Origin of the sequence: Nocardioides caeni (assembly GCF_004912195.1) — a bacterium.
GTDB lineage: Bacteria > Actinomycetota > Actinomycetes > Propionibacteriales > Nocardioidaceae > Nocardioides > Nocardioides caeni.
This window is the reverse complement of sequence record NZ_STGW01000006.1, coordinates 75411-188484: the sequence shown is the minus strand read 5'-3', so window position 1 is coordinate 188484 and position 113074 is coordinate 75411. Positions and strand designations below refer to the sequence as shown.

At 71.8% G+C, this 113074-nt stretch carries 103 protein-coding genes (1 of these 103 running past the window's edge); 26 read left to right on the top strand and 77 right to left on the bottom strand.

Going from position 1 to position 113074, the window contains the following annotated elements:
• The 14 genes from E9934_RS11560 to E9934_RS11495 form a co-directional block, all read right to left on the bottom strand.
• Positions 1-254, bottom strand: partial view of an NADH-quinone oxidoreductase subunit M gene (locus E9934_RS11560; protein ID WP_136563032.1) — the 5' portion only. It extends 1297 nt beyond the left edge of the window; 254 of the gene's 1551 nt are visible here — the first part of the coding sequence; its start codon is at positions 252-254; the stop codon falls past the left edge of the window.
• Positions 254-2209: an NADH-quinone oxidoreductase subunit L gene (nuoL, locus tag E9934_RS11555; protein WP_136563031.1), complete on the bottom strand. Its 1956-nt coding sequence runs from the start codon at positions 2207-2209 to the stop codon at positions 254-256. Before nuoL ends, E9934_RS11560 begins: the two co-directional genes overlap by 1 nt.
• A 10-nt stretch (positions 2210-2219) precedes the next feature.
• Positions 2220-2513, bottom strand: a complete 294-nt coding sequence (gene nuoK, locus E9934_RS11550) for an NADH-quinone oxidoreductase subunit NuoK (protein WP_136563030.1) — start codon at positions 2511-2513, stop codon at positions 2220-2222.
• Positions 2506-3363: an NADH-quinone oxidoreductase subunit J gene (locus E9934_RS11545; RefSeq protein WP_136563029.1), complete on the bottom strand. Its 858-nt coding sequence runs from the start codon at positions 3361-3363 to the stop codon at positions 2506-2508. Before E9934_RS11545 ends, nuoK begins: the two co-directional genes overlap by 8 nt.
• Complete coding sequence (gene nuoI / locus E9934_RS11540) at positions 3360-4016, bottom strand: NADH-quinone oxidoreductase subunit NuoI (protein ID WP_136563028.1); 657 nt, start codon at positions 4014-4016, stop codon at positions 3360-3362. Before nuoI ends, E9934_RS11545 begins: the two co-directional genes overlap by 4 nt.
• The gene (nuoH, locus tag E9934_RS11535) at positions 4009-5334 is read right to left on the bottom strand and encodes an NADH-quinone oxidoreductase subunit NuoH (RefSeq protein ID WP_136563027.1); all 1326 of its coding nucleotides are present in this window, start codon (positions 5332-5334) and stop codon (positions 4009-4011) included. The genes nuoI and nuoH overlap by 8 nt, the downstream gene beginning before the upstream one ends.
• Before the next feature lie 138 nt (positions 5335-5472).
• Positions 5473-7986 (bottom strand): NADH-quinone oxidoreductase subunit G, encoded by a 2514-nt coding sequence (locus tag E9934_RS11530; RefSeq protein WP_136563026.1) that lies wholly within the window; start codon positions 7984-7986, stop codon positions 5473-5475.
• Positions 7983-9308 carry an NADH-quinone oxidoreductase subunit NuoF gene (gene nuoF / locus E9934_RS11525; RefSeq protein WP_136563025.1) on the bottom strand — a complete coding sequence of 442 codons (1326 nt, stop codon included), beginning with the start codon at positions 9306-9308 and terminating at the stop codon, positions 7983-7985. The genes E9934_RS11530 and nuoF overlap by 4 nt, the downstream gene beginning before the upstream one ends.
• Positions 9301-10071 (bottom strand): NADH-quinone oxidoreductase subunit NuoE, encoded by a 771-nt coding sequence (nuoE, locus tag E9934_RS11520; protein WP_136563024.1) that lies wholly within the window; start codon positions 10069-10071, stop codon positions 9301-9303. Before nuoE ends, nuoF begins: the two co-directional genes overlap by 8 nt.
• Positions 10068-11435, bottom strand: coding sequence for an NADH-quinone oxidoreductase subunit D (locus E9934_RS11515; RefSeq protein WP_136563023.1), 1368 nt, complete (start codon positions 11433-11435; stop codon positions 10068-10070). Before E9934_RS11515 ends, nuoE begins: the two co-directional genes overlap by 4 nt.
• On the bottom strand, positions 11435-12184 hold the full coding sequence (locus tag E9934_RS11510) for an NADH-quinone oxidoreductase subunit C (RefSeq protein ID WP_136563022.1): 750 nt from the start codon (positions 12182-12184) through the stop codon (positions 11435-11437). Before E9934_RS11510 ends, E9934_RS11515 begins: the two co-directional genes overlap by 1 nt.
• Positions 12181-12738: a NuoB/complex I 20 kDa subunit family protein gene (locus E9934_RS11505; protein ID WP_136563021.1), complete on the bottom strand. Its 558-nt coding sequence runs from the start codon at positions 12736-12738 to the stop codon at positions 12181-12183. Before E9934_RS11505 ends, E9934_RS11510 begins: the two co-directional genes overlap by 4 nt.
• A 4-nt stretch (positions 12739-12742) precedes the next feature.
• A complete protein-coding gene (locus E9934_RS11500; RefSeq protein WP_136563020.1) occupies positions 12743-13099 on the bottom strand; it encodes an NADH-quinone oxidoreductase subunit A in 357 nt (118 codons plus the stop codon).
• 227 nt (positions 13100-13326) lie between these two features.
• On the bottom strand, positions 13327-14016 hold the full coding sequence (locus E9934_RS11495; RefSeq protein ID WP_136563019.1) for a demethylmenaquinone methyltransferase: 690 nt from the start codon (positions 14014-14016) through the stop codon (positions 13327-13329).
• Between the two features lie 64 nt (positions 14017-14080).
• Between E9934_RS11495 and E9934_RS11490 the strand changes: the two genes are divergently transcribed.
• Positions 14081-15097: a L,D-transpeptidase family protein gene (locus E9934_RS11490; protein ID WP_202977269.1), complete on the top strand. Its 1017-nt coding sequence runs from the start codon at positions 14081-14083 to the stop codon at positions 15095-15097.
• Between the two features lie 27 nt (positions 15098-15124).
• On the opposite strand, the gene E9934_RS11485 is transcribed toward E9934_RS11490, so the two are convergent.
• From E9934_RS11485 to E9934_RS11460, 6 genes are all read right to left on the bottom strand, one after another.
• Entirely contained in the window at positions 15125-15805 is a 681-nt protein-coding gene (locus E9934_RS11485) for a hypothetical protein (RefSeq protein WP_136563018.1), read from the bottom strand.
• A 64-nt stretch (positions 15806-15869) separates the two neighbouring features.
• Positions 15870-16550: an MBL fold metallo-hydrolase gene (locus tag E9934_RS11480; protein WP_136563017.1), complete on the bottom strand. Its 681-nt coding sequence runs from the start codon at positions 16548-16550 to the stop codon at positions 15870-15872.
• A gap of 13 nt (positions 16551-16563) precedes the next feature.
• Positions 16564-18429: a cation:proton antiporter domain-containing protein gene (locus E9934_RS11475; protein WP_136563016.1), complete on the bottom strand. Its 1866-nt coding sequence runs from the start codon at positions 18427-18429 to the stop codon at positions 16564-16566.
• Between the two features lie 3 nt (positions 18430-18432).
• Positions 18433-20082: a 2-succinyl-5-enolpyruvyl-6-hydroxy-3-cyclohexene-1-carboxylic-acid synthase gene (gene menD / locus E9934_RS11470; protein ID WP_136563015.1), complete on the bottom strand. Its 1650-nt coding sequence runs from the start codon at positions 20080-20082 to the stop codon at positions 18433-18435.
• Positions 20079-21029, bottom strand: coding sequence for an o-succinylbenzoate synthase (locus E9934_RS11465; RefSeq protein ID WP_136563014.1), 951 nt, complete (start codon positions 21027-21029; stop codon positions 20079-20081). Before E9934_RS11465 ends, menD begins: the two co-directional genes overlap by 4 nt.
• Positions 21026-22105, bottom strand: coding sequence for an AMP-binding protein (locus E9934_RS11460; RefSeq protein ID WP_238694915.1), 1080 nt, complete (start codon positions 22103-22105; stop codon positions 21026-21028). Before E9934_RS11460 ends, E9934_RS11465 begins: the two co-directional genes overlap by 4 nt.
• A gap of 36 nt (positions 22106-22141) precedes the next feature.
• Here E9934_RS11460 and E9934_RS11455 point away from each other — a divergent pair, with 36 nt between their 5' ends.
• Positions 22142-23512, top strand: a complete 1371-nt coding sequence (locus E9934_RS11455; protein WP_136563013.1) for an MFS transporter — start codon at positions 22142-22144, stop codon at positions 23510-23512.
• Positions 23513-23522: 10 nt separating this feature from the next.
• Complete coding sequence (locus E9934_RS11450; protein ID WP_136563012.1) at positions 23523-24404, top strand: 1,4-dihydroxy-2-naphthoate polyprenyltransferase; 882 nt, start codon at positions 23523-23525, stop codon at positions 24402-24404.
• Positions 24405-24441: 37 nt separating this feature from the next.
• Here the strand turns inward: E9934_RS11450 and E9934_RS20265 are convergent, their stop codons facing one another.
• Positions 24442-24771: a DUF4229 domain-containing protein gene (locus E9934_RS20265; protein WP_238694914.1), complete on the bottom strand. Its 330-nt coding sequence runs from the start codon at positions 24769-24771 to the stop codon at positions 24442-24444.
• A gap of 27 nt (positions 24772-24798) precedes the next feature.
• Here E9934_RS20265 and E9934_RS20260 point away from each other — a divergent pair, with 27 nt between their 5' ends.
• A complete protein-coding gene (locus E9934_RS20260; protein ID WP_238694913.1) occupies positions 24799-25041 on the top strand; it encodes a hypothetical protein in 243 nt (80 codons plus the stop codon).
• Positions 25042-25210: 169 nt separating this feature from the next.
• On the opposite strand, the gene ccsB is transcribed toward E9934_RS20260, so the two are convergent.
• The 6 genes from ccsB to hemL are packed head-to-tail and all read right to left on the bottom strand — an operon-like array spanning position 25211 to position 31291.
• The gene (gene ccsB / locus E9934_RS11440) at positions 25211-26251 is read right to left on the bottom strand and encodes a c-type cytochrome biogenesis protein CcsB (RefSeq protein ID WP_238694912.1); all 1041 of its coding nucleotides are present in this window, start codon (positions 26249-26251) and stop codon (positions 25211-25213) included.
• On the bottom strand, positions 26252-27883 hold the full coding sequence (resB, locus tag E9934_RS11435) for a cytochrome c biogenesis protein ResB (protein ID WP_238694911.1): 1632 nt from the start codon (positions 27881-27883) through the stop codon (positions 26252-26254).
• Positions 27880-28644 carry a cytochrome c biogenesis CcdA family protein gene (locus E9934_RS11430; protein ID WP_136563009.1) on the bottom strand — a complete coding sequence of 255 codons (765 nt, stop codon included), beginning with the start codon at positions 28642-28644 and terminating at the stop codon, positions 27880-27882. Before E9934_RS11430 ends, resB begins: the two co-directional genes overlap by 4 nt.
• Before the next feature lie 2 nt (positions 28645-28646).
• Positions 28647-29231, bottom strand: a complete 585-nt coding sequence (locus E9934_RS11425) for a TlpA family protein disulfide reductase (RefSeq protein ID WP_136563008.1) — start codon at positions 29229-29231, stop codon at positions 28647-28649.
• Entirely contained in the window at positions 29231-29920 is a 690-nt protein-coding gene (locus E9934_RS11420; protein ID WP_136563007.1) for a histidine phosphatase family protein, read from the bottom strand. The genes E9934_RS11425 and E9934_RS11420 overlap by 1 nt, the downstream gene beginning before the upstream one ends.
• Before the next feature lie 3 nt (positions 29921-29923).
• Complete coding sequence (hemL, locus tag E9934_RS11415) at positions 29924-31291, bottom strand: glutamate-1-semialdehyde 2,1-aminomutase (protein ID WP_238694910.1); 1368 nt, start codon at positions 31289-31291, stop codon at positions 29924-29926.
• A 277-nt stretch (positions 31292-31568) separates the two neighbouring features.
• On the opposite strand from hemL, the gene E9934_RS11410 reads away from it, so the two are divergent.
• Entirely contained in the window at positions 31569-32798 is a 1230-nt protein-coding gene (locus tag E9934_RS11410) for a lytic transglycosylase domain-containing protein (protein WP_193556898.1), read from the top strand.
• A gap of 110 nt (positions 32799-32908) precedes the next feature.
• On the opposite strand, the gene hemB is transcribed toward E9934_RS11410, so the two are convergent.
• From hemB to E9934_RS11365, 9 genes are all read right to left on the bottom strand, one after another.
• Entirely contained in the window at positions 32909-33901 is a 993-nt protein-coding gene (gene hemB / locus E9934_RS11405; protein ID WP_136563005.1) for a porphobilinogen synthase, read from the bottom strand.
• 292 nt (positions 33902-34193) lie between these two features.
• Positions 34194-35870, bottom strand: coding sequence for a bifunctional uroporphyrinogen-III C-methyltransferase/uroporphyrinogen-III synthase (locus tag E9934_RS11400; protein WP_136563004.1), 1677 nt, complete (start codon positions 35868-35870; stop codon positions 34194-34196).
• Entirely contained in the window at positions 35867-36910 is a 1044-nt protein-coding gene (gene hemC / locus E9934_RS11395) for a hydroxymethylbilane synthase (protein ID WP_136563003.1), read from the bottom strand. Before hemC ends, E9934_RS11400 begins: the two co-directional genes overlap by 4 nt.
• A complete protein-coding gene (locus E9934_RS11390) occupies positions 36907-38217 on the bottom strand; it encodes a glutamyl-tRNA reductase (RefSeq protein ID WP_136563002.1) in 1311 nt (436 codons plus the stop codon). Before E9934_RS11390 ends, hemC begins: the two co-directional genes overlap by 4 nt.
• On the bottom strand, positions 38214-38903 hold the full coding sequence (locus tag E9934_RS11385) for a redox-sensing transcriptional repressor Rex (protein ID WP_136563001.1): 690 nt from the start codon (positions 38901-38903) through the stop codon (positions 38214-38216). Before E9934_RS11385 ends, E9934_RS11390 begins: the two co-directional genes overlap by 4 nt.
• 136 nt (positions 38904-39039) lie before the next feature.
• Positions 39040-39504 (bottom strand): GtrA family protein, encoded by a 465-nt coding sequence (locus tag E9934_RS19925; protein ID WP_275106630.1) that lies wholly within the window; start codon positions 39502-39504, stop codon positions 39040-39042.
• A gap of 26 nt (positions 39505-39530) precedes the next feature.
• Positions 39531-40571, bottom strand: coding sequence for a glycosyltransferase family 2 protein (locus E9934_RS11375; RefSeq protein WP_136562999.1), 1041 nt, complete (start codon positions 40569-40571; stop codon positions 39531-39533).
• Between the two features lie 36 nt (positions 40572-40607).
• Entirely contained in the window at positions 40608-42116 is a 1509-nt protein-coding gene (locus E9934_RS11370) for a hypothetical protein (RefSeq protein WP_158294985.1), read from the bottom strand.
• Positions 42113-42727 carry a hypothetical protein gene (locus tag E9934_RS11365; RefSeq protein WP_136562997.1) on the bottom strand — a complete coding sequence of 205 codons (615 nt, stop codon included), beginning with the start codon at positions 42725-42727 and terminating at the stop codon, positions 42113-42115. The genes E9934_RS11370 and E9934_RS11365 overlap by 4 nt, the downstream gene beginning before the upstream one ends.
• A 48-nt stretch (positions 42728-42775) precedes the next feature.
• Between E9934_RS11365 and E9934_RS11360 the strand changes: the two genes are divergently transcribed.
• Positions 42776-44587, top strand: coding sequence for a DUF6020 family protein (locus tag E9934_RS11360; RefSeq protein WP_136562996.1), 1812 nt, complete (start codon positions 42776-42778; stop codon positions 44585-44587).
• On the opposite strand, the gene E9934_RS11355 is transcribed toward E9934_RS11360, so the two are convergent.
• From E9934_RS11355 to E9934_RS11340, 4 genes are read right to left on the bottom strand one after another with little or no spacing between them, the layout of a single operon-like run.
• Entirely contained in the window at positions 44499-44963 is a 465-nt protein-coding gene (locus tag E9934_RS11355; protein WP_136562995.1) for a GtrA family protein, read from the bottom strand. The genes E9934_RS11360 and E9934_RS11355 overlap by 89 nt on opposite strands.
• Positions 44964-44981: 18 nt before the next feature.
• Positions 44982-45920, bottom strand: coding sequence for a glycosyltransferase (locus E9934_RS11350; RefSeq protein WP_136562994.1), 939 nt, complete (start codon positions 45918-45920; stop codon positions 44982-44984).
• Between the two features lie 54 nt (positions 45921-45974).
• A complete protein-coding gene (locus tag E9934_RS11345) occupies positions 45975-46235 on the bottom strand; it encodes a glutaredoxin family protein (RefSeq protein WP_136562993.1) in 261 nt (86 codons plus the stop codon).
• Complete coding sequence (locus tag E9934_RS11340; protein WP_136562992.1) at positions 46232-47878, bottom strand: class I adenylate-forming enzyme family protein; 1647 nt, start codon at positions 47876-47878, stop codon at positions 46232-46234. The genes E9934_RS11345 and E9934_RS11340 overlap by 4 nt, the downstream gene beginning before the upstream one ends.
• Positions 47879-47987: 109 nt before the next feature.
• Here E9934_RS11340 and E9934_RS11335 point away from each other — a divergent pair, with 109 nt between their 5' ends.
• The 3 genes from E9934_RS11335 (at position 47988) to E9934_RS11325 (ending at position 51110) form a co-directional block, all read left to right on the top strand.
• The gene (locus E9934_RS11335; RefSeq protein ID WP_136562991.1) at positions 47988-48869 is read left to right on the top strand and encodes an HAD family hydrolase; all 882 of its coding nucleotides are present in this window, start codon (positions 47988-47990) and stop codon (positions 48867-48869) included.
• A 167-nt stretch (positions 48870-49036) separates the two neighbouring features.
• On the top strand, positions 49037-49849 hold the full coding sequence (locus E9934_RS11330) for a sigma-70 family RNA polymerase sigma factor (protein ID WP_136562990.1): 813 nt from the start codon (positions 49037-49039) through the stop codon (positions 49847-49849).
• Positions 49850-49982: 133 nt separating this feature from the next.
• Complete coding sequence (locus tag E9934_RS11325) at positions 49983-51110, top strand: DUF5667 domain-containing protein (protein WP_238694922.1); 1128 nt, start codon at positions 49983-49985, stop codon at positions 51108-51110.
• A 99-nt stretch (positions 51111-51209) separates the two neighbouring features.
• On the opposite strand, the gene E9934_RS11320 is transcribed toward E9934_RS11325, so the two are convergent.
• From E9934_RS11320 to E9934_RS11305, 4 genes are all read right to left on the bottom strand, one after another.
• Positions 51210-52502, bottom strand: coding sequence for a lysophospholipid acyltransferase family protein (locus E9934_RS11320; RefSeq protein ID WP_162851547.1), 1293 nt, complete (start codon positions 52500-52502; stop codon positions 51210-51212).
• Positions 52503-52507: 5 nt separating this feature from the next.
• Positions 52508-53590: an NAD-dependent epimerase/dehydratase family protein gene (locus E9934_RS11315; protein WP_136562988.1), complete on the bottom strand. Its 1083-nt coding sequence runs from the start codon at positions 53588-53590 to the stop codon at positions 52508-52510.
• Between the two features lie 75 nt (positions 53591-53665).
• Positions 53666-53767, bottom strand: coding sequence for a 30S ribosomal protein bS22 (locus E9934_RS11310; protein WP_008356322.1), 102 nt, complete (start codon positions 53765-53767; stop codon positions 53666-53668).
• Between the two features lie 415 nt (positions 53768-54182).
• The gene (locus tag E9934_RS11305; protein ID WP_136562987.1) at positions 54183-54398 is read right to left on the bottom strand and encodes a helix-turn-helix domain-containing protein; all 216 of its coding nucleotides are present in this window, start codon (positions 54396-54398) and stop codon (positions 54183-54185) included.
• Between the two features lie 225 nt (positions 54399-54623).
• Here E9934_RS11305 and E9934_RS11300 point away from each other — a divergent pair, with 225 nt between their 5' ends.
• A complete protein-coding gene (locus tag E9934_RS11300) occupies positions 54624-55331 on the top strand; it encodes an HAD family hydrolase (RefSeq protein ID WP_202977268.1) in 708 nt (235 codons plus the stop codon).
• Between the two features lie 38 nt (positions 55332-55369).
• Here E9934_RS11300 and proC read toward each other — a convergent pair whose 3' ends face one another.
• Together proC and E9934_RS11290 are read right to left on the bottom strand one after the other, a co-directional pair.
• The gene (gene proC / locus E9934_RS11295) at positions 55370-56182 is read right to left on the bottom strand and encodes a pyrroline-5-carboxylate reductase (RefSeq protein ID WP_275106629.1); all 813 of its coding nucleotides are present in this window, start codon (positions 56180-56182) and stop codon (positions 55370-55372) included.
• A gap of 39 nt (positions 56183-56221) precedes the next feature.
• Positions 56222-57154, bottom strand: coding sequence for a proline dehydrogenase family protein (locus E9934_RS11290; RefSeq protein WP_136562986.1), 933 nt, complete (start codon positions 57152-57154; stop codon positions 56222-56224).
• Positions 57155-57408: 254 nt separating this feature from the next.
• Here E9934_RS11290 and E9934_RS11285 point away from each other — a divergent pair, with 254 nt between their 5' ends.
• Complete coding sequence (locus E9934_RS11285; RefSeq protein ID WP_238694909.1) at positions 57409-58491, top strand: TerC/Alx family metal homeostasis membrane protein; 1083 nt, start codon at positions 57409-57411, stop codon at positions 58489-58491.
• On the opposite strand, the gene E9934_RS11280 is transcribed toward E9934_RS11285, so the two are convergent.
• Positions 58450-59247 (bottom strand): sugar phosphate isomerase/epimerase family protein, encoded by a 798-nt coding sequence (locus tag E9934_RS11280; RefSeq protein ID WP_136562985.1) that lies wholly within the window; start codon positions 59245-59247, stop codon positions 58450-58452. The genes E9934_RS11285 and E9934_RS11280 overlap by 42 nt on opposite strands.
• Positions 59244-60182, bottom strand: coding sequence for a Ppx/GppA family phosphatase (locus tag E9934_RS11275; RefSeq protein WP_136562984.1), 939 nt, complete (start codon positions 60180-60182; stop codon positions 59244-59246). Before E9934_RS11275 ends, E9934_RS11280 begins: the two co-directional genes overlap by 4 nt.
• A gap of 95 nt (positions 60183-60277) precedes the next feature.
• Here E9934_RS11275 and E9934_RS11270 point away from each other — a divergent pair, with 95 nt between their 5' ends.
• The 3 genes from E9934_RS11270 (at position 60278) to E9934_RS11260 (ending at position 62636) form a co-directional block, all read left to right on the top strand.
• Complete coding sequence (locus tag E9934_RS11270) at positions 60278-61048, top strand: DUF3109 family protein (RefSeq protein ID WP_136562983.1); 771 nt, start codon at positions 60278-60280, stop codon at positions 61046-61048.
• Positions 61049-61247: 199 nt separating this feature from the next.
• On the top strand, positions 61248-61886 hold the full coding sequence (locus E9934_RS11265; RefSeq protein WP_136562982.1) for a VOC family protein: 639 nt from the start codon (positions 61248-61250) through the stop codon (positions 61884-61886).
• A gap of 45 nt (positions 61887-61931) precedes the next feature.
• Positions 61932-62636: a class I SAM-dependent methyltransferase gene (locus E9934_RS11260; protein ID WP_238694908.1), complete on the top strand. Its 705-nt coding sequence runs from the start codon at positions 61932-61934 to the stop codon at positions 62634-62636.
• On the opposite strand, the gene E9934_RS11255 is transcribed toward E9934_RS11260, so the two are convergent.
• Complete coding sequence (locus E9934_RS11255; RefSeq protein WP_136562981.1) at positions 62622-63683, bottom strand: LacI family DNA-binding transcriptional regulator; 1062 nt, start codon at positions 63681-63683, stop codon at positions 62622-62624. The two genes, E9934_RS11260 and E9934_RS11255, sit on opposite strands and share 15 nt — an antisense overlap.
• Before the next feature lie 66 nt (positions 63684-63749).
• Between E9934_RS11255 and radA the strand changes: the two genes are divergently transcribed.
• Both radA and disA read left to right on the top strand, forming a co-directional pair.
• The gene (gene radA / locus E9934_RS11250) at positions 63750-65201 is read left to right on the top strand and encodes a DNA repair protein RadA (protein ID WP_136562980.1); all 1452 of its coding nucleotides are present in this window, start codon (positions 63750-63752) and stop codon (positions 65199-65201) included.
• An 89-nt stretch (positions 65202-65290) separates the two neighbouring features.
• Complete coding sequence (gene disA / locus E9934_RS11245) at positions 65291-66364, top strand: DNA integrity scanning diadenylate cyclase DisA (protein WP_136562979.1); 1074 nt, start codon at positions 65291-65293, stop codon at positions 66362-66364.
• Between the two features lie 171 nt (positions 66365-66535).
• On the opposite strand, the gene E9934_RS11240 is transcribed toward disA, so the two are convergent.
• On the bottom strand, positions 66536-67270 hold the full coding sequence (locus E9934_RS11240) for a hypothetical protein (protein WP_136562978.1): 735 nt from the start codon (positions 67268-67270) through the stop codon (positions 66536-66538).
• A gap of 86 nt (positions 67271-67356) precedes the next feature.
• On the opposite strand from E9934_RS11240, the gene E9934_RS11235 reads away from it, so the two are divergent.
• A complete protein-coding gene (locus E9934_RS11235; RefSeq protein ID WP_136562977.1) occupies positions 67357-68235 on the top strand; it encodes an HhH-GPD family protein in 879 nt (292 codons plus the stop codon).
• An 89-nt stretch (positions 68236-68324) separates the two neighbouring features.
• Here the strand turns inward: E9934_RS11235 and E9934_RS11230 are convergent, their stop codons facing one another.
• Together E9934_RS11230 and E9934_RS11225 are read right to left on the bottom strand one after the other, a co-directional pair.
• Positions 68325-70874: an ATP-dependent Clp protease ATP-binding subunit gene (locus E9934_RS11230; RefSeq protein WP_136562976.1), complete on the bottom strand. Its 2550-nt coding sequence runs from the start codon at positions 70872-70874 to the stop codon at positions 68325-68327.
• Between the two features lie 279 nt (positions 70875-71153).
• Positions 71154-71483, bottom strand: a complete 330-nt coding sequence (locus E9934_RS11225; RefSeq protein WP_136562975.1) for a histone-like nucleoid-structuring protein Lsr2 — start codon at positions 71481-71483, stop codon at positions 71154-71156.
• A gap of 152 nt (positions 71484-71635) precedes the next feature.
• On the opposite strand from E9934_RS11225, the gene E9934_RS11220 reads away from it, so the two are divergent.
• Complete coding sequence (locus E9934_RS11220) at positions 71636-72838, top strand: hypothetical protein (protein WP_136562974.1); 1203 nt, start codon at positions 71636-71638, stop codon at positions 72836-72838.
• Entirely contained in the window at positions 72835-74118 is a 1284-nt protein-coding gene (locus E9934_RS11215; RefSeq protein WP_136562973.1) for a DUF6270 domain-containing protein, read from the top strand. The genes E9934_RS11220 and E9934_RS11215 overlap by 4 nt, the downstream gene beginning before the upstream one ends.
• Here E9934_RS11215 and E9934_RS11210 read toward each other — a convergent pair.
• On the bottom strand, positions 74102-75250 hold the full coding sequence (locus E9934_RS11210) for a glycosyltransferase family 2 protein (RefSeq protein ID WP_238694907.1): 1149 nt from the start codon (positions 75248-75250) through the stop codon (positions 74102-74104). The two genes, E9934_RS11215 and E9934_RS11210, sit on opposite strands and share 17 nt — an antisense overlap.
• Before the next feature lie 114 nt (positions 75251-75364).
• Between E9934_RS11210 and E9934_RS11205 the strand changes: the two genes are divergently transcribed.
• A complete protein-coding gene (locus E9934_RS11205; RefSeq protein ID WP_136562972.1) occupies positions 75365-77491 on the top strand; it encodes an acyltransferase family protein in 2127 nt (708 codons plus the stop codon).
• A gap of 1 nt (position 77492) precedes the next feature.
• Positions 77493-80108: a bifunctional glycosyltransferase/CDP-glycerol:glycerophosphate glycerophosphotransferase gene (locus E9934_RS11200; RefSeq protein ID WP_136562971.1), complete on the top strand. Its 2616-nt coding sequence runs from the start codon at positions 77493-77495 to the stop codon at positions 80106-80108.
• A gap of 20 nt (positions 80109-80128) precedes the next feature.
• Here E9934_RS11200 and E9934_RS11195 read toward each other — a convergent pair whose 3' ends face one another.
• The 7 genes from E9934_RS11195 to E9934_RS20250 form a co-directional block, all read right to left on the bottom strand.
• Positions 80129-81154, bottom strand: coding sequence for a sulfotransferase family 2 domain-containing protein (locus E9934_RS11195; protein ID WP_136562970.1), 1026 nt, complete (start codon positions 81152-81154; stop codon positions 80129-80131).
• Between the two features lie 30 nt (positions 81155-81184).
• Positions 81185-81964: a type III pantothenate kinase gene (locus E9934_RS11190; RefSeq protein WP_136562969.1), complete on the bottom strand. Its 780-nt coding sequence runs from the start codon at positions 81962-81964 to the stop codon at positions 81185-81187.
• Positions 81961-82941, bottom strand: a complete 981-nt coding sequence (gene nadC / locus E9934_RS11185) for a carboxylating nicotinate-nucleotide diphosphorylase (RefSeq protein WP_136562968.1) — start codon at positions 82939-82941, stop codon at positions 81961-81963. The genes E9934_RS11190 and nadC overlap by 4 nt, the downstream gene beginning before the upstream one ends.
• Positions 82938-84686, bottom strand: coding sequence for an L-aspartate oxidase (locus E9934_RS11180; protein WP_136562967.1), 1749 nt, complete (start codon positions 84684-84686; stop codon positions 82938-82940). Before E9934_RS11180 ends, nadC begins: the two co-directional genes overlap by 4 nt.
• Before the next feature lie 48 nt (positions 84687-84734).
• On the bottom strand, positions 84735-85154 hold the full coding sequence (panD, locus tag E9934_RS11175; RefSeq protein ID WP_136562966.1) for an aspartate 1-decarboxylase: 420 nt from the start codon (positions 85152-85154) through the stop codon (positions 84735-84737).
• Between the two features lie 145 nt (positions 85155-85299).
• Positions 85300-86205: a pantoate--beta-alanine ligase gene (panC, locus tag E9934_RS20255; protein ID WP_238694906.1), complete on the bottom strand. Its 906-nt coding sequence runs from the start codon at positions 86203-86205 to the stop codon at positions 85300-85302.
• A complete protein-coding gene (locus E9934_RS20250) occupies positions 86202-87155 on the bottom strand; it encodes a Rossmann-like and DUF2520 domain-containing protein (RefSeq protein WP_238694905.1) in 954 nt (317 codons plus the stop codon). Before E9934_RS20250 ends, panC begins: the two co-directional genes overlap by 4 nt.
• Before the next feature lie 204 nt (positions 87156-87359).
• On the opposite strand from E9934_RS20250, the gene E9934_RS11165 reads away from it, so the two are divergent.
• Positions 87360-89516, top strand: a complete 2157-nt coding sequence (locus tag E9934_RS11165) for an acyltransferase family protein (RefSeq protein ID WP_158294984.1) — start codon at positions 87360-87362, stop codon at positions 89514-89516.
• Positions 89517-89559: 43 nt separating this feature from the next.
• On the opposite strand, the gene E9934_RS11160 is transcribed toward E9934_RS11165, so the two are convergent.
• From E9934_RS11160 to E9934_RS11130, 7 genes are all read right to left on the bottom strand, one after another.
• Positions 89560-90198 carry a hypothetical protein gene (locus tag E9934_RS11160; protein WP_238694904.1) on the bottom strand — a complete coding sequence of 213 codons (639 nt, stop codon included), beginning with the start codon at positions 90196-90198 and terminating at the stop codon, positions 89560-89562.
• Between the two features lie 86 nt (positions 90199-90284).
• Positions 90285-90794 carry a DUF3180 domain-containing protein gene (locus tag E9934_RS11155; protein ID WP_238694903.1) on the bottom strand — a complete coding sequence of 170 codons (510 nt, stop codon included), beginning with the start codon at positions 90792-90794 and terminating at the stop codon, positions 90285-90287.
• The gene (gene folK / locus E9934_RS11150; RefSeq protein WP_136562964.1) at positions 90791-91360 is read right to left on the bottom strand and encodes a 2-amino-4-hydroxy-6-hydroxymethyldihydropteridine diphosphokinase; all 570 of its coding nucleotides are present in this window, start codon (positions 91358-91360) and stop codon (positions 90791-90793) included. The genes E9934_RS11155 and folK overlap by 4 nt, the downstream gene beginning before the upstream one ends.
• Complete coding sequence (gene folB / locus E9934_RS11145) at positions 91357-91761, bottom strand: dihydroneopterin aldolase (RefSeq protein ID WP_136562963.1); 405 nt, start codon at positions 91759-91761, stop codon at positions 91357-91359. The genes folK and folB overlap by 4 nt, the downstream gene beginning before the upstream one ends.
• Complete coding sequence (gene folP, locus E9934_RS11140; protein ID WP_238694902.1) at positions 91761-92669, bottom strand: dihydropteroate synthase; 909 nt, start codon at positions 92667-92669, stop codon at positions 91761-91763. Before folP ends, folB begins: the two co-directional genes overlap by 1 nt.
• A gap of 33 nt (positions 92670-92702) precedes the next feature.
• Positions 92703-93482 (bottom strand): DUF6270 domain-containing protein, encoded by a 780-nt coding sequence (locus E9934_RS11135; RefSeq protein WP_136562962.1) that lies wholly within the window; start codon positions 93480-93482, stop codon positions 92703-92705.
• Positions 93479-97189 carry a glycosyltransferase family protein gene (locus tag E9934_RS11130; RefSeq protein WP_136562961.1) on the bottom strand — a complete coding sequence of 1237 codons (3711 nt, stop codon included), beginning with the start codon at positions 97187-97189 and terminating at the stop codon, positions 93479-93481. The genes E9934_RS11135 and E9934_RS11130 overlap by 4 nt, the downstream gene beginning before the upstream one ends.
• A gap of 129 nt (positions 97190-97318) precedes the next feature.
• Between E9934_RS11130 and E9934_RS11125 the strand changes: the two genes are divergently transcribed.
• Entirely contained in the window at positions 97319-98278 is a 960-nt protein-coding gene (locus tag E9934_RS11125) for a class I SAM-dependent methyltransferase (RefSeq protein WP_136562960.1), read from the top strand.
• Positions 98279-98299: 21 nt separating this feature from the next.
• On the opposite strand, the gene wecB is transcribed toward E9934_RS11125, so the two are convergent.
• The gene (gene wecB / locus E9934_RS11120) at positions 98300-99448 is read right to left on the bottom strand and encodes a non-hydrolyzing UDP-N-acetylglucosamine 2-epimerase (protein WP_238694901.1); all 1149 of its coding nucleotides are present in this window, start codon (positions 99446-99448) and stop codon (positions 98300-98302) included.
• A gap of 2 nt (positions 99449-99450) precedes the next feature.
• Between wecB and E9934_RS11115 the strand changes: the two genes are divergently transcribed.
• Positions 99451-100701, top strand: a complete 1251-nt coding sequence (locus E9934_RS11115; RefSeq protein WP_136562959.1) for a nucleotide sugar dehydrogenase — start codon at positions 99451-99453, stop codon at positions 100699-100701.
• Between the two features lie 31 nt (positions 100702-100732).
• On the opposite strand, the gene folE is transcribed toward E9934_RS11115, so the two are convergent.
• The 5 genes from folE to E9934_RS11090 form a co-directional block, all read right to left on the bottom strand.
• Positions 100733-101353 carry a GTP cyclohydrolase I FolE gene (gene folE / locus E9934_RS11110; RefSeq protein ID WP_136562958.1) on the bottom strand — a complete coding sequence of 207 codons (621 nt, stop codon included), beginning with the start codon at positions 101351-101353 and terminating at the stop codon, positions 100733-100735.
• Between the two features lie 13 nt (positions 101354-101366).
• On the bottom strand, positions 101367-103439 hold the full coding sequence (gene ftsH / locus E9934_RS11105; RefSeq protein WP_136562957.1) for an ATP-dependent zinc metalloprotease FtsH: 2073 nt from the start codon (positions 103437-103439) through the stop codon (positions 101367-101369).
• Between the two features lie 174 nt (positions 103440-103613).
• Positions 103614-104165 (bottom strand): hypoxanthine phosphoribosyltransferase, encoded by a 552-nt coding sequence (gene hpt, locus E9934_RS11100; protein ID WP_136562956.1) that lies wholly within the window; start codon positions 104163-104165, stop codon positions 103614-103616.
• A 202-nt stretch (positions 104166-104367) separates the two neighbouring features.
• Positions 104368-105339 (bottom strand): tRNA lysidine(34) synthetase TilS, encoded by a 972-nt coding sequence (gene tilS, locus E9934_RS11095; RefSeq protein WP_136562955.1) that lies wholly within the window; start codon positions 105337-105339, stop codon positions 104368-104370.
• A gap of 16 nt (positions 105340-105355) precedes the next feature.
• Positions 105356-106435: a zinc-dependent metalloprotease gene (locus tag E9934_RS11090; RefSeq protein ID WP_238694900.1), complete on the bottom strand. Its 1080-nt coding sequence runs from the start codon at positions 106433-106435 to the stop codon at positions 105356-105358.
• A gap of 60 nt (positions 106436-106495) precedes the next feature.
• Here E9934_RS11090 and E9934_RS11085 point away from each other — a divergent pair, with 60 nt between their 5' ends.
• On the top strand, positions 106496-107101 hold the full coding sequence (locus E9934_RS11085; protein WP_136562954.1) for a hypothetical protein: 606 nt from the start codon (positions 106496-106498) through the stop codon (positions 107099-107101).
• Positions 107102-107212: 111 nt separating this feature from the next.
• Here the strand turns inward: E9934_RS11085 and dacB are convergent, their stop codons facing one another.
• Complete coding sequence (dacB, locus tag E9934_RS11080; RefSeq protein WP_136562953.1) at positions 107213-108655, bottom strand: D-alanyl-D-alanine carboxypeptidase/D-alanyl-D-alanine endopeptidase; 1443 nt, start codon at positions 108653-108655, stop codon at positions 107213-107215.
• Positions 108656-108925: 270 nt separating this feature from the next.
• Here dacB and E9934_RS11075 point away from each other — a divergent pair, with 270 nt between their 5' ends.
• A complete protein-coding gene (locus E9934_RS11075; protein ID WP_136563065.1) occupies positions 108926-109414 on the top strand; it encodes an inorganic diphosphatase in 489 nt (162 codons plus the stop codon).
• A 20-nt stretch (positions 109415-109434) separates the two neighbouring features.
• On the opposite strand, the gene E9934_RS11070 is transcribed toward E9934_RS11075, so the two are convergent.
• From E9934_RS11070 to E9934_RS11060, 3 genes are read right to left on the bottom strand one after another with little or no spacing between them, the layout of a single operon-like run.
• Positions 109435-110040, bottom strand: coding sequence for a TetR/AcrR family transcriptional regulator (locus E9934_RS11070; protein WP_136562952.1), 606 nt, complete (start codon positions 110038-110040; stop codon positions 109435-109437).
• Positions 110037-110720: a class I SAM-dependent methyltransferase gene (locus E9934_RS11065; RefSeq protein ID WP_136562951.1), complete on the bottom strand. Its 684-nt coding sequence runs from the start codon at positions 110718-110720 to the stop codon at positions 110037-110039. Before E9934_RS11065 ends, E9934_RS11070 begins: the two co-directional genes overlap by 4 nt.
• Positions 110717-112747, bottom strand: coding sequence for an acyl-CoA dehydrogenase family protein (locus E9934_RS11060; protein WP_136562950.1), 2031 nt, complete (start codon positions 112745-112747; stop codon positions 110717-110719). Before E9934_RS11060 ends, E9934_RS11065 begins: the two co-directional genes overlap by 4 nt.
• Between the last annotated feature and the right edge of the window lie 327 nt (positions 112748-113074).

Genomic DNA, 113074 nt, shown 5'->3' with positions numbered 1-113074 from the left:
ACGGTCAGCAGCACCATCAGCAGGCCGAGACCGTCGACACCGAGGGCGTAGTGCACGCCGAAGGCCTCGATCCAGTCGTGGACCTCCTCGAGCTGCCGGCCGCCGTCGACGTCGTAGCGGAGCGCGACGACGAGGCCGATCACGAGGGTGGCCAGCGCGACGCCGAGGCCGGTGACCTTGCTGACCGAGCGCGGCAGCAGGGCGACCGCGATCGCACCGGCGATCGGCAGCCAGACCAGGAGACTCAGGGTCATCAGTTCACCACCACGAGGATCGCGACGAGGAGCGCGGCGCCGGCGAGGACCGACAGCGCGTAGGAGCGGACGTAGCCGGTCTGCAGTCGGCGCAGTGCCTCGCCGGTGCCGGCGAAGAACCCGGCGGTGCCGCTGAGGAGCCCGTCGACGACGGTCCGGTCGACCGTGAGCAGGCCCGCCACGGTCGCCTTGCCGGGTGTGACCACGAGGGTCTCGTTGATCTGGTCGCCGTAGAGATCGGCGCGGGCGGCCTTCGTCGCGAACGAGACGTCAGCGGGCGCCTCCCGCGGGACCTCCTGCTTGCCGACGAGGAACCAGGCGGCAGCGACACCGACGGCGACGACGACCACCGTGATGAGCGTCAGCACGATGACCGGCACCGGCGGATCGTGGTGCTCGGCGTGGCCGACCACCGGGCTCAGCCAGTCGACGATCCAGTCGCCGGCGAGCATGAGTCCGCCGAGGACGGACAGTGCCGCGAGGACGATCAGCGGGATCGTCATGACCTTGGGGCTCTCGTGCGGGTGCACGTCGGCCTCCCAGCGCTTCTGGGTGAAGAAGGTCATCAGCATCATCCGCGTCATGTAGAACCCGGTGATGCCCGCGCCCAGCAGCGCGCAGATGCCGACGACCGGGTTCTCGACCAACGCGGTCTCGATGATCTTGTCCTTGGACCAGAAGCCCGCGAACGGGGGGACGCCGATGATCGCGAGGTAGCCCATCGCGAAGGTCAGGAAGGTGACGGGCAACATCTTGTTGAGCGCGCCGTAGTGACGCATGTCGACGTCGTCGTCCATCGCGTGCATCACCGATCCGGCGCCGAGGAACATGTTGGCCTTGAAGAAGCCGTGGGTCAGCAGGTGGAAGATCGCGAACGCGTAGCCCGCGACACCGAGGCCCGCGCCGAGCATCATGTAGCCGATCTGGCTCATCGTCGAGCCGGCCAGGCCCTTCTTGATGTCGTCCTTGGCGCAGCCGATGATCGCGCCCCACAGCAGGGTGACCGTGGCGACGATGACGACCGCGGTCTGCGCGGCGGGAGCCAGCTCGAAGATGAAGTTCGAGCGGGTGATCAGGTAGACGCCGGCGGTGACCATGGTGGCCGCGTGGATGAGCGCCGAGACGGGCGTGGGGCCTTCCATGGCGTCGAGCAGCCAGGCCTGCAGCGGCACCTGGGCGGACTTGCCACAGGCGCCGACCAGCAGCAGGACGCCGATCCAGTTGAGCGTCGTCTCGGTGGCGCCGGAGGACACGGCGCTGATGCCGCTGAAGCTGGTCGTCCCGAACGTCACGAACATCAGGAAGATCGCGAGGCCCAGACCCATGTCGCCGACGCGGTTGATGACGAACGCCTTCTTGGCCGCGGCGGCCGCCGACGGCTTGTGCTGCCAGAAGCCGATCAGCAGGTACGACGCCAGGCCCACGCCCTCCCAGCCGAGGAAGAGTCCGACGTAGTTCTCCGCGAGGATCAGCATGAGCATCGCGGCGACGAAGAGGTTCAGGTAGGCGAAGAACCTGCGCCGGCGCGGGTCGTGCGCCATGTAGCCGATCGAGTAGACGTGGATCAGTGACCCGACGCCGGTGATCAGCAGCAGGAAGAGCGCCGAGAGCGGGTCGTAGAGCAGGTCGAGACCGATGCCGAGGCCACCCTCGGCCGACGAGCCGCCGGTGTTGATCCAGTCCCACAGGTGCTGGGTGATCTGCCGGTCGCCCTCGTCGCGACCCATCAGACCGATGAAGAGGACGAGGCTGATGAGGAACGACCCGACCGCGGTGGCCGTGCCGAGCAGGTGACCCCACTTGTCGGTGGCGCGGCCGCCCAGCAGCAGCACCGCGGCACCCAGCAGCGGCAGACCGATGATCAGCCAGAGCAGCACGTAGGGGCCGTCGGCGTCGGTCGGGGAGACGACCGGCACGTGGACCTCGGTGGCTGCGAGGGCGATGGCGTTGAACATCCGCTGCTCCTCAGAACTTCAGCAGGCTCGCGTCGTCGACCGAGGCCGAGCGACGCGTCCGGAAGATGGTCATGATGATCGCCAGTCCGACGACGACCTCGGCGGCGGCGACGACCATGACGAAGAACGCCGCGACCTGCCCGTCGAGGTTGCCGTGCTGGTGGGCGAAGGCGACGAACGCGAGGTTGCAGGCGTTGAGCATCAGCTCGACGCACATGAACACCACGATCGCGTTGCGCCGGGTCAGGACCCCGATCGATCCGATGGAGAAGAGGATCGCGGAGAGAATGATGTACTCAGTCATCGGTCGTCTCCTTGGCGGCCGAGCCGATCGGTGCGGCGCTCTCCTCCGTGGAGCCGGTGGCCGCGTCGCGGCCGGCCGTCTCGGGAGCCGAGGCGGGATCCACGCCCAGCTGGTCCTTGATCGCCTCGATGTCGGTCAGACCGGCGGACTGCATGGTGCCGCGGGCCGCGAGGACCCGGGAGACCGACGCCGGCGAGGGGCTGCCGTCGGGCAGCAGCGCCGGGGTGTCGACGGCGTTGTGGCGGGCGTAGACGCCGGGCGCGGGAAGCGGACCGAGGTGCTCGCCGGACTCGGCGTAGGCACGGATCCGGTCGGCGGCGAGATCGGGCTGGGTACGGCGGGGGGTGAGCCGCTCGCGGTGCGCCAGCACCATCGCGCCCACGGCCGCGGTGATCAGCAGCGCGCTGGTGGCCTCGAAGATGAACACGTAGCGGGAGAAGATCAGGTTGGCGAGGGCCTGGATGTTGCCGCCCTCGTTGGCTCCCCCGTCACCGTCGAGCCCGACCGCGGCGCCGAAGGTCACCTGCAGGAGACCGACGACGACCAGCACCACGAACACCAGGCCGGTCACCCACGACAGCACCCGCTGGCCCTTGATCGTCTCGACGACCGAGTCGGAGGCGTCGACGCCGACCAGCATCAGCACGAAGAGGAACAGCATCAGGATCGCGCCGGTGTAGACGATGATCTGCACCGCGAAGAGGAACGGCGCCTCGAGCACGGCGTAGAGCACGGCGAGGCTGATCATCACGACGGCCAGCAGCAGCGCGGCGTGCACGGCCTTGCGGACGAACAGGATGCCGAGCGCCGCCACCACCATGATCGGCGCGAGCACCCAGAACGCGATCACGCGGTCACCTCCGGTGTGGCCTGCGGTCGGTTCGGCCGAGCCGGCGCGGCCGGAAGGGGCGGCACGGGGATCGGCTGCTGGAAGTTGCCGCGGTAGTAGTCGTCGTCGGTGCCGAGCAGCATCTGGTGGGGCGGCTGCTCCATGCCGGGCAGCAGCGGCGCCAGCAGGTCGGACTTCTCGTAGATGAGGCTGGCCCTGCTGTCGTCGGCCAGCTCGTACTCGTTGGTCATCGTCAATGCCCGCGTCGGGCAGGCCTCGATGCACAGGCCGCAGAGGATGCAGCGCAGGTAGTTGATCTGGTAGACGCGGCCGTAGCGCTCACCGGCCGAGAAGCGGCCGGACACCGGCTGGCCGTCCTCGCCGACCACGGCGGTGTCATCGACGTTCTCAGCGCCCTCGACATAGATCGCGTCGGCCGGGCACGCCCAGGCGCACAGCTCGCAGCCCACGCACTTCTCCAGGCCGTCGGGCCACCGGTTGAGCTGGTGACGGCCGTGGAAGCGCGGCGCCGTCGGCAGCTTCTCCTTGGGGTACTGCTCGGTGACGACCTTGCGGAACATGGTCCGGAAGGTGACGCCGAAGCCCGCGATCGGGTCCCACAGCTGCTCCTTGAGCGTGGGGCCCTTCTCCTGCCCGGTGGTTGGCTCAGCCATTGCTCGCTCCCGTGTCGGGGGTCGGGGTGGACGGCACCGTGGTCACCGTGGACGTGTCGGCCCGGAAGACCAGTGGTGCGGCCGCGCCGCGTACGGCGCCTCCGGTCGGCATCGGTGGCACGGGGTAGCCGCCCGGTCGTGGCGGTGTGATGGCGACACTGTTGTCCTTGGACTTCTCCGGGACGAGGAAGCTCGCCAGGAGAGCCACCAGGACGACGCCGATCATCACCATCCAGAACTGCGGGTTCTCGCTGAAGCCGCCGTCGAAGGCGCCCTCGTTGCGGGCCACCCGCATCGTCGCGACGGCGACGATCCAGGCCAGCGAGATCGGGATGAGGCGCTTCCAGCCGAACGCCATGAACTGGTCGTAGCGCAGCCGCGGCAGCGAGCCGCGCAGCCAGATGAACATGAAGATGAACGCCAGCACCTTGCCGAAGAACCACAGCACCGGCCAGTAGCCCTCGTTGGCGCCGGCCCAGAACTCGTCGATCCAGAACGGCGCGGCCCAGCCGCCGAGGAACAGGGTCGTGGCGAGAGCGGAGACGGTCGCCATGTTGATGTACTCGGCGAGGAAGAAGAGCGCGAACTTCAGGCTGGAGTACTCGGTGTGGAAGCCGCCGACCAGCTCGCCCTCGGCCTCGGGCAGGTCGAAGGGCGCGCGGTTGGTCTCGCCGACCATCGCGATCACGTAGATCACGAACGACGGCAGCAGGATCAGCCCGAACCACAGGTCGTCCTGCGCGGCCACGATCTCGCTCGTGGACATTGAGCCGGCGTACATGAAGACCGCGACGAGGGCCAGGCCCATGGCGACCTCGTAGGAGATCATCTGGGCGCTGGAGCGCAACCCGCCCAGCAGGGAGTACGTCGAGCCGCTCGACCAGCCGCCGAGGACGATGCCGTAGATCCCGATCGAGGCGATCGCCATGACGAACAGGACGGCCACCGGCATGTCGGTGAGCTGCAGCGGCGTGCGCTCGCCGAAGAGGGTGACCTCGGGGCCGAACGGGATCACGCTGAACGTCACGAACGCGGGCACCACCACGATGACGGGCGCGAGGATGAAGACCACCTTGTCGGCGGCCTTGGGGATCAGGTCCTCCTTGAAGGCCAGCTTCACACCGTCGGCCAGCGACTGCAGCAGGCCGAAGGGCCCGTGCACGTTGGGGCCGATCCGGTGCTGCATCCGGGCCACGACGCGGCGCTCCCACCAGATGTTGAACAGGGTGAGCAGCACCAGGATCACGAAGATGAGGACCGTCTTGACGAGGACGATCCACCAGACGTCGTTGCCGAACGCACTCAGTGTCGTATTCATCGCGGGGTCCCCGATCGATTGTTCGTGGAGGAGCGAAGCGGAGGAGCGAAGAATCGAGTGGGGTGCATCATCGCGGGGTCCCCGATCGATTGTTCGTGGAGGAGCGAAGCGGAGGAGCGAAGAATCGAGTGGGGTGCTTCATCCGTGCACCCCTTCGGCTCCACTGATGGTGACCGGACTGCCCGGCGAGGCCAGGTCGGCGAGGATGCCGCCACCGACGGAGTTGGCGGGCACCCACACGACGCCGGGGGCCAGGTCGTCGGCGATCTCGGCGGCGAGGGTGATGGACCCACGGTCGCCCGTGAGCGTGACCGTCGGCCCGAAGGCGTCGAAGTCGGCCGGGCTGACGACGGCAACGGGGATCCGGGCGGTGGCCTTGAGGTACTTGTCACCGTCCTGCATCACGCCGTTGTCGAGCAGGAGCTTCCACGAGGACAGCAGCCGGGTGTCGGTGGTTGAGGTGCGAGGAGCTCCAGCGACGAGCCTCGAAACCTCCGACTCGCCCTCGGTTTCGAGGCTCGCTGGCGCTCGCACCTCAACCAGCGGGAGGCGCTCACCGTCCCAGGGACCGAGCTGGGCCATCTCCGCGCGAGCCTCGGCGACGGTCCGGAAGCCCAGTCGGCTGCCCTGCCCCAGGGCCGCGAGCTCGTCGGCGATGCCCGACAGCGCCCGCAGCTCCGGCAGGGAGGACGGGTTGTGCAGCGCGGCCTCCCACGACCGGACCCGGCCCTCCCAGTTGACGAAGGTGCCTGCCTTGTCGCTCGTCGGCGCGACCGGGAAGACGACGTCGGCCCGGTCGGTCACCGCGGTGCGGCGCAGGTCGAAGGCGACCACGAAACCGGCGGCCTCCACCGCGGCCCGGGTGGCGGCGGGGTCGGTGGTGTCGGCGGGGTCGACACCCGCGACGACGAGACCGCCGAGCTCACCCGCGACGAGCGCGGCCACGATCGCGTCGGCGTCGCGTCCCTCGGTCTCCGGCAGATGGTCGACGCCCCAGGCGGTCGCGGTGTCGACGCGGGCACCCGGGTCGGCGACCGGCCGGCCACCGGGCAGCAGGGTGGGCAGGCAGCCCGCCTCGACCGCACCGCGGTCACCCGCACGCCGCGGCACCCAGGCCAGTCGGGCTCCGGTGGCATCGGCCAGGGATGCGGCGGCCGTCAACGCACCGGGTACGGCGGCCAGGCGCTCACCGACGAGGATGACGCTGGTCGCGTCCAGCTCGCCGGACAGCCCGGCCAGCGCGGCGGGCTCGGCGCCCGGAGCGGTCGCGACCAGGCGGGCGGACAGCTTCTCCATGCCGCGGGTGGTGAAGGGCGCGAGGGCGACGACCTCGGTGCCGCCCGCCAGGACCGACTTGCGCAATCGCAGGAAGATCGTGCCGGCCTCGTCCTCGACCTCGAGGCCCACCAGCACGACGGTGGAGGCGGTCTCGAGGTCGCCGTAGGTCACGGCACCGGAGGCGGGGCCGGTCAGCGCGACGCGACTGCCCAGGAAGGCCGTCTCCTCGGCGGAGTGCGGCCGTGCCCGGAAGTCGATGTCGTTGGTGCCGAGCGCGACGCGGGCGAACTTGGCGTAGGCGTAGGCGTCCTCGACGCTCAGCCGGCCACCGGTGAGCACGCCGACGCCGCCGGCGGCGCGGGCTGCGGCGAGGCCCCGGGCCGCGACCGCGAAGGCCTCGGGCCACGAGGCCGGGCGGAGCCGGCCGGCGGGGTCGTCCTGGTCGCGCACCTGCGGGTAGGCGAGCCGGTCGTCGCCCTGCGCGTAGGTGAACGCGAAGCGGTCCTTGTCGGTGATCCACTCCTCGTTGACCGCCGGGTCGTCGCCGGCCTGACGGCGCATGACGGCACCGCGGCGGTGGTCGACGCGGATGGCCGCGCCAGAGGCGTCGTGCTCGGTGATGCCGGGCGAGGAGACCAGGTCGAACGGCCGCGAGCGGAAGCGGTAGCGCTCGGAGGTGAGCGCGCCGACCGGGCAGATCTGGATGACGTTGCCGGAGAAGTAGGACAGGAACGGCGCGTCCTCGGCGATGCCGATCTGCTGCTGGGCTCCGCGCTCCACGAGCGCGATGAACGGGTCGCCGGCGATCTCCTCGGCGAAGCGGGTGCAGCGCTGGCACACGATGCAGCGCTCGCGGTCGAGCAGCACCGTCGGGGAGAGATTGATCGGCTTGGGGAAGGTCCGCTTCACGCCGCGGTTGCGGTCGTCGGAGAAGCGGGACTCGCCGCGCCCGTTGGACATGGCCTGGTTCTGCAGCGGACACTCACCGCCCTTGTCGCACACGGGGCAGTCGAGCGGGTGGTTGATGAGCAGCAGCTCCATCACGCCCTGCTGCGCCTTGTCGGCGACCGGGCTGGTGACCTGGGTGTTGACGACCATGCCCTCGGCGACCGGGAGGGTGCAGGAGGCCTGCGGCTTGGGGAAGCCGCGGCCGTTGCCGGCGTCGGGGACGTCGACCAGGCACTGGCGGCAGGCGCCGACGGGCGCGAGCAGCGGGTGGTCGCAGAAGCGCGGCACCTGGACGCCGACCTGCTCGGCGGCCCGGATGACGAGCGTGTCCTTGGGGACGCTGACCTGGACGCCGTCGATGGTGACGGTGACGAGATCGGTCTTCTCGACCGCTCCGGTCGCGGTCCGCTCCGGTGTCGTGGTCATGACGCCGTCACCTCCTGTCCCGCCCAGGCGGTCGATCGGGCGGGGTCGAACGGGCAGCCGCCGTGCGACAGGTGGGCGAGGTACTCGTCGCGGAAGTGCTGGATGGAGCTGGAGATCGGGCTCGTCGCACCGTCGCCCAGTGCGCAGAACGAGCGGCCGAGGATGTTGTCGCACTGGTCGAGCAGTTGGTCGAGGTCGGCCTCGCTGCCCTGGCCGTTCTCGAGCCGGGTGAGCGCCTGGACGAGCCACCACGTCCCCTCCCGGCACGGGGTGCACTTGCCGCAGGACTCGTGCTTGTAGAACTCCGTCCAGCGCAGGACGGCGCGGACCACGCAGACGGTCTCGTCGAAGATCTGCAGGGCGCGGGTGCCGAGCATCGAGCCGACACCTCCGACACCCTCGAAGTCGAGCGGCACGTCGAGGTGGTCGGCCGTCAGCAGCGGCGTGCTGGAGCCGCCGGGCGTCCAGAACTTCAGCTGGTGGCCCTGCCGGATCCCGCCGGCCAGGTCGAGGAGCTCGGCGAGCGTGATGCCGAGCGGCGCCTCGTACTGCCCCGGTCTCTCGACGTGGCCCGAGAGCGAGAAGATCCCGTGCCCCTTCGACTTCTCGGTGCCCATGGAGGCGAACCAGTCGGCGCCGTTGCGGATGATCGCGGGCACGGAGGCGATCGACTCGACGTTGTTGATCACCGTCGGGCTGGCGTAGAGGCCGGCGACGGCCGGGAACGGCGGCCGAAGCCGCGGCTGCCCACGCCGCCCCTCGAGACCCTCGAGCAGGGCGGTCTCCTCGCCGCAGATGTAGGCGCCGGCGCCGGCGTGCACGACGACGTCGAGGTCGTAGCCCGAGCCGTGGATGTCCTTGCCGAGGTGGCCGGCGGCATAGGCCTCGGCGACCGCGGCCTGCACCCGGCGGATGACGTGGACGACCTCGCCGCGGATGTAGATGAACGCCTTGTTGGCGCGGATGGCGTAGGAGCTGATGATCACGCCCTCGACGAGCACGTGCGGGTTGCCCATCATCAGCGGGATGTCCTTGCAGGTGCCCGGCTCGGACTCGTCGGCGTTGACGACGAGGTACTTGGGCTTGGGGTTGTCCTGCGGGATGAACGACCACTTCATGCCGGTCGGGAAGCCGGCGCCGCCGCGTCCGCGCAGGCCGCTGTCCTTGACGGCCGTGATCACGTCGTCGGGCCTCATCGCGAACGCCGTGTCGAGGGCGTCGTAGCCACCCTTGGCGGCGTAGGTGTCGAGCTTCCAGCCCTGCTCGGCGTCCCAGGTGTCGGTGAGGACGGGGGTGAGGGCGCCGTGGGTCGATTCAGTCATCGCTGGCCTCCTGCACGGTCTCGGACTCGGCGCGAGAGGTGTCGGCCTCCTCGACCGCCTCCTGCTTGTCGTCGGGTACGTCGGCCACGTCATCACGGGCTCCCGCGCTCGCGCCGGGCGGTGCGGTCCAGCCGCGCTCGCGGGCGATCTCCAGGCCCGCGACGCTGGCCGGTCCGGCGGTGGGGCCCTCGTCGGCGCGGCCGTCGGGGAAGCCGGCGAGGACCCGCTCGACCTCGCGCCAGCTGCAGAGCCGGGGGCCGCGGGTCGAGGACACCTCGTGGCCGGCGCGCAGCGACTCGACGAGCTGGACGGCCGAGTCGGGCGTCTGGTTGTCCATGAACTCCCAGTTGACCATCATCACCGGCGCGTAGTCGCAGGCCGCGTTGCACTCGATGTGCTCCAGGCTGACGGTCTTCGAGTCGCCCTGGCGCTGGACGGCGACCTCGTCGTTGCCGATCTCGAGGTGCTCCTTGAGCCGGCTGAAGATCTCGTCGCCGCCCATCACCGCGCAGAGGGTGTTGGTGCAGACGCCGACATGGAAGTCGCCGACGCCGTGGCGCTTGTACATCGTGTAGAAGGTCGCGACGCCGCTGACCTCGGCGGCGCTGATGTCGAGCACGGCGGCGCAGGCCTCGATGCCCTCGGGCGTGATGCGTCCCTGCACCGACTGCACGAGGTGCAGCATCGGGAGCAGCCCGGAGCGGGCCTCGGGATAGCGAGCTGCGATCTCGCGGAGCTCGTCGAGGGTCTTGTCGTCGATCATCGGTCGACCCCTCCCATCACGGGGTCGATGCTCGCGATGGCGACGATGACGTCGGCGATCTGGCCGCCCTCGCTCATCAGGCCCATCGCCTGGAGGTTGTTGAACGACGGGTCGCGGAAGTGCGCGCGGAACGGTCGGGTGCCGCCGTCGGAGACGACGTGCGCGCCGAGCTCGCCGCGGGGCGACTCGACCGGCACGTAGGCCTGGCCGGCCGGGACCCGGAAGCCCTCGGTGACCAGCTTGAAGTGGTGGATCAGCGCCTCCATCGACTCGCCCATGATGTGGCGGATGTGGTCGAGGCTGTTGCCCATGCCGTCGGCGCCGATGGACAGCTGGGCGGGCCAGGCGACCTTCTTGTCCGCGATCATCACCGGCTCGCCCTCGAGCCGGGCCAGCCGGTCGGCGGCCTGCTCGATGATCTTGAGCGACTCCCACATCTCGTTGAGGCGGACGCGGAAGCGGCCGTAGGAGTCGGCGGTGTCCCAGGTCTGGACGTCGAAGTCGTAGGTCTCGTAGCCGCAGTAGGGCTGCGCCTTGCGCAGGTCGTAGCCGTAGCCGGTGCTGCGCAGCACGGGGCCGGAGAGGCCGAGCGCCATGCAGCCCTCGAGGTCGAGGTGACCGACGTTCTCCAGGCGGGCCTTGAAGATCGGGTTGGCGTTGCAGAGGGCGGCGTACTCCGGCAGTCGCTTCTTCATCAGGTCGACGAAGCCACGGATCTCGTCGAGCGCACCGGGCGGGAGGTCCTGGGCGACGCCGCCGGGACGGATGAACGCGTGGTTCATCCGCAGCCCGGTGATGAGCTCGAAGAGATCGAGCACCAGCTCGCGCTCACGGAAGCCGATCGTCATCACGGTGAGGGCGCCGATCTCCATGCCTCCGGTGGCGATGCACACCAGGTGGGAGGAGATGCGGTTGAGCTCCATCAGCAGGACCCGCATGACCTGGGCCTTCTCCGGGATGTCGTCCTCGATGTCGAGCAGCCGCTCGACGCCCAGCACGTAGGTCATCTCGTTGAAGAACGGGGACAGGTAGTCCATCCGGGTGCAGAAGGTGACCCCCTGCGTCCAGGTGCGGAACTCCATGTTCTTCTCGATGCCGGTGTGGAGGTAGCCGATGCCGCAGCGGGCCTCGGTCACCGTCTCGCCCTCGATCTCGAGGATCAGGCGCAGCACGCCGTGGGTGGAGGGGTGCTGCGGACCCATGTTGACGACGACCCGCTCGGCCGCGTCGTTGTCGCCGAGACCGGCGGCGATGTCGCCCCAGTCCTGACCGGTGACGGTGAAGACCTTGTTGTCGCCGCCCTCAGCCGTGTCGGTGGGATCGGCGTAGAAGTCCTGATCGGTGGTTGAGCCTGTCGAAACCATCAGTTGTAGCTCCTGCGCTGGTCCGGCGGAGGAACGGTGGCGCCCTTGTATTCCACGGGGATGCCACCGAGGGGGTAGTCCTTGCGCTGCGGGTGGCCCGGCCAGTCGTCGGGCATCAGGATCCGGGACAGCGACGGGTGGCCGTCGAACTGCAGCCCGAACATGTCCCAGGTCTCCCGCTCGTGCCAGTCGGCGGCGGGATAGAGCGGCACGAGCGACGGCACGTGCGGGTCGCTGTCGGGGACGCCGACCTCGACCCGGATCCGGCGGTTCCACGTGTAGGAGCCGAAGTGATAGACGGCGTGCAGCTCGTGCCCGCTGTCACCCGGGTAGTGGACGCCGCTGACGCCGGAGAGGAACTCGAAGCGCAGCGAGGGGTCGTCGCGCAGGAGCCGGGCGACCTCGAGCAGGCGGTCGCGGTGGACGTGGAAGGTGATCTCGCCGCGGTGGATCACCACGCGCTCGATGAGGGCGTCGAGCTTGTCGGCGACGGTGTCGAACCAGCCGCCGAAGGGGCGCTGCGCCTCCCCCGGCAGTACGACGGGCGCGACCAGGCCGCCGTAGCCGCTCGTGTCGCCCGAGCCGGCGGCGCCGAACATGCCGCGGCGCTCACCCACCGCGCGGATCTCGGCGCCCGGCTCGCCGAGGGCCTCGGGGGCGTTCTCGGGCGACTGCTCGACCGCGGGCTGCTCGACGGCCTTCTCGGGCCCGGCGGGCGTCGCGTCCTTCGCCTTCTTCTCCTCGTTCATCGGAGCAGCCCTCGCTGGTCACCGGTCGGCAGCGCGACGAGCGCCTCGGCCTCGAGCTGCTGGATCTGCTCGAGTCGGTTCTTGCCGAACGGGGTGTCGTGCTGGACCTTGTCGTGCAGCTTGAGAATGGCGTCGATGAGCATCTCCGGGCGCGGCGGGCAGCCCGGGAGGTACATGTCGACGGGCACGACGTGGTCGACGCCCTGGACGATCGCGTAGTTGTTGAACATGCCGCCGCTGCTGGCACACACGCCCATGGCGAGCACCCACTTGGGCTCGGCCATCTGGTCGTAGATCTGGCGCAGGACGGGCGCCATCTTCTGGCTGACCCGGCCCGCGACGATCATCAGGTCGGCCTGGCGGGGGCTGGCTCGGAACACCTCCATGCCGAAGCGTGCGAGGTCGTACTTCGGACCACCGGAGGTCATCATCTCGATGGCACAGCACGCGAGGCCGAAGGTGGCGGGCCAGAAGCTGGCCTTGCGCATGTAGCCGGCCAGTCCCTCGACCGTGCTCAGCAGGACTCCGCTGGGGAGCTTCTCCTCGATACCCATCAGTTCAGTCCCAATCCAATCCACCCCGACGCCACACGTAGGCGTAGGCGACGAAGACAGTGGCGATGAAGAGGACCATCTCGATCAGCCCGAACCACGCCATGTTGTCCAGCTGCATGGCCCACGGGTAGAGGAAGATGATCTCGATGTCGAAGACGATGAAGAGCATCGCGGTGATGTAGTACTTCACCGGGAATCGGCCGCTCAGCGCCTGGGGCGTGGGCTCGATGCCGCACTCGTAGGAGTCGTACTTGGCGCGGTTGTAGCGCTTCGGCCCCACGAAGGCGCTCATGACGATCGATCCGACCGCGAAGAGCGCAGCCAGTGCGGCCAGCACCAGGACCGGCGTGTAGAGCTCCATCAGCCCTCCCTCTCGTGATCTTGTGAACAGAATCACTAGTGGCGTGGAACACATCTAACACCCTCCCGACGGACGGGTCTACAGGGGGGTGACACGCACCACGAAACGCGCAGGTGAAACGCGGAAAGCGGGCCTGACCTGCAGATTTAGGTCACGAGATGGTTGTCAAAATCGCCGCTCCGTGGTCGGGGAGCCCGCGAGGGACGAGCGGCCCGTCCGGGGTGCGGTCAGGCGGTGGCGCGGTGGAGGGTGACGATGCTGCCGGAGAGGTTGCGCCACTCGGGGCGGGTCCAGCCGGCTTCGGCGATCAGGTCGGCCAGGCCGGCCTGGTCGGGCCAGGCGCGGATGGACTCGGCGAGGTAGACGTAGGCGTCGGGGGCCGAGGAGACGGCGCGCGCGACGGCGGGCAGCGTCTTCATGAGGTACTCGAGATAGACCGTGCGCCACGGCGCCCAGGTCGGGTGGCTGAACTCGCACACTACCAGACGCCCGCCCGGACGGGTGACCCGGCGCATCTCGGCGAGGCCGGCGACCGGGTCGACGATGTTGCGCAGGCCGAAGGAGATGGTGACCGCGTCGAAGCTCGCGTCGCGGAAGGGCAGCTTCGTGCCGTCGCCCGCCGTGAACGGCAGGTGCGGGAACTGCTGCTTGCCGACCTGCAGCATCCCGATGGAGAAGTCGCAGGGCACGACCTGCGCGCCGGCGTCCTCGAAGGGCTGGCTCGACGTGCCGGTGCCGGCCGCGAGGTCGAGCACGCGGTCGCCGTACGACGGGTCGACCGCGGCCAGCACCTCCTTGCGCCAGCGCCGGTCCTGACCGAAGGACAGGATGTCGTTGGTCAGGTCGTAGCGCCGGGCGACGGTGTCGAACATCCGTCGCACGTCGGCGGGCTGCTTGTCGAGCTCTGCGCGGGCCACCCACGAAGACTATCGGCGCAAAATCGTTGGCAACCAACCGGCGTCCTGCGGCGTCTACCTAGGCATGAACACCACGCCACGCCTGCGGGCCCGGCTCGCTCGCCGCCTCACCCTCCTCACGGTCGTCGCCGCCGTCTGCTCCGTGCTCGCGTACGGCGCCGGATGGGCCGTCCGCGGCGACCTGATGCCGTGGGAGTCGGCCGACCACACCGCGGGCCGCTCCGCCACTGCAGACCGTCCGCAGGCCTCGGGCAGCGGCAACGGCAGGCCCGCAGGACAGGGCACCGGCGAGGGCGCGACCGACGACGCTGACGGCGGTGGCGGCGACGGCAACGGCGCAACCGACGATCCGTCGACTCCTGCCCCCGGGATCGACGACCCGAGCAAGGGGGGCTCCACCCCGGAGCCCGACCCCGGTCCCCCGCCGGCCGGCCCGGCCCTGCTGGCGCCGGGCGACAACGGCCCGCAGGTCCGCGAGGTGCAGGCGCGGCTGAAGCAGATCGACTGGTTCAGCGGAGACGTGACCGATCACTACGGCGACGCGACCGCCGAGGCGGTGCGCGGCTTCCAGGCCAAGCGCGGCTTCGAGGCGACGGGCGAGGTCGACCAACGCACGCTGGACCGGCTCGAGGAGATGACGACCGAGCCCACCTCCGCCGAGCTCACCAACACCCCGCCGGCCGGCACCGGCAGCAACACCCCCGGCCCGCTCGACCCGCGCTGCCAGACCGGGCGCGTCCTGTGCATCGACAAGACCACCCGCACCCTGCGGTGGGTGGTGGACGGCGACGTTCGCAAGACGGTCGACGTGCGCTTCGGCTCGGCCGAGCTGCCGACCCGCGAGGGCGAGTTCAGTGTCGAGCGCAAGAGCCGCGACCACGTGTCGAGCCTCTATGACACCCCGATGCCGTTCGCGATGTTCTTCTCCGGCGGTCAGGCGGTGCACTACTCACCGGACTTCGCCGCGACCGGCTACAACGGCGCCAGCCACGGTTGCGTCAACGTCCGCGACCACGACGCCGTCGCCTGGCTGTTCGACCAGGTCGCGCTCGGTGACCGGGTGATCATCTACTGGAGCTGACCACCCCGGGGGCTCAGCGGGGTCCGCTCAGCTGGTCTGCTCCATGACCAGCTCGAGGTAGGCCGCGACCTCCTCGGGCAGCATCGCCGCGGAGCTGACGACGTAGCCGAGGCCGTTGCTCTGCCCACGGCACTCGACGGAGTAGTTGATTGCGGGGATGTCGCCCTCGATCGGCTGTCCGGTCTGCTGGTCGACGTAGATCTCGCTGACCGCGCACGGGTGCCCGTCGATCTCCGTGGGCTCGTACTTCACGCCCGAGGAGTCGACCACGTAGGGACCGCGCGGCAGGGCCGCGAGACCGCCGTCGGGGATCACCGTGACCACGAGCTGACCGGTCGCGATGCTGCCGTCCTGGGTCTCCATCGTCTGGCCCAGGGCCGCGGCGTCGATGTAGGTGCGGACCGAGGCTGCACCGTAGATGTCGGCGAGGGCGGCGGTGGTCTCGTCGTCGGACTCCACCGAGTTGATCGCACCCTCGGAGATCGCCGTGACGAGCTCGGCCGTGCTCACCCCGGTGTTCTCCGGCGTCAGCGCGCTCAGCGAGATCATCCGGTCGTCCAGGCGGTCCGGCAGCGTCGGGACCTCGCCGGCAGCAACGGCGTCGGGCTCGTCGATCACCTTGGGCAGACCGATACCGAAGCCGGCCGCGCCAGCGAGGAGGACGATGCCGGTGGAGATGCCGGCCAGGGTCGAACGCGCGATGGGCATCCCGACATCATGCCGCGCGAGGCTGAGAGCTCCTCTCAGGGGTCCGGGCCGTGGACCGGCCCGGTCAGAGCTCGGAGCCGTCGGCCAACCGCACGTAGTCCTGGCCGCGGGCGCCGAGGAGGCGAGCGAACTGCTGGTCCACCACGCCGAGCCCCTCGGCGGAGTAGACCCGGTCGTGGATCGCCACGTTGCGCGCGGCGCCGACGCTGCGGGCGAACTCCACCCCCTCGCTGGACCTCATCCAGGGCGCACACACCGGTGCGAGGAGTACGTCGACCGCGACCCCCGGACCGGTCAGGGCATCGCCGGGGTGGAACACCGTCTGGCCGCCCGCACGCAGCAGGTAGCCGCTGTTGTGGAAGCGCGGGAGTTCGGGATGGATGACCGCGTGCAGCTCCCCCACGGCCGTGACCGCGATCCCGCCGACGGACCACGACTGCTCGGGCTGCACCACGACGACCCGCTCGCCCAGATCGGGGGCCTGCTCGCGGATCTGGGCGGCGACCGCCGCGAAAAAAANGGCCTGCTCGCGGATCTGGGCGGCGACCGCCGCGATGGTGTGGATCGGTGCGTCGGCGGCGCGCAGGTGGTCGACGTCGAAGTGGTCGAAGTGCTCGTGGGTGACCAGGACGGCGTCGACGCCCTCGACCGCCTCACGCTGGGACCAGATGCCGGGGTCGACGGCGAGGGACGTGCCGTCGTACTCGATCCGGACGGCCGCATGGCCGAACTTGGTCAGTCGCATCGAGCTCTCCTCGTCAACCGGTCTGGTGGTGCACGTAGCACCACCGCCACTCCTCGCCCGGCTCCGCCGAGCGCACGACGGGGTGCTGGGTCTCGCGGAAGTGCGCCGTCGCGTGCCGCGAGGGCGAGGAGTCGCAGCAACCCACCTCGCCGCAGGCCAGGCACATCCGCAGGGCCACCCAGCGGGTGCCCTCGGCGATGCAGGCCGCGCACTGCGGCTCGTCCGGTGGGTCGATCAGGGGTGCGGACGCCAGGTGCTCACAACCGTCGCGGCTCATCGTGGAGGTCGCACTCCTCAGCTCGGCTCGCTCGGACTCGGCGGCGTCGAGCATGGACTCCTCCACGTCGAGCATCGCCAGGACGTCACTCACGATGTCCGACGGGACGGTTCCTGTCGAGCGGATCTCCAGCACCCGGCGGCGCTCGGCGTCGATCATCTCGCCGCGCCAGCGGGCGTAGAGGTCGCTCGGCGACTCCTCCCCCTCGGTGGTGCCGAGCCGCTCCCAGGCGGCGAAGTTGCGCTGCTCGATGCGCTGGACGATGAGGTCGTGCACGTTGTGCGGGTCCTCGCTCTCGCCGGCCAGCTCGTCGAGGCGGTGGAAGCCGGCCTTCGCGGCCTGCTGCAGGAGCGTGGCCCGCGCGAGCGCGTCGTCGTGGGGGTCGGGTGAGGGCACCCGGAGGCGGCGGGCCAGCCACGGCAGCGTCATCCCCTGCCCGAGCAGCGTGCCGGCGACGACGGTGAACGCGACGAGCAGCAGCACCTCGCGGTGCTCGGTGTCCTCCGGCACGGTGAACGCTGCCGCGAGGGTGACCACGCCGCGCATGCCGGCCCACCCGATGAGGAACGTGTAGCGCCAGGAGGGCGTCTCGCCCGTGACCGCGTCCGGGACGCGGCGCAACAGGAGGGCCTGGGCGGCGTACACCCAGGCGAGGCGCAGCACGACGACCGCCACCAGCGTCGCCGCGCAGAGCGTCAGCAGGGTGGCGACGTCGATCGAGCTGTCGCCGACCTCGCCCAGGAGCCAGTCGGCCTGCAGCCCGATCAGCAGGAAGACCGTGTTCTCGAGGAGGTAGGCGATGGTGCGCCAGTTGGTGCGCTCAGCGATGCGCGACGGCGCGGTCTGCAGCACCGGTGCGACGTGGCCGAGCAGCAGGCCGGCGATCACGACGGCCACCACGCCGGAGGCGTGGATCTCCTCGGCGAGGACGTACGACGCGAACGGCACCACCAGTGAGATGGCGGTGTCGAGCAACGGGTCGGTCACCCGCTTGCGCACGAAGCCGACGACCAGGAACGTCAGACCGCCGACCGCGACGCCGCCGCCGGCCGCGACCAGGAAGTCGAGCCCGACCTCGGTCGCCGCCACCGTCGCACCCAGCGCGGCGATCGCCGTGCGCAGCGCCACGAGCGCGGTCGCGTCGTTGAGGAGGGACTCACCCTCGAGGATCGTGACGATCCGGCGAGGCAGCCCGATCCGCCGCCCGATGGCCGTGGCGGCGACCGCGTCCGGGGGTGCGACGACCGCGCCGATCGCGATCGCCAGCGCCCAGTGCAGCTCGGGGACGATCAGCTTGACGACCACCCCGACCCCGAGCGTGGTGAAGGCCACGAGCCCCACCGACAGCAGCAGGATCGGCTTGCGGTTGGCGTTGAAGTCGACCAACGACGTCGTGATGGCGGCCGAGTAGAGCAGCGGAGGGAGCAGCCCGAGCAGCACCACCTCGGGCTCGAGCCGCAGCTCCGGCACACCGGGGACGTACGACGCCCCGATGCCGACGACGACGAGCACCAGGGGCGCGGGGATCTCGACCCGGTCGGCGAGGGCCGTGACGGCCAGCACGACGACGGCGATGATCACCAGCAGCAGCGCGATCTCCATGTCTCACCCCACCTCGAGTCCGTCGGCTCGGTCGACGAGGGCCCGGACGGCCGCGTCGAGGTCGCGGCGCCCGGCCCGGGACACCACCGCCTCGATGACCTCGATGCCGCCGTTGGGTGAGCCCAGCGCCTGCTCGAGCTCCGGGCGTGAGGTGACCTGCAGGTGCGGGATCCGGGCGGCCGCGCAGAGGCTCGCGAGATCCATGCCGTGGGGCGTGCCGAAGAGCCGCTCGAACGACGCGGCGTGCGCGGGCGCGCCCTGCTCGAGCACGGAGAAGATCGCTCCGCCGTCGTCGTTGACGACGACCACGGTGAGGTCCGGCCGCGGCTCGTCCGGACCGATGACGAACGCGGTCTGGTCGTGGAGGAAGGTGAGGTCGCCCATCAGCGCGAGGCTGCGCGTCGACTCCCGCCCGAGTGCGGCGCCGATGGCGGTGCTGAGGGTGCCGTCGATGCCGCTGAGGCCCCGGTTGGCGATCACCCGGCGCCGACTGCCGACCGGGGTGGGGCGTGCCATCAGGTCGAGGTCGCGGATCGGGCTGGATGCGCCGACGACGAGCAGGCCGCCGGCGGGGAGGGCGGCGAAGGTCGTGGCGGCGACGTCGTACGCCGTCAGCGTGGGCTCGGCGGCGAGCAGCCGGTCGACCCGGCGGCCGAGCTCACGGTCCGCCTCACGCCACGCGCTCAGCCAGGCCGGGTCGTCGGGCTCGCCCTCCCACCACGGTTCGTCGACGTGGGTGGAGCCTGGCGGCGACGACGGCCACACACCCAGCCCGCGGACGACGAGCACCTCGACGTCGCTGCGCTCGAGGAGCCGCGTGACCGGACGGGACAGGGTCGGGTGGCCGAGGACGACCACCCGCTCGACCTGCTCGCCCAGCGCGGTCGCGAGCAGCAGGCGATAGGTCCGCAGCGCGTGGTCGCCGGTGCGCGCACCGCTCGACGGCTCGGCCAGCAGCGGCCACCCGGCCCTCTCGGCGAGCTGTCGCGCCGGCGGACCCGCGTCGTCTCCGGCCACCACCACCGTCCGCGGCCCTCGCGGCAAGGCGCTCGGCCGGGATAGTCCCTGCCCAAAAGCACCGTTTTCGGGCGATATCCGGTGCTTTTGGGCAGGGACTATCGCAGCGGGGCGGGCGGGAACGAGCGGAGCGTCGAGCTGGAGGTTGAGGTGGACGGGGGCGTCCGTGAGTGCGGCGACGGCGTCGAGGGCGGCGACGGAGTCGAGGTCGTGCGTCGCCACGAGGGCGCCGAAGATGCCGACCTGGTCGGTGGTCTGGTTGGCCCCGGTGCCGCGCAGCCGGGCCGGGCGATCAGCCGAGACCACCACGATCGGGACGCCCGCATGAGCGGCCTCGAGCACGGCGGGATGCAGGTTGGCGACGGCCGTGCCGGAGGTCGTGACGACGGCGGCCCGTGGCCCCGACGCCGACCCCTTGGTGAGCCCGAGCGCCAGGAAGCCGCCCGTGCGCTCGTCGATCCGCACGTGCAGGCGCAGGTCGCCCACCTCGGCAGCGGCCCAGATCGCCAGCGACAGCGGGGCGTTGCGCGAGCCCGGCGCCACCACCACGTCGGTCACCCCGGCCCGGAGCAGCCAGGCGACGACGCCGTCGGCCAGCGCCGCGGCGCTGTCAGGCGGCCCGGCAGAGGTGCTCATGACCGACGATCCTCCCCCACGGCCCGGACCTCGGCGAGCCGGGCCTCCCAGTGCCGGTGACGGTCCGGCGCGGCGGCGAGCTGCTCGACCGACGGTACGTCGACCGTCGGCCGCTGCACCGGCAGGCAGCCGTCGACGGGGAGCAGGGGGTGGGTCACCACGTCCGCGGTGAGCAGCTGGACGGTGGCGAGCCCGCACGCGTGCGGCAGGTCGGGCAGCGCCGCGGCGAGCGCGACCCCGGCGGCGATGCCGACCGAGGTCTCGAGCGCCGAGGACACCACGACCGGCAGCCCGATCTCCTCGGCGATCCGCAGGCAGGCACGCACGCCGCCCAGCGGCTGCACCTTGAGCACGGCGATGTCGGCGGCATCGAGGTCACGGACCCGGAAGGGGTCATCCGCCCGGCGGATCGACTCGTCGGCCGCGATCGGGACCTCCACCCGCCGCCGCACCAGCGCGAGCTCCTCGACGGAGGCGGCCGGCTGCTCGACGTACTCCAGGCCGCCGGCGGCCCGGTCCAGGGCCCGGATCGCGGTGACGGCCTCATCGACCGACCAGGCGCCGTTGGCGTCGACCCGCACGTGGCCGTCGGGCCCCAGTGCGTCACGCACGGCCTCCACCCGGGCCTCGTCGTCGGCGAGCGTCTGCCCGGGCTCGGCCACCTTCACCTTCGCGGTGCGGCAGCCACCGGCGGTGACGATCGCGTGCGCGCGCTGCGGGTCGACGGCCGGCACGGTCACGTTGACGGGCACGCGGTCACGGACCGCGGCCGGCCAGTCGCCCGTCATCGCCTCCTCGGCGCAGCGCAGCCAGGGCTCGGCGACCTCGGGCGGATACTCCAGGAACGGACTCCACTCCCCCCATCCGCCGGGCCCGCGCAGCAGCGCGACCTCGCGCACGGTGATCCCGCGGAACCGGGTGGTCAACGGGATGGCGACGACCTTCACGACGCTGCCCCCTCGTTCCCGGTCTCGTCCCGGGCGGCGAGCGCGCGCAGCGCCTGCCGGTCCGGCTTGCCGTTGGGCAGGAGCGGGATCGCGTCGAGCACGACCCACTGCCGCGGCGCCCAGGCTCGTGGGTGCGCGGCGGCGACCCAGTCCCGCAGCTCCGCGGTGGTTGAGGAGTGAGGAGCGCCAGCGACGAGCCTCGAAACCATCGCCGGGGCGGGCACCACGAAGGCCACGACCCGATTGCCCCACTCAGCGTCCGGGACACCGAGCACCTCCGCCTCCTCCACGCCCGCGTGGGCACGCAGACGCTCCGCGACCGCCGGGCCGGGCACGTTGAGCCCGCCGCTGACAATGACGTCGTCGACCCGCCCGATGACGACCAGCCGCCCGTCGTGGTCGAGCCGTCCGGCGTCGGAGGTGCGGAACCAGCCGTCGACGAGCACGTCGCGCGTCAGGTCGGGTTGGCCGTCGTACTCCGTGAAGAGGGTGGGACCCGCGATCCGGATCCGGCCGTCGACACCGATCGCCAGGGCGACGCCGTCGAGCGGCATGCCGTCATAGACGCAGCCACCCGCTGTCTCTGCCGAGCCGTAGGTCGCGACCACCGAGACCCCTGCCCCGGCGGCGCGTTCGCGCAGGGCGGCGCCGATCGGCCCACCACCCAGCAGCACCGTGTGCGCCCGCCGCAGCGCGGCGAGGTCGTCCGGGGACTCCAGCATCCGGGTGAGCTGGGTCGGCACGAGCGAGACGAACCAGCCCTCGCCGTCGGGCCAGCCGTCGCGCTCCAGCAGCGTCGGTCGGTGACCGGCGACCAGCGAGCGGGCGACGACCTGGAGGCCCGCGACGTACGTCGGCGGGAGGGCCAGCACCCACGGGCCACTCGCCCCGAGCCGGGCGGCCGAGGCACCCACCGAGGCGAGCAGCGCCGTCCGCGTGAGCCGGACCCGCTTCGGCGTACCACTGGAGCCCGACGTCTCGATCACGACGTCCGGCACCGGACCGTCGTCAGTCAGCCAGTCGCGGACACGGTCGACGACCTCGTCGAAGGACCCGCGCACCGACCAGACATCCACCTGACAGAAACTATCGGTCGAGGGGAGGACGGGACCATGCGCACACCGGGCTCGGGCACGGAGCAGGCGACCGGCCGGCTGCTGCGGCTGGCCGGGCCCACGCCGCTGGTCCGGCGGCTGTCGGTCCAGTCGGTGCTGTCCGCCTTCGGTGACGGCGTCTTCCTCACCGGCAGCGCCGTGTTCTTCACCCAGGTCGTCGGGCTGTCCGCCGCCCAGGTCGGGCTCGGGCTCAGCGTCGCAGGCGCCGTGACCTTCCTGCTCGCCGTACCGCTCGGCAAGGCCAGCGACCGCTTCGGCGCCCGTCGGGTCTGGGCGCTCACCTCGCTGCTGGAGGCGCTCCTCTATCTCGCCTGGCTGGCGGTCGGCGGCTTCGCAGGCTTCCTCGCGGTCCTCGTGGTGCTCCAGGTCGTCACGTCGAGCAGCAAGTCGGCGCGCAACGCCTACCGCTTCGACGTCTTCCCCCGTGAGGAGCGGGTCTCGTCCAACGCCTACTTCCGCGCCGCGCGCAACGTCGGCTACACGTTGGGCGCGGGGCTCGCCGGCATGGCGCTCGCCACCAACAGCGACGACGTGGTCCGGGCCGTCCCCGCCGTCACCGCCGCGCTCCTGCTGCTCAACGCGTGGTGGGTGACGCGCCTGCCGGCGCGGATCGACACCGCCGCCGGCGCCGAGGCGGCCGCAGTCGGTACGGCGCACGAGTCTCCCCTCGAGGACGTCCTCCACGATCCGGGCGACCGCCGCAGCGCCCTGCGCAACCGGGGATATGTCGCGATGTCCGTCCTCGGCGGCATCCTCGGCACGCACCAGGTCCTGCTCAACGTCGTGATCCCACTGTGGCTGGTCGAGGAGACCGACGCGCCGCGGGTCCTGCTGGCGTGGCTGTTCGGCACCAACACCGTGATGGCCGTCGCGCTGCAGGTCGCGGCGGCGCGCGGGATCACCACCGTCGCCCAGTCGTTGCGCGCCCAACGCCGGGGGGCGTACTTCTTCGTCGCCTCCTGCGGCATCGTGCTGGTCACCCACGACACCGTCGGCTGGGTCACGATCGCGCTCGTCTGGATCGGTCATGTCACCGTCACCGGCGCCGAGCTGTTCCAGTCCGCCGGCGAGTGGGGCCTCCAGGCCGAGCTGTCCGACCCGGAGCGTCGCGGCGAGTACCAGGGCGTCGCCCAGCTCGGCTACACGTTGGGCACCGTCTGGGCACCCGCGGCCTACACGTTCCTCGCGATGGAGTGGGGCGCGCAGGGCTGGCTGGTCATCGGGGCCATCGTCGTCGTCGCGGCCGTCGGGATCCATCCGGCCGCGCAGGCAGCCCAACGTCATCTCGACCGGCTCGACCACCTCGACCGGATCGACGGACGGGGCAGCACGACCCCTGCCCCCGGTGACCCGGCCGGACCTGCTTGAATCGGCGGTCATGGCCACACCCGCCCAGTGGATCGCCGGAGCCCGGCTCCGCACACTGCCCGCCGCCGTCGCCCCCGTCGCGATCGGCTCGGCCATCGCGGCGTACGCCGACGAGGCCGTCTGGTGGAAGGCGCTGCTCGCCCTCGTGGTCAGCCTGGCCCTGCAGGTCGCGGTCAACTACGCCAACGACTACTCCGACGGCATCCGCGGCACCGACGACGAGCGGGTCGGTCCGATGCGCCTGGTCGGCTCCGGCGCCGCCACCTCCGCCGCCGTCAAGCGCGCCGCGTTCCTGTCCTTCGGTGTCGCCGGCGTCGCCGGCTTGGCGCTGGCGGCGACGACGGCCTGGTGGCTGGTCGCCGTCGGGCTCGTCTGCGTCCTGGCCGCCTGGTTCTACACCGGTGGCTCCAAGCCCTACGGCTACCTCGGCCTCGGCGAGGTCATGGTCTTCGTGTTCTTCGGGCTCGTCGCCGTGGTCGGCACCACGTGGGTGCAGACCGAGGACTGGGGCGACATCGGCTGGGCATCGGTCGCCGCCGGCGCCGGCGTCGGCGCCCTCGCCTGCGCGATCCTGGTCGCCAACAACCTGCGTGACATCCCCACCGACACCGTCGCGGGCAAGATGACGCTGGCCGTCCGGCTCGGCGACCGACGTACCCGGCTCTTCTACGCCGCCCTGGTGCTGGCGTCCGCGCTCGCGGTCGTCGTGCTGGCGGCCCTCACCACGTGGTGGGCCCTGCTGGGACTGGCATTCCTCGTGCCCGCCGTCGCCGCTGCCCGCATCGTCCTGGGCGGAGCGCAGGGCCCGGCGCTGATCCCGGTGTTGCAGCAGACCGGCATCGCCGAGCTGGGCTGGGCCGTCTTCGCCGGCCTCGGCCTGCTCATCGGCTGACCCCGACGTCCCGGCTGCTTGCGACTCCGGGGAGCGGTCAGTCCCGGTCTTCCTTGGCGCGCATCTCGTCGTACTTCTCCGAGATGCGGCCGGCGCGCCGCTCGACCCGCTGCGCGAAGGCGTTGCGCTGCTGGTCGAGGAAGATCAGCGAGGCGACCCCGCTGAGCAGGAACGCGACGATCATCACGATGAACAGGTTGACCGACTCGTCGTCGATCAGGAACCAGATGCCGAAGACGATGCAGAAGGCCCCGACGAAACGGCCCAGTCGCAGCGCGGTGTAGATCCAGAACTCCTTCCCCGGACCAGCGTAAGTGGGCCGCTCGCGGCACACCGCATCGCCGATTCGCAGGATCGGCCGTGGCACCAACCAGCAGCCGCCTAGTGTGGAGGCGTGAAGCTGCTGCTGGTCGTCGTGATCTTCGCGGCCGCGACCTATCTGGCGATCCGCTGGATGCAGGACCGCGGCGACGGCGGCACGCCCGCACAACGAGGCCCGTCCCGGCCGAAGCCGCCGACCCGCCCGATCGCGCCCGACGACGACGAGACGTTCCTGCGCGACCTCGACTGGCAGCGACGCCGGCACGAGCGGAGAGAGCCGAAGGCTCCCCCGCCCGCCGACCCACCCGAGGCCTGACCCGAGCCCGCACCAAGCGGGTCGGCGCCTGCGGCGCCGGACGGGCGACCCCCGGCGGCGCATCGGGGTGCCCTCGGCTGGAAGCCAGGATCAGCCGGGCACGACGGTGGCCGAGGGCGGGGACCCCGCTCTGCGCCGCCGGGGGTCGACCCGGGAGGCGGACAGGGGGTCAGCCGGTGAGCGGCGGTGCCTCTGCGACGTCGACGACCCGCTCGACGGCGTAGGCGTGCTGGCTGGTGCTGGAGAAGTAGTTGATGCCGATGAAGTTGAACCACAGGGTGCCGAGGCCCACGAGAGCCAGCATGGCCGCCTTGCGGCCCTTCCACCCCGCAGTGGCGCGGGCGTGCAGGTAGCCGGCGTAGACCACCCACGTGATGAAGGCCCAGACCTCCTTGGGGTCCCAGTTCCAGTAGCGCGACCAGGCCTCGTGCGCCCAGATCGGGCCGGTGATCAGGACCGCGAAGGTCCACACCGGGAAGGCGAAGGCGTGCACGCGGTAGGCGAGCTTGTCGAGCCGGTCCAGCGAGGGGACACGGTCGAGCCAGCCCGCGGCCGCGGCGTCCTCGCCCCGCTCGGCGTCGAGGCGCAGGCGGCGGGACTTGACCAGGAACATGATCGAGGCGATCCCGCCGAGCGTGAAGGCTCCGGTGGCGATCACGGCGGAGACGACGTGGATGACCAGCCACGGCGAGTTGAGGGACTCGGCGAGCGGGGCCACCTCGTCGTGCAGCCAGATCACGGCGACCATCAGGACGGTGAGGACGAAGGCGACGACGATCGGCCCCATCCAGGCCAGGGCGAACTTCTTGTAGAGCACCAGATAGAGCAGCGCGACGACGAAGGTGCCCGAGAGGGTGAACTCATACATGTTGCCCCACGGCACCCGGTTGGGGTCCGCGGCCATGCCGCGACCCAGCAGGGACACGAAGTGGATCGCGCAGGCGAGGGCGGTCAGCAGGAAGCCGAGCCGGGTGAGGAAGGCGATCCGCTCACCGCGCCCGGCCGTGGTGTCGGTGACGTCGTCGCCGGCAGTGCCGGCGCCGTCACGCTTCTCGAGGCCGCCGGCGGCGACGAGCGACCGGTCGGCGGCGGGCTGGCGCATCGCGGCCCACTCGGCCAGATGCACCAGCAGTGCGAGGAAGTAGACGACGCCCGCCGCCGCCACCGCCTGGTTGCTGAGGTTCTCCCACGCCGTGTTGCTCACTGCCACTCACTTCCCGCTCGTCGTGTCGGCCGGGTCGGAGCCCAGTCGTGCCAACAGGTCCGCGAGGACCTCGTCCATGTCGCCGTTGCCCGAGCGGTCGAGTACGGCGACCTCGACGCGCGTGCGCGCGCCGCCGCCGTTCATTGTGCCGTCCGTTGCCTGATCGTCCGAGTCGTCGTCCGGCCCACCGGCCCCGGGGGCGGGCAGGGCGGTCGCGCGCACCCAGACCCGGCGGGGGCGGATGAAGAGGGAGGCGCAGAGGCCGATCAGCGCGGCGACGACACCGAGGAGCGCGATGCCCTTGCCGGGCGTCTGGCTGATCTGGACGCGGATCCACGGGTCGACGCGCTCGAAGGTGACCGTGCCGAGACCGTCGCCGAGCTCGACGGTGTCGCCGAGCTGGAGGTCGACGCGCTGCTGCTTGCCGTCCTCGTCCTCGATGGGGGTGGCGCCGGACTTGTCGAGGACGTAGACCGACTGCGAGGTGCCCGAGTCGAGCCCGAGGTCGCCGGTCCACGCGAGCATCGACAGGGTCGGGTTGAGGTCGTCGCCGACGAGCGTGGTCGGGTTGCCGTCGCTCATGATGAAGGTCGGGTAGAAGAGGCCCTCGAGCGCGATCTGTTGCGGCTGCGCCGTGGGGACCTTGACGACCCCGAAGGAGAGGAAGGACGCGTCCTGCGGCAGGAAGGGCGTCGGGCCCGTGTAGACGATCTCGCCGGTCGCGTCGCGCACGGTGATGACGGGCGCGTAGCCGTGCCCGATGAGGAAGACGTCGGTGCCGTCGAGCTCGAGCGGGTGGTTGACGCGGAGGTCGTACTGCTGCTCCTCTCCGTCGCCGACGCGATAGGTCAGGTCGGCCTCGAACTTGCGGGCCTGACCCTTGCGGGGACCCTCCATCAGCCAGTCGACGTTGAACTCGTCGACGGAGAAACGGAAGTTCTTCATCTGCTCGGCGCGAAAGAGGCCGCCGGGCTTGAAGTCGTCGTACTGGGTGAGGTTGTTGCTGAAGGTGGTGCCCTCGACGATGATCACGCCGCCCTGGTAGCCCCACAGGCCGCCCATGGCGAAGCCGGCGAGCACGACGAGGACGGAGAGGTGGAAGAGCAGGTTGCCGGCCTCGCGCAGGTAGCCGCGCTCGGCGGCGACGTGATCCACCGTGTCGTCGCCGGAGGAGCGCAGGCGGTGGCGGCGGCCGAGCGTGGTGCGGGCCAGGGCCAGCACGTCGTCGGGCGACAGGTCGGTCTCGTACGTCGCGTGGACGGGCATCCGCGCGAGGTTGCGCGGGGCTGCGGGCGGCTGGGCCCGCATCCCCCGGAAGTAGACGAACAGGCGCGGCACGATGCAGCCGACGAGCGAGAGCACGAGCAGCAGGTAGATGGCCGAGAACCACACGGAGCTGTAGACCGAGAAGAGGTCGAGGCGCTCGTAGACGGGCGTGAGCTTGGTGTGCTCGGCCTTCCAGCGGGTGACGGCGAGGGAGTCGACGCCCTGCTGGGGGATGACGGATCCGGGGATGGCGGCGAGCGCGAGGAGCAGCAGGAGCAGCAGGGCGGTCCGCATGGAGGTGACCTGGCGCCAGGTCCAGCGCAGCAGCTCGCGGGCGGTCAGCTCACCGGGGCGGCGGTCGGGGGTGCTCACAGGGCGGTTTCTCCGAACTCGGTGGTCCGCAGCTGGGCCCATTGCACGACGTGGTCCCACCAGCCGGTGAGCATCAGCACGCCGATGAGGACGAGGAAGGCGCCACCGACCCGCATGAAGGTGGCCTGGTGGCGTCGTACCCAGCCGAGCGCTCCGGCGAGACGCCCGTAGGCGACGGCGACGGCGATGAACGGCAGCCCGAGCCCGAGGGCGTAGGAGAGCGCGAGGAGTCCGCCGCGGCTCGCGGTCGCGCCGTCCTGGAAGGTGAGGCCGAGGATGACGCCGAACGTCGGGCCGACGCAGGGCGTCCAGCCGATCGCGAACAGGGCGCCGATGAAGGGCGCGGCGCCGATCCCGACGGCCGGGATGCGGTGGAAGCGGACGTCGCGCTGGAACCAGGACAGGGCGCCGGCGAAGACCAGGCCCATCACGATGAGCAGCAGGCCGAGGGCCACCTCCAGCTCGTCCTGCCAGCGGCGCAGGGAGAGCCCGATCGAGCCGAACGCCGTGCCGTAGACGACGAAGACGAGGGCGAAGCCGAGGACGAAGAGCGACGATCCGAGGAGCATGCGCCCCCGCCGGCGGTCGGCCTCACCCGCGGCGAGGTCGGCGCCGGACAGGCCGGTCGTGTAGGAGAGGTAGCCGGGGAGGAGCGGCAGGACGCACGGGGAGAAGAAGGAGACCAGCCCGGCGATCATGGCCACCGGCACGGCGAGCCCGAGGGCCCCGACCGCTGCCTGCTCCTGGAACCACTCACCCATCGTCAGTCAGCGTTCTCCGCGAGGACGTCCTCGACGAGCGTGGTGAGAGTGCTCTTCGACGGCACGGGTCCGTTCATCAGCGCAGCGACCCGTCCCTCGCGGTCGAGGACCAGGGTGGCGGGCATCGACGGCGGGGCGAACGACCCGAGCTCGAGCAGGGTCTCGCTGCCGGGGTCGTAGAGCGAGGGGTAGTCGACGCCGCGGTCCCGCTCGAAGGCCGCGGCCGTCTCGGGCGCGAGGTCACGGATGTTGATGCCGACAAAGGAGACCTCGTCCGGGTGGTCACGGACCAGCTCGTCCTCGGCCTGCACCAGCATCGGCATCTCGGTGCGGCAGGGACCACAGCCGGACCACCAGACGTTGATGACGACGACCTGACCGCGCAGGTCGGTGAGGTGGAGCCGCTCGCCCTGGATGGTGTCGCCGCTGATCTCGACCGCAGCCTCCCGGTCGTCGATCGCGACCTCGACGACCTGTCCCTCGCCGGGGACGTAGTCGAGGTCGCCGGTGCTGCCGACATCGGAGCATCCCGACGCCAGCAGCGCTGCGGTCAGCGCGCCGGCGAGGGCGCGCCACGGACGTGCCATTACTGCGGCGTCCCCTCCGGCTTGTTCTCCTCCGGCGCGTCACCGGCCGAGAACGGCGCGGCGATGTCGCCGGTCGGGATCAGGTCGATCGCAGGCTCGGCGTAGGAGATCGCGACGAGCTCCTCGCCGGCGAAGCCGAAGGACGTGATCGAGCAAAGGGTGCACTGGCGCTTGCGGGGGTCGTGCAGGAAGGACCGCTTCTCCGCCGCCAGACGGGTGGTCCAGATCGGCAGCTGGTGGGAGACCAGCACGGCCTCGTGGCCCTCGGCGTCGCGACGGGCGTCGTGGACGGCCGCCATCATCCGCGTCACGATCGCGCGATAGGGCTCACCCCACGACGGCTTGAAGGGGTTGTAGAGGTGGCGCCACAGCAGCGGGTTGCGCAGTGCGTTGTTGCCCTTGCCGAAGGTCAGGCCCTCGAAGCGGTTGGTCGACTCCAGCACACGGGGCTCGACGCCGATCTCGAGTCCGAGTCGCTCGGCCAACGGGGCGGCGGTCTCCCGGGCCCGCTCCAGCGGGGAGGAGCGCAGGACGGTGATGTCGTTGCCGCCGAGGTGCTCGCCCACCCGGTCGGCCATCGCCCGACCGCGGTCGGAGAGATGGAAGCCGTCGCGGCGGCCGTAGAGGACGCCCTGCGGGTTGTGGACCTCGCCGTGGCGGACGAGGTGGACGATCGTGTCGGGGGTCATGGCTCAGGCCTTCCCGCTGGTGGAGGCGGCCGCCGCGATCCGCGCGGCCTCGGGGAGCGCGTCGAGCACGTGCTGGACGGCGCGGTCGTCGTGGGATCCGGACACGAACCACGCCTCGTAGGCCGACGGCGGCAGGTGCACGCCGCGGTCGAGCATGGCGTGGAAGAAGGCGCCGTAGGCCGCGACGTCGGTGGTCTGCGCCTCGGCGTAGTCGGTGACCGCGGAGTCGGTGAGGAACACCGAGAACATGGACCCGGTCGACTGGATGACGAACGGCACGCCGGCTGCCGTGAACGCGTCGGTGGCGCCGGCCCGCAGCGCGTCGGCGACGACGTCGAGGCGGTCGTAGACCTCGGGGGTCGCCGCCTCGAGGGTCGCGAGGCCGGCGGCGGTCGCGACCGGATTGCCCGACAGCGTGCCGGCTTGATAGACGGGCCCCTCGGGCGCGAGGTGGGCCATGACGGCGGCACGACCGCCGAACGCGGCGGCGGGGAAGCCCCCACCCATGACCTTGCCGAAGGTCATCAGGTCGGGCACCCAGCCCTCGACCGCGCCGTCCAGTCCCCACTGTCCCTGCGGCGAGGCACGGAAGCCGGTCATCACCTCGTCGCTGATGAACAGGGCGCCGTGGGCGCGGCAGGTCTCGGCGAGGAAGGCGTTGAAGCCCTGGCCGTCGACGACGGCGGGCGGCACGACACCCATGTTGCCGGGCGCCGCCTCGGTGATGAGGCAGGCGATCCGGTCGCCGTGCTCGGCGAAGGCGGCCGTGACGGCGGCCCGGTCGTTGTAGGGCAGCACGAGCGTGAGCTCGGTGGAGCTGGCGGGCACCCCCGGCGTACCGGGGATGGAGAAGGTCGTCAGGCCGGAGCCCGCCGCGGCGAGCAGCGAGTCGACGTGGCCGTGGTAGCAGCCGGCGAACTTCACGACGACGTCGCGGCCGGTGAAGCCGCGGGCCAGCCGGATGGCGGACATGGTCGCTTCGGTGCCGGAGGAGACCAGGCGCAGCCGCTCGACCGGGGTGCGGGCGACGATCGCCTCGACGAGGGCGACCTCGCCCTCCGTGGGCGTGCCGTAGGAGGAGCCGCGGGCGATGGCGGCCGTGACGGCCTCGACGACGGCGGGGTGCGCGTGCCCGAGCAGCATCGGACCCCAGGAGCAGATCAGGTCGACGTAGTCGTTGCCGTCGACGTCGGTCAGCCACGGCCCGGCCGCCGAACGGATGAAGCGAGGGGTGCCGCCGACGGCGTTGAAGGCCCGGACCGGCGAGTTCACCCCGCCGGGGGTGACGGCGCGGGCCCGGGCGAAGAGCGCTTCGGATCCGGACGTCAGCGGGGCGGCCGCCTGCGCGGGCCGGCCAGGGGTGTCGGGCACCGCGCCATTGTCACCGATCGGACCCAACGAACCCCCATCGGGGACCACGCGGAGAGTGGCCGACCGGGCCTTTTGTGTGCCGGCGACAGGACATTGTCCCGAAGTCTGGTCCGGATCATGTGACACCCGTAACGCCGGTGTGTCACGATTCGTTGTCCAGGTGTCGCGCCAGCGAGGCAACCACACGGTCGTCCCGGCGACGCGGACGCAGGTGGGAGCTAGAGGGAGCGGCCCACACGAGAGATCGGCCCTGTGGGCCAGGGGAGAGAGACAGGACATGACGAGGAAGCGTTTGGGGCGGCTGCAACGCGTCGCCACGATCATTCCGCTCGCCCTGCTGTCGGCGGCCTGGACGGCATCCGTTGCCGGTATCGGAAGCGTCGCGGCACCGGTGGTCGCCGCTGAGGCGCCCGGCCAGGTGACGGACGGCACGAGCGTGCCCGAGGACTCCATCGACGACCCGGCCAGCCTGTCGGACCCGTTGGCGGTCGAGGGCCTCAACGGCGGCAACGAGGCGGGCATCGTCTCCGCGGCGTCGACCAACGCGATCCCGGCGGCCGCCCTGGCGGCCTACCAGCGGGCCGAGACGGTCATCAACTCCGCCGACGAGTCGTGCAACCTCACCTGGCAGCTCATCGCCGCCATCGGTCGGGTCGAGTCCAACCACGGCCGCTTCGGCGGCAACGTCCTCAACGACGACGGCGTGGCGACCCCGGGCATCTACGGCATCGCACTCGACGGGTCCAACAACACCCAGGAGATCGCGGACACCGACGCCGGCGTCTACGACAACGACCCGACGTGGGACCGCGCGGTCGGCCCGATGCAGTTCATCCCCTCGACCTGGCAGGTCGTGGGCGTGGACGCCGACGACGACGCCACCCGCAACCCGCAGGACATCGACGACGCGGCGCTGGCTGCCGCGGTCTACCTCTGCTCCGGTGACGGCGACCTCTCCGCGGTCGTCGGCCAGCGGGCCGCGGTCTACCGCTACAACCACAGCCAGGACTACGTCGACCTGGTCCTCAAGATCATGAACGCCTACCTCGAGGGCGACTTCACCTCCGTGCCCAACAACTCCACGGCCGCGGGCTACGTCGTCCCCGAGCCGCCGGACTTCGCGGTCAACGGTCCGCGCAACAACAACAACGGTGGCGGCAACCTCTCCAACGGTGGTGGCACCAGCAACGGTGGCGGCTCCACCGGCGGCGGCTCGACCGGCGGCGGCTCGACCGACGGCGGCACCGACGGTGGCGGCACCGATGGCGGCGGCACCGACGGTGGCGGCACCCCGAACGTGCCCGACCCGGTCAAGGAGACCGCCGACAAGGTCAAGGAGACGGTCGAGACCGTCGACGAGGGCCTGGGCACCGTGACCTCCAACCTGATCGGCGGCCTGCTCGGCCCGCTGACCAAGGCCGAGGCGAAGGAGGAGTGCCTGGCGGCATTCCCGAAGCTCACGCAGAGCCTGCAGCTCCTCAACTGCCTGCTCAGCTACGGCATCTGATCGACGCAGCTCAACGAGAGAGGCCCCGGACTTCGGTCCGGGGCCTCTCTCGATTTCTGCCCGCCGGTCGTTGAGGTGCGAGGAGCACCAGCGACGAGCACAACCAGCGGTCAGCGCAGGAATGCAGCCGCCTCGGTCGCCCAGTAGGTGAGGATCATGTCGGCGCCGGCCCGTCGGATCGCGGTGAGCGTCTCGAGGATCGCGGGCTCCCGGTCGATCCAGCCGTTGGCGGCCGCGGCCTCGACCATGGCGTACTCCCCCGAGATGTTGTAGGCCGCGACCGGGACACCGACCTCTCCCGCGGCGTCGGCGACCCGGCGCAGGACGTCGAGGTAGGCGAGCGCCGGCTTCACCATGACGATGTCCGCGCCCTCCTCGATGTCCAGCAGCGCCTCACGAACGCCCTCGCGCGCGTTGCGGGCATCCTGCTGGTAGGTCCGGCGGTCGCCCTGCAGCGAGCTGTCCACCGCCTCGCGGAAGGGCCCGTAGAAGGCGGAGGCGTACTTCGCGGAGTAGGCGAGGATGCCGACGTCCTCGTGTCCGGCTCCGTCGAGGGCGGCGCGGACGACCGCGACCTGGCCGTCCATCATCCCGCTCGGTCCGACGAGGCCCGCGCCCGCCGCGGCCTGGACGCGCGCCATCTCGGCGTACCGCTCCAGGGTGGCGTCGTTGTCCACCCGTCCTGCGGCGTCCAGGACGCCGCAGTGGCCGTGGTCGGTGAACTCGTCGAGGCACAGGTCGCCCATCACCACGAGGGCGTCGCCGACCTCGGCGACGACGTCGGCGATCGCGAGGTTGAGGATGCCGTCGGGGTCGGTCGCACCGCTGCCGCTGGCGTCCTTGCGCTCGGGGACCCCGAAGAGCATCACGCCGCGCAGGCCCGCCTCTGCGGCCTCGGCCGCAGCCTTGCGCAGCGAGTCGCGGGAGTGCTGGACCACACCGGGCATCGAGCTGATCGGGACGGGCTCGCCGGCCCCCTCCCGCACGAACATCGGCAGCACCAGCTGGCGCGCCGCCAGCTCGGTCTCGGCCACCAGGTCCCGCATCGCCGGGGTCGTGCGGAGGCGACGGGGGCGGACGACCGGACGCTGGATGTCGCTCATGGAGCCATCCTAGTTTTCTTGCCGTCCCCGGTGGTTGAGGTGCCGCGAGCGCCAGCGAGTGGCCTCGAAACCACCGGGCGAACCTCGACGAGGTCCGCCCGGCGTGTTTCGACGCGGCCGTCGCTCCTGTCGCTGGTCGAGTAGCCGTGGAGCGAGGAACGAGCGCAACGGCGTATCGAGACCGGCTCAGCTGGTCTCGATACGCGCCTGACGACCTCGCAAGCTCGGTCGTCGCGCTACTCGACCTCCCGTCGTCATCTGCGAGTTCGCAAGCTCACTCGCAGCGACGTGATCAGGCCTTCTTGCGGCGCGAGCTGGGCTTGCGGTCGCTCGGCTTGGTGACGGGGTCACCGGCCTCGACCATCGCGGCGCGACGGTCGGCGCCGAAGCCGGCGAGGGCCTCGACGAGCAGCTCGACGTCGGGCTTGGGGGCCATGACGTCGACCCGCAGGCCGTGCTCCTCGGCCGTCTTGGCGGTGGCGGGGCCGATGACGGCGATCACCGTCGACGCGTGCGGCTTGCCGGCGATGCCGACCAGGTTGCGCACGGTCGAGGACGACGTGAAGACGACGGCGTCGAACTTGCCGGTCTTGATCGCGTCGCGCACCGGCGCCGGCGGCGGCGCCGCCCGGACCGTGCGGTAGGCGGTGACGTCGTCGCACTCCCAGCCGAGGTCGATCAGGCCCGCGACGAGGTTCTCCGTCGCGATGTCGGCACGGGGCAGGAAGACCCGGTTGATGGGGTCGAGCTGCTCGTCGTACTCGGGCCAGTCCTCGAGGAGACCGGCCGCGGACTGCTCGCCCGACGGGACGAGGTCGGCGCGCAGGCCCCAGTCGGCGATGGCCTGGGCGGTCTTGTCCCCGACAGCGGCGATCTTGAGGCCCGAGAAGGCGCGGGCGTCGAGACCGTACTCCTCGAACTTCTCGCGAACCGCCTTCACGGCGTTGACCGACGTGAACGCGATCCACTCGTAGCGGCCCTCGACCAGGCCACGCACGGCCTTGTCCATCTGCTGCGGGTTGCGCGGCGGCTCGACGGAGATCGTCGGCACCTCCTCCGGCACGCCGCCGAACTCGCGCAGGCGCGTCGACAGCGACGCCGACTGCTCCTTGGTGCGCGGCACCAGCACGCGCCAGCCGAACAGCGGCTTGGTCTCGAACCACGACAGCTTCTCGCGGAGGTCGACGACGGCGCCGATGACCGTGATGGCGGGCGGCGCGATCCGGGCGGCCCGGGCGTCGGCGGCGATCCGCTCCAGCGTCGAGGTGACCGTCTGCTGCTCGGTGGTCGTGCCGACGCGGGTCATCGCCACGGGCGTCTCCGGGGAGCGGCCGATCGCGATGAGCTGCTTGGCGATCTCGCCGATCTGGCCGACGGCCGAGAGCAGGACCAGGGTCGGGGTGTCGGCGTAGCGGCTCCAGTCGACCTTCTCGCCACACGTCACGACCGCCACCTCGCGGTGGTCCTTGGTGGTCAGCGGGATGCCGGCGTAGGCCGGGACCGCACCCACCGACGAGACGCCCGGCACGACCTCGAAGCCGTAGCCCGCCTTGGCGACGGCCTGCGCCTCCTCCGGACCCGAGGCGTAGAGGAACGGGTCACCGCCGAGCAGGCGGACCACGCGCAGGCCGCGCTTGGCCTGCTTGACGACGACCTTCGCGCGGGCGGCGTGGGTCAGCGGTTGGCCGTCCTCGCCGAACCCGCCGTCGATCATCTCGGGGCCTGCGTCCTCGGCGTCGACCTCACCGGCGACCGCGGCACGGCTGCGGACGACGGCGACGAGGTCGGCGTGACCGGGGTCCTCGGTGATGACGACGTCGGCGTCCTCGATGAGCCTGACGGCGCGCACTGTCAGCAGGTCGGGGTCGCCGGGGCCCGTGCCGACGAAGGACACGCCTCCGGGCTGAGTGGGGGCGGCCGTCGTGGCGGGAGTCGGGGCAGCCGTCCGGGCTGTCGTGGCTCGCGTCATGGGTGGTGCACCTCTGCAGATCGTGCGGATGGGTGGGCAGCCGGACCCGGGGAGTCCTGGTCCGGCGAGGTGTCGTTCATCAACTCGGCAGCGCCCTCCGCGAGGAGCTCGGACGCGAGTGCGTCACCGAGTGCCTGCGCTGCCTCCGGCCAGGTGGCCGGGTCGTCGTCGAGCGTGGTCGACGCCGAGCGTCGTACGGCGAGGGCGCCGTCCTCCGAGAGGGCGATCGCCCGCAGCCACAGCTCCGGGCCCTCCTCGCCCTCGGCGAGCTCGGCGAGCGCCCCGATCGGGGCCGAGCAGCCACCCTCGAGGGTCGCCAGCGCGGCGCGCTCGGCGACGACGGCGGCGCGGGTGCCCGGGTCGTCCAGCTGGGCCAGCAGCGCCAGCGCCTCGGCGTCGTCGCTGCGGCACTCGACGGCCAGGGCGCCCTGCCCGGGGGCGGAGAGCACCTGGAGCGGGTCGAGGACCTCGGTGACCTCGTCGAGCCGGCCGAGCCGGGCCAGGCCCGCGCGGGCGAGAACGACGGCGTCGTACTCCCCGGAGCGGACCTTGCCGATCCGGGTGTCGACGTTGCCGCGCAGACCGGTCACCTCGACGCCCAGTCCGAGGGCGTGGATCTGCGCGACGCGACGCGGGGAGCCGGTGCCGACGATGCTGCCGGGGGGCAGCTCACCGAGCGTCAGCCCGTCGCGGGCGACGACGACGTCACGGGGGTCCTCGCGCAACGGGATCGCGGCGAGGGTGATGCCGTCGGCGGGGGCGGTGGGCAGGTCCTTGAGCGAGTGCACGGCGACGTCGACCTCGCCGGCCAGCAGCGCCTCACGCAACGCGCTCACGAACACGCCGACGGACGAGCTGCCGGCGAGCGGGATGCCGCTGGCCTGGCTGCGATCGCCGTCGGTGGTGATCTCGACGAGCTCGGTCAGGACGCCGGTGCGCTCGGTGAGTGCGTCGGCGACGTGGCCGCTCTGCGTGGTGGCGAGCGCGCTGCGGCGGGTGCCGACCTTGAGCGTGCGCGTGGTGCGGGTGGTGGTCGTCATGCGCCCGCCTCCTCGACGCCGACGGGACGGGTCACGGCGTCGACGGCCTCGGGGTCGAGCGCGAACAGCTCGGCGAGCGCGGCGGCGTAGGAGACGGCGCCCTGCTCGTTGGCGAGCTCCTTGACCCGGACCGTCGGCTCGTGGAGCAGCTTGTCGGCGACGCGGCGCACGGTGTGGCGGATCTCCTCGCGAAGCTCGGCGTCGAGGTGCGGCAGACGGCTCTCGAGCCGGGTCATCTCGGCGTCGACGACGGCGGTGGCCATCGACCGCAGCGCGACGACGGTCGGGGTGACACTCGCCTGGCGACGGGCGGCGAGGAAGGCCGTGACCTCCTCGCCGAGGATCCGGCGGACCTCCTGGACCTCGCGGCCGGTCTCGCCTCCCTGGAGCAGCTCGGCCAGCTCGGCGAGGCCGACCAGGGTGACCCCGGCAGCGTCGGGGACGTCGCGAGCGATGTCGTGCGGCAGGGCCAGGTCGATGAGGGCGACGGGCCGCTCCCCCAGCCCGGCGCGGGCGGCCTCGACCAGGGAGCGGTCGATGACGGTGGCCGACGAGCCGGTGCAGCTGATCACGATGTCGGCGCGGCCGATCTCCTCGCGCAGGTCCGCGAAGGTCGCAGGCCGGCCCTGGTAGAGGTCGGCCAGGCGCTGGGCCCGCTCGGGCGAGCGGTTGACGACGACCAGGTCGGCGGCACCGAGGCGGTAGGCGGTCGCCGCGGCGAGGCCGGCCATGGCCCCGGCGCCGACCACGACGACGTACTTGCCGGCGACCGGGCCGACGGCGGACCTGGTCTGGTCGAGCGCGGCGCTCACCAGCGTCGGGGCGACCTGGTCGATCTCGGTCTCGGCGCGGGTCCGCTTGCCGACGCGGAGTGCCTGCTGGAAGAGCAGGTTGAGGGCGGGACCGACCGTGCCGAGCTCCTGGCCGCGGCGCAGCGCCTCACGGGTCTGGCCGAGGATCTGGCCCTCGCCGACGGCCATGGAGTCGAGTCCGGCGGCCACCTGGAAGAGGTGCGAGATCGCGCCGTCGTCGTAGTGGACGTAGAGGTGCGGGAGCATCGCCTCGGTCGTCTGCCCGGCCCGGTCGACCAGGAGCCGCGAGATCTGCTCGATGCTGCCGTGGAAGCGCTCGACCTCGGTGTAGATCTCGAGCCGGTTGCAGGTGGCGATGACCGTCGCCTCGCTGACGTGCTCGCAGGCCGCGGCGTCGGCGATCAGCTTGTGGACACCGTCGCCGTCGAGCGCGACCTTCTCCAGCAACGCCATCGGCGCGGAGTTGTGGGAGATCCCCACGACCAGAACACTCATGCGGCACCCCCGTCAGCCGGGGCGTTCGAGGCGCCGCCGGCCTTGCGCTGCTCGTGGTAGGCGAGGATCTGCAGCTCGATGGACAGGTCGACCTTGCGGACGTCGACGCCGTCGGGCACCGACAGCACGGCCGGCGCGAAGTTGAGGATGCTGGTGATGCCGACCGCGACCATCCGGTCGGCGACGTCCTGCGCGGCGAAGGCGGGCGTGGCGATGACACCGATGGCGACGCCGTGCTCGCGCACGATCGGCTCCAGCTCGTCGAACGGCTGGACGGCGACGCCGGCGACACTCTGCCCGATCAGCGTGGAGTCGGCGTCGAGCAGCGCGACGACCCGGAAACCGCGGCTTCGGAAGCCCGAGAAGTTGGCGAGGGCGTGCCCGAGGTTTCCGATGCCGACGATGACGACCGGCCAGTCCTGGGTGACGCCGATCTCGCGGGCGATCTGGTAGCGCAGGTAGTCGACGTCGTAGCCGACGCCGCGGGTGCCATAGCTGCCGAGGTAGGACAGGTCCTTGCGGAGCTTGGCGCTGTTGACGCCGGCGGCGGTCGCGAGGTCCTCGCTGGAGCACGTGCGGATCCCGCTGTCGGCCAGCGCCGTCAGCGCCCGCAGGTAGACGGGCAGGCGGGCGACCGTGGCCTCCGGGATGACCCGGGTGGCGTCCGTCGAACTCCGTGTGGTCACAGCTCCACTTTCCAGCCTCGGCCAGCCGTTCGGTGGGGCCCAGGCTCGATCACTGTAGGAGTTTGTGAATCTGCGAACCAAATTGGACAGAGGGGCCCTTCACCTGCTTGGGGAGGGCCGTGGTAGGACTGGCGCGCTACTGCGTCCCCGGCTTCGTCCCCGGCTCCGTCCCCGGCTTCGTCCCCGGCCCCGTCCCCGCGGCCGGGCGGTGAGGCCAGACGACGAACCGGTAGGCGAGGAAGTTCAGCACCAGGCTGCACGCGATCGAGGCGAGCTTCGCTCCCCACAGGCGTACGTCGTCCGCCGCCATCGCACCCAAGGTCACCTCGGGGCCCCGCTCCAGCAGCCACAGCCAGCCGTGGATGAGCAGCGGCTGCGCCACCCACATCACCAGCCCCGTGCTGGCGACGAAGAGGAGCGCGTCGCGCAGCGTCAGGCGGCCGGCGGAGAAGGTGAAGAGGCCGTTGACGACGAAGCTGAACACCATGCCGGCGCTCGTCGAGACGAGGTTGGCGAGCGCGATGCCGAGGTCGTCGTGCAGCAGCACGAACAGGACGGCGTCGATCGCGGTGTTGCAGATCCCGACCGCGGCGAACCGCAGGACCGTCGAGCGCCGCGCGTGACCGCTCAGGGCCCGAACCCGGGCTGGGCGGCCACGTCTCGGTGGCGGCGGCGCTCGGGCCCGCGGTGGGTCCCGTCGCGTCCGCTCTCCCGGGCCACCATCGCCAGGGTGTAGAGCGGTCGGTCCTGCGACTCGACGTAGACCCGTCCCAGATAGCTGCCGATGACCCCCATCATCACCAGCTGGATCCCGCTGAGCATGAACATGCCGACACCCAGGAAGGCCCATCCGGGCACGGAGTCCTCGGGCCGGAAGAGCCGGACGAAGAGCGCGTAGAGCGCCATCAGCACGCTGAGGGCCGAGATGACGTAGCCGAGCCGGGAGATCATCTTCAGCGGCGTCGTGGAGAACCCCAGGATGCCGCTCGCGGCGAAGCTGAGCATCTTGCGGAGGGGATAGCCGGTCTCGCCCGCGAAGCGCTCGTCGCGGTCGAAGAGCAGCGGCTCCTGCCGGAACCCGACGTGCGCGACGATGCCACGCAGGAAGCGGTCGTGCTCGCGGTAGCGGGAGATCTCGGCCACCACGCGCGCATCCATCAGCCGGAAGTCGCCGACGTTGCGTGGGATCTCGACGGCCGCCATGCGGTCCAGGACCCAGTAGAAGCCCCACGCCGTGGCCCGCTTGAACGCAGTGTCCTTGCGCGTGCGTCGCTGCGCGAAGACGACCTCTGCCCCGGCCTCCCAGCGCTCGATCATCTCGACGCTGACTCGGGGCGGGTCCTGGAGGTCGGTGTCCATGACGATGACCGCGTCGGCGGTGCGGGTCTCCGCGATCAGGTCGAGCCCGGCCGTCACCGCGATCTGGTGCCCGAAGTTGCGGGAGAACTGGAGCATCGTGACCCGCGGGTCCTGCTCCCGCAGGCCGATCAGCCGCTCGACTGATGCGTCCCGGCTGCCGTCGTCGACATAGACGAACTCGAACTCGAGATCGGGGCGAGTGCTGGTCGCCACGACGAGGGCTGCATGGAACGCGTCGATGCCCTCGGCCTCGTTGTAGACCGGGAGGACGTACGCGATCCGGCGTGGTCCAGACTGCCGCTGCTCCATGGGAGGCAACCCTAGATGAGTGCGGGCGACGACGGATCAGAGCACGACGGCGACGGCGAGGACGACGACGACCCCGGTCGTGGCGGCACGGAGCAGTCCCTGCACCCGACCGAGCCACCGCACCAGGACCTCGTCGGAGGGACCTACGTCGTCCGGCGGCGGGGGCGGCCCGTCGGACCCGGCCAGCTGCCGCTCGCGAAGGAACGAGACGGCCGCGATCCCGAGCGGGATGGCCGCGGTCGCCCAGTAGCGGCCGCCGGCGAGGTGGACGAAGAGCTGGAGCAGCAGGCCACCGATCGCCAGCTTCGTCACGATGTCCAGGATCCGGGCCTCGACGCTGCGGCGGGCATGGAAGAGCAACGACACCAGACCGATCAGCATCAGCGGGACGTAGAGCACCCACGTCAGGACGTCGGCGACCAGCTGGCCGACGGTGCCGACGAGACCGCGCCCCTCGGGCGGGGCGAGGTAGCCGTTGAAGTTCGTCGGCTGCAGCGTGTAGGCGGCCAGGTTGTGCGCGACCCCGTCGAAGTAGCGCTCCGGTCCCACGTCGCGCATCGCGTGGTCCGACATCACCTGGAGGACCTCGACCTCACTGGTGTCGGTCGCCCGCCCCACCTCGCGGGCATAGCGCAGCGGCGCGAACCACATCGTGCTGCCGGGGTCGCACCGTCCGAAGCAGAGCTCGTCGGGGTCGCCGAAGGTGTTGGCGAGGACGGTCGGGACGGTCGTGGTCGTGAGGACCCGCGCGTCGAGGGTCCGTGACGCGAAGATCGACCAAGGTGCGAGCAGGGCCGCGAAGGTCGCACCGGCGAGGGCCGCCGCGGCGAGGCCACGCCACCGGACCCGCCCGCGCAGCATCACCGACGCCGCCACCAGCGTGGCCGCCCCCAGGCCCGCCAGCAACGCCGAGGTGCTCGACCGCAGGTAGAGGACGGCGATCGCCTGCAGCCCGAGCACCAGGCCCGCTCGCAGGCTGGGCGCCTCGCCCGCCCGGAGGCCGCGGACGAGGTCGACGAGGCGGAGCAGGAGCAGGACGAGGACGAGGCCGGCACACAGGTCGCCCCACGCGCCGTAGGTGAAGACGACCCAGCTCGGGACGAGCCCCGGCAACACGACGACGACGCAGGCCCAACGCGCTCCCAGGCGTCGTCGTACGGACCGGACGACGGCCAGGAAGAGCATCAGGGTGACCAGGCCGAGATAGCCGCGGACGAGCCAGATCGGGGCGTCGGGGAAGAGCAGGTAGAGCGGGGCGAGCAGGACGGGCATGCCGGGCATGAACCACGCCGACCCGACGACGTTGAGCTCCAGCTCGGTGGTGTCGGGCGCGGTGAAGGCGACGACGTCACGCAGCAGGTTCGACATCGCCATGCCGCCGTCGAGATAGGCCGCCTCGTCACCGAACGGCTCGGCGTTCAGGACGAGCGGATAGATCAGGACCTTCATCACGACGTGCGCCGCGACCAGCCAGCCGAGGAGTACGTCGGCCCGCAGCCCGGTCTGGCCGGGCCGGACGGGCAGGCGGGCGGGCCAGCGCGTCACCACAGGCTCGCCCAGCTCGACGACAGCGACGGCACCGGCCAGCGCTTGGTGGACGACGGCCGGTCGCACGTCGGGTCGTCCGGCCGGGCCACCGCGACCACGGGGAGGTCCAGCACGAACTCGCCGCGGACGAGGGTCTCGGCATCGGTGTCCGGGAGCTCGCGCACGGTGATGCGGACGGTCTCGCCGTCCGCGCGCAGCTGCACTGCGCCGGAGCCGCCATCGGGATGGCTGCCGGTGTCCCCGGCGTCTTCAGCAACCTCGGGGACGAGGGTGAAGCCCACGGACCGGAAGGCCTCGACCAGGAGCCGCTGAGCCTCCCCGCGGTCGACGAGGTCGTAGTGCCCGCGCAGCCGCCGACGCTCCCCCGCTGCGGTCGTGACGTCCGTGTCCCGACGGACCTGGTAGGCCAGTCCGTCCAGCCGGGCGCCACCCGGCAACGGGTAGCAGCCGCTCTCGATCGCGTCCACGGGCAGCGGGGGGCGGTAGTTGTGGTCGGGCTCGGCCCGGCCGAAGGTGGGGCCCAGGAACAACAGGACCAGCGCGACCACGGCGAGGGCCGCCGTCAGGGCGCCGCGGCCGACCGGCCACCTGCGGACGAGCGTGGTCATGATCCGCCGAGGATAGACCGCGGCCCGGCACGCCTTACACTCCCCGGCATGCTCGCCGGCCTCTCGAAGCGCTCCGCCGTGGTGGCCGGGTGGCTCGTCGTCGTCGTGGTGGCGACCGCCACCGCGATCGGCCTGATCCACCGCATCCTCCGGATCGACGGATCGCCCTATCGCCTCATCACTGCCGAGGTCCGGGCCGAGCCGGTGTGGTCGGTCCTGCTGTGGCTCGCCTGCCTGGCCTTCTACGGCGTGGCGTTCCGGTGGCTGTGCGCGTGGATGTCGCGGTGGCGGGAGGGCGTCGCCGCGACCGAACCCGTCGGGCGGTGGTCGACGCGGGTCGCGCGGCTGATGGAGTGGGTGTTCTCCCGCTGGTACCGGGCCGCGATCGCCATCGCGATCCTCTGGCTTCCGTGGATCCTGACGTCCTACCCCGGTCAGCCGAACCCGGACTTCGCGCGGATGATCGGCGAGTTCCTGCTGCAGCGCTCGGACTTCAACGACGAGATCATCGCGCCCTACGAGGCCTACCCGACGTCGCACTACCTGCTGCCCGATGGTGAGCGGATCTGGTCCAACCACCACAACTTCTTCCTGATGCTCTACTACGGCGGCGTCTCGAAGGTCAGCATCACATTGTTCGGGAGCCTGATGCCGGCGGTGTTCGTCATCAGCACCGTCTCGCTCCTCTTCACCCTGGCCGCGTTCGGTCGCGCGTTCTCGATCCTCGGGCCGCTGGTCCAGAGCTGGAAGGTCCGCGCCGCCGCGTTCGCCATCGTCGCCGGCTCACCGCTGATCGCGATGTGGTCGATGTCCCACAGCAAGAACCAGCTGTTCGCGGCCGCCCTGGTGTGGTGGCTGGCGCTGGTCGCGCAGTACGTCCACTCCCCCGAGCCGGTCGGGCGCCGGTGGTACGTCGAGACGACCCTGGTGTCTCTGGTGTTCGCCGTCGCGGTGCTGTTCGGCTGGATGATCCTGCTGGCGCAGGCGCTGATCATGCTCGGTGTGCGTCGCGGCAGGTGGGCACCGCTGGCCGTCATGGCCGTGCCCGGCCTGCTGGTCCACGGCACCGTCTCCCTCGCCGTCGGGACCGGCCTGATCATCCCGTCCGACCCGATCGAGACGAAGGGCGTCCAGCTGCAGCAGCTCGCGCTCATCCTCAAGGAGCACCCGGACGCGCTCTCCGACGAGGACCGCGCAGCACTGTCGCGGATCTTCGACCTCGAGGCGATGGCCGAGGCGTTCGATCCGGACATCTCCGACCCGGTGAAGTCGAGCGGTCCCTTCGACCGCAAGACCGAGAGCTTCAAGTACAAGACGGTGCAGCCGGAGGACTGGGACGACTTCACCGGCATCTGGCTGCGGGCCGGGGCCGAGCACCCGGACACCTTCCTCGACGCGCTGGTGATGAAGTCCTACCGCTACCTCGACCCGCTCGACCGCGGCACCAACTGGTACCCGCCGTGGTCGGGCACCTACGAGCGGACGGTCGGCGACCATCAGCTGGCGCCCGTGGACTTCAACAAGGGACCGCGCACGGCCGTGCGGGACGAGGCCTACGACTGCTACGACGAGATGGCCTGCCGACCGCTGCTGTCGCACTCGCTGCGCACGGTGCTGCTCGTGCTGATCTGTGCCGCCGCCATCGCGGTCGGGCGTCGGTTCTCCTGGCTGTGGGCGATGCCGTTCGCCCTGCAGATCGGGATCGTGGTGATGTCGCCGCTCAGTGCCGGGGGTCGCTATGCACTGGGCTTCACCTACGGCCTGGCCATCGTCATCCTGCTGATGGCGATCGACGATCGTCAGCCGTCGGATGATCCGGACGGCTCCGCGCGAACACCCACCGATAGCCGAGGTAGTTGACGACCATCCCGACCGCCATGGCGGTCAGCTTGGCCCCCGGCTCGGCGATCTCCTCGGCCAGCGAAGGGACGACGGCGTCGCACGCGGCGAGCACGGACACGATCACCAACGACTGCACGAGCAGCCCGGTGAACAGGGTGACCCCGGCGAAGCGCACGTAGGCGCCGAGGCCGCCGGCATCGGAGCGGAAGACCCAGGCCCGGTTGACGAAGAAGCTGATCGTCATCACGACCACGGTCGAGATCGCGTTGGCCGCGACGACCGGCAGGTCGACGACCAGCGACAGGAACGAGAAGATCAGCAGGTCGAGCGCCGTGTTGGCGAGGCCGACCAGCACGTAGCGGTCGAAGCTGCGCGAGCCGATCCTCGGACTCATGACGGGATCACGAGGCGCTCACGGGCGCGGCGCGGCGGGCAGCTGCAGGTAGAACAGCCGCCGGACCTCCTGGCGTCCGCGGAGGACGCCGTTGAGGACCATCCCGACCCCCATCAGCAGCACGCCGATGAGCACCAGCGACGACGCCAGGATCGCCGTCGGGAATCGATCGACCTCGCCGGTGCGCAGGTAGTCCGCCACGACGGGCAGGCCCAGGCCGAGACCGACCAGCGTGGACAGCAGGCTGATCAGCCCGAAGACCAGCAACGGCCGCTCGTGCAGCAGCAGGTGACCGAGCAGGCCCAGGATCTTGAAGCCGTCGCTGAAGGTGTTGAGCTTGGACTCCGAGCCCTCGGGACGGTCCTTGAAGCCGACCGCGACCTCCGCCTGCGGCACCCGGAGGTTGGCGGCGTGGATGGTCAGCTCGGTCTCGATCTCGAACTCCTCGGAGTTCGCGGGGAAGGACTTGATGTAGCGCCGGGAGAACGCGCGGTAGCCCGACAGCATGTCGCTGACCGGCTCGCCGAACGCCATGCTGGTGACCCGGTTGAACATCTTGTTGCCCCACGCATGCCCGGGGCGGTAGCTGCTCTCCTCCTGGGTGTCGACACGGCAGCCGACCACGTGGTCGTAGGGCCCGGAGACCAGCTTCTCGACCAGCTGCGGAGCCGCGGCCGCATCGTAGGTGTCGTCGCCGTCGATCATGAGGTAGACGTCGGCCTCGATGTCGGCGAAGGCGCGCCGGACGACATTGCCCTTGCCCTTGCGCGTCTCCGACCGGACCACGGCACCTGCCTCGGCCGCGACCTCGGCCGTGCGGTCGGTGGAGTTGTTGTCGTAGACGTAGATCGTCGCCGACGGGAGCGCCGCACGCAGGTCGCGAACCACAGCCGCGACCGTGAGCTCCTCGTTGTGGCACGGGACGATCGCTGCGATCTCCAGCTCGTCGAAGTTCATCGCGCCTCTCGGGGATCAGTCGTCGGTCGGGATGCCGTCGTTCGCGGGCCGACCCTACTCCGTCCGCATCCCTTGCTCGCCGCTGAGGGCGCGCCGCAGTCGCTGAGCGTCGACGCGCCAGAAGTCGTGCTGGCGACCGTCGACGAAGGTCACCGGGATCTCCTCGCCGAAACGCTGCGCCAGCTCGGGATCGTCATCGATCGACACCTCGACGTACGCCTCGCCCAGCTCGGCGCACACCGCCTCGATGACGGCGCGGGCGTCGTCGCAGAGGTGACAGCCCGGGCGGCCATAGAGCGTGACCCGCGCGGTCATCCGAGCAGATCCCCCTGGGCGCGGCGCAGCTGACCGCGCTGCTGACCACCCAACTGACCACGCAACATGGCCTTGCGCACCTTGCCGGTGACCGTGCGCGGCAGCGCGTCGACGACCTCGACCCGCGTCGGCCTCTTGTACGGCGCCAGCCGCTCCGCGCACGAAGCGTCGACGGCCGCGGGGAGCGTGCCGGGATCGGCCGCCTCCGGGTCGGCGACGACATAGGCGACGACCGTCTCCCCGGTCCGGTCGTCGGGTGCGCCGACGACGGCGGCGGCGCGCACTCCGGCGACCTCGCGGACCACTGCCTCCACCTCGCTGGGATAGACGTTGAAGCCGGAGACGATGACGAGCTCCTTGACCCGGTCGACCAGGTAGAGGTCGCCGGCGGCGTCGAGGAAGCCGACGTCGCCGGTGGACCACCAGCCGTCGGCGTCGGGGCCGTCGGCACCGTCGGGCCAGTAGCCGCTGAAGAGGTTGGCGCCGCGGACCTGGATCTCGCCGGGGTCGTCGGCCTCGGCGGCGTCGAAGGTCTGCCCGTCCTCGTCGACGAGCCGGAGGTCGATGCCGGGCAGCGCTGCCCCGACGGACCCGGGCCGGGGGTGCGGCGACAGCAGCGTGCTGGTGACGACGGGCGAGGCCTCGGTGAGGCCATAGCCCTGATGGACCGGGATGCCGCTGAGGGCGGTGAATTCCTCGACCGTCTCGGCCGGGAGCGGCGCCGATCCGGAGAGGATCATCCGCACGGGACCGAGCCGCTCGGCGAGGGCGTCGAGGTCGCGCCAGGCAGCGAAGACGGGCGGAGCGACGGGCACGACGCTGCAGGCCTCGTCCTCGATCAGGTCGAGGGTGCCCTCCGGGTCGAACCGTTCGGTCAGGACCAGCTTTGCCCGGTGCTGGATCACCCCACCGAGCACGGCACCGAGGCCGTAGACATGGAAGAGCGGCAGGACGCCGAGCACCACGTCGTCGGCGTGGATCATGGGCGGCTCCACCGCGGCGACCTGGGCCACGTTCGCCAGCAGCGCGCGGTGGGTCAGCATGGCGGCGCGGGGCACGCCCGACGTACCGCTGGTGTAGAGCAGGACGGCCAGCTTCTCGGGATCCGGCAACGCGGGAACCGCCCGGACGGTCTCGGCCCGCAGCTCGTCGTGGGCCCGCTCACCGGCGCGGGCGTCCGCGGCCACGACGACGACCTGCGGCCCTTCCGCGGGGCCGGCGGGACCCTGGGACGGTGCGTCGACGGCAGCGCGGACCGCCGTCAGGGAGACCGGATCGGCGACCACGAGGCGGGAGACCGAGTCCGCGATCATCCGGGCGATCTCCTCCGCGGTGGAGCCCGGGTTGACCGGCACGGCCACGGCCTGGGCACGCAGGACGGCGAGATAGGTCGTGACGAACTCGAGGCGGTTGCCGAGGGCGAGCATGATCCGCTGACCGGCGCGGATGCCGAGTGCGCCCAGCCCGGTCGCGATCCGGTCGACCTCGGTGTCGAGCTCGGCCCACGTCAGCGCGCGCCCCTCGGCCTCCACGACGGCCAGGCGGTCCGGGACGTCGTGGGCGGCCGCGGCGACCAGCGCCGCGATGTCGGGCACTCCGGGGACCGTTGGCTCCTCGGGCACGACGGCGTCCTCCGGCGACATGGGCCGATCCTATGCCTCGGCCCGGCGCCCGCCCTCTCTCAGGGAACCACTGACCATTCCCGCCTACTGCGCGCCGCGCCATTGGTCAGTGCTTCCCTAGAGTGAGCCCATGGCACCGCCCACCGACCGGCCCCGACGTCTGGACCTCACGCAACGGTCGAAGCTCGCCGGTGAGGCCGCAGCTGCCGCAGCCGAGGTCGAGTCGGCCCTCAGCACGCCCGCCGACCCGAGGGCCGCGGCCTTCTTCGACGTCGACAACACCGTGATGCAGGGGGCGAGCATCTTCCACCTCGCGCGCGGTCTCTACCGCCGCGACTTCTTCACCACCCGCGACCTGGTCGGTGCCGCCTGGAAGCAGGCCTACTTCCGCATCGCCGGCGTCGAGGACCCCGAGCACGTGGCCGAGGCCCGCAACTCCGCCCTGGCATTCATCGCCGGGCACACCGTCGCCGAGCTCGAGGAGATCGGCGAGGAGATCTTCGACGAGGCGATGGCCCACCGGATCTGGCCCGGGACCCGTGCGCTGGCACAGATGCACCTCGACCAGGGCCAGCGGGTCTGGCTCGTCACGGCCGCCCCCATCGAGATCGCCAGCCTGATCGCGCGCCGCCTCGGGCTGACCGGCGCGCTCGGCACGGTGGCCGAGCACGTCGATGGTGTCTACACCGGCGGCCTGGTCGGCGACATGCTGCACGGACCGGCCAAGGCCGTCGCGGTGACCGCGCTCGCCGAGCGCGAAGGCCTCGACCTCGCGCTCTGCTCCGCCTACAGCGACTCCGCCAACGACCTGCCCATGCTCGGCCTCGTCGGCGACCCGTGCGCGATCAACCCGGACGCGAAGCTGCGCGCCCACGCCCGCGCCCAGGGGTGGCGGATCCACGACTACCGGACCGGCCGCAAGGCGGCGCGCGCCGGCCTGGTCCTCGGCTCCGCGACCACCGGCGCAGCGGTGGCCGCGGCCGTCGTACGCCGGCAGCTGCGGGGCCGCTGAGCGGGTTGCCCACGCTGCGCAGCAGGCGCGGCCGGAGCCACCCGACGTAGTCAATTCGGGTGGGGAGAAACAGGCTGAATCCTGGTCGACCGGATATCGGTTTCCGCACCATGACGGCCTGGGGGGACGTAGGATCGCCCCCGGGGGAGAAAAGGGAGGGGCTCGTCATGGGCTGGCAACGCAGCGATCTCGAGCGTGGTCTCGACGCGCTGCGCGCTGCCGTGCTCGCCGCCCTGGCCCCGGACCTCACCCCGGCACTCGCGCTCTCCGGTGCGGCCACGTCCGCAGCGCCCGCCCGCCCGGGCAGCCACTGGCTGCTGAGCGAGGCGCGCGCCGAGTTACCCGCCGAGGACGGGTTCGACCGTGCCGCGGGATCCCCGAGCGACTACGGCGACGCGACGCTGGCCACCTCCTCGGAGGACTCGGCCGAGGCGCGCGAGCGGCTGATCGGGCTGGTCGAGCTCGCCCGTGGCGGCGACGCCGAGGCCTTCGGTCTGCTCTATGACCACTACCAGCCGTCGGTCTACCGCTTCCTCTACTACCGGACCCGCTCGGTCGTGGTCGCCGAGGACCTGTGCTCGGAGACCTTCTTCCGTGCGCTGCGCAACATGTCGTCCTTCCGCTGGCAGGGCAAGGACTTCGGCGCCTGGCTGATGACGATCGCCCGCAACCTGGCGACGGACCACTTCAAGGCCGGTCGCACGCGCCTCGAGATGACCACCGAGGACATGGGTCAGCACGACGACGCGACCGAGGGACCGGAGAACGCCGTCCTCGCCAGCCTGACCAACGAGATCCTGCTCGAGGCGCTGACCCAGTTGCCCAACGAGCAGCGCGACTGCCTCATCATGCGATTCCTGCAGGGCATGAGCATCGCGGAGACCGCGGCCGCCCTCGGGCGCAGCGACGGCGCGATCAAGCAGCTCCAGCTGCGCGGCGTGCGCAACCTCGCCAAGCTGATGCCGGAGGGATTGCGATGATCCGTTCGGACTATGCCGGAGTGACCGGTCGCACCGTAACCAGCACCGTCTCCAGGTCGTTGGACCTTCGACAGGGCAACGAGGTCGTCGCGACCACGTTGCGGCGAAGCGCGATGCGAGGGTGGTCACGGTGATGCGGGGCAACGGCTGGTCCCGAGGCGCGGACGAGTTCCACGCGCTCGTGTCGGGCAAGGGCGAGCCCGGTGATCGGGCAGACCTGCTCGAGCTCGTCGCCGCGCTGCGCGCCGTGCCGGCACCGACCGCGCGTCCCGAGTTCGTCACGTCCCTGCGCACCCAGCTGGTGGCTGCCGCCGAGCGTGAGCCGGCACGGGTCGAGGACGACCTCGCCGCCCGACTGACCCCGCGTCAGCGCCGTGGCTCCCGCGAGCGCCGCCTCGCTGCCGTCGTCGGCGGCTTCGCCGTCGTCTCCGCGACCGGCTCCATGGCAATGGCCGCGCAGGACGCCCTGCCCGGCGACGTGCTCTATCCGATCAAGCGGGCGATCGAGAACGCCCAGACCAACCTGCAGTCCGACGGGGCCGGCAAGGCCGACACGCTCATCTCGCACGCCGAGGCCCGCCTGTCCGAGGTCCAGGAGCTGACGGCTCGCGACGCCGACGCCGACGCGGTGTCCGAGACCTTGCAGGACTTCACCGACCAGGCCGAGCAGGCCTCCGAGTTCGCCCTCGACGACTACGCGACGTCCGGCAACGAGGACGCCATCGCGCACGTGCGCTCCTTCGCCGCCGACAGCATGGACCTGCTCGGCGCGCTCGGCCCTCTCGTCCCCGAGGACAGTCGGTCGATGCTCATCACCGCCACGCAGACGGTGCGCCAGATCGACCTCGCGGCCTTCGAGCTCTGCCCGGTCTGCGCCGACGGCGACGTGACGCAGCTGCCCGACTTCGCGACCCAGGCGCTGAGCTCGGTGCTCGACGTCGACCTGCCGTCGGCCGCCTCGGTGACCAACCCGGGTCGTCCGACCGGTCCCGCCCCGAGTTCCCGGCCGACCAAGGGCGGATCGGCCCCGGCCGCCGAGGAGTCGGAGCCGCCCGCCTCGCCCGTCGAGACGGTCACCGACATCCCCGGCAGCGACCCGACGACCGTGATCGACAAGACGGTCGACAAGGTCAAGGACACCGTGAAGGGCGCTGTCGACGGCGTGACCGGCAACGGCGGCGACGCGGGCGAGGAAACTGTCATCGGTGGTCTCACGGGCGGCGTCGCCGGCCTCCTCAACGGGCTGCTCGGCGGCTCCTGACGCCCGCGCGGGCTCCCGCGAGGGTCAGCCGGTCCACGTCGCGGATCGGCACCAGCAGGCCGTGACGGCCCATCGGACCCGTTGGCCCGGTTGGCCCGGTCAGCGGAAGACGGACTGCCGCTGCATCAGCAGGCTGTAGAGCGTCTGCTGGATGGTCTCGCGGACCTGGTCGGTCACGTTGAAGACCAGCATCGGATCCTCGGCCGCTCCGGCGTCGTACTCGTCGGTGCGGATGGGCTCACCGAACTCGAGCAGCCACTTCGACGGCAGCGGGACCAGGCCGAGCGGGCCGAGCAGCGGGAAGAACGGCGTGATCGGGATGTAGGGCACCCCGAGCAGGCGGGCCAGCGACGGGATGTTGCCGACCAACGGATAAATCTCCTCGGCGCCGACGACCGACAGCGGGACGATCGGCACCCCCGTGCGCAGAGCGGCGGAGACGAATCCACCCCGCCCGAAGCGCTGCAGCTTGTAGCGGTCGGAGAACGGCTTGCCGATCCCCTTGAAGCCCTCGGGCCAGACCCCGACGAGCTCGCCGCCGCGCAGCATCCGCTCCGCGTCCTCGCTGCACGCCAGCGTGGCGCCGCCCTTGCGGGCCACGGTCCCCACGACCGGCATGCGGAAGACGAGGTCGGCGCCGAGGGGACGCAGGAAGCGACCGGTCTGGTCGTGGATCGACACCATCGTCATCAGGCCGTCGACCGGGATGGTCCCGGAGTGGTTGGACACCACGAGGGCGCCGCCGGTGGTCGGGATGTTCTCCACACCGCGGACCTCGATGCGGAACCACTTCTGGGCGATGGGACGCAGCGCCGCCATGAAGAACTGCTCGGTGATCTCGGCATCGAAGCCGTATTCGTCGACGGCGTAGTCACCGGTGACCCGTCGCCGCAGGAATGCCAGGAAGCGGGCCAGCTGCGGCTCCCACTGGTCACCGAACAGCTCGCGGGCCGCGTGCTGGAAGGCGGCGAGCCAGTCACCGATCGGGATCCCGGCAAGCGGGCCGGCGCCGCGCTCCTCGGTGCGGGCGGCGGGGCGGGCCTGCTCCGGCAGCGCCGACGCGGCCGGCGGGTCGAGGAGGGAGGCGGTGCGGATCACGGGATCGTCGTCGCGCGGAGCCGCAGGGGCGGGCTCGGCGGCGGGCTTCGCGGCGGCCTTCGGGGCAGCGGACCGTTGGGCGGCGGGCTTGCGCGTGTCAGCGGGCTTGCGCGTGTCAGCGGGCTTGCCTGCGGCAGTGGCGGACTCGGTGGGGGCCGCGGCGTCCGCGCCCTTGCGGGTCGGCTTCTTCGCGGCACCGGGCGCGAGGCCGCGCGCGGCCGAGGACGGACGGGTGCCGGTGGCGCGGCCGGGCTGTCCGCGGGTGCCGATCGGGATGATCTCGGCGTCAGCCATGGGACCTACACCTCCGGGACGGGGGCCACGGCCAGCGAGGCGGGGGCCACGGTGAGCTGGGCGGGTCGGTCGTCGTCGACCGGGGGGAGTCGGTCGGCGAGCGCAGCGAGCGCGCGCTCCGACCGACGGGCCGCGGGCGGCAGGGTCGCCGCGAACTCCTCGAACGCGCCCGCCGTGGAGTAGTGGGGCTCGAAGCCGAACTCGGTGCGCATGCGAGTGGTGTCGACCCCGCGACCGTAGGTGAGGAAGGAGACGAGCTCCGGGGACAGGTCGGCACGACGGGCCGACTTGAGTGCGGATCCGAGACCGCCGAACGCAAACGCGGGCAGGGGCACGCTCGCGCGGCCCATCCGGCGCAACGCCTGGGACAGGACCAGCAGCCCGTCGCCGGCGATGTTGAAGGTGCCGGGCCGGCCAGCGACGACGGCATGGCGCAGAGCCCGGTTGAGGTCGGACTCGTGGAGGAACTGCAACCGGGGGTCGTAGCCGAGCACGGTCGGCACGACCGGCAGCCGGAAGTACGAGGTCACCGGGCTCACGACGCGCGCGCCGATGACATTGGCGCAGCGCAGCAGCGTGACGTCGACGTCGGGCCGGCGGCGGGCGAAGCCGCGCACGTAGCGCTCGACCTCGCTGACGTCCTTGGCGTAGCCGGTGCGGGGAGGCCGCCGCGGCTCCATCTCCTCGGTGAACATGGCCGGGTCGCGGTTGCTCGCGCCATAGGCCGTCGTCGAGGACTTCACGATGAGCTGGCGCACCTGGTCGGACTTCTGGCAGGCGGCGAGGAGCTGCATCGTCCCGATGACGTTGAGCTCCTTCATCGTGCCGCGCGCGCCGGCGGAGCCGGGGGTGGCGATGACGCTCATGTGGACGACGGTGTCGACGTCCTCCTTGGCGATCACCTTGGCGATCACCGGGTTGCGGATGTCGGCCCGCACGAAGGTGACATCACCCAGGTCGCCGCGCGGAGGAATGACGTCGACGCCGATCACGCGATCGACGCCCGGGTCGGTCGCGAGCGTGCGCGCGAACGTCCTGCCGAGGTCGCGAGAGACCCCGGTGACCAGGACCGTGCGTCCGGCGCTCATCCTCAACGACTCCTCCGCCTCAGGCGCCGCGCCCGGAGGCGCGGCGACGGCCGCGGCCCCGACGGGCCGCGCGCCTCACTTGCCGAGCTTGCGACGCTGGACGCGCGTCTTCTTCAGCAGCTTGCGGTGCTTCTTCTTCGCCATGCGCTTACGGCGCTTCTTGATGACAGAACCCACGTGGAACCTCTCCAATGCGTCGGACGATTGCCCGTCCGACGGTGCTACGGCGCTCCGGGCAGTCCCCGGAGCTCCGGCTCAGCCTATCGGGGAGTCGGTGGGCGCAGTGAATCAGCGTCCGGGATGGGACGCACGTCTCAGCAGCCGCGGGCGTCGTACGGCGCAGCGCGGAGCGGGCTCGAGGAGAAACCTCCACACCTCGACAGAGAAACCAACGCACCTCGTGCGAGAAACCCACGCACCTCGTGCACCACGAACTACGCAGGGGTGGCCTCCAGGCGGCGGCAGGACCTACGAGAGACAACCGCGGGCCGGCAGCGCGGCGCCCCGGCGGCGAAGCCGCGTCGTGACCGTTCCGCCGCCCGAGCGAAGCGAGCGGCGGTGCGGACGATCACGACAGGGCGACGCGCTCGGCCTATCCAGCGGAGTAATAGGACTTGCGGAGGTACTCGTTGACGCTGTCCTCGGTGACACGGAAGGAGCGGCCGACGCGGACGGCGGGGAGCTCCTCGTTGTGGACGAGGCGGTAGACGGTCATCTTGGACACACGCATCATCGAGGCGACCTCGGCGATGGTGAGGAACTTGGGGTCCGGGAGGGACTCGGCACGCTCACGCGAAGGAGGAGTCATGACAACCACGCTTTCTGCGCGTCCGTCACCGCCTTCCCCGACTGTGAATTCTGCGGACGCCTCTGCGTGAGAATAGGGCCGCATGTGACTCATGGGGAAGGCTTTGTCTAGTGAAACTTTTGGGACGCGGCGTGTCGGCTTGACCTGACGCCGCACGAGGCGCGGGAACTACACCGTTGTGATACCCCTGCAGCGGTGTCGGCGGGCGCTGGCAGACTGCGGATCATGACGATCCAGGCGCTGCTCCTCGACCTGGACGACACCCTGTTCGACCACCGCGGCGCTGCGGACCGGGGCCTGCGGACCTGGCTCGCCGGGCTGGGCCTGGCTGAGCACCCGGCCGAGCTCGAGGGCCATGTCGAGCGGTGGTTCGCCCTCGAGGCCCGGCACCATCAGCGGGCCCAGCGGCGCGAGCTGACCCATGCCGAGCAGCGACGGGTGCGGATCCGCGCCTTCCTCCCGGGCTGGGACCTGGCCGACGACGCGCTGGCCGACGACGTGTTCGCCGGCTTCCTGGGGTGCTACCGAGCGGCCTGGCGGGCGTTCGACGACGCCGCTGCCACCCTCGACCGGGCGGTGTCCGCGGGCCTCGCGGTCGGCATCCTCACCAACGGCGAGCAGTCCATCCAGACCGAGAAGCTGCGCCGCACCGGCCTGCTCCGCACCGACGTCCCCGTGTTCGCCTCCTCCGCGCTGCCGGCCGCCAAGCCGGACCCGCGGTCCTACCACGCCGCCTGCGCCGGGCTCAGCGTCGAGCCGTCCCGCACGCTGATGGTCGGCGACTCCCTGCGCCACGACGTCCTCGGCGCCCGTGCCGCAGGTCTGCAGGCCCGGCTGCTCGACCGGCACGGCCGCTACACCGGCCGCGACACCGCCCCGCCGGTGCAGCGCGTGGGCGCGCTCGCCGACCTGCGCTGGTCGAGCGCCGCCTGATCCAGGCTGACCTTGGCTGACCTTGGCTGACGCTGGGATCAGCTGCCGAGCTCGCGGGAGCGGTCCCGGGCCGCCTCGAGGGCGGCGAGGAAGGCCGCGCGCACGCGGTGCACCTCCAGCTCACGCAGCGCCGCGGCCGTCGTACCGCCCGGCGAGGTGACCTGCTCGCGCAGCACCGCCGGGTGCTCGTTGGTCTCGCGCAGCATGATCGCCGAGCCGACGAGGGTCTGGACGGCGAGCTCGTGGGCCACGGTCCGGGGCAGGCCCAGGTGGACACCCGCCTCGATCATCGCCTCCACGACGAAGAAGACATAGGCCGGGCCGGAGCCGCTGATCGCCGTGACGGCGTCCTGCTGCTTCTCCGGGACCTCGACCACGCGACCGACCGAGCGGAGCAGGTCGGTCGCCTCCGCCAGGTGCGCGTCGTCGCAATGGGTGCCGGCGGAGATCGCCGCCATGCCCTCGTCGACCAGCGCCGGCGTGTTCGGCATGACCCGTACGACGGCCACGCCCTCGGGCACGTGCGACTCGATGAAGCTCGTGGTGATGCCTGCGGCGAGCGAGACGAGCAGCTGGCCGGGGCGCAGGGCGGGCGCGATCTCGGCGAGCACGTCGGCCATGTCCTGCGGCTTGACCACCAGCAGGACGGTGTCGGCCTCGGCGGCCGCGGCGACGTCGGCGACCACCGGGACGCCGTACCTCTCGGCCAGCTCGGCGGCCCGCTCCTCACGCTTCTCGACGACCACCAGGTCGGCGGCGCTGCGGCCGGCTCGGATCAGGCCGGACAGCAGGGTCTCGCCCATCACGCCGGCGCCGACGACCGCGGTGCGCCTGGTGCTGCTGGTGGTCACGCGGGCCTCGCTCACTTCTTCGAGCTCACTTCTTCGAGCTCACTTCTTCGAGATCAGGGACGTCAGGAAGAGTGACAGGTTCTGCGGACGCTCCGCCAGTCGCCGCATCAGGTAGCCGTACCACTCGCGGCCGTAGGGGAGGTAGACCCGCATCCGCTCCCCCGCCGCCACGAGACGCCGCTGCTCCTGCGGGCGGATGCCGTAGAGCATCTGGAACTCATAGGTGCCCAGCGCCCGTCCGTAGCGGCTGGCCAGGGCGGAGGCGATCTCCACCAGCCTCGGGTCGTGGGTCGCGATCATCGGGTAGCCCTCGCCGGCCATCAGCACCTTCAGGCACCGCACGAAGGACCGGTCGACGTCGCCGGCGTCGCTGAACGCCACCTCCTCCGGCTCGTCATAGGCGCCCTTGCACAGCCGCACCCTGCTGCCGGGGCCCGCGAGCGCGCGGCAGTCGGCCTCGGTGCGATGCAGGTAGGCCTGCAGCACCACCCCGGTGCGGGGATGCTCCTCACGCAGCGCCGCCACGATCCGCAGCGTCGCGTCGGTGGTCGTGTGGTCCTCCATGTCGATCGTCACCGTCGTGCCGGCCGCGGAGGCCGCCGCACAGATCCGGCGGGCGTTCGCCAGCGCGACCTGCTCACCGTCCTCGAGCCGCAGGCCGATCGCGGTCAGCTTCACCGACACCTCGGCCCGCGCAGGCAGGCCGGCCGCGGCGATCGCGCCGAGCAGGTCGTCGTAGGCCGCGACCGTGGCGCGCGCCTGCTCCTCGTCGAGGGTCTCCTCGCCGAGATGGTCGATCGTCGTGTCGATGCCCTCATCGGCCAGCTGCCGTGCGACCTCGATCGCCTCGGCAGCCGTCTCGCCCGGGACGTAGCCGCGGACCACCGCCGCCGACAGCGGGAACGCCGTGACGGCCCCGCGGACCGTGCCGCTGCGGGAGAGCCAGAGCAGGGAGTCCCGGAGCGGTCGCATGGCCCGAATCTACAAACAGACTCCCTATCCGACGCCCCGCGCCGGCTCCCGAGCACCATGAGAGAACTCTCATCCGCGGCGGCTGGAGTGACAGGAGCCCGCCCCGTAGACTCCTTCTCGAGGGGAGTACCTCGAGACTCTTCCCCGGTCAGTACGGAGCCACCACTGGCTCCCCGGGTGGAGGCCGCCCGGCCGGCGCGATGCGCGGCCAGCGGTGAGGGAGACCTCGTGCCTCCACGCACGAGGAGATTCCTGTGTCCCTGTCCAGCCTGGTCCCCGCGACCACCCCCCTCACGGCGCCACTCGCGGCGGCCGATCCCACCTCCGGCGGGCTCGAGACGATCGCCACCCCCACGTTGTGGGTGGTCACGATCGCCGCCGTCCTCGTCCTGCTCGCCGTCGACTTCGTCGCGACCCGCCGACCCCACGAGGTGTCGATGCGGGAGGCGAGCCTCTGGTCCCTCTTCTACATCGCGCTGCCGGTGGCGTTCGGCGGCTGGGTGATCGCCGAGCACGGCAACGAGACCGGCGTCAGCTACTACACCGGCTACATCGTCGAGAAGTCGCTGAGCGTCGACAACCTCTTCGTGTTCATGCTGCTGCTGTCGGCCTTCGCCGTGCCGAAGGTGCTGCAGCAGCGAGTGCTGCTCTTCGGCATCATCGGTGCACTGGTGCTGCGCGGCATCTTCATCGCCCTGGGCGCGGCAGCCCTCTCCGCCTTCACCATCGTGTTCCTGTTCTTCGGCCTGATCCTGCTGGCCACCGGCGCCAAGCTGCTGCGTGACGCCCTGCGCGGCGAGTCGGAGGAGACGCCCGACCCCAACGAGATGCGGGTCGTCAAGGTGCTGCGCCGCTTCTGGCCGCTGACCGACGACTACCAGGGCACCCGGATGACGGTGAAGCAGGCAGGTCGACGGGCGCTGACCCCGCTCGCGCTGGTGACGGTCGCGGTCTTCATGACCGACATCGTCTTCGCCGTCGACTCCGTGCCCGCCGTCTACGGCATCACCTCCGACCCCTACCTGGTCTTCGCGACGAACGCCTTCGCCCTGCTCGGTCTGCGAGCGCTCTACTTCGTCATCCAGGGCCTGCTCGCCCAGCTGGTGCACCTGTCCTACGGGCTGTCGATCATCCTCGGCTTCATCGGGGTCAAGCTGGTCCTGCACTGGGCGCACACCGTGTGGGAGAGCGTCCCGCTCATCGGCAACCGCGCCTCGCTGGCAGTCGTCGTGGGCGTCCTCGTCGTCACGACGATCACCAGCCTGCTCGCCGTACGACGTGAGGAGCGCCGGGCGTCAGTCGACGGGCGAGAGGTGCTCGAGCGCGAAGTCCAGTGACTCGCGCAGGTCTGCCTCGCGCTCCTGCGGCGTCTCGCACTTGCGGGTGTTGATCTCCAGCACCACCTCGCCGGCGAAGCCGGTGGCAGCGAGGTGCTGCAGGAAGCGCGCGGCCCCGACGTCGCCCCGACCCGGGACGAGGTGCTCGTCCTTGGCCGAGTCGGTGCCGTCGGTGAGGTGGACGTGCCGCAGCCGCGGACCGAGACGCTCGGCCATCGCGACCGGGTCGGACCGCGCGATCGCCGCATGGGACAGGTCGACGGTGGTGTTGGCGTAGGGCTCCTCGGAGGGGTCCCAGCCGGGCAGGTACATTTCGAGGTGACGCCGCGAGGCGCGCCACGGATACATGTTCTCGACGGCGAACGCGATGCCCGAGGACTCCTCGAGCGCCGCGATGCCGTTGACGAAGTCGCGGGCGTAGTCGCGCTGCCACCGGAACGGCGGGTGGACGACGACCACCTCGGCGCCGACCTCCCTGGCCATCTCGGCCGAGCGCTCGAGCTTGCCCCACGGCTCGACGCCCCAGACGGCCTGGGTGAACAGCAGGCAGGGGGCATGGATCGCGCTGATCGGGATGTCGTGGTGCTCCGAGAGCTGGGCGACGGCGCTGGTCTGCTGCGACAGCGCGTCGATGCCGACCATCACCTCGACCGCCTCGTAGCCGACCGCCGCCGCCCACGAGAAGGCGTGCGCCGTCGACTCGGGATAGACCGAGCTGGTGGACAGTCCGATGCGCGGACGCCGAGGGCCGGTCACGGCTCGTCGGTCACCCGGAACTTGTCGATCCGCTCGAGGATCACGCCCTCGCGCAGCGCCCACGGACAGATCTCCAGCTCGGCGAGGTCGAAGATGTCCATGCAGGCCTCGGCGACCAGCGCGCCGGGGACGATCTGGTGGGTGCGGCTGGGCGAGACGCCGGGCAGTGCAGCCAGCTCCTCGGCACTCATCGCCATGAGCTTCGGGATCCACTGGCGCAGCCCGGTCAGCGGCAGGGTCCGCGGCACCAGCTGACCCTCACCCGAGGGCGCGGCGCCGCAGATCCGGGCCAGGGAGCGGAACGTCTTCGACGTCGCGGCTGCGCGATGGGTCGCCCCCGCACGCAGCAGGTGACCGGCGTCGCGGGCGATCTCGGCCCGGATCAGCCGACGGATCCGGCGCAGCTGCTCGTCATCGGGGCGGTCCGCGAACTCGGCGCGCGCCAGTCGCGCCGCGCCCAGCGGCAGCGACCACGCGACATCGGGACGCTCGTCGGAGCCCGCCGCGATCTCCAGCGAGCCGCCGCCGATGTCGAAGACCGCGAGTCGTCCGGCGGACCAACCGAACCACCGTCGTACGGCGAGGAAGGTGAGCCGTGCCTCGTCCTCGCCGGGCAGCACCTCGATCCGCACGCCGGTCTGCTGCTCGACGTGGGCCAGGACCGCCTCGGAGTTGCCGGCGTCGCGGACCGCGGAGGTCGCGAACGACAGCATCTCCTCGCAGCCCTTCTCCTCTGCGACGAGGAGTGCCTGGGCGGTGAACGCCGCGAGCGCTTCGATGCCCGTCGCCGAGACGTCGCCGGCGGCATCGAGGTGCTCGGCGAGCCGCAACGGCTCCTTGTAGGAGTAGGCCGGCAGGGGAGCCGCGCCGTCGTGGGCGTCGACGACCAGCAGGTGGCCGGTGTTGGATCCGATGTCCAAGACGCCCAGACGCATGTCTCCACGGTACTGGTCGCGACGCCCGACACACGGCCTGTCCCGCCGAATCGGCCCGCATCAGGACGGCAGGGGGCGGCCGATAGATTGGGCAGGTGCCCGAGGTCTCCCTGGATTTCCCCCGTGCCTGGGTGGAATTCGTCAATCCGGCCGACGAGACCGAGACGATGCGCTGCGACCTCACCTGGCTGACGTCGTCCTACACCTGCATCTTCGGCAGCGGGTGCGCCGGCATCTACGCCGACTCCCCCGACGTCGGCTGCTGCACGCTCGGGGCGCACTTCGCGGACGCCGAGGACGAGGAGCGGGTCGCCGGCTTCGTGGACCAGCTGACACCCGAGCTGTGGCAGCACCACCCGCAGCGCGAGAGCGGCCGGATCAAGCGACGCGACTGGGTCGAGAAGGACGAGGACGGTGAGCGCAAGACCCGCATGCACACCGTCGACGGCCAGCGCTCGTGCGTGTTCGCCAACCGCACGGATTTCGCCGCAGGTGCCGGCTGCGCGCTGCACGGCCTGGCCCTCCAGATCGGCCGCAACCCGCTGGAGACCAAGCCGGACGTCTGCTGGCAGCTGCCGATCCGCCGTACCTTCCGCGACGTCGAGCGAATGGACGGCTCGACCTACACCGAGGTGTCGATCAGCGAGTACGACCGCCGGGGCTGGGGCCCGGGCGGCCACGACCTCGACTGGTACTGCTCCGGCAACACCGAGGCGCACGTCGCGATGGAGCCGGTCTATCTCACCCACGAGGCCGAGCTGGTCGCCCTCATGGGCCAAGGGGCCTACGACGCCCTCGTCGCCCACTGCGAGGCGCACCTGCGCTCGCGCTCGGCCCTCGCGCTGCACCCCGCCGACCCGCGCTGACCCGCGCTGACCGGCGGCACCGATTCATCACGGTAGGTAGGTCAGCAAGCACTTCCCCGGTGGAACCCCGCTCGGGAAGCGGCTACTCCCCTACATACCGTGGTGAATCGGTCCACCCCGCGTGACGGCCACCTCTCGACGTCAAGAGACAGCGACCCCGCCTGCAGGGCCCTCTCAGCCGCTGTTCAGAATGTCTGACATGCGCCTGGACCACCTCTCGTACGCAGCCGGACCCGACGGACTGGCCAGCACCGCCGAGCGCCTGGGCGCAGCACTGGGCTGCGAGTTCGTCGACGGCGGCGTCCACCCGCGCTTCGGCACCCGCAACATGATCCTGCCGCTGACCGACTGCACCTACCTCGAGGTCGTCGAAGCCCTCGACCACCCGGCGTCGGACAAGGCGCCCTTCGGTCAGGCCGTGAAGGCCCGCTCCGCCCTCGGCGGCGGCTGGCTCGGCTGGGCCGTCGCCGTGCCCGACATCTCCATCGTCGAGCAGCGCCTGGGCCGCTCCGCCGTCCCCGGCTCGCGGCACCGCCCCGACGGCACCGAGCTGCGCTGGCAGCAGATCGGCATCAACGGCCTCATCGCCGACCCGCAGCTCCCCTTCTTCATCCAGTGGGGCACGCCCAGCGACCTGCACCCCTCCGTCGGCTCCGACGGCGCCGTGTCGCTGGCCGGCATCGAGATCGCCGGTGACCCGCAGCGCGTGAGCGAGTGGCTCGGCGAGTCCGTCGAGGCGCCGCTGGAGGACGTGAAGGTCGAGTGGGTCGCCCCGCCCGGCACGCCCGGCATCCTCGCCGCGCAGGTGCTCACCCCGCAGGGCATCGTCCGCCTCTGATCCCCCACCTCTGATCGTCACCCGTCCGCTGCCGCACGACGTCCGGTGAAGCCGGTCAGGGGCGCCATCGCCAGCCCCAACATCTGGCAGCACACGGCGACCTACGAGATCGAGAACACCGCCGCCGACCCTGACGGCCGGCTCTGGTCCGCGATGGAGTCGCGGGCCGACTGGACCGGCGCGACCGTGCTCGACCTCGGCTGCGGCACCGGCTTCCACCTCCCGCTCTTCGCGCAGCGCGCCGGCCGGGTCGTCGGCGTGGAGCCGCACCAGGGGCTGGTCGGACTCGCGCGGCGACGGCTCACCGCGCGCGGCGTGGGGAACGCCGTCGTCCTCCCGGGGACGGCGCAGGAGATCCCCCTGCCCGACGCCTCCGTCGACGTGGCCCACGCCCGCTGGGCCTACTTCTTCGGGCGGGGCTGCGAACCGGGCCTGGCCGAGCTCGCGCGGGTGATGCGTCCCGGCGGCACCGCGCTGGTCATCGACAACGACGGCTCCCGCTCGACCTTCGGCGCCTGGTTCCGCCGCGGCTATCCGCACCTCGACCCGCCGGCGGAGACCGAGCGGTTCTGGACCCTGCGCGGCTGGACCCTCGACCGTGTCGACATGGGCTGGCGCTTCGCGAGCCGCGAGGACCTCGCGGCGGTGGTCCGCATCGAGTTCAACCCGGCGACCGCCGAGGAGATCCTGCGCCACCACGAGGGGCTCGAGGTCGACTACGCCGTGAACCTCTGGTCACGCACGTTCTGAATCGGAGCTGCCCGAGCTGGCGCGGACCTCGAGGGACGGCGCCAGCAGCAGGCCCTCCGCCGGCGACGGCTCACCGGAGAGCAGGTCGGTCAGGGCGCGGACGATCGCCACGGCGACCGCCTCCAGCGGCTGGCGGACCGACGTGAGGCCCAGCACCTGAGCCACCTGGGAGTCGTCGAAGCCGACGACGGCGACGTCGCGGCCGGGGACCAGGCCGCGATCGGCCAGCGCACCGCGAGCCCCGACGGCCAAGGTGTCGGAGGCACACACGAAGGCGGTCGGCGCCCGGTGCTCCTCGACGTCGAGCAGCGCCGCGGCCGCGCGACCACCCTCGAGGACGTCGTCGGCGACCGCCGCCTCGAGTCCCGCCGTCATCAACCCGAGGTCGTCCATCGCCGCGTGCCAGCCGGCCCTCCGGTCCTCCCCGATCCACGAGCCCGGCTCCCACCCGAGCCAGGCGATCCGCCGGTGACCGAGGCCGTGGACGTGCTCGGTGGCCAGCCGTACGCCGGCAGCGCCGTCGACGTCGACCCACGGATGCCGCGCGCCGGGGTCGTCCCAGGGCCGGCCGAACGCGACGAACGGAGCCCGGCGCCGCGCGAGCCCGCTGGTCTGGGGGTTGCCGAGATAGGTGTCGGTGACGACGAAGGCGTCGACCGCCGTGGAGCGGAGGAGGTCGTCGTACCCCCCGAGCGGGTCGGGGCGCTGCCCCTCCTCGGCGGGACCGCCGGAGAAGAGCAGCACGTGGTAGCCGACCTCGCGGCAGGCCTCGACGAGGCTGCGGTTGAAGCGGTCCATCGCCATGTTGGCGGTGAACTCCTGTGACGGGGTGAGGCGCAGGCCGACCAGGCGTGAGCTGCGGGTGCGCAGCTGACGGGCGGCATGGTTGGGGCTGTAGCCGAGCGCGTCGATGGCCGCCTGCACGCGGGCGAGGGTGTCGGGGCGCAGCAGGTCGGGGTTGTTGATCGCGTTGGACACGGTCTGCCGCGAGACGCCGGCCTGCTCGGCGACATCGGCCAGGGTGGCCGGCGCTCGAGGACTCTCCACACCGAAACTGTGCCATGACGGGCGCGTCCCCGAGGAAGTGTCGGCACGGTCCCCTACGGTCGTCGCATGGCTGGATCGAAAACACGTTCGACCTACGCATGCAGTGAGTGCGGCTGGACCACCGCCAAGTGGGTGGGCCGTTGCGCCGAGTGCCACGCGTGGGGCTCGGTGGCCGAGGTGGCGGTGGCACCCAGCGGCGCGGGGACCCGTCAGGTGGCCGGGCCGGTGACCAGTCCGGCGGTGCCGATCGGCCAGGTCTCGGCGGAGCAGGCCGCCCACCACCCCTCCGGGGTGCCGGAGCTCGACCGCGTCCTCGGCGGCGGACTGGTGCCCGGGGCAGCCGTGCTGCTGGCGGGCGAGCCGGGCGTCGGCAAGTCGACGCTGCTGCTCGAGGTGGCCGCCCGCACCGCCCGCAGCGCCCCCGGTTCGAGCGCCCCGCAGCGCACCCTCTATGTCACCGGGGAGGAGTCCGCGGCCCAGGTGCGGCTGCGCGCCGACCGCACCGGGGGCATCCATGACGACCTCTTCCTGGCCGCCGAGACCGACCTCGGCGCCGTGCTCACCCACATCGACCAGGTCCGGCCACGCACCGTGGTGATCGACTCCGTGCAGACGATCGGCGCCTCCGGCGTCGACGGCGTCCCCGGCGGAGTGACCCAGGTCAAGGAGGTCGCCCAGGCCCTGGTCCGGATGGCCAAGAGCCGCAACATCACCGTCGTGATGATCGGCCACGTCACCAAGGACGGCGGGATCGCCGGCCCGCGGGTGCTGGAGCACCTCGTCGACGTCGTGCTGCACTTCGAGGGCGACCGCAACTCGCGCTTCCGGATGCTGCGCGCCGTCAAGAACCGGTTCGGACCCGTCGACGAGGTCGGCTGCTTCGATCTCGGACCCGACGGGATCCGCGCCGTCGAGGACCCGACCGGGATCTTCGTCGAGCGCCACCACGGCCGCGTCCCCGGCACGTGCGTCGCGGTCACCATGGAGGGCCGGCGGCCCGTCCTCGCCGAGGTGCAGTCGCTGGTCACGCTCTCGCCGGCCGAGCGGCCCCGCCGCACCACCTCGGGCGTCGACTCGTCCCGCCTCGCCATGGTGCTCGCGGTCCTGCAGCAGTACTGCGGCCTGCGGCTGCACCAGCACGACGTCTTCGCCTCGACCGTCGGCGGCGCCCGACTCTCCGACCCTGGCAGCGACCTCGCCCTCGCCGTCGCGATCGCCTCCGGTCACGTCGTCTCCGCCCCACCGGCCGGGGTCGTCGCCATGGGCGAGATCGGCCTCTCCGGCGAGGTGCGCCGGGTGCGCGACCTGCCCCAGCGCCTCGCCGAGGCAGCCCGGCTCGGGTTCGCGATGGCCGTCGTACCTGCCGATCCGGGGACGGCACAGGGTGTCCGGCGGGCGGCCTCCGACCGGATGGTCGACGGGATGCGCGTCGTCGAGGTGCCCGACGTGGCCAGTGCGCTGCGTCTGCTCCAGGTCGACCGCAGGACCGCGGCGGCGCTGGAGCTCGTCCAGGAGTGACACCGCTGGACGATCGATATTGGCGGCGGCGGACGACCGGACGCCGATAAGGTGACCCTGTCCCATCACGCAGCCCCGCAGGAGAGTCAGTGGTCACCTCGGCCGACCCCCGGCTTCGCGAGACCCTCGCGTCCATCGCACCGGGCACTCCGTTGCGCGACGGGCTGGAGCGCATCCTGCGTGGCCGCACCGGCGCCCTGATCGTGATCGGCCAGGACCGCCTGGTCGACAGCCTGTGCACCGGCGGCTTCGAGCTCGACGTCCCGTTCACCGCCACCGGCCTGCGCGAGCTGGCCAAGATGGACGGCGCGATCATCGTCGACGGCAACCTCAACCGGATCGTCCGCGCCGCCGTGCACCTGATGCCCGACCAGAGCATCCCCTCGGAGGAGACCGGGACCCGGCACCGCACCGCCGACCGGGTCGCCCGTCAGACCGGCCATCCCGTGATCTCGGTGTCGCAGTCGATGCAGATCATCGCCGCCTACGTCGGCGACATCCGCCACGTCCTCGAGGGCTCCGGCCAGATCCTCTCCCGCGCCAACCAGGCGCTCGCGACCCTCGAGCGCTACAAGCTGCGTCTCGACGAGGTCTCCAGCACCCTGTCCGCGCTCGAGATCGAGGACCTGGTCACGGTCCGCGACGTCGCCGTGGTCGCCCAGCGGCTCGAGATGGTGACCCGGATCGCCCGCGAGATCGACGACTACGTCCTCGAGCTCGGCACCGACGGCCGCCTGCTGGCCCTGCAGCTCGAGGAACTGATCACCGGCGTCGACACCGAGCGTGAGCTCGTGATCCGCGACTACGTGCCCTCCCGCCGGCGCAGCCGGGACCCGGAGGACCTGCTGCAGAAGCTGGAGCAGCTCTCCGCCACCGACCTCGTCGATCCCTCCGCCGTCGCGAAGGTGCTCGGCATCGGCGGTGGGGAGCACCTCGACGGCGCGGTCGCGCCCCGCGGCTACCGCCTGCTCACGAAGGTCCCCCGCCTACCCTCCAACGTCGTCGAGGGCCTCGTGGACCACTTCGGCACCCTGCAGAAGCTGCTCTCCGCCGGCATCGACGACCTGCAGGCCGTCGAGGGCGTCGGCGAGCTGCGCGCCCGCAGCGTTCGCGAGGGGCTCAGTCGCCTGGCCGAGTCGACCATCCTCGAGCGGTACGTCTGAGGCCAGCCACTGCCTCCGTTGGTCGAGGAGGCCGGCCACGGCCGTCTCGAGACCCCCGCATCCTCCGCGCCAGACCGGGCCGGACACAGCACCACGGCCAGGCGTCTCGAGACGCTTGCTGTGCAAGTTCCTCGACCAACGGGCCCGCGCTCGGTCCTCGCCGACCCGGGATCAGCGGAACGCTCGGGCCGGCTCCCACTTCATGTCGATGGTCGTGTCCTCGCTCGGCGACACGAGGGCGAACTCGGCCACCGTCGGCTCGCCACCCAGGGCGGCGGCGGCAATCGTGAACTCCCCCGGCATGACCCAGTTGGTGCGGCCGGAGCAGCCCTGGTCGGACTCGCGCGCGTCCCAGGTCAACGGCACGACGGTGGCGACGCTGCGTCGCACGACGACGGACTGGTCGGGCACGGCGCGGCGGCACTGCTGGGTCGTCCAGAGCTGGTCGCCCGACTGGCTGATCCGCACGACGAGGCTGGTGCCGGAGACCTCCCAGGTGCACGCCTCGGAGCGGAGGCTCTGGAGGGAGAGCTGGACGGTGACGTCCGCGCCGGCAGCCTGACCCTCGGCGACCGACGGCGTGACGACGACGTCGTCGGGTGTGCAGGGGCCCTCGGGCTGCGCCAGTCGCGGTGTGGCCTCGGCCGAGGGTGAGCCACTGGCGTCGGGCGTGACGTCGCCGTCGTCGACCCCGGCGGTCACCGTCTCCGTGGCCTGCACCTGCGCGGCAGCCTGCTGGGCCGCTGCTCCGTCGTCGGACGAGCCGTCGTCACCGCCGGCGATCCAACGGCCGATGACGAACACGATCGACAGCGCGAGGACACCGACGAAGAGCCGTCGCCGCCAGTAGACGCCGGCCGGCAGCGGTCCGCGTGGCGCCATGGCGGTGGGCGGACGGCTGGGCATGATCCGACCGTAGCCAGCCGCCGCGCCGTCCGGCGGTTGCCCCGCCGCGCAGCCCCCGAGTCGGCGGGCGTCACAATGGGCCGGCCATGTCCCGTCCCTCCTCCGACCTCGTCGACCCGATCCTCGCTTGGTACGACGAGCACGCCCGCGACCTGCCGTGGCGGGGCAACGGCGCGACGCCCTGGTCGGTGATGGTCAGCGAGTTCATGCTGCAGCAGACGCCCGTGGTGCGGGTGCTGCCGGTGCACGCGACATGGCTGGAGCGCTGGCCCACACCTGCCGCGCTGGCTGCCGAGTCCAGCGGCGAGGCCGTGCGGGCCTGGGGACGGCTGGGCTACCCGCGACGGGCGCTGCGCCTGCACGCCGCTGCGGTGGCGATCACCGAGCAGCACGGTGGCGAGGTCCCGGACAGCTACGACGAGCTCATCGCCCTGCCCGGGGTGGGCGACTACACCGCGGCGGCGATCGCGAGCTTCGCCCACGGCAGGCGTCAGGTCGTCCTCGACACCAATGTGCGCCGGGTGCTCGCCCGGGCGGTCTCCGGCGTCGAGTTCCCGGCCCGCAGCGTCAACCGCGCCGAGCGGGATCTGGCGGCGGACCTGCTTCCCGGCGACGCTCCGACCGCCGCGACGTGGTCCGTGGCGGTGATGGAGCTCGGCGCGCTGGTCTGCACGGCCGCCCGGCCCCAGTGCCCCGCCTGCCCCGTCAGCGACCAGTGTCGCTGGCAGGCCGCCGGCGCTCCGCCGTACGACGGGCCACCGCGACCCGTCCAGGCCTGGGCCGGCACCGACCGGCAGTGCCGAGGACGAATCCTGGCCGTCCTGCGCGACGCTCCCGGCAGCGTCGACCGGGCGCGACTCGACGCGGCCTGGGACGAGCCCGTGCAACGCGAGCGCGCCCTCGCCTCCCTGCTCACCGACGGCCTCCTCGTGCTGGATGACGACGGCCGCTACCGCCTGCCCTGAGCGATAGTCCCTGCCCCGAAAAACGCGAACCGACCCGACCTGGCGAACCAGGTCGGGCCGGATGTCACACGCCCATCCGCGGCGTCGGGTCAGTCCTTGTCGAGGTCGACCTCGGGCGCGATCTCGATCGGACCCTCGGCGACGGTCTCGAGCGGCGGCATGTCGGGCAGCTCGGCGACCTTCTGGCCCTCGAAGGTGAAGGCCGCGGCCGCGCCCTCGCCCTCGACGTCCACGAGCACGATCTGGCCGGGGCCGACCTCGCCATAGAGCATCTTCTCGGCGAGGACGTCCTCGATCTCGCGCTGCACCGTGCGGCGCAGCGGCCGGGCACCGAGGACCGGGTCGAAGCCGCGCTCGGCCAGGAGGGCCTTGGCCTTCTGGGTGAGCTCGATCTTCATGTCGCGGTCCTTCAGCCGGACCTCCACCGAGGCGATCATGTTGTCGACCATCGCGACGATCTGCTCCTGCGACAGCGGCGGGAACACGATGATCTCGTCGACACGGTTGAGGAACTCGGGACGGAAGTGCTGCTTGAGCTCGTCGGAGACCTTGGCCTTCATCCGGTCGTAGGAGCCGGCCGCGTCGCCGCCGCCGAAGCCCAGACCCACCGACTTGCCGATGTCGCGCGAGCCGAGGTTGGTGGTCATGATGATGACGCAGTTCTTGAAGTCCACGACCCGGCCCTGCGAGTCGGTCAGACGACCTTCCTCGAGGATCTGCAACAGGGAGTTGAAGATGTCGGGGTGGGCCTTCTCGACCTCGTCGAAGAGGACCACGGAGAACGGCTTGCGGCGCACCTTCTCGGTGAGCTGGCCGCCCTCCTCGTAGCCGACGTAGCCCGGAGGCGAGCCGAAGAGGCGCGAGACGGTGTGCTTCTCGCCGAACTCCGACATGTCGAGCTGGATCAGCGCGTCCTCGTCGCCGAAGAGGAACTCCGCGAGCGTCTTGGACAGCCACGTCTTTCCGACACCGGACGGGCCGGCGAAGATGAACGAGCCACCGGGACGCTTGGGGTCCTTCAGGCCGGCACGCGTACGACGGATGGCCCGCGAGAGCGCCTTGACGGCCTCGTCCTGGCCGATGACCCGCTTGTGGAGCTCGTCCTCCATCTTGAGCAGTCGCGTGGACTCCTCCTCGGAGAGCTTGACGATCGGGATGCCCGTCGCGACCGCCAGCACCTCGGCGACCAGCTCCTCGTCGACCTCGGCGACCTCGTCCATGTCGCCGGAGCGCCACTGCTTCTCACGCTCGGACTTGGCGAGGATCAGCTGCTTCTCCTCGTCGCGCAGTCGCGCGGCGGCCTCGAAGTCCTGGCCGTCGATCGCGGCCTCCTTGCGCTGACGCACCTCGCCGATCTTGTCGTCGTACTCGCGCAGGTCGGCGGGCGCCGTCATCCGGCGGATCCGCAGCCGCGAGCCGGCCTCGTCGATCAGGTCGATGGCCTTGTCCGGCAGGAACCGGTCGGAGATGTAGCGGTCGGCCAGCGTCGCCGCGGAGACCAGCGCCTCGTCGGTGATGGTCACCCGGTGGTGCGCCTCGTAGCGGTCGCGGATGCCCTTGAGCATCTCGATCGTGTCGGCGATCGACGGCTCGGGCACCTGGATCGGCTGGAAGCGGCGCTCGAGCGCGGCGTCCTTCTCGAGGTACTTGCGGTATTCGTCGAGCGTGGTCGCACCGATCGTCTGCAGCTCGCCGCGGGCCAGCATCGGCTTGAGGATGCTGGCGGCGTCGATCGCGCCCTCGGCCGCACCGGCACCGACGAGGGTGTGGATCTCGTCGATGAACAGCACGATGTCACCGCGGGTGCGGATCTCCTTGAGCACCTTCTTGAGACGCTCCTCGAAGTCACCGCGGTAGCGCGAGCCGGCGACCAGCGCACCCAGGTCGAGGGTGTAGATCTGCTTGTCCTTGAGCGTCTCGGGCACGTTGCCCTTGACGATGTCCTGGGCCAGGCCCTCGACGATCGACGTCTTGCCGACGCCGGGCTCGCCGATGAGGACCGGGTTGTTCTTGGTCCGGCGGGACAGGACCTGCATGACGCGCTCGATCTGGGCGCCACGACCGATGATCGGATCGAGCTTGCCCTCGCGGGCGTCCTGGGTCAGGTTGCGCCCGAACTGGTCGAGGACCAGCGAGGACGACGGCGCGTCCGAGCCGCTGGAGCTGCCGGAGGCGGAGGCGGCCGCACCGGTCTCCTTGCCCTGGAAGCCGGAGAGCAGCTGGATGACCTGCTGGCGGACCCGGTTGAGGTCGGCGCCGAGCTTCTGCAGCACCTGGGCGGCGACGCCCTCGCCCTCCCGGATCAGGCCGAGCAGGATGTGCTCGGTGCCGATGTAGGAGTGGCCGAGCTGCAGCGCCTCGCGCAGGGACAGCTCGAGCACCTTCTTGGCGCGCGGGGTGAAGGGGATGTGCCCGGACGGCGCCTGCTGGCCCTGCCCGATGATCTCCTCGACCTGTGCACGCACGGCCTCGAGCGAGATGTCGAGGGACTCCAGCGCCTTGGCGGCGACGCCCTCGCCCTCGTGGATGAGACCGAGCAGGATGTGCTCGGTCCCGATGTAGTTGTGGGAGAGCATGCGGGCCTCTTCCTGGGCCAGCACGACCACCCGGCGGGCTCGGTCTGTGAACCGCTCGAACATCTGCACGCTCCTCACACGTCCTGGGGTGTTCACGGGATACAACCCCGCTCACAGCCTACGCGTTCCCGGTTGACGGCTCCGGGGCGTCCGCTGTGAGCGAACGCCCCGACCAGGCGGATGCGTCTTGCCGCCAGACCAACAGAGGCCCTACGGAAGCCAACCGCGCGGCCGGCAGCGTGGCGCCCCGCGGCGAAGCCGCGTCAGGTCCAGCCCGCGGCCCGAGCGCAGCGACTGGCCGTGCGGCCCGACCTGACCGGGCGACACGCTCGGCCCAGAGGGCTACTGTGCGGCGTCGAAGGCCTGGCGTACGTCGGCGGGGATCCGGCCGCGGGCGGGGACGTCGTAGCCGTTCTCGCGGGCCCAGGCGCGGACGTCGCTGGCGGAGGCACCGGAGGAGACCGACGAGCCCGACTTCGCGCGCTTCGCGCCGCCGCGGCTGACCTTGCGGCCGTGTCCGACGTAGGTGGCGAGGGCGTCGCGGAGGGCAGCGGCATGGGCGTCGTTGAGGTCGATCTCGTAGTTCGCGCCGTCGAGACCGAAGGTCACCGTCTCGGTGGCCTCGCTGCCGTCGATGTCGTCGACCAGGACGATATTCACCCGCTGTGCCATTGTCTTTTCCTCATTCCGTCGTCGATAAAGTCGCTATTCGTCATCCTTGCACATTGTCCGGATTTGCGGCATATCGCCTCCGGCGACTTCCTGCGCATATCGCGGAAATGCTGAATATCGGCGCTCGGAGCACAACCGGTAGGGTCGCCGACGTGGCCACCCCGATCGTCGCACTGCCCCCGGGCGCCATCCTCTGGCACGTCGGCCCGCACAAGACCGGCACGACCGCGATCCAGGGACTGCTCGGCGTCGCCCGCGAGCAGATGCTCGAGGCCGGCGTCCTCTATCCCGGTGCGCTGCCGCACCACCACGAGGAGGCGCGGGTCCTCATCGGCTCGGCCGCCGGCTGGGAGGGCGACAAGGACGCCCTGCCCCCGTCGGAGCGGTGGAGCGACCTGGTCTCCGCCGTCCGCGCGCACCCCGGTCGCTCGGTCGTCAGCAGCGAGTTCTTCGGCCTGGCCGACAACGCGCAGCGGGCCAGGATCGTCGAGGAGATCGGGGCCGAGCGCCTCCACGTCCTGATCGCCGCCCGCAATCCCGGGTCGATCGCCCTGTCGACGTGGCAGCAGGTCCTGCGCGACGGCAAGACCGGCGCCCTCGACCCCTGGCTGGAGTCGGCCTTCCGGCGGCCCGAGCCCGGTGCAGCAGCAGCCAAGGGCTTCTGGTCCTGGGCCGACGCCGCGGCACAGGTCGAGGCCTGGTCGACGGTCCTGCCCATCGAGCAGATCCGGGTCATCGCCATCGACGAGACCGACCGCCGCCTGCTGCCGACCGCCTTCGAGCAGCTCCTGGAGCTGCCGGCGGGCCTGCTCGCCGACGCCACGCCGCCGCACAGCAACCGCGGGCTGACCGCACCCGAGTCCGAGCTGCTGCGCGCGACCATCGAGCTGACCCGGGCCCAGCTCACCTGGCAGCAGTTCTCCCTCTTCTTCCGCTCCGGCTACGCCCTGCGGCTCGTCAACTCCCGCACGCCGGCCCCGGGCGAGCCCAAGTTGGCGCTGCCCGTGTGGGCGCAGGACCAGGCGGCCGCCGAGGCCGACACGTCGATCGCCCGCATCGAGGGCAGCGGCGTCGGTGTCATCGGCGACCTCGATGCGCTGCGCCGGGTGCCCTCCCACGCCTCCACCGGTCCCATCGAGACCGTGCCGGTCGAGCTTGCCGCCGAGGCGATCGCCGGGGTCCTCACCGCAGCGCAGCGCCGCATCGAGAAGCTGGAGAAGCAGAACGCCCGGCTGCGCTCGCGCCGCGGGGTCCGGGCCACGGACGACGCGGAGCTCTCCGGCCGCGAGCTGGCCCGACGACTCGCGGGCAAGGCCCGCTCCCGGGTGACCCGGCGTGGAGACGCCCCGCGATGAGCGGCGACCCGCTCGAGGACCACGCCGAGGAGCCCGCCGACGACGGCGCCGACGGGCTGACCGACGAGGCGCCGTACGACGACGCCCCTCCCGACGACGAGCCGGACGACGCCGCTCCCACCGATGCGGCCGGCCCGGCGGTCGCGACGGTGTCGGTGATGGGCAGCTGCATCACCCGCGACAACTTCAATTCCCGCTTCAATCCCGACTACAAGCGGTGGTTCCGGGTCGGCCCGACCACCAACCAGAGCTCGATGATCGCGCTGATGTCCGCCCCGGTCGACGAGCCGTGGCAGGCCGTGAAGCCGATGAAGCCCTACGGCCAGTGGAACGTCGCCTCCGACCTCACCCGCGAGATCCTCGAGCTGCTGCCGGCCGAGCGTCCCGACCTGGTCGTCCTGGACTTCTTCGGCGACGTGCACTTCGGCGTCATCCGGCTGTCCGACGGCCGCTACGTCACCGACAACCGGTGGCGCATCCACAAGACCGACCTGCACGAGCGTCTGCTGGCCGACCCCGCCGTGACCCACCTGCACTGGCAGGACGACCCGGACGCCTACTTCGCGGTCTGGGTCGAGGCGATGGACCGCTTCGCGGCGTTCATGGCTGCCGAGTGCCCCGGCACGCGGGTGGTCGTGCACTGCGGCTTCAACGTCGACCGCACGATCCGGCGCGGCGCCGTCGCGCCGACCGGCTTCGGTCCACCGAAGCGCCAGCGGGCGGCACGGGCCGGCAGCCGCTTCTGGCGACGGCTCAACGAGCACGCCCGCACCGCCTATGGCTGGGAGAGCATCGACCTCGGCGCCGAGCGCTACGTGACCTTCGCCGACCACCCCTGGGGGGCGATGGAGGTCCACTACACGATGGACTACTACCCGCGCTTCCTCGCCGAGCTGCACCGGATCGCGCTGCGCACCGACCCCGAGGTCGCCGGCGACCCGGCGATCGCGGCCACGATCGACGAGATCGCGACGGCCGCCGCGGCCCGCGTCCGCGCCGAGGTCGACTGGTGGCGAGGAGAGGACGAGGTCCGTGCCCACGCCGCGGCGGAGGCGGCCCGCCCCCGCTGGAAGCGTCTGCTGCGACCGGCGCCGAAGGTGGCGCGGCCCCCGGAGCCGACCGGCGACCGGCCGGACGACACGCTGCTGGCCGGGCTGCGGGACAGGGTGTCGCCGGCGACGTACGAGCGGGTCGAGGCGCTGTCGACCAGCGCCGACGGCCACATCGCCTGGCTGCGCGAGACCGGCACGGCCCGGCTCGCCCTCACCGACCGGGGCTGACCTCTCCGAGCACCGCCGGGACGCCGGGCTCGTCGCGCCACGGGTGGAGGTAGCGCCCGTCCTCGACAGGTACGCCGGGCCCGTCGATCGCCGCGATGAGGGCGGCGAGGTCGGCGCGCCGGTCCTGGGCGACCAGCCAGCCCATCAGGCGCTGCCCCGGCGGCACTTCGGTGAGCTCGAAGGGCACCGTGTCGTCGTGCCAGAAGGAACGCACGGCGTCGCGCAGCAGCGACCAGTAGTGGTCCGGGTCCTCGGTGGTCGGCGCGACCGCCGCACGGAAGTGCTCCCACATGTCGATCGGCAGCACCTGCCGCACGAGGGTGTCGACGAGCACCGGGTTGCCGTGTGCCCGGACCCGGTCGAGGGCCATCTGCTTGGTGACGATGCGGTCCTGCAGATTGTCGATCCGACCACGGCGGTGCGTGGCAGAGGACATCTCGCCACGGATGTACCACTCATAGACGACCTCGGTCAGGACATCGAAGCGACGGGCTGCCAGGAAGGCGTCGGCCGCGAACACCTGGTCCTCGTAGGAGACGCCGACCGGGAAGCTCAGCCCGGCGCGACGCCAGAAGTCCATCCGGAAGAGCTTGTTGCAGGGAAAGACGTCGGCGATCATCAGCGGCGCCGCGTCGATGTCGACCCCGATGCGGGCCTCGGCGTGGTTGCGGGCCAGCAACGGGGGGCGGCGCCGCCGGCCGCCCTCGTCGACTCGCTCCATCATCCCGACGGCGAAGTCGGAGCCGCTGCGCTCCAGGCTCGCCAGCATCGGCGCCCAGGCCCGCGCGGGCAGGAAGTCGTCCGGGTCGACGAACGTCAGGAACTCCCCGCGGCACTGCTCGATCGCTGCGTTGCGGGCCGCGGAGACCCCCGCGTTGTCCTGCCGCAGCAGCGTGATCGCCGGGTGCCGTCGGGCGTAGGCCGCGACGAGGTCGCCGGAGCCGTCGGTGGAGCCATCGTCGACGACGACGACGTCGAGGTCCACGCCGGGCTGGGCGAGGACCGAGTCGAGGCTGCGCTCGACGTACGGCGCCATGTCGTGCACCGGCATCACCACGCTGACCGTGGGCCGGCTCCGGCCCGGGCGGCCCGGGCGACCCGGGCGACGCAGGGACCAGCGGGCTCGGGACACGAGAGCAGAGCATACGGCGGCGGGCACCGGCGCCTCGCGACACCGGAGCGTCGGTTCGGCCGCATCGCCGCGCTCGCGTACCCTCAGGGGCGCGATGCAGGGGGTCGAGGACTAGTGGGCAGTGGCGAGAGTCGGACGACCCGCACCGACATCCAGGGCCTCCGCGCCATCGCGGTCGCGATGGTGGTCGTCTATCACCTCCACCACCCGTTGCTGCCCGGCGGCTTCGTCGGTGTCGACGTCTTCTTCGTCATCTCCGGCTTCCTCATCACCGCCCACCTGCTGCACCGCCCGCCGCGGCGGCCGGTCGACCTCGCCGACTTCTGGGGCCGCCGGATCCGGCGGCTGCTGCCCGCCTCGCTGCTGGTCCTGGCGCTGACACTCGTCGCGGTGCGCCTCATCGGGCCCGACACCCAGTGGGAGCCCAACGCCGACGACGCCCGCGCGGCCGCGCTCTACGTCGTCAACTGGTCGCTGGCCGACCGGGCCGTCGACTACCTCGCCAGCGACAACGTCCCCACCGCCGTGCAGCACTTCTGGTCACTGTCGGTCGAGGAGCAGTTCTACTTCGGCTGGCCGATCCTCATCGGACTCGCGTTCCTGGCCTCGCGCCGCCTGCGCGTGCGCAGCGTCTACGTCGTCGGCGCGACGCTGTCGACGGTAGTGCTGGCGTCCTTCCTGTTCTCGGTCGAGCGGACGATGAACGACCCGGCGGCGGCGTACTTCATCACCCCGACGCGGATCTGGGAGCTCGGCATCGGCGGCCTGGTGGCCTTCGTGGTCAGCCAGCGCGAATTGCCGTTGCGCCACCCGCTCGTGCGTGCGGTCGGATCCTGGCTGGGACTCGCGGCGATGGTCGCGACCGGCTTCCTCTACTCGGGGGCAACCCCCTTCCCGGGCTATCAGGCGGCGCTGCCGGTGCTCGGCACGGCGCTGGTGATCCTCTGCCGCCCCGACGCCGACCTGCCGTTCAGCCCCGGGCGCCTCCTGGCGCTCGGACCGTCACGGTGGCTGGGCGACGTCTCCTACTCCGTCTATCTGTGGCACTGGCCGCTGATCGTCCTCGCGCCGAGCGCGCTGGGCCGCGACACCCGCTGGTTCGACCTGATCGGCATCGCCGCGCTGACGCTGCTCCTCGCCGCCCTGTCGGAGCGGTACGTCGAGCGCCCCTTCCGGTCCGGATCGCTCGGCCGCTACCGGCGCACCACTTACGCCGCCGGGCTCGCCGGCATGGCCGTCGTCGTCACGATGGCGACGGTGGTCATCCAGAGCGTCCAGGGCGAGGAGGCCGACGACCGCGAGCGGCTGGCCGAGGCGATCCGCGAGGGCGGATCCTGCTTCGGGGCGGCCGCACTCGAGCCGGGCGCCGACTGCGAGCCAGTGTCCTATGACGAGCTGCTGCCCGCCCCGGTGCTGGCGGCGAAGGACAAGTCGGAGGCCTACAAGGACGTCGGCGGCCAGCAGTGCTGGTCCTTCACGCCCGAGTTCCCCGACCGGCCGTGCACCTTCGGCGACCCCGACGGCGACGTCACGATCGCGCTCGTCGGCAATTCCCACGCGGGCCACTGGCTGCCGGCGCTGCAACGGGTCGCCAGCAACCGCGGCTGGCGGGTCGACACCTACCTGGCCTCGCAGTGCGCGTTCTCCGCGATCGCCCAGAACTTCCAGACCGACGACTACAGCCAGGCCTGCCTCGAGTGGGTGGAGCGGACCGCCGAGCAGATCGCCGAAGCCCAGCCCGACCTGGTGGTCACCTCCAACCGGGTCTCGGTCCGCGCGGCCGAGTCGAGCGACCTCGCCAGCTCCCTGCCGCTCTACGCCGACGGGTTCCGCAGCGTCTTCGACACCCTCCTGGCCGCCGACGTGCCGGTGCTGGTCATCCGGGACACCCCGGCCACCGGCATGGCGACCCCGACCTGCATCGCCGATGCGGGCGAGGACTACGCGGAGTGCGACGGCACCCGCGCCGACTGGCTGCCCGCCGACCCGTCGACGGACGCGGTGACCGCGGTCGGCGACCCGCGGCTGCGGCTGGTGGATATGACCGACCACATCTGCGACGGTGAGGTGTGCCGGGTCGTCAACGGCGGCGTGATCACCTACTTCGACGCCTCGCACCTGACGGCGACCTACGCCCACACCCTCGGGCCCTACCTCGCCGCGCCGCTGGAGCGGATGCTGGCGCAGGCCCGGGGCGGGACCCAGGCCCGGACCCCGGACCAGCCGAGCGGAGAGGGATGAGATGACCGAGCAGCAGGAGCGCCCTCGCTTCAGCATCGTCAGCGCCGTCTACGACGTCGCGCCCTACCTGCCCGACTTCATCGCCTCCATCGAGGCCCAGGACTTCGACCTGTCCCGGGTCGAGGTCGTCATGGTCGACGACGGCTCGACCGACGAGTCCGGCCGCCTGCTCGACGAGTGGGCTGCCCGGCGGCCCGATCTGGTGCGGGTGGTGCACCAGGAGAACGGCGGCCAGGGCGCGGCGCGCAACCGCGGCATCACCGAGGCCCGGGGCGAGTGGATCACCTTCCCCGACCCGGACGACGTGCTCGAGCCGCCCTATCTCAAGGTCGTCGAGAAGTTCCTCGTCGCCCACCCGGACGCCGCGATGGCCGCGACCAACCGGCTGCTGTGGCAGGAGGGCCGGGGCGTGATCCTCGACCGGCACCCGCTGAAGTCGATGTTCGTCGGCAGCCCGGTGGTCGACCTGTCCCGCAGCCCGGAGCGCTTCCACGGGAGCTCGCCGGCCTCGTTCTTCTCCCTCGACCGCATCCGCGAGCACGACCTGCGCTTCGACCACCGCGTCCGGCCGAACTTCGAGGACGGCCACTTCAACTGCCGCTACCTGTTCACCTACGACCACCCCGTCGTCGGCTTCCTGCAGGGCGCGATATACCACTACCGCAAGCGCGAGGACGCCAGCTCGACGCTGCAGACCGCCGGCCTGCACCCCGGCCGCTACACCGCCGTCCTCGAGCACGGCTACCTCGACGTGCTGCAGCGGGCGACCGAGCGCTACGGACGGGTGCCCGACTGGGTCGCGGTCTACCTGCTCTACGAGCTCGCCTGGTATCTCGCCTCGCCCGACCCCAAGTCCGGCCCGCGGCCGGTCGACGGCGAGCTCGCCGAGAGCTTCCACCGACTGACCGCGCAGATCCTCGCGCAGATCGACGTGCCGGCGATGACGCCGTACCTCCCGCCGTCCGTGCCGCGGCCCGCGCGCCTCGCCCTCGAGCACGGCTATGACGCATCACCCTGGCGAGCGCCGGCGATCGCGCTCACCGAGCTCGACACGACCCAGGAGGTCGTGCGGGCCAGCTATCTCTTCACCGGCGACCTGCCGGAGGAGTCGTGGCGGGGCAACGGTGACGAGATCGAGCCGCTGCACGCCAAGGTCCGCGACTGGACCTACTACGGCCGTCCGCTGATCCGCCAGCGGATCGCCTGGCTGCCGGCAACCACCTCTCTGGAGCTGCGCCGCGACGGGCGACCGGCCGACATCGTCTATGGCGCCGAGCCCGAGAGCGTGCGGGTCGCTCCCCCGGGCCAGCTGCGCTGGTGGCTGAGCGCCGAGTCCGACCGCGCCCGCGAGGAGGTGCCCGAGCCACTGCGGATCCGGCGCCCCGTCTCGCGGCTGAGCAAGGTCGCCCAGAAGCTCTATCTGCGCCCCCGGGTGCGGGCGAAGTACGCCGACGCGTGGGTCTTCGTCGACCGCGTGCACGACGCGGCCGACAGTGCCGAGATCCTCTTCCGCCACGTCCGCGAGCACCATCCGGAGATCAACGCCTGGTTCGTGCTGGAGAAGGGCGGCAAGGAGTGGGACCGCTTCCGCGCCGAGGGCCACGGCGACCGGCTGGTGGCCTACAAGTCGCTGGAGTGGCGGATGCTGATGGCCCACGCCCGGCACCTGCTGTCCTCGCACGCCGACGCGGCGATCGTGAACCCCCGACCGGTGACGGAGTTCGCGCCGCCGAACTGGCGCTTCCACTTCCTGCAGCACGGCGTCATCAAGGACGACCTGTCGTCCTGGCTGGACCCCAAGAAGCTCGACACCTTCGTCGTCAGCACGCCGCAGGAGCTGGCCTCGATCGCGGGCGACCACACGTCGTACGTCTTCACCACGCATGAGGTCGCGTTGACGGGCCTGCCGCGCTTCGACCGCCTCAAGCAGGTGGGTGAGCGCTTCCCCGTGGACAAGCGCGACCTGCTGCTCGTGGCGCCGACGTGGCGCAACGGACTGCTGCCGCCGATCATCGAGGGGTCGCAGCGGCGCGAGCTCGACCTGTCGGTGCTGCAGAGCACCTTCGTGCAGGAGTGGCTGGGCTATCTGCGCGACGAGCGCCTCGCCGAGGCGTGCGCGCGCCACGGCCTGACACTGGGCTTCCTCCCGCACCCCAACCTGCAGCCGCTGGTCCCGCACCTCGACCTGCCGGCGCACGTCACGCCGCTCGCCTATGAGGGTCAGGACCCGCAGGAGCTCTTCGCCCGGGCCCGGGCGTTCGTCACCGACTTCTCGTCGGTCGCCTTCAACGCCGCCTACCTCGAGCGTCCGGTCGTCTACTTCCAGTTCGACGCCGATGTGGTGCTCGGCGGTGGCCACGTGGGGCGCGGCGGCTACTTCCAGTACGAGCGCGACGGCTTCGGACCGGTCGCGGCGAGTCTCGACGACGCGGTGGCTGCGACCGTCCGGACGCTCGACCACGGCGCGGCGCCGATGGCCGACTACCAGGCGCGGATCGAGGCGACCTTCCCGTTCCGTGACGGCGGCAACTGCGAGCGGGTCGTCGAGCGGGTGCGCTTCACCGAGCGCAACCAGAGCCGGCTGCCGGCCGTGCCGACGCCGCTCCCGCCCGACTGACGCTCCTCGACCACCAGAGGTCAGGAGCGACGCAGCCGGCGCTTGGCACCCGCTGCCTTGGCGCGGGCGAGGCCCTTGACCGTGGCACGCTGCTCGAGCTCGGCGATGCGGGCGTTGGCCTTCTCGAGCTTCTCACCGCGGTTCTTGGCGATGCGATAGAGCTCGCCGATGCGACGGCCGAGGACGGCCTCCTGCTCGCAGGCGTTGAGCGCCTCCTTGGTCCACGGCTCGGCGTTCTCGGTCTTGGTGAAGTCCCAGAGGTGGCCGAAGCGCTCGAAGTCGGCGGCGTAGATCTTCTCGATCCGCTCCTTGATGCCGTTGGCGTAGAGCGCGCCGATCGGACGCAACGGCGTCGGGTTGGCGCGCGGCAGCGGGATGACCGGGCGCCCGACGGACTCGAGGTGGGCGGCGAGGTCGGCCTGGAGCTGCTTCATCTCGCTGATCTCGTAGATCCGCGTGTAGGGCACCGAGTCCTCGGCGAGCATCTCGACCTGGTCGCGGAAGTGGGCGTCCTTGGCGCGCAGCCAGTGCGGCGGGTCCTGCTCGCACAGCTCGACGAACTTCGCGAAGTCCTCGATGACCGTCTCGGCCGTGAGGGGGTGGCGCGGATACCACCACTCCTTGGACCAGCGGTGGCTGAACGGGGTCTCGATGAGCAGCTTGTTCTGCCAGGCGGAGAAGAGCCGCAGCCGGGGATCGCGGACCACCGCGAAGACGAACCAGCCGTTGTCGGGGTGGATCTGCGCCCGCTGCTCGGCGTCGAGCGCGTCCAGCCGCGGGGACACCTTCCACAGGTCACGATTGTGGATCGGCTCGGAGTCGTCGATGTAGGGCTGCGGCCCGGCCCGGAAGCCGTCGAGGTCCTCGCCCGCGAGCTCGGCCATCATCCACTTCAGGCTGGTGCACGCGTTCTTGTTGAGCGACTCGAAGACGACCTTGGCATCGGGGGCGAGGTAGGTGCGCCAGACCCCGCCGGGCACCTGCTTGAGTCCCGTCAGCATGGCGTCGGACGCGCCCTGATCCTGCGTCGTCTCCTGCTCGGTCACCGGGTCAGCATAGGAGATGGAAGAGGTGCGTCATGCACCCGCGTTGCGGCGGAAGACCCGCTCCAGGCCGCGCAGCGTGAGCCACGGCGCGTGGTCGGTGAAGCAGCGGCACTCGTCGACGACGAGCGGGGCGAGGTAGCCGGTCGCGACGACGGCCACGTCCTCGGGGTCGCAGCCCAGCGACTCCGTCAGCCGCTCGACCATGCCCTCGACCTGGCTGGCGACGCCGAAGACCATGCCGGACTGCAGTGCCTCGACGGTGTTCTTGCCGATCACCCCGCGCGGTCGCACCAGCTCGACCATCCGCAGCTGGGCACCACCCCGGCTGAGCGCATCGAGGGAGATCTCGATGCCGGGCGTGATCGCGCCTCCGACGTAGCGCCCCTGCCCGTCGATCACGTCGAAGGTCGTGGCCGTGCCGCCGAAGTCGACGACGATCGCGGGGCTCGGGTAGTCGGCGGCCACCGCCAGCGCATTGACGATGCGGTCGGTCCCGACCTCGCGGGGGTTGTCGACCACGATCGGCACGCCGGTGCGGATGCCGGGCTCGACGATCACGCGGGCCACGTCAGCGAAGTGGACGGCGAGCATCTCGCGCCACGCGTTGAGGACCGACGGGACCGTCGCACAGACCGCGATGCCGTCGACGTCGCCCTCCCTGTCTCCCAGCAGGCCGCGCAGCAGCACGCCCCACTCGTCGGCCGTGCGGTGCTCGTTGGTCGACACCCGCCAGTGCGCATCCACCTCGCCGTCCTCGATGAGCCCGAGGACGGTGTGCGCATTGCCGATGTCGGCGGCGAGCAGACTCATCCAGCGCCTTGGGGGGTCTGGGGGGCGGAGCCCCCCAGTCGGGGGTCCACGGGGGCGGAGCCCCCGTGTGTCCGGAAGTCCAGACCGAGGTCGAACACGTCGACGGAGTGGGTGAGCGCGCCGACGGAGATGAAGTCGACGCCGGTCTCGGCGACCTCCCGGGCGCGCTCGATGGTCAGGCCGCCCGATGCCTCGAGGGTGGCCGCACGTCCGGCGTCCGCGTTGATCCGCACCGCCTCCGCCATGTCAGCGGTGCTCATGTTGTCGAGGAGCACCTCGGTGCAGCCGGCGGCGAGCACGGCCCGCAACTCGTCGAGGTCCATCACCTCGACCTCGACCCGCAGACCCGGGTTGGCCGCCACGACCGCCCGGTAGGCCTCCACGACCCCGCCCGCGGCGACGGCGTGGTTGTCCTTGACCATCGCGCGGTCCACGAGGCTGAACCGGTGGTTGGTGCCGCCGCCACAGCGCACGGCGTACTTCTGCAGCGCCCGCCAGCCCGGCAGCGTCTTGCGGGTGTCGAGCACCCGGGCGCCGGTGCCGGCGATCGCATCGACCCACTGCGCCGTCGCGGTCGCCACCCCCGAGAGGTGGGAGGCGAAGTTGAGGGCGGTGCGCTCGGCGGTGAGCACGCCCTGGACCGGCCCGGAGACCGTCAGCACGACGTCACCCGGCGCCACCCGCGTGCCGTCGGGCACGCGGCCGGTCACCTCGACCGTGTCGCCGAGCGCTTGGGCGAAGGCGAGCTCGGCGATCGCGAGTCCTGCCACCACACCCGGCTCGCGTGCCGCGAAGTCGGCGACCGCGTGGCCCATGTCGGGCATCGCCGCGCTGGTGACGTCGTCGACCCCGCCGGGCAGGTCCTCCTCGAAGGCCAGTGCGACGTGCTCGTGGATCGCCCGCGGGTCGAGTCCCGCGTCGGTGATCTCGGCGACGAGCGCGGCCGGGAGGGCGTCGTACGGCGTGCGGGCGATCATCGGTCGTCCTCGTCTCGAACCTGGGTCTCGTGACGACCGTCGCCGGCCTCCTCGACCACCAGGCCATCGGTCGCGGGTGAGGGGCTGAAGGCCACCGTGGTGACCCCGTCGGCCATCCGGACGTCGAAGTGCCCCGCCCAGTGGGCGTCGTCGCGCTCGCCGAAGTCCTCGCGCCAGTGGGAGCCGCGGGTCTCCTCGCGCAGGGCGGCCGCGTCGGCGAGGGCGGCGCTGATCGTGAGGAGGTTGGTGGCCTCCCAGGACGACTGGTCGACCGACTCGGCGCTGCGGCCGGCCAGCTTGTCCAGCACGACCGACGCCTCGGCGAGACCCGGCGCGTTGCGCAGCACGCCGACGCGGGAGGACATCGCCTCCTGCAGCTCGCGGCGCACCCCACCGGAGACCAGCCCCTCGGTGCGCACGTCGGTCGCCGACTCGCGCCAGGCGGGCAGCTCGGCGGGCAGCACGTCGGCGATCCGGCGGGAGAAGACGAGACCCTCGAGCAGCGAGTTCGACGCGAGCCGGTTGGCGCCGTGGACACCCGAGCAGGCCACCTCGCCGGTCGCATAGAGGCCCGGCAGGTCGGTGCGCCCGAACAGGTCGGTGCGCACGCCGCCCGACGCGTAGTGGCAGGCCGGCGCGACCGGGATGAGCTGGGTGACCGGGTCGACCCCGTGCGAGCGGGCGGTGGCCAGGATGGTCGGGAACCGGCGCTCCCAGAAGTCCGCGCCGAGGTGGCGGGCGTCGAGCCACATGTGCGGGAGCCCGGTCTCGAGCATCCGCTTCATGATCGCCTTGGCGACGACGTCGCGGGGTGCGAGGTCGGCGAGCTCGTGGACACCCTGCATGAAACGGACGCCGCCCTCCTCGGGAAGGCCGTCGACCAGGAAGGCGCCCTCGCCCCGGACCGCCTCGGAGATCAGCGGCTGCTGGCCCCGGGAGTCGGGGCCGAGATACATGACCGTCGGGTGGAACTGCACGAACTCCAGGTCGCGCAGCGTCGCGCCCGCACGCAGCGCGACCGCCATCCCGTCGCCGGTGGAGACGGACGGGTTGGTCGTCTGGGAGAAGACCTGCCCCAGACCGCCGCTGGCCAGCACCACGGCCCGGCAGTGCACGGCACCGACGCCGTCGCGCTCGCCCTCGCCGATGACGTGGAGGGTCAGGCCGGCGACACCGGTCGCGCCCGTCTCGTCCTGGCCGAGCAGGAGGTCGACGGCCAGTGCGTGCTGGATGACCTCGATGTCGGGCGCGGCCTCGATGGCCGCGATCAGCGCCCGCTGGATCTCCGCACCGGTGGCGTCGCCGCCCGCGTGCGCGATCCGGTCGCGGTGGTGTCCACCCTCGCGGGTCAGGGAGAGCTCGCCGTCGTCGGTGTGGTCGAAGTTGGTGCCGAGCGCGATCAGCTCGCGGACCGCCTCGGGACCCTCGTTGACCAGGACCCGCACGGCCTCGAGGTCGCAGGCGCCCGCGCCGGCGACGAGGGTGTCGACCTCGTGCTCCTCGGGGGTGTCGCCCGGACCGAGGGCCGCGGCGATCCCGCCCTGCGCCCACTGGGTGGAGCCCGCGGCGAGCACGTCCTTGGTGACCACCAGGACCTTGTCGACCTTCTGCCGCAGCCGCAGCGCAGCCGTGAGCCCCGCGATCCCGGATCCGACGATGACCACGTCGGCGCGTGTCGTCCAGCCCGGCCCGGGGGCGGTCAGGCGACCGGGCAGGCGGCGTACGGCGGCGGGCACGTCAGGCATCCGTGCAGGCTATCGACAGTGCTCGCGGCAGCGTTCTCGGCAGGCTGCTCAGCGGCCTGCGGCGACGTCGCCGCGGGACAGTGTCGGGTCGCCGAAGGTCTCGGCCGGGTCGAAGCCGGTGGCCATGATCTTGTTGTCGGCGTCGACGAAGACGACGTGCGGCTGGTACTCCTTCGCCTCCTCGGTCGTCATCTGGCCGTAGCCGATGAGGATGACGAGGTCGCCGGGGTGCACGAGACGGGCGGCGGCACCGTTGATGCCGATCACGCCGCTGCCGCGCTCGCCCGCGATCGTGTAGGTCTCCAGGCGCGCGCCGTTGGTGATGTCGACGATGTGGACGAGCTCGCCGGCCAGCAGGTCGGCGGCGTCGAGCAGGTCCTCGTCGACCGTGACCGAGCCGACGTAGTGCAGGTCGGCCTGCGTCACGGTGGCGCGGTGGATCTTGGACTTCATCATGGTCCGGAGCATCTCTGTCCTCACTTCGTTCGGACCCGGGCTTCGCCCGGAAGGCTGGGTGCCGCTTCGCGGCGCTGACTCTCTGTTCCGAGCAACCAGGCTCGCTTCGCTCGCGGTTGCCCGGGCTCGCTCGTTCCTCGCGAGCGAGTGCTCATCATCAGGAGGCACCTCCGAGGGTGATGGCCAGGTTGTCGATCAGACGGGTCGTGCCGACCCGGGCCGCGATCAACGCACGCGCCTCGGTGCCGGGCGCGGCGTCCTCGGGGAGCTCGGTGAGCCCCGGCGAGAGGATGGTGAAGTAGTCGAGGTCGACGCCCTCGGCCTCGCGCAGCTCGGCCCGACCGGCGGCCAGGGCCTGCGCGAGTCCCTCCGCCGCACCGGCGGCGCGGGCGGCGTAGAGGACGCGGCTGAGGGCCACGGCCCGACGCCGCTCCTCGTCGCCGAGGTAGCGGTTGCGGCTGGAGCGGGCCAGGCCGTCGGGCTCGCGGCTCGTCTCGGCGCCGACGACCTCGATGCCCAGGCACAGGTCGCCGACCATGCGCCGGATCAGACTGAGCTGCTGGAAGTCCTTCTCGCCGAAGATCGCGACGTCGGGACGGACCAGGCCGAAGAGCTTCGCGACGACCGTGAGCACGCCACGGAAGTGACCGGGCCGACTGGCTCCCTCGAGGAGATCGGCGATCGGCCCCGGCTGGACGGTGACCGCGTTGGACGCCGTGTCCGGGTGCGGGATGCCATCGGGATACATCTCTTCGACGACGGGCGCGAACACGACGTCCACACCCTCGGCACCCGAGAGCTCGAGGTCGGCCTCGAAGGTGCGCGGATAGCGGTCGAGATCCTCACCGGCGCCGAACTGCAGCGGGTTGACGAAGATCGAGACCACGACGGTGCCGTCGGCGCCCGCGCGCTCGCGGGCCAGACGCATCAGGGAGGCATGGCCCTCGTGCAGGGCGCCCATCGTCGGCACCAGCACGAGCGGGCCACCCGCAGCCCGCTCGGTGAGCAGGCTGGCGAGGTCGGACCGGCTGCGCACGACGGCCGGCAGGGTGGTCGTGCTCACTGCTGGTCGACTCCCGGAGTGGCCGTGCGCAGGAAGCGCGCCTCGAAGCGGGCGCGCTGGTCGCTGCCGTCGTAGGCAGCGAGCACCTCGGCCATGCTGCGGGCCCGGATCGGGAGGAGCCGGCCGTCGGTGACGGCGCGGTCGAGGGTGGCCCACGCCATCGCGACGTACGACGCCACGGTGTCGGGTGCGTTGCGGGAGATGTCGCGCAGGTGGGCGGCGACGGTCTGGACGTCGCCACGGACGATCGGCCCGGTCAACGCCGCATCGCCGTGGGCGAGCGCGTTGTCGAGGGCGGCGTCGAGCAGGGGGCGCAGCGTGCCGGCGGGGTCGTCGACGCCAGCGGCGGAAAGCAGGCCCATGGCCTCGCTGACGAGGGTGACCAGGTGGTTGGCGCCGTGGGCGAGACCGGCGTGATAGAGCGTGCGCATCTCCTCGGGCACCCACGTGGCGCGGCCGCCGAGGTCGGTGACGAGCTGCTCGGCGAGCGCGCGCTCGTCGGTGTCCGCGGTGAGACCGAACACGCAGCCGCTCGGGGGGGCAGCCAGCCGCTCCAGGTCGACCGCGGTGCCGGTGAAGGTCATGGCCGGGTGCAGCGCGATGATCCGCGCACCCACGGCAGCGGCGGGGGCGAGCACGGCGAGGCCGTGACGGCCCGACGTGTGCGCGACGACCTGGCCGTCGTGGATCGCCCCGCTCGCGGCGAGGACCTGGACCACGTTGGGCAGCATGTCGTCGGGGACGGTGAGCAGCAGCAGGTCGGCCTCGCGGGCGACGTCGCTCGGCTTGCGCAGCGGCACGCCCGGCAACAGGTCCGCCGCGCGGCGGCGCGAGGCGTCGGACTCGCCGGCAGCGGCGACGACGGTGTGGCCCGCACGGCGAAGGCCGGCGGCCAGGACGGCACCGACGCGACCCGCGCCGACGACGCCCACCCGGTAGTGGTGGGTCATGCGCTGAACCTCTCGTTCCCGTCCCTCCGACCACTCCCCGTGGGGAGCCGGTGTGGGTACCGGACGTTGTGGATTCCGGTCCGGAAGGCTCCGGACCGATGTCAACGGTACGCCTGTGGGCCGAGTGCCGAAAAGGGTCGCCACCCGTGGGACAGGTCACACGGGCTCGGCGCTCCGAGGCGACGGGTGGCAGCATGCTCCGCCGTGGGGGACAGGTCGGATCGGAGGGGCGGCGAGACCACCACGCCCGCGCCCCCGGCCGCCCCCGAGGAGCGGTGGATCGGCATCGGCCACCGTGCCGACGTCCAGGGCATCCGTGGCGTCGCGGTCGCGATCATCCTGCTCGCCCACGTCGGGCTCCCGGGTGCGGCCGGCGGGGCGGTCGGGATCGACCTGTTCTTCGTGGTGTCGGGCTTCGTGATCACCGCCGTGCTGCTGGAGGAGCTGCACCGCTCGCGGACGATCTCGCTCCCGACCTTCGTGGCCCACCGGGCCCGCCGGATCCTGCCCGCCGCGACCGTCGTGGTCGCGGCAACCGCGCTGGCCTGCTGGCTCTGGTATCCCGTCACCCGGCTCTCCTCGGCGCTCGACGACGCCCTGTCCGTGCTCGCGTTCGTCGCCAACTACCGGTTCATCCGCGAGGAGACCGGATACGTCGCGGCCGAGGCGCTGCCCTCTCCCTTCCAGCACTTCTGGTCGCTGTCGGTCGAGGAGCACTTCTACGTCGGCTGGCCGCTCGCGCTGCTCGCGGTGCTGCTCCTCGCCCGTCGCCGCCCCACCCGGGCCCGGCACGGCGCGATCGCCGTCGGGCTGGTGATCCTGGTGGCGTCGTACGTCATGTCGGTGGTGGTCGCGACCAGCTCGGCGCCGACCGCCCACTACGCGAGCCACACCCGCGCGTGGGAGCTGGCGGCGGGATGCCTGGTGGCCCTCCTGCTGCCGACCTGGCGCTCGCTCTCGCCCCGCGTCGCCGCCGGCGCCGGCTGGCTCGGCGCCGGGGCCGTCGCCGGCACGGTCGCGGCGTACGGCGCGTGGACGACCTTCCCCGCCTGGGCGATCGCGGTGCCGGTGGCCGGCTCCGTGCTCGTCATCGTCGCGGGCACGACGCTCTCGTCCGGCCCGGTGGCACGCGTCCTGTCGATCGCCCCCCTGCTCCATCTCGGGCGGATCTCCTACAGCCTCTATCTGTGGCACTGGCCGCTGCTGGTGCTCGGACCGCTCGCTCTCGACCGCCCGCCCTCACTCGGCCTGGGCCTGCTGCTCCTCGCCGCCGCCCTGCCCCTCGCCCACGTGACCTACCGGTGGGTCGAGCACCCGGCACGGACCTCGGCCTTCCTGCGGGCTCGAGCCCGCCGCGGCATCGCGGCGGGCGCCGCCCTGTCCGCGACCGCGCTGGCCGTCGTCCTCGGTCTCACCGCTCTCACCGCGCCGGCCACGTCGACCCCGGTCGACGCCTCGACGGTCCCGCGGGTCGGCGACCTCGCCACGCTGCGCGCCGAGCTGCTCGCCGGGCTGCAGACGCAACGCGTGCCCGACGACGTCCTCCCCGCACTCGAGCGGATCGCCCTCGACGGGCCCGCCACCTACGGCGACGGCTGCAACCTCGACTACGCGGACGTCGAGCCGCCGGGCGAGTGCGGCTACGGCAACCCCGACGGCCCGACCGTCGTGCTCCTCGGCGCCTCCCACGCGGCGCAGTGGTTCCCGCCGCTGCGCTCGCTCGCCGTGTCCCGCGGCTGGCACCTCCTCAACCGGACGAAGGTGGCCTGCACGCCCGCCGCGGTGCGGATCGGGACCACCCAGCACGCCGGGGAGTACGTCGAGTGCCGCACCTGGCGGGGCGTCGTACTCCGTGAGATCGAGGAGATCGCCCCGGACCTGGTCATCGTGACCGGCGCCGACGCCGCGCCGCTCCTGGGCCACGGCAAGGAGGGCGGCGCCACCGAGTGGGCCGCCGCCTGGGTGCAGACGGTGCGGCGGCTGCAGGCGGCCGCGGACGAGGTGGTCGTGCTGGGCGACACACCCCGGACCTTCGCCGACCTGAGCGCCCCCGACTGCCTGGCGCTGCACCGCGACGACGTGCCCGCATGCGTGCGCACGAGCGTCTATGCACCGCCGGCGCGGGACCGGCGCGAGGCCGCGCACGCGGCGCTGGCCGGGCTGGCGGGCGTCGAGGTCGTGGACACCGAACCGTGGTTCTGCGTGGACGGACGGTGTCCGCTGATCGCGCGCGGGCTGCAGGTCTATCGCGACGCGCACCACATCAGCACGGCCTTCGCCTACTACCTCTCGCCCGTGCTCGAGGACGTCCTGCCGCGCGTGGGCGTGCGGAGGGACGAGCCCGTGGGGCAGCTGCCCTGACCGGTCCTTCGGCGAGACCGCGGGGGCGACGCTCAGACCCGGGTCACACCGCGCGGCGGCGGGTGCCCTCCTGGGCGGTCGCGGCGGCCTGCCACTCGGCGCGCAGGACGTCGATCTCGTGCTCCAGCTCGGCGACCCGGACGACGGCCTGGGTGGCCCGCTCGTCGGCGGCGGCGAGGCTGCGGCGGGTGGTGGCGAGATCGGCCTCGGTGCGCTCGGCCCGGTCGCGGGCGTCGCCGAGGTCGCGGCGGGCCTGGGCGAGCTCGCCCGCGGCCTCCGTCAGGCGCTTCTCGAGGCGGGAGATCGTCGCGTCGCGACGGGCGACCTGGCCGGTCATGTCGGAGGCGAACTCGACGTTCTCGGCGGTGCGGGTCGCGGTCAGGTCTGCGTAGGCGCGCGCCTGCTCCGCCCGGTCGCGGGCGGCGGCGGTGCGCGAGTCGATGAGCTCGGTGTGGGTGATGCGGGTCGCGGCGGCACCCAGCACGACGGCGAGGGCCGCGGCGCCGGTGATGAGCAGCACGGAGCCCGAGGCAGCGGTCGCGGCCACGACGGCAGCGGCGAGCACGAGCAGGACGACAGCGACCACCACGCGGGTGGAGCGCTGACGGCGACGACTACCGGCCGCGCCACTGCCAGCAGGGCTGGAGGAGCGGGGCGTGGAACTGCCGACTGGGGACGTCATGACGTCACGGTAGGCCTCGGGCGGGCTGCCACGCGGACGACACGCTCGTCACACCCGTCACATCCGTCCCACGAGCCGGTCCCGGATCAGCCTGCGCCGTCCTCGGAGCCCGGTGTGCGACACGCCCGCTCGAGCAGCAGGGCCAGCCCGGCGGCGACAGCAGCAGCCCCGGCGGCGAGGAACGAGCGGATCATCCGGACGTCGGCCTGCTCCGCGGGGTGCCCGATCCAGCTCAGGGCATAGCCGAGATAGGCGCCGGCGACCAGCGAGCCGGCCAGCGCGCAGGCGCGGGCCAGCACCAGCCGGTTGACCGCCTGGTGCGACTGGAGCCGCTCGCGTCGTACGTGCACGGCGCGGTGGGTCGCCCAGGCGACGTAGCCGATCATCGCCGCCAGCAGCACCAGTGCGAGCGGTTGGGCCGGCGTCACGAGAGGCGGGACGACGTCCAGGCGCTCGCAGAGCGGACGGACCGCCCAGCCGACGACCAGGCCGACGACGGCCCAGCCCAGCAACGAGAGCGGCGGGGTGGGCTCCAGGGCCCCCCGGGCGGGCTCCTGCGGATCCGGATCAGGGTCCGCCGGAACCTCGCGGCTCACTCGAACCCGAGCTCCAGGTCGTCGCGGCGGGTGACACCGTCGGCGCCGGCCTTGGCGAGCAGGTCGGCGATCGGCCCCAGGCCGGGGAACTCGGCGTCCGGCTCGAGGTCGGCCCACGGCTGCAGCACGAAGGCGCGCTCGTGGGCGCGCGGGTGCGGCAGCCGGAGCTCGGGCTTGTCACTGCGTCGGTCGCCGACGGTGATCAGGTCGACGTCGAGGGTGCGCGGAGCGTTCTTGACCTTGCTGCGCATCCGGTCGAAGGCGTCCTCGATGGCCAGGGCGCGGTCGATCAGACGGTGCGCGGAGAGCGTGGTGTCGGCGAGCACGACCGCGTTGAGGAACGGCTGCGCGTCGTCGGGGCAGTCGACCGGATCGGTCTCATAGACCGGCGAGACGCCGGTGACCCACACGTTGGGGGTGTCGGCGAGCGCGTCGACGGCACCCTGCAGGTTGGCGAAGCGCTCCCCCAGGTTGGATCCCAGGCCGAACACCACCCGGCGGATCGGACGCATCTCGCCGGTGAGCGTGTCAGCGTCGATGATGTTCGGGTTCGGGGTCTCGGTCATGCTGGGCCCTCTGCCTTTCCGGTTCGCTCGCCGGCCGACGCCTCGCGGCGGCGGGTGATGGTGAGCTGTACGTCGGCGAACGTCGCCTGGATCGGCGCATCCGGCTTGTGAACGGTCACGCGGGTCCATTCAACACGACCCTCCAACAGAACGACATCCGCGATCCGCTGGGCGAGGGTCTCGATGAGGTCGACCGGGTCGCGCTCGACCGCCGCCTTCACGCTGTCGACCAGCGTGCCGTAGTCGGCCGTGTCGGCGAGGTCGTCGGAGGCGGCCGCGGCTCGGGTGTCGACGCCGAGGACCAGGTCGATGACGAAGACCTGGCCGTCACGTCGCTCGTGGTCGAACACGCCGTGGTGGGCGAAGCACTCGACGCCGGTGATGCTCAGCTCGTCGACCATCACGCGTCACCTCGGCTTCCGTGCTCGACCGGCACCGCCCGATCGGCGCCGTCGCTCCCCCACTGTGCCGCAACGGCCAGCGCATCGCGATGGGCGCGCACATCGTGGACGCGCAGGCACCAGACGGGCGCGCCGCCCAGACCGGCCGCGAGGAGGGCGCTGAGCGCCACGCCCGCGGCCTCGCGCTGGTCGACGGGCCGCGGTGGCGACCCGTCGCCCCCGCCGGCAGCGGGGTCACCCTCGGCCAGCAGCCGGCCGAGGAACGTCTTGCGGCTGGCGCCGACCAGCAGCGGGAAGCCGAGATCGGCCAGGACGTCGAGCCGGCGCAGCAGCTCCCAGTTGTGGTGCGGCAGCTTGGCGAAGCCCAGGCCCGGATCGAGGACCAGCTGCTCGTCGGCCACGCCCGCCGCCCGGATCGCCGCCACCCGGTCGGCGAGCTCGGAGCGGACCGCGGCGACGACGCCGCCCTGCTCGTCGTACGACGTCAGCTGCTGCATGCGGTCGCTGTGGGCACGCCAGTGCATGGCGACGTAGGTGACACCGGTGCGCGCGACGACGTCGAGGATCGCAGGGTCGGCCAGACCACCGGACACGTCGTTGACGATCCGCGCGCCGGCCGCGACCGCCTGCTCGGCGACCTCGGCACGCATGGTGTCGACGGACACCGTGGCGCCGTCGTCGGCGAGCGCCTCGATGACCGGGAGCACCCGGTCGAGCTCGTCGGCGAGCAGCGGCCTGGTCGCACCGGGCCGGGTGGACTCTCCGCCGACATCGAGGATGTCGGCGCCGGCGGCCAGGAGCTGGCGAGCGTGCGCGATGGCGACGGACGGGTCGAGGAAGCGGCCGCCGTCGGAGAAGGAGTCGGGGGTGACGTTGACGACCCCCATCACCAGCGGCACCGCACTCATGCGGCTGAGGCTATCGCCCGGGCCCGCGTCGATTCAGCGCCCGGGCCCGCGCCGGTCGACCCAGCGCTGGCGCAGCGACCGCCGCGGGGAGGGGAGCTCGATGCCGGTCAGGTGGTGCACGAAGCGGCGGTAGAAGGCCGGCGTGTAATGGAAGGGCGCCGGCCCCCACTGGTGCTCGGTGGTGGCGAGGAGCTCGTGGTCGTCGTAGGTCCAGAACTGCTCGGGCGTCAGGTCCTGCGCCATCCGGGCGTAGGCGCGCTCGAGGAACTCGTTGGAGCGCCGGATCCGTTGGGGGCCGTAGAAGGCGGGGAACTCCGCGCCGGGCCCGTCGAAGGCGGTCGCCCAGCGGACGCGGTTGATCCGGACGCGGTCACGGGTCCCGGTGGCGTCGAGGACCTCCACGAAGCGGCCCCAGGCCTCCTCCCACAGATCGAAGAACTGCTCGCTGTTGGGCCGGACGACCTCCCACCCGGAGATGTCGACGCCGGCCGCGGCGAACTCGCTGGATCGCGTCACCAGTGCGCCACCCGGCTCGCGGAGGAGGGCGAACCGCTCGTCGATGCAGTCGAGGACCAGCAGGTCGAAGTCAGCGGTCTCCAGCCACGGGACGAAGGCCTTCTCCAGGTCCATCGCCACGACCGAGCGCTGGAAGGCCGACGTGATGGCCGAGAGGTCCAGCCCGTGGACCGGTGTCGGGCACAGGGCGCTGGCGAGGCCGCTGCGCGCGAAGTAGCGGTGTGGCTTGCCCAGCACGTCCTCGTGGATGCCGAAGGCGTCGCGCGAGACGCAGCTGCCGAGGATCGCGACTCTCATCGGCCCTCTCGGATCAGGGCGAGCTCCTGCGCCAGGGTGACCTCGATCCCGGCCTGCCGGCGCACGCGCGCCGCGGCGGCCGCGGAACGGCGCTGGAAGTCGTCGGGATCGGCATGGAGCTCTGCGATCGCCCGCGCCAGCGCGCGGTGGTCCTCGGGAGGCGCCAGGAAGCCCTCGGTCTCGCTGACGAACTCCGGCACCGCCGCGACGGCGCTGACGATCGGGACCAAGCCGGAGGCCATCGCCTCGTCGCGGGTGACGCCGTGGGTGTCGGACCGGCTCGGGATCAGCATCACCCCGTGGTCGGCGTGCAGGGCCGCGATCTCGGCCTGCTCGAGGTAGCGACGCTCGATCGTCACGTTGGGCAGGTCGCGCAGTGGAGCCAGCGTCTCGTCGAAGAGCGGACCGTCCCCGACGAAGTGGAAGGCGAGCTCGTCGAACCACGGCTCGTCGACCAGGTCGAGGACGGCGGCGACCGCGAGGTCGTTGGCATAGATCCGCGTCGTGTAGGGCCGGATTGACAGGATGCGGTGACGCTGGTCCGGCGCCTTCTCGCGATGGCGGAAGACGTCGGTGTCGATCGGGTTGGGCAGGACCGTGAAGCGCTCCTCGGCCAACGTCCGCTGCAGGTCCTCCTGCACCGTCTCGGCCAGGTAGTGGGAGGGGAAGACGAAGTGGACGTGCGGCCCGGCCTCGTCGAGGACGCGCTGCCAGAACGCGACCCGGCGGGCGCTGGTGGCCGCGGCGCGCTCGGGGACCTCACCGGGGTAGTTGGACATCCGGCGCGACAGCGGCTGGATCTCCGAGCCGTGCACCCACACCAGCACCGGGATCTCGGGGCCCACGCTGCGGATGACGCTCCACATGTCCTCGTCCAGGGCGTGCACGAGGATCCGGCGATGGCTCCCGGAGGACAGGAGCGAGGCCAGCCGATCGGTGTCTCCCCGCATCACGTCGACGCCCTCGAACTCGGTGTGGAGCACGGGCTTCCCGGACCGGTGCCGGAAGACGTCGACGGTGAGACCAGCCCGCTGGTAGCGGCGGACGCGCGCGTGGACGAAGGCGTTGCGGTAGAGGTCGCCGTAGGAGGGGTACTGGTTGGTGACCAGCAGGGTGTCGCCCCGCATCAGCCCGTCAGGGGCGTCGAAGGGCCAGGACGTCAGGTGCACCGGCGACACCGTCGCGCGGCCCGGGCCGGTCACGCGCCAGCCGATCGTCGCGGAGACGGCGCCCTCCGGGACGGGCACGACGTGGTTGGCCCCCGGGCCGTGGACGGTCGCCCCGAGGCTCTCCCCCGAGCACGCCCTGAACCGCAGCACCAGCGCCACGTCACCGTCGCCCTCGGCGCGGAAGCCCAGGCGGGCCACGCGGTCGGGCCACACCTCGCTGATCTCGAGCGGTCGCGAGCCGACCAGCCACGACGACTCCTCCTCGCCCAGCTGCGAGGTGATCGTCATCCAGTCCCGTGCGTTGTTGATCGTGACGGGGGCCTCGCCCTGACCGGCGCCCGGGACCGGCTGGAGTTCCGCCGGCAGCACGACCAACGACGGCTCCAGCGAGCGGTCGACCTCGACGCCCTCTGCGACCGCGGTGATCTCGGAGAGATCCAGCCCCTGGTCGATGGGCAGCCACGAGCCGCAGGTCGCCGCCGACGGATTGCCGACGCCGGCCTCGCAGTAGTCGAAGCGGTGGACGGCGAATTGGTCGAAGGACGTGTCGACCGGCCGGTCCGCCAGCAGGTCAGCGGCCGGCATCCGGGCGGCGGCCGCTGCCGCGACGAGTCCCCGGCGCAGTCGCAGACCGGTGACCGGGACGTAGGAGGAGCCCGTCTCCTCGACCGCTGCCTCACTCCCGTCGGCGCGGAAGCGGCGGTCCTTGCCCACGACGTCGGCGTCGCCGTACGTCCGCGCGTCGGCGAGGTCGCGGAGGTAGTGGTCGCCGTACCAGTCATCGCCGTGGAAGAGCGCGACCCCGGCAGCCTCGGGGCCGGCCAGCTGGCCCAGCGTCATCCCGTCGAGTCGCGCGGGCTCCACCGTGCGCAGCCCTGCCCCGGCGGCCCAGTCGGTCACGTCGGCGGCGGCCGTGACGACCACGACCTCGACGTCGACCTCCCGCTGGGCAGCGGCGAGGCCCGCGCTCCGGCGTACGACGTCGCGGTCGTCTCCCACGACCGCGACCGCGACCTTCGGGCGAGTCAGCACGAGGGGCTCACCGGTCACGGTCGCGACGACCGCGGCCAGCCGGTGGGCGTAGGTGTGCTCGCGCAGCACCTTGCGCAGCCCCAGGGCACGCAGCCGGTCGGTGGTGTCGGGGTCGGCGACCAGCTCGGCGAGCGTCGACCGCATCAGGCTCTCCGAGTCGGACATCGGCACGAGATCCCCGAAGAACAGCTTGATCGCTCGCGAGTGGTTCGACACGGTGACGGTGTTGGACGCGAGCAGCTCGTAGACCCGCCGGGCGAACATGCTGCGTGAGGACTTCACCGAGTTCAGGTTGAGGCCGAACCGGTAGCCCTTGTAGGCGACGTCGATCTCCTCGGGCTGCAGCGTGCCGACGATGTGACGCTGGTACTCCTCGGGGAACTGGGCGGTCGGCACGGTGGTGCCGTAATTGCGGTCGAAGATCTCCACAGGCATGGTCGCCGCCGCCGCCGAGACCAGGGACCGGAGGTCGCGCATCCGGTCGGTGTAGGCCGGGTAGTAGGCGCCGGCGAAGGCGAGCGCCTCACGGCGAACACCGATCTCCACGGGGTTGTGGACATGCGGCTGGGCGGCGAAGGGCAGCAGGTGCGCGCGATCGTGGCCCAGGCGCAGCCGGTACTCGGCCACCCGGTCGATGTCGGAGGTGAACACGACGTCGGCCTCGGCCGCCACCGGGAGGAACCGCTCGAAGTGGACCGGGTCCTCCTTGTTCCAGAAGACCGTCGGCACGCCGTGCTCGCGGCACCAGGCGAAGATCCCCTGCAGCTCGGGCACCAGCTGCGGGACGGTGTTGTGCCAGGCCCCGTCGTGGCCGCGCCATGCCGACTCGACGAAGAGGAGGTGGGGCTGGAAGCGGTCGAGCTCCTCCTGCCAGCTCGCCGGGGTCAGGTTGAGCAGCTCGCACTCGGGGTCCAGCGAGTGACGGGTGAAGTCGTCGACGATCGCGGCGACCCGCAGCCGCTCGCCGCTCGCCACTGCCTCACCCAGCCGCGTCCCCGCTGCAGCGGCCGCATCGGCCCGGGCGCGCAGGACGTCGGGATCGTGGCCGCGCCACGAACCGAACGTGACGGGTCGTGCCCACTCCGGCGCGGACGGGACGCCGTTGCCACCGGCCTGCTCGTCGGGTGCACCGACCGCGGCGGCCTGGGACAGGGCGGCGGCCCGGGAGCCCGACAGGCGGCGGCGTACTCCGCGCGCCCGGGACTGGAGGCGGAAGGCCCGGCTGTCCTCCAGGTCACGGAGACGGTCCTCGAGGGCGGCCACCTCGAGCTTGAGCTCATCACGGCGCTTCTTCGCCTTGGCCAGGTTGGCGTTGCGGTCGCGCAGCCGCTCGGTCAGGTGGGCTGCCTTGTCGCGAGCCTGGTCCCGCTCGTCCTGGAAGCGAATCGCCTCCCTGCGGACCCGTTCATAGGCCTGCCGGGCGTTGCGGAGCTCCCACTCGAGGCCCCGTCCGTCACCTGCATCGGGGTCGACTCCGTCCCGTCGCTCACCCGAACCAGCAGTCATCTCGGTGGGCTCCCTTCCCGTCCGATCGGCACCCCCGCCGAAGTGTAGGGTGGCACGCCACGGGTCTCGGTGCGGTGCCGCCACTGCGTCCCTCGCCGCACGCACGACCGCCGGAAAGAGAGCCTCACCGTGTCGTCACTCCGTGGTCGCTGGGCGCCGCTCGTCGCCCTCGCCATCACCGCAGCCCTCCTGGCCGTCGTGATCGCCGGCTCCGACGACCGGGCGCTCGCCGTGGGCCTGGCCCTCGTCGCACTCGGCGTGGCCGCCAACCTCTGCCTGCTCGTCCACCTAATCGGGCGCATCAACCGGATCGACCGACAGGTCGACCGCGCCCACACCCGCCTCGGCCGCCAGCGTCGGATGCTCGACCGCGCCGATCGTCGTCTCGCCCAGACCCGCAAGGCGGTCGCCGGCGTTCGCCAGGCCCAGCGCGTCGACCGGGACGCGCGCGTCCTGGGCAATCGCGCGATGCTGGGCCAGATCCAGGAGACCGTGCGGCTCTTCACCTCCATCCCGACGACGGCCCAGGTCCCGACCATGGGCGGCTGGGCAGCCTCGGCCGATCTGGTGGGCGCGCTGCTGGACGAATTCATCGAGCGCCGGCCCGCCCTCGTCGTCGAGTGCGGCAGCGGGGTCTCGACCCTGTGGCTCGCCCTCGCCGCCCGTCAGCACGGCATCCCGACGCGCATCGTGGCGCTCGACCACGACAGGGAGTTCGCGGCGAAGACCCGCGTCACGCTCGCCCGACACGGCGTGGCCGACCACGCCGAGGTCCGCGACGCTCCGCTGGGTCCGGTCACCGTCGGCGACCGCGAGTGGACCTGGTACGACGCCACGGCTCTCGCCGGCCTCGAGGACATCGGCCTGCTGTTCGTCGACGGTCCGCCGACCGCGGTCGGCGAGCACGCGCGCTTCCCCGCCCTCCCGCTGCTCGAGGACCGCCTCGCCAGGCGTTGCAGCATCGTCCTCGACGACATGATCCGCACCGACGAGCAGGAGGTCGCGCAGTTGTGGCACGACCGCCACCCGGACCTCGAGCGGACCGACCTCCGGCTGGAGAAGGGCGCGACGGTCTTCCGCCGCGGCTGAGCCGGGCGGCCACCGATCCGCTCAGCGGGCCGCGAGGAACCCCACGGTGACGTCCGCGATCCGCTCCCCCGCGCGGCCGTCCCATAGCGGAGGTACGGCGCCCTCCCGCTCCGCGCGCGCGGCGACGGCCTCGCGATAGGCGGCCAGCAGCGACTCGGGCGTCACCAGCCGGTTGGTGCCGTGGGTGATGGTGACGGGCCGCTCGGTGTTGGGACGCAGGGTCAGGCAGGGGACGCCGAGCACGGTCGTCTCCTCCTGCACGCCGCCGGAGTCGGTGATGACGGCGGCACTGCCGCGCACCAGTCCGAGGAAGTCGCGGTAGCCCAGCGGGTCCGTCGCGGTGACGCGCGGGTGCTCGAAGAGACCCGACGCCTCGAGCCGGGCGCGGCCGCGGGGGTGCACGGGGAGCACGAGGTCGAGCTCGTCGGCCACATCGCGCAGCGCGGCCACGAGGGGGGCCAGGGCGGCGGGGTCGTCGACGTTGCCGGGCCGGTGCAGCGTCACGACGCCGTAGTGCTCCGGCAGCCCGAGCTCGTCGGCCTTGGCGCGGGCGTCGAGGTGGGGGAGCTGGCGCAGCAGGGTGTCGATCATCGGGTTGCCGACCAGGTGGATCCGGTCGGCCGCGACGCCCTCGGACGCGAGGTGTGCGATGGCGTCCGCGCTGGTCGCCAGCAGCAGGTCGCACAGCCGGTCGGTGACGACGCGGTTGATCTCCTCGGGCATCGTCCAGTCGAAGCTGCGCAGGCCGGCCTCGACGTGGGCGATGGCGATGCCGAGCTTCGCGGCGACCAGGCTCGCGGCGAGCGTCGAGTTGACGTCGCCGTAGACCATGACGAGGTCGGGACGCTCGGCGAGCATGACCTCCTCCAGCGCCGTCATCATGGCGGCGGTCTGGGCGGCGTGCGATCCCGAGCCGACGCCGAGGTTGACGTCGGGATGGGGCAGGCCGAGCTCACGGAAGAAGACGGCCGACATGTTGTCGTCGTAGTGCTGGCCGGTGTGGACCAGCAGCTGCCGCATTCCGCGCGCCGCCAGCGCGTCCATGACCGGCGCGGCCTTCGGGAAATTCGGCCGGGCGCCGGTGATGTGAAGTACGAGGGGTGGCATTGTTTCCTCTGCGTTGTCAGCCGGGCTGGCATCGGTCCAGAACACGAGCATCCGGGAGTGCATCCATGTCCACCCTAGTCGTCGTCGGGCTCGGCTATGTCGGCCTCCCCCTGGCCCAGCTGGCGACCCGGCGCGGCGTGTCGGCCATCGGTCTCGACACCTCCGCGGGGGTCGTCGCCCAGCTCAACGACGGCCGCTCGCACGTCGACGACATCTCGGATGCCGAGGTGGCCGAGATGGTCGCCCTCGGCTTCACCGCCACCACGGACGACGCCGTGATCGCCGACGCCGACACTGTGGTCGTGTGCGTCCCGACCCCCCTCTCCGAGGACGGCGGCCCCGACCTGTCGATGGTCCGCTCGGCCATGACCGTGATCGGACGGCGGCTGACGGCAGGCACCCTGGTCGTGCTCGAGTCGACCACCTATCCCGGCACGACCGAGGAGCTCGTGAAGCCGCTGCTCGAGGAGGCCTCCGGTCTGCGTGCGGGCGAGGACTTCGCGCTGGCCTTCTCGCCCGAGCGGGTCGACCCCGGCAACCAGACCTTCACCGTCGAGAACACCCCGAAGATCGTCGGCGGCTCGACACCGGCATGCACCGAGCGGGCCGCGGCCTTCTACGGACAGCTGGTCGAGGAGGTGGTCGTCGCGAAGGGCACCCGCGAGGCCGAGATGGCCAAGCTGCTGGAGAACACCTACCGCCACGTCAACATCGCCCTCGTCAACGAGATGGTGCGCTTCAGCCACGAGCTCGGCATCGACTTCTGGGACGTCGTCGGGCTGGCGAGCACCAAGCCGTTCGGCTTCCAGGCCTTCTGGCCGGGGCCGGGCGTCGGCGGCCACTGCATCCCGATCGACCCCAACTACCTGTCCCACCGGGTCCAGGAGAAGCTCGGCTACCCGTTCCGCTTCGTCGAGCTGGCGCAGGAGATCAACTCCTCGATGCCGCGCTACGTCGTGCAGCGGATCCAGTCGCTTCTCAACGAGGAGGGCAAGGCGGTCAAGGGCTCCACCGTGCTGCTCCTCGGCGTCACCTACAAGCCCAACATCGCCGACCAGCGCGAGACCCCCGCCCGGCCGCTCGCCGAGCAGCTGCTGCGGCTCGGCGCCCGGGTGCAGTACTTCGACCCCTTCGTCGACCACTGGCGGGTCGAGGGCACGCAGGCCGTGACCGACGTCGCTGCCGCCGCCGGAGCCGCCGACCTCACCGTCCTGGTGCAGGTCCACGACGCGTTCGACGTACCCGCCCTGGTGGCGGCGTCCGGGCGCTTCTTCGACCTGCGCGGCGCCACCTCGGACGGCACCGAGCGGCTCTGAGCCCTCCCCGAGCAGTCCGCCGGGCCGGTCCTCAGCCGCGGGGGCTGTGGATCAGCGCCATCGCCTCGGCGCGGGTCGCCTGGTCGGTGAGGAAGCTGCCTCGCACCGCCGAGGTGATCGTGCGGGCACCGGCCTTGCGGACGCCGCGCATCGTCATGCACAGGTGCTCGGCCTCGATCACGACGATCACGCCGCGGGCCTCGAGGATCTCCACGAGCGAGTCGGCGACCTGGGTCGTCAGCCGCTCCTGGACCTGCGGGCGCTTGGCATAGACGTCGACGAGGCGGGCCAGCTTGGACAGGCCCGTGATCTTGCCGGACTCCGCCGGGATGTAGCCGACATGGGCGACGCCGGTGAACGGCACCAGGTGGTGCTCGCACATCGACCACAGCTCGATGTCACGGACCAGCACCATCTCGTCGTGGCCGAGGTCGAACGTCGTGGTGAGGACGTCCTCCGGTCGCATCCGCAGCCCGGCGGTGAGCTCGGCGTAGGCACGGGCCACACGGGCCGGCGTGTCCCGCAGGCCCTCACGCTCCGGGTCCTCGCCGATCGCGGCGAGGAGCTCGCGGACGGCGGCCTCGGCCCGGCCGTGGTCGAACTCGGGTGCGTCGGACGCCCCCCGGTCGGGGAGCGAGATCGGGTCGGGCATGGCTCGCGTCCTGTCAGGTCCCGGCGGGCGGGGCGGGTGGCTGCGGGTCGGTCGGCGGCACGACGGGCGATCCACCCAGGACGTCGCCGCCGGGGCCGGGCGGGGTCAGGATCTGGCCGCCGTCGCCGTGGTCGGGGACGGCGACGGGCTGACCGTTCTGCTCGGCGCGACGGCGGATCTCCTCGGGGATCTCCACCGGCGGGATGTCGGACGGGATCCGGTCGGGCGAGCCGGTCCAGGCCGGACGCTTCGGCCGCAGTCGCAGCGCGGTGAAGATCTCCGCGACCTCCTCCTTGTCCAGCGTCTCCCGGTCGAGCAGCGCGAGGACCAGCGCGTCGAGGACGTCACGGTTCTCGACGAGGATGTCGAAGGCCTCCTGGTGCGCTGTGGCGAGGAAGTTCTTCGTCTCCTCGTCGATGATCGCGGCGACGTCCTCGGAGTAGTTGCGCTGGTGGCCCATGTCGCGGCCGAGGAAGGGTTCGGAGTTGGAGTCGCCGAGCTTGATCGCTCCCAGGCGGTCGGTCATGCCGTATTGCGTGACCATCGCACGGGCCAGCGACGTCGCCTTCTCGATGTCGTTGCCGGCGCCGGTCGTCGGGTCGTGGAAGATCAGCTCCTCCGCGGCCCGGCCGCCCAGCATGTAGGCGAGCTTGTCGAGCATCTCGCTGCGGGTCTGGGAGTACTTGTCCTCGTCGGGCAGCACCATCGTGTAGCCCAGCGCCCGCCCGCGCGGCAGGATCGTGATCTTGTGGACCGGGTCGGTGCCCGGCAGCGCCGCCGCGACGAGGGCATGGCCGCCCTCGTGGTAGGCGGTGATCAGCTTCTCCTTCTCCGTCATCAGGCGGGTACGACGCTGCGGGCCCGCGATGACGCGGTCGATCGCCTCGTCGAGGGTCTCGGCCGTGATCAGCTTCAGGTTGTTGCGCGCCGTCAGCAGGGCGGCCTCGTTGAGCACGTTGGCGAGGTCGGCACCGGAGAAGCCGGGGGTGCGCCGCGCGACGCTGACGAGCTCGACGTCGTCGGCCAGCGGCTTGCCGCGCGAGTGGACGTCGAGGATGCGCTTGCGGCCCGAGAGGTCGGGGGCGTCGACCTGGATCTGGCGGTCGAAGCGACCGGGACGCAGCAGGGCCGGGTCGAGCACGTCGGGGCGGTTGGTCGCGGCGATCAGGATGACGCCGCCGCGGACGTCGAAGCCGTCCATCTCGACGAGCAGCTGGTTGAGGGTCTGCTCACGCTCGTCGTGACCGCCGCCCATGCCGGCGCCGCGGTGGCGACCGACGGCGTCGATCTCGTCGATGAAGACGATCGCGGGTGCGTTCTCCTTGGCCTGCTCGAACAGGTCGCGCACCCGGGAGGCACCGACACCGACGAACATCTCGACGAAGTCGGAGCCGGAGATCGAGTAGAACGGCACCCCTGCCTCGCCGGCGACGGCGCGCGCGAGCAGGGTCTTGCCGGTGCCGGGAGGGCCGTAGAGCAGGACGCCCTTGGGGATCTTGGCGCCGACGGCCTGGAACTTGGCGGGCTCGGAGAGGAACTCCTTGATCTCCCCGAGCTCCTCGATCGCCTCGTCGCAGCCGGCGACGTCGGCGAAGGTCGTCTTGGGCATGTCCTTGGTGATCATCTTCGCCTTGGACTTGCCGAACTGCATGACGCCCCGGCCGCCGCCCTGGACGTTGTTCATCAAGAAGATGAACAGCAGGATGATCAGCGCGAACGGCAGCAGCGTGCCGAGGATGGAGCCGAGCAGGCTGGGCTTCGGGTTCTTGGAGTTGGACTCGGCGATCGTGCCCTTGTCGACCTGCTCGTCGACGGCGGCGATGATCCCCTCCTGCTGGCCCAGGACGTAGTAGGCCATGACCTTGTCGCCCTGGTCGCGGGTGCCCTTGTCGAGGGTCGCCTCGATGGCCTGGTCGCCGTCGATGAAGGTGATCTCCTTGACCTTGCCCTCATCGATGTAGGACGCCAGCTTGGAGGTGGGGACCTCGTCGTAGCCGCCCCCCGGAGCAAGGAACTCGAGGGCCAGGACAACGGTGACCACCGCCACCACGATCCAGAGCCAAGGCCCCCTGAAAACGCGCTTCACAGACTTACCCGCTCCCCATCTCACCGTCACCGAATCACACGACGGTACACGCCGCGCCTGGCCCTATTCTGGCTGGTCCATGGTGAGCGCCTCCACCGGAGCCGTTGGAACGACCCGAGGGGACAACGCACGGCCGACGCCCCGGGTTCCATGATCGGCTCCCGGACCTGCGACCTAGCTGTAGATCTTCGGCGAGAGGGTGCCGATGTCGCGCAGGTTGCGGTAGCGCTCGCGGTAGTCCAGGCCGTAGCCGACGACGAACTCGTTGGGGATGTCCCACCCGACGTACTTCGGCGTGATCGGCATCTGCAGCGCCTCCGGCTTGCGGAGCAGGGTGGCGATCTCGACGCTCGCCGGGCCGCGCGAGCCGAGGTTGGACGTCAGCCACGACAGGGTGAGGCCGGTGTCGATGATCTCGTCGACGATGAGGACGTGGCGCCCGGCGATGTCGGCGTCGAGGTCCTTGAGGATCCGCACCACGCCGGAGGACTTGGTGCCCGAGCCGTAGGACGACACCGCCATCCAGTCCATCTCGAGGTGCTGGGTCAGCGCCCGGGACAGGTCGGCCATCACCATCACCGCACCGCGCAGGACTCCGACGAGGACGAGGTCCTTGCCCTCGTAGTCGCGGTCGATCTCCGCTGCCATCTCCGCCAACCGGGCCTGGATCTGCGCCTCGGTGAAGAGCACCTCGACCAGGTCGTCCGCAACGTCGCTCGCGTGCATGGGCGTCAGCCTGCCACACCCTCTCCCGGCCCCCGCGAAGTGGGACATCTCGCGCCGCGAAGTGGGAGAGGTGGCGCCGCGAAGTGGGACAGCGCGGGGGCCGAGGTGGGACTCCGCGCGGTCGGCGACAGCGCCCACCAGCCGGCCCATCTCGATGCGCAAGAAGTCCCACCTCGCGCCACGAGATGTCCCACTTCGTGGGTCAGGGAGTGGGGCGGAAGCGGAGCCGCCCCTCGGAGCGGTACGCCGTGACGTGGCCCGGCAGCTGGATCTCGCCGTTGACGTCGCCGGCGGCCAGGTCGACCAGGGCGCGGACGTGGACGTGGAACAGCTCGGCGTCGGTGGCACCGGCGTCCAGGGCGGCCAGCCGCAGGACGCGGGAGGCGACGGCCTCGTGGTGGTCGTGGAGGGGACGCAGCGGGAGGCCGTCGGGGTCGCGGAGGGCGGACCAGGCCTGGTCGGCGAGAGCGTCGAGCGCCTCGACGTCGGCGCGGACCTGGTCGGCGGTGCGGGCGAGGGCCGCGGCGACCCCGGGGCCGAGCTCGTCCTCGAGCACGGGGAGCACCCGCTGGCGGACGCGGACCCGGGTGAAGCCGGGGTCGCTGTTGTGGGGGTCGTCCCAGAAGTCGATCCCCTCGGCGAGGCAGGCAGCGACGGTGTCGGCGCGAGCCACGTCGAGCAAGGGGCGGCTGTAGTGCTCGGAGGACCGGCGCATCCCGGCGAGGCTGCGCCCACCCGAGCCGCGGGTCAGCCCCAGCAGCACGGTCTCGGCCTGGTCGTCGCGGGTGTGGCCGAGCAGGACGACGGCGGCACCGAAGTGGGCGCGCATCTGCTCGAGCACGTCGTAGCGCGCCCGGCGGGCCGCCGCTTCGGGGCCAAGGCCCCCGGCGTCGACGTGGACCCGGGCCGACGCGGTCTCGTGGGCGCCGAGCGCCGCCATCTGCCCGATGACACGGGCGGCGTGGTCGGCCGAGCCCTCCTGCAGGCCGTGGTCGACCGTCGCTCCCACGACCCGCACCTCGCGGCGTCGGGCCTCGAACACCGCCGCGCTCAGGAGCGCCAGCGAGTCGGCGCCGCCGGAGCAGGCCACCAGCACCGTGGAGCCTGGCTCGAGCGTGGCCAACGTCCGTCGTACGCCGAGACGGACGGCGGCGATCGCGGGATGGAGGCCCATCGGTTGACCGGCCGGCTCAGCCGAGGACGCGGGTGACCCAGCCGTTGGGGTCGCTGAGCTCGGCCTTGGAGGGCAGGTGCTCCGGTGCCGCCCAGACGGCGTTGAACTCCTCCATGCCGACCTTGTCGACGACGGAGCGCACGAACTTCGCGCCGTCGCGGTACTGCGCCATCTTGGCCTCCAGGCCCAGCAGTCGGCGCAGGAGGCGGTCGAGGGTGCCGACACCCTGGCGCCGCTGGGTGAACCTGCGGCGGATCTGGTCGACGGACGGGATCACGCTCGGGCCCACGTCGTCCATGACGACATCGGCGTGCCCCTCCAGCAGCGACATCATCCCGGTCACCCGGTCGAGGATCTCGCGCTGCTCGGGGGTGCTGAACATCTCGACCAGGCTGCCGCCCTTGCGCCCGGACCGGATCGCCTCGGTCAGCCGCTCGAGGCCCCCGTCGACGAACGTCGTGGGCTCGACGGCATCGCTGATCGCGCGGATCTCGGAGAAGAGGTGGTCGCGCATCCACGGCACCGCCGTGAACTGCACGCGGTGGGTCTCCTCGTGCAGGCAGACCCAGAGCCGGAAGTCGGTGGGGTCGACGTCGAGCTCACGCTCGACGTGGACGATATTGGGCGCAACCAGCAGCAGCCGCCCGTGCGGCGCGTGGAACGGGTCGAACTGGCCGAGCACCTTGCCGGCGAGGAAGCCGAGCAGGCCGCCGACCTCGGCGCCGGTGATCTTCGAGCCGACCCTGAGGCTCAGGCCCGACGGAGGCTTCGACGCGACCAGCTTCTCGATCATCGGCCGCGTCGCGACCTCGAAGCCCTCGGCGTTGGCCTGCACCCACCCGGGTCGGTCCACCACCAGGATCGGCGCGGTGCCGTCGGGGGCGTCGAGACCGGTGAACTCCCGGACCAACCCCGTGGAGCGGCCCGCACCGGCGCGCAGCTCAGCCACCGCGTCGTCGGCCTCGGCCCGCGTCACCGTGGGCCCCTCGCCGGCGATCCGCGAGCCCAACGAGACCGCGAAGTCCCAGTCGATCATCGGGGGCAGGTCGGCGGCCGCGGGCAGGCCGTCGGAGGTCGAGGCGGGCGTGGCGGGCATGAACGCCAGCGTAGAGGTTCGCTCCATCCCGCCGGGCCCGACGTCGCCTATCTTGAGGCCATGCGCCGCCCCTTCACGACCTCGTCGCCCCGCCTCGCGGTCGCCGCCGTCCCGCTGGCCCTGCTGGCGCTCACCTCCTGCAGCGAGGACGACGGCGACCCGGAGACCGACGACCGTGCGACCGCGATCGAGGCGCTCTCCACCGCCCTCGCCGAGGACACCGACCCCGGCAACGGCCAGGACCCGATCCTGGAAGACGGCGAGGTCGAGTGCATGGCCACCAGCCTGGTCGACGAGCTCGGGGTCGACACCCTGGTCGACGAGGGCATCCTCGACAACGACCTCACCAAGGCCACCCTCCCCGAGGACACCACGTCCACCTCGGTGAAGACGGCCAACGCCGCCGCGATCTCTGACTGTGTCGGCATCGTGGACTACTGGTTGCGCACGACCCGCCTCGTGCTGACCACGCTCGCCGAGCAGCAGGGCGAGAAGCGCTACGACCTCAGCGATGCCCAGTGGGCGGAGATCCTGGCGTGCGCGGAGAAGCGGCTCCCCGAGGCCGCCGTACGGAAGCGGGCCGTCAACAACCCCGACCAGCCGCTGCTCTCCGAGAAGCAGCTCGCCCGGCTCGAGCCGTGCGAGCCCGAGGTGTTCGGCCAGTAGGGCGCCGGCCGGGCGTCGTACGGGAGAAACCGGCGCACCTCGACGGAGAAACTCACGAACCTCGGGCGAGAAACCGGCGCACCTCGGGTGAGAAACCCCCACACTTCGGGGTCAGCGGCCGCAAGAGCAGGCGCCGAGGCTGGAGGCCGCGTTGTCCATGGCGGTGCGGGCCAGGGTCTCCTTCGGGTCCCTGATCCGGTCGGCCATCAGCGCGAAGGCCATCAGGTGGCCATCGCGGTCGAGGGCGATGCCGGCGAGCGAGCTCACGTTGGAGAGCGTGCCGGTCTTGGCGCGCACCCGGCCGGGCCCGGCGGCCGGACCCTCGTCCATCCGCTCGGCCAGGGAGCCGGTGAACCCGGCCACCGGCAGGCCGGTGAGGACCGCCCGCAGACCGGGGTGGTCGTCGGAGGCGGCCAGCCTGAGTACGTCGACCAGCACCGAGGGCGCGAGGCGGTTGGCGCGCGACAACCCGCTGCCGTCGTAGAGCACGGAGCCACCCATCGGGATCCCGTTGGCGGCCAGGACCCGCTCGACGGCGGCCTGGCCGGCCACGAAGGTGCCGGCGCCCTGGTCGGCGATGCCGATGTGGCGCAGCAGCACCTCGGAGGCCTCGTTGTCGCTGACCTCGAGCAGACGCTGCACGATCTGGGACAGCGGCGCGCTGGAGACGCGGGCCACCTCCGACGCCCGCGCCGGCGCCGCCACGACCGTCGGCGCCCCGACGACCGCGATCCCCGCCTTCGCGAGCGCGGACCGGAAAACGCGGGCGGCTGTCGCCGACGGGTCGGCGACCCGCTCGAAGCTGTCCGCCTCGCGTCCCTGGTCGACCCACAACGCGGAGATCGGCGAGACGACGTCGGTCGAGATGTAGTCGGACTCCCAGGTCGGGTTGACCGCGGGACCGGAGAACAGCGTGTCGTCGTAGCCGAGGCGGACCTCGGTGACCCCGTCGGCGCGCAGCGCCCTGGCCGTCCGGCGAGCGAGGGTCCGCACGTCGGCGCGCGGGGGCTGGATCGTGGCACTGCCGGCGTCCCCGTCGCCCGCCGCCGCGGGCGCGCGGGCGAGGAGCGGGTCGCCGCCGCCGACGAGCACGAGCCGAGGCGTGCCGCCGCCGGCCGTGTCGAGGACGGTGGTGGTGTCGAACGTGTGGTCCGGGCCGAGCAGGAAGAGCGCGACGGTGGCGGTGACGACCTTCGTCGTCGAGGCCGGGATGGCGGTGGCCGTGCCCTCGGCGGCCGTGTAGGCGAGGCCGGTCCCGTCCAGCGGGCCCACGGCGGCGAGCACGTGGCCGCCGAGGTCGGGGTCGCTCAGCGCGACGAGCGCCTGCTCGAGCGCGGCCGGGCTCAGTCCGGAGCGTCCGTCGGCCGGCTGCGCCCCCACCGCCGGGCGTACGACGGCCGGCAGGTCGAGCCCCGGAGGGGCCGCGACCGCTGCGGGATCGGCCGTGGCGGCCGGGTCGTCGCCGCTGATCCGGTCCCACCAGTCGTCCGCCCAGCCGGTCCGCCAGGCGACACCCCCGGCGACCACGAGCATCAGGAGGGCGCCCGCGAGCACTGCGGCGACGACCTTCGACCGCCCCCGCGCACGCCCTACGCGCTCCCGCTCGCCCACCGGAATCCGTGTCTCCTCACCCACTGGCCCCGCCGTTCAGAAGGGGTCGGCCGTCCATGCAGTCTCCCCGACTGCGCGTTCGGGGTCATTGTGCGGGACAATGGCCGCGACCTTTGGCGTGGGGCCAGCTCCGGGGCTGACCCGCAGCGCCCGGGCCGGCCCGGCGCCCGTGATGATCAGGGCGCGATTGACGTGTGTTGGAGGAAGCCAGTGCTGGAGTTCGACGTCCTCGTGGAGATCCCCAAGGGGAGCCGCAACAAGTACGAGGTCGACCACGAGACGGGTCGGATGCGCCTGGACCGCTTCCTCTTCACCTCGACGATGTATCCCGCCGACTACGGCTACATCGAGGACACCCTCGGCCAGGACGGCGACCCGCTGGACGCTCTCGTCCTGCTGCAGGAGCCGACGTTCCCCGGCATCCTGATCAAGTGCCGCGCGATCGGCATGTTCCGGATGACCGACGAGGCCGGCGGCGACGACAAGGTCCTCTGCGTCCCCTCCGGCGACCCGCGCATGGAGCACCTGCGCGACATCAACCACGTGCCGAACTTCGACCGGCTCGAGATCCAGCACTTCTTCGAGGTCTACAAGGACCTCGAGCCCGGCAAGTCCGTCGAGGGCGCCGACTGGGTCGGCCGCACCGAGGCCGAGGCCGAGATCGCCGCGTCCTTCGAGCGGTTCAAGACCACCGGCCACTGAGCCGCACTGCCGAAGGTCCCTCAGGCACCCTCCGGCACGAGCAACGACACGAGCCCGGCTGCCACGGCGGCCGGGCTCTCGTCGTCCTCGGGCGGGGTGACGACGTAGCTGAGCGCCATCCGAGCCAGCAGCGCCGCCAGGACCGGCACCCGACCCTCCGGGAGATCCGACCAGGCCGGGCGGAGGAAGGCCTCGATCCGCTCCTCGACGTGGCGCAGGAGCGGGACGGCGTCGGTGGTCACCAGCCGCATCAGGTCGTGGTGGGCCTCGCCGCCGCGGACCCGGCCGACGAGCGGGTCGCCGGCGGCCAGCTCGAGGTAGAGGCCCAGGCCGGCGGTCAGGCCCGCCCGCAGGTCGCCGGGATGACGCTCCACCTCGTCGGCGATCACGTCACACAGCGCGTCGGCGAGGTGGCGGGTGTAGGCGTCGGCGAGGCCGACACGGGAGCCGAAGGTGTTGTAGAGCGTCTGGCGGCTCACGCCGGCGTCCTGGGCGACGGCCTCCAGGGTGACCTCGCCCCAGGGTCGCTCGAGCAGCAGGTCGCGCAGCGCGGCGAAGACCGCCGTACGACGCTCCGCGGCCTGTTCGTCGCGCCCGACCCTGCGTGCGCCCGCCGGGCGGGTCATGTCCGCTTGACGCCGCGGAAGTAGCCGACGGCGCCGCTGCGCTCGAGGACGACGTCGTGGATGCCCTGGCCGGCGAGCCAGGCCTCGAGGTCGTGGCCCGTGCACCCGGGACCGAGCAGCCCGGCGGTGCGGCCGACGCCGCGGATCGGGGCATAGCGCAGGCCGGTGTCATTGAGGAGTGCGCTGCCGGTGATCACGCCACCGGGCCGGAGCACCCGCGCCATCTCGATCACCGCACGAGCCGGGTCGGGGAAGCAGTGGAGTCCGGTGAAGCTGACCACAAGGTCGAACTCGCCGTCGGCGAACGGCAGCGCGCCGACGTCGGCGATCCGCGGCTCGACCTGGTCGTCCACGCCCCGCTCGCGCGCGGCGTCCATGGTCCGGTCGAGCATCGTCTGCGCGATGTCGGCGGCGACGTACTCCACGCCCTGGCCGGGCGTCAGGCCACGGAGCGCGACGCCGCCACCGCTCGGGATGTCGAGGATGCGGCTGCCGGCGGGCTGCCGGCCGATCTCCTCGGCGGCCCGATAGAGCTTCGCCAGCTCGCTGTTCATCCCGAGACGCCAGATCACGCCACCGGCCCGCGGATGCTCGACCGTCCAGTCATAGAAGCTGGCCCACAACGGATCCTCGGACCAGCCGCCGAGGCCGGGGACCTTGCTGAGTGCGGCGCGGATCATGCGACGATCTCCGGGCCGGTCTCAGGGGTGATCAGGGCGGGCGCGCGCAGCAGCTCGGTGGGCACGGCGAAGGCATCGACGAGATCACCGGCGATCGGCCGGATCCGGCGACACAGGTCGCCGACCTCCCGGGTGATCGCCTTGGCGCGCTGCGTGGTCAGGCGGCCGTGCTCCATGAACCAGGCGCGGTCGGCCTCGATCCCGGACAGCGCGTGCAGGTCGCACAGGGCATTGAGCGCCAGCCGGGTGTCCTCGTCGACCGCCGGGTCCTGCTGGGCAGCCGCCACCTGGTCGACGAACGCCTCCAGCACGAGGCGCTCGACGTGGGCACGCGCAGCGGCGATGACATGGTCCTGGACGCGGGAGAACACCTCGCCGGGGTTCATGTCGGCGTCGACCCCGCGCTTGAGGCGACGGGCGACGCCGGCGATGAGGTGCTCCTCGCGGAAGCGATACATCGCCACGTGGTACGACGGGTCGAGCAGCCCACTGTCGGTGTCCCACGAGTCGCCGCCACCGGGCAGGGCGTCGCGGATCTGCTCGAACAGCTTGTGCACGCGGGTCCGCTCGACCACCGTCTCGACGGCGAGGCCCGCGACGAAGCGCACCATGCCGAGCTGGTCGAGGTCGGAGAAGTCGCTGGCGTAGTCGGTCAGCAGCCCCTTGCCGACCAGCTGCAGCAGGACGTGGTTGTCACCCTCGAAGGTGGTGAAGACGTCGGTGTCGGCCTTGAGGGCGGCGAAGCGGTTGACCGAGAGATAGCCGGCGCCGCCGCAGGCCTCGCGACACTCCTGGATCACGTCGGTCGCCAGCCACGTCGACAGCGCCTTCGTGCCCGCTGCCCGCGACTCGAGCAGTCGCCGCGACTCCTCGTCGGTGGTGACGCCCGAGAACACGTCGTGCAGGTGGGCGGCCAGGACCTGCTGCGCGCTGTGCATCGCATAGGTCCGCGCCAGGCGGGGCAGCAGTCGCCGCTGGTGCAGGCCGTAGTCGAGGAGCAGCTGCTCCTCTCCCTCCTCGCCGGTGCCGGTCTCGAACTGCCGGCGCTGCAGGCCGTAGCGGACCGCGATCGTCAGCGCGACCTTGGCCGCGCTGACACCCGCGGCGCCCACCGACACCCGGCCCTGGACGAGCGTGCCGAGCATCGTGAAGAAGCGACGCCCGGAGCTCTCGATCTCGCTGGTGTAGACGCCGTCCTCGGTGACGTCGGCGAAGCGGTTGAGCAGGTTCTCCCGCGGCACCCGCACCGTGCCGGCGGGGTCGAACCAGATCCGGCCGTTGTCGACCCCGTTGAGGCCCATCTTGGGCCCGTCGTCCTCGATCCGGACGCCGGGCAGGGGCTGGCCGTCGTCGCCGCGGATCGGGACGACGAGGGCGTGCACCCCGTGCTGCTCCCCCGCCACCTCGAGCTGCGCGAACACCACGGCGGTCCGCCCGTGCCGGGCCGCGTTGCCGATGTAGTCCTTGCCGGCCGCCTCCGTCGGCGTCGTGATGACGAACTCGGCCGTCGCCGCGTCGTAGGTCGCGGTCGTGCCGAGGGCCTGCACGTTGCTGCCGTGACCGGTCTCCGTCATCGCGAAGCAGCCGAGCAGCCGTCCGGAGACGATGTCGCTCAGGTAGGCGTCGTGGTGGCGCTGCGTGCCCAGCTGCAGGATCGCGCCGCCGAACAGGCCGAACTGGACGCCGACCTTCACCAGCACCGACAGGTCACCGAGCGCGAGCGTCTCGAAGGCGGCGATCGAGGCGCCGATGTCGCCCCCTCCGCCGTACTCCTGCGGGAAGCCCATCGCCGCCGCCCCGCTGTCCGCGATCTCGAGCACCACGTCCTTGACCCGCTCCCGGAAGGCGTCGCGGTCCATGGTCTCGGCGTCCTCGAGCACCCCGGCGTACGTCGGCAACAGCTCGCGCACCATGCGCCGGACCTCCGCGTGGGGCCCGTCGAGGATCGCCGTCAGCGTCGGGACGTCGACGGAGAGTGCGGGCGGACCGGTCGGGTCGGGCGCCGTGGTCGGGTCGGTGTCGGCCATGCCCAGAACCTAGTGGGTGACCCATCGTGGAGTCAGCGGTCCGCGCCTGCGGTGCCGGACGGGCGACCAAGCGGGGCGGTGCCTGCGGTGCCGGACGGGCGACCAAGCCGGGCGGCGCCTGCGGTGCCGGACGGGGCGACCCCCGCCGGCGCATCGGGGTGCCCTCGGCTGGCAGCAGGGTCAGCCGCGCGGGCGGGTGGCCGAGGGCGGGGGCCCCGCTCTGCGCCGCCGGGGGGCGCCCCGGGAGGCGCCGCAGGCGCCGACCCACCGGTCGGAGACCGGGAGGCGCCGCAGGCGCCGACCCACCAACAACAGTCCGGCGCGGGC

What these genes read in the sequence shown, in the direction of transcription:
- E9934_RS11530 (WP_136563026.1), bottom strand. Translation starts at nt 7,986, where the DNA reads ATGACCACGACACCGGAGCGGACCGCGACCGGAGCGGTCGAGAAGACC.
- E9934_RS11325 (WP_238694922.1), top strand. Translation starts at nt 49,983, where the DNA reads ATGCGGGGCAACGGCTGGTCCCGAGGCGCGGACGAGTTCCACGCGCTC.
- E9934_RS11335 (WP_136562991.1), top strand. Translation starts at nt 47,988, where the DNA reads ATGGCACCGCCCACCGACCGGCCCCGACGTCTGGACCTCACGCAACGG.
- hpt (WP_136562956.1), bottom strand. Translation starts at nt 104,165, where the DNA reads ATGCACGCGAGCGACGTTGCGGACGACCTGGTCGAGGTGCTCTTCACC.
- E9934_RS11360 (WP_136562996.1), top strand. Translation starts at nt 42,776, where the DNA reads ATGCTCGCCGGCCTCTCGAAGCGCTCCGCCGTGGTGGCCGGGTGGCTC.
- E9934_RS11090 (WP_238694900.1), bottom strand. Translation starts at nt 106,435, where the DNA reads ATGCCCGCCACGCCCGCCTCGACCTCCGACGGCCTGCCCGCGGCCGCC.
- nuoE (WP_136563024.1), bottom strand. Translation starts at nt 10,071, where the DNA reads ATGATCGACGACAAGACCCTCGACGAGCTCCGCGAGATCGCAGCTCGC.
- E9934_RS11500 (WP_136563020.1), bottom strand. Translation starts at nt 13,099, where the DNA reads ATGGAGCTCTACACGCCGGTCCTGGTGCTGGCCGCACTGGCTGCGCTC.
- E9934_RS11320 (WP_162851547.1), bottom strand. Translation starts at nt 52,502, where the DNA reads ATGGCTGACGCCGAGATCATCCCGATCGGCACCCGCGGACAGCCCGGC.
- E9934_RS11365 (WP_136562997.1), bottom strand. Translation starts at nt 42,727, where the DNA reads ATGACCACGCTCGTCCGCAGGTGGCCGGTCGGCCGCGGCGCCCTGACG.
- E9934_RS11475 (WP_136563016.1), bottom strand. Translation starts at nt 18,429, where the DNA reads ATGGAGATCGCGCTGCTGCTGGTGATCATCGCCGTCGTCGTGCTGGCC.
- menD (WP_136563015.1), bottom strand. Translation starts at nt 20,082, where the DNA reads ATGAGCACCTCTGCCGGGCCGCCTGACAGCGCCGCGGCGCTGGCCGAC.
- hemC (WP_136563003.1), bottom strand. Translation starts at nt 36,910, where the DNA reads ATGACGACCACCACCCGCACCACGCGCACGCTCAAGGTCGGCACCCGC.
- E9934_RS11485 (WP_136563018.1), bottom strand. Translation starts at nt 15,805, where the DNA reads ATGCCCATCGCGCGTTCGACCCTGGCCGGCATCTCCACCGGCATCGTC.
- nuoF (WP_136563025.1), bottom strand. Translation starts at nt 9,308, where the DNA reads ATGACTGAATCGACCCACGGCGCCCTCACCCCCGTCCTCACCGACACC.
- E9934_RS11425 (WP_136563008.1), bottom strand. Translation starts at nt 29,231, where the DNA reads ATGGCACGTCCGTGGCGCGCCCTCGCCGGCGCGCTGACCGCAGCGCTG.
- E9934_RS11430 (WP_136563009.1), bottom strand. Translation starts at nt 28,644, where the DNA reads ATGGGTGAGTGGTTCCAGGAGCAGGCAGCGGTCGGGGCCCTCGGGCTC.
- folB (WP_136562963.1), bottom strand. Translation starts at nt 91,761, where the DNA reads ATGGTCGACGAGCTGAGCATCACCGGCGTCGAGTGCTTCGCCCACCAC.
- E9934_RS11345 (WP_136562993.1), bottom strand. Translation starts at nt 46,235, where the DNA reads ATGACCGCGCGGGTCACGCTCTATGGCCGCCCGGGCTGTCACCTCTGC.
- E9934_RS11135 (WP_136562962.1), bottom strand. Translation starts at nt 93,482, where the DNA reads ATGAGAGTCGCGATCCTCGGCAGCTGCGTCTCGCGCGACGCCTTCGGC.
- nuoH (WP_136563027.1), bottom strand. Translation starts at nt 5,334, where the DNA reads ATGAATACGACACTGAGTGCGTTCGGCAACGACGTCTGGTGGATCGTC.
- E9934_RS11215 (WP_136562973.1), top strand. Translation starts at nt 72,835, where the DNA reads ATGAGCGGCGACCCGCTCGAGGACCACGCCGAGGAGCCCGCCGACGAC.
- E9934_RS11410 (WP_193556898.1), top strand. Translation starts at nt 31,569, where the DNA reads ATGACGAGGAAGCGTTTGGGGCGGCTGCAACGCGTCGCCACGATCATT.
- E9934_RS11290 (WP_136562986.1), bottom strand. Translation starts at nt 57,154, where the DNA reads ATGCGACCGCTCCGGGACTCCCTGCTCTGGCTCTCCCGCAGCGGCACG.
- wecB (WP_238694901.1), bottom strand. Translation starts at nt 99,448, where the DNA reads ATGCACTCCCGGATGCTCGTGTTCTGGACCGATGCCAGCCCGGCTGAC.
- E9934_RS11375 (WP_136562999.1), bottom strand. Translation starts at nt 40,571, where the DNA reads ATGGAGCAGCGGCAGTCTGGACCACGCCGGATCGCGTACGTCCTCCCG.
- E9934_RS11450 (WP_136563012.1), top strand. Translation starts at nt 23,523, where the DNA reads ATGGCCACACCCGCCCAGTGGATCGCCGGAGCCCGGCTCCGCACACTG.
- E9934_RS11355 (WP_136562995.1), bottom strand. Translation starts at nt 44,963, where the DNA reads ATGAGTCCGAGGATCGGCTCGCGCAGCTTCGACCGCTACGTGCTGGTC.
- E9934_RS11200 (WP_136562971.1), top strand. Translation starts at nt 77,493, where the DNA reads ATGACCGAGCAGCAGGAGCGCCCTCGCTTCAGCATCGTCAGCGCCGTC.
- E9934_RS11515 (WP_136563023.1), bottom strand. Translation starts at nt 11,435, where the DNA reads ATGGTTTCGACAGGCTCAACCACCGATCAGGACTTCTACGCCGATCCC.
- E9934_RS11230 (WP_136562976.1), bottom strand. Translation starts at nt 70,874, where the DNA reads ATGTTCGAGCGGTTCACAGACCGAGCCCGCCGGGTGGTCGTGCTGGCC.
- folK (WP_136562964.1), bottom strand. Translation starts at nt 91,360, where the DNA reads ATGACCGAGACCCCGAACCCGAACATCATCGACGCTGACACGCTCACC.
- E9934_RS11235 (WP_136562977.1), top strand. Translation starts at nt 67,357, where the DNA reads ATGTCCCGTCCCTCCTCCGACCTCGTCGACCCGATCCTCGCTTGGTAC.
- E9934_RS11390 (WP_136563002.1), bottom strand. Translation starts at nt 38,217, where the DNA reads ATGAGTGTTCTGGTCGTGGGGATCTCCCACAACTCCGCGCCGATGGCG.
- E9934_RS11400 (WP_136563004.1), bottom strand. Translation starts at nt 35,870, where the DNA reads ATGACGCGAGCCACGACAGCCCGGACGGCTGCCCCGACTCCCGCCACG.
- E9934_RS11490 (WP_202977269.1), top strand. Translation starts at nt 14,081, where the DNA reads ATGAACACCACGCCACGCCTGCGGGCCCGGCTCGCTCGCCGCCTCACC.
- E9934_RS11300 (WP_202977268.1), top strand. Translation starts at nt 54,624, where the DNA reads ATGACGATCCAGGCGCTGCTCCTCGACCTGGACGACACCCTGTTCGAC.
- E9934_RS11420 (WP_136563007.1), bottom strand. Translation starts at nt 29,920, where the DNA reads ATGACCCCCGACACGATCGTCCACCTCGTCCGCCACGGCGAGGTCCAC.
- E9934_RS11350 (WP_136562994.1), bottom strand. Translation starts at nt 45,920, where the DNA reads ATGAACTTCGACGAGCTGGAGATCGCAGCGATCGTCCCGTGCCACAAC.
- E9934_RS11060 (WP_136562950.1), bottom strand. Translation starts at nt 112,747, where the DNA reads ATGGCCGACACCGACCCGACCACGGCGCCCGACCCGACCGGTCCGCCC.
- tilS (WP_136562955.1), bottom strand. Translation starts at nt 105,339, where the DNA reads ATGGGCCTCCATCCCGCGATCGCCGCCGTCCGTCTCGGCGTACGACGG.
- E9934_RS11340 (WP_136562992.1), bottom strand. Translation starts at nt 47,878, where the DNA reads ATGTCGCCGGAGGACGCCGTCGTGCCCGAGGAGCCAACGGTCCCCGGA.
- E9934_RS11180 (WP_136562967.1), bottom strand. Translation starts at nt 84,686, where the DNA reads ATGCCTGACGTGCCCGCCGCCGTACGCCGCCTGCCCGGTCGCCTGACC.
- E9934_RS11190 (WP_136562969.1), bottom strand. Translation starts at nt 81,964, where the DNA reads ATGAGTCTGCTCGCCGCCGACATCGGCAATGCGCACACCGTCCTCGGG.
- E9934_RS11065 (WP_136562951.1), bottom strand. Translation starts at nt 110,720, where the DNA reads ATGATCCGCGCCGCACTCAGCAAGGTCCCCGGCCTCGGCGGCTGGTCC.
- E9934_RS11070 (WP_136562952.1), bottom strand. Translation starts at nt 110,040, where the DNA reads ATGACCCGCCCGGCGGGCGCACGCAGGGTCGGGCGCGACGAACAGGCC.
- E9934_RS11315 (WP_136562988.1), bottom strand. Translation starts at nt 53,590, where the DNA reads ATGAGCGCCGGACGCACGGTCCTGGTCACCGGGGTCTCTCGCGACCTC.
- hemB (WP_136563005.1), bottom strand. Translation starts at nt 33,901, where the DNA reads ATGAGCGACATCCAGCGTCCGGTCGTCCGCCCCCGTCGCCTCCGCACG.
- E9934_RS11265 (WP_136562982.1), top strand. Translation starts at nt 61,248, where the DNA reads ATGCGCCTGGACCACCTCTCGTACGCAGCCGGACCCGACGGACTGGCC.
- E9934_RS20250 (WP_238694905.1), bottom strand. Translation starts at nt 87,155, where the DNA reads ATGACCCACCACTACCGGGTGGGCGTCGTCGGCGCGGGTCGCGTCGGT.
- E9934_RS11455 (WP_136563013.1), top strand. Translation starts at nt 22,142, where the DNA reads ATGCGCACACCGGGCTCGGGCACGGAGCAGGCGACCGGCCGGCTGCTG.
- E9934_RS11160 (WP_238694904.1), bottom strand. Translation starts at nt 90,198, where the DNA reads ATGACGTCCCCAGTCGGCAGTTCCACGCCCCGCTCCTCCAGCCCTGCT.
- E9934_RS11275 (WP_136562984.1), bottom strand. Translation starts at nt 60,182, where the DNA reads ATGCGTCTGGGCGTCTTGGACATCGGATCCAACACCGGCCACCTGCTG.
- E9934_RS11225 (WP_136562975.1), bottom strand. Translation starts at nt 71,483, where the DNA reads ATGGCACAGCGGGTGAATATCGTCCTGGTCGACGACATCGACGGCAGC.
- E9934_RS11240 (WP_136562978.1), bottom strand. Translation starts at nt 67,270, where the DNA reads ATGCCCAGCCGTCCGCCCACCGCCATGGCGCCACGCGGACCGCTGCCG.
- folE (WP_136562958.1), bottom strand. Translation starts at nt 101,353, where the DNA reads ATGCCCGACCCGATCTCGCTCCCCGACCGGGGGGCGTCCGACGCACCC.
- E9934_RS11305 (WP_136562987.1), bottom strand. Translation starts at nt 54,398, where the DNA reads ATGACTCCTCCTTCGCGTGAGCGTGCCGAGTCCCTCCCGGACCCCAAG.
- E9934_RS11330 (WP_136562990.1), top strand. Translation starts at nt 49,037, where the DNA reads ATGGGCTGGCAACGCAGCGATCTCGAGCGTGGTCTCGACGCGCTGCGC.
- panD (WP_136562966.1), bottom strand. Translation starts at nt 85,154, where the DNA reads ATGCTCCGGACCATGATGAAGTCCAAGATCCACCGCGCCACCGTGACG.
- nuoL (WP_136563031.1), bottom strand. Translation starts at nt 2,209, where the DNA reads ATGTTCAACGCCATCGCCCTCGCAGCCACCGAGGTCCACGTGCCGGTC.
- radA (WP_136562980.1), top strand. Translation starts at nt 63,750, where the DNA reads ATGGCTGGATCGAAAACACGTTCGACCTACGCATGCAGTGAGTGCGGC.
- nuoI (WP_136563028.1), bottom strand. Translation starts at nt 4,016, where the DNA reads ATGGCTGAGCCAACCACCGGGCAGGAGAAGGGCCCCACGCTCAAGGAG.
- E9934_RS11085 (WP_136562954.1), top strand. Translation starts at nt 106,496, where the DNA reads ATGCGCCGCCCCTTCACGACCTCGTCGCCCCGCCTCGCGGTCGCCGCC.
- E9934_RS11130 (WP_136562961.1), bottom strand. Translation starts at nt 97,189, where the DNA reads ATGACTGCTGGTTCGGGTGAGCGACGGGACGGAGTCGACCCCGATGCA.
- nadC (WP_136562968.1), bottom strand. Translation starts at nt 82,941, where the DNA reads ATGATCGCCCGCACGCCGTACGACGCCCTCCCGGCCGCGCTCGTCGCC.
- E9934_RS11505 (WP_136563021.1), bottom strand. Translation starts at nt 12,738, where the DNA reads ATGGGTATCGAGGAGAAGCTCCCCAGCGGAGTCCTGCTGAGCACGGTC.
- E9934_RS11510 (WP_136563022.1), bottom strand. Translation starts at nt 12,184, where the DNA reads ATGAACGAGGAGAAGAAGGCGAAGGACGCGACGCCCGCCGGGCCCGAG.
- E9934_RS11115 (WP_136562959.1), top strand. Translation starts at nt 99,451, where the DNA reads ATGTCCACCCTAGTCGTCGTCGGGCTCGGCTATGTCGGCCTCCCCCTG.
- folP (WP_238694902.1), bottom strand. Translation starts at nt 92,669, where the DNA reads ATGAGTGCGGTGCCGCTGGTGATGGGGGTCGTCAACGTCACCCCCGAC.
- nuoK (WP_136563030.1), bottom strand. Translation starts at nt 2,513, where the DNA reads ATGACTGAGTACATCATTCTCTCCGCGATCCTCTTCTCCATCGGATCG.